Genomic DNA, 94,762 nt, shown 5'->3' on the forward strand with positions numbered 1-94,762 from the left:
AACGATCTCAGCTTCTCTGCGGTATCATCTGTACAGTTATCCGCGATCACGATGACCTGAACTTTATCCTCCGGATAATTCAGGCGCAGGATGTGCTCTACCGTTGCAACAATGACCAGACCCTCGTTATGCGCAGGTACCATGACCGTGACTGTTGGATAATGATCCATATCTTCAGGGATCTGAATCCCTTTTTTGTCCTGTTTATTAATAAAACGAATCGCACCTGCCATAATAACAATTGACTCGAATACGGCAATCCAGATACTAAATATGGATAATATTAAAATAAAATCAGCCACTTACTTTCCTCCGATCATACTTGCGAATAACTTTCGACCGAAAGCGAAGGGTTGCAATTGTTAACCAAATCGTGAATACCGCAAATAAAGAACTGACGGCGATACAGATCGGGATGAACCAGGACATATAGTCCACAGCGCCTCTCTCCTTCCCGTTATATATATTCTCCGATAAGATCGGTCTCTGTGTTTCGTTCAAGGGCAGCAATAACCGCATCAATATCATCGTATTTGCTGAATTGCTCCATCTGAAATACCAGAGCACCGGAGCGTATCACCGTTTGCAGCTCATTTCCCTTTTTATCAATAATTTGAAGATCCATAATGGCTTTTTTGATCCGTTGTGTAAGAAGTGGAAGATATTCCACATTCACCATTGGACATATGATGACAAAACGCCCACGATCCACGAAAAATTTGTAATCCTCATACCGAATCTGCTTCTGGATCGTACCCGAGATTTCAAGTAGAAACTGTGCATACCGGACAGAACCGAGAGATTCCATCACAAGTGGCAAGAATTCAATCTTGAACATGGCAATGCTGAATCCATACTTTTCGGAGTACCGACGAGCAAGATTACTGTGTTTGATTAACGTATCTGCCAGAGCTCCCTTATTACCAAGCGTAGTATCCAGATCGATTTCCGGGTTACGATCCTGCATATCCTGGAGACGTTCAACTACACGCGCACTGCGCAGCAGACTTGCCTTGATGAACGCAGCCACGGCAACGTTGGCAGGGATGAGCAACCACCAGGAGAATACAAGCACATTTGCATCAGCGTAAGTAACAAGCCACACAAAATAAGAGACCAGATATACAAACCCCGTCACGACGGATACGCCAACAGGCAGAAAAAGACCAAAAACCAATGCACCCAGCGACACGATACTAAAAATCATATCCCCTGTAGTGTAGCTCTGATTCATGTAAACTTTAAGATAAATCATCAGTTGCTGCATGAGGGCTAGTCCAATTAAAAGGGCATATCCCCATGCAATACGGCGGGTAGGTGCTTTATTCCTCATAGTTCCTTCTCTCCGTTGAATTTATAGTACTCTTGTTCATACTCACTTCTTTTATATTTCAACAATTTATGACATCATTAGACAAAACTATGCTACCACATTGAACAATTCATGAAATGACAAAATCCTTACTTTTTAATGCTTTTCTGTAAATTAACTTCTCCCAATAAAGGAAAAAGATTATCAAACAGATGTGTGTTACCATCAAATACATATCCACCTGGATAACGAGAGTCCTGACCACGCAACGTAGTCATATGGTTATACAACTGTTTGGCCCATTTTGGATCACCTGAACGAACAGCAAGTAAGATGGCGAGGCCATATACTGAGGAAGATTCATAAGAGACGGCAGGTGTGCGTGATTCTCGCTTATACTGTCCGGGCAGCTGATGCCGGGTGTTGAACTCCTTTTTCAAAAAAGAAATGAGCTTGTCCGGTTTGCGGTCGGTCACGGTTAGATGATTCGCCACAATCAACTGGTCGATCAGATTCACTGTATCATCATACGCATATTTTTTATGGACCACATCGAAGGTCTTCGGATAGAACAATCCATCGTTGGGCATCTTCTTCAGCAAAGCTTCGTACTTGGCATAGGTTCCCGGTTCCACCATCTGATGTTTTTCCATCAATTGCAGTGCACGCAAATCTACATAGACCAGGCTTAATGTATCCGTTGAATGTCCACCCACAAAATCATGGAAATCTACCAAATATCCTTGTTGCTGAGCCGATTGTGTTATGCCACGGGAAATAGCGGCTGCGGTCGCTAACTTCGCCTCTCTCCCTTGCTCCCACTGATCTGCTGCCTCCAATAGGGCACCTATAATACGAAGATCGTCGCCAAGTGCATTTGTCGTTACATGGGATTCACCCTTGGCATCCAGCTTCCAGGCTATATAAGGGCTTGGCGGCGTGAGAAAATAGGTCTTCAATTGCTCGTAGCTCTGCTCAAACAAGGCCTGATCATCATTTGCTAAGGCATACTGCATCCACAGGCCGAGTGACTCCGACAACGCCTCTCTACCCGCAACAGTATCTGCCTCCTCCGAAGCTGCATCCTGTAAGTAGGTGGCCAGTGTTCCGTTCGGGTTGGTCATATCATCCTTGATAAAAGATACCGTTGGGGATACTTTGTTCATCTGGAACCGCTCCCTCATCAACAACACGCTGGCCGCTGTAATACTGATCAACAGTAGAATCAGCCACGTTCGTTTTTTTCGAAATATGAACTTCACGCCATTCCTCCCGCATGTATACGACTGTGAACCCCTGAATTTTTTGGTCAGTAACTGAGGTACATCTAAAGTTCGCATCTATTCAAGGTTATCCATGTAGGATCTTCGTCCACCCTTTTTGACAAATTTCCAGTCCACCTCGATATTATGGCGCATTCGACGGAGAAGCATGACCGCGGTCTCGATCTCTTCCTCCGTCAGACCATCCAGAGTCACCTGATCCGAATGCACACCTTCTTTTCGAATAAATTCCCATGCTTCAAGCCCAGCTTCGGTGGGATATAATACCTTATTCTTCTTATTACCCAATGCTGGCTGTTTAATAATGAATCCATCCGATTCAAGTTTGCTAATGGCTCTGGCCGCCGTCGTGCGATCCACTTTGATCAGTTCAGCAAGCTGATTCGGAATAATGCCCGGATTCTCACAGATTCGATACAGATATAGATATTGTCCACGGGACAGGTTTAGATGCTGAAACTCGACATTACTGATTGAATCCAGACAGCGGGCAATCATACCAATTTCACGCAGCACTTCTTTTTTCTCAGTCAACACACTCACGCCCCTATAAAATTGTTGCATTCGCAACATAATTGATGGTATAACTACAGTTGAATTGGTTTTAATTTTAGCTATATAACTTAAAGCGTGTAAAAGAACGAGATTCGTTCCACATTCCTGTTATGTACCAGTTTATCACGTCAGGATCACATTACGATCACCCAAAGGAGAAACATTCATGAATACAACGATTGTTGAAGTTAATAATCAGGAATTACTCGATGCCTGCTTCGCCATTCGAACTGCTATTTTCGTCGAAGAACAAGGCGTGCCCGCAACGGATGAATTCGATGCTTATGATACATTAGAAGCGGAGGCGCGCCACATTCTGCTCTACGTAGACGGTGTACCTGCTGCTTCCTCAAGACTGCGCATTGTGGAACAGGTCGCCAAATTGGAACGGATCTGTGTCATGCTTGATTACCGCAAACACGGCCTGGGCCGTGTTCTGATCGACAAGCTGGAGCAGATGGCTATTGCTGATGGTCTTGAGAAGGCCAAGCTGCACGCACAGGTACAAGCTTCCGGGTTCTACGAACGTCTCGGCTATGCACCCGCTTCGGAAGTATTTATGGAAGACGGCATTCCCCATCTGCTAATGACCAAAAAACTGAAATAATGACACTCCAAAAAACGCCTCCGTTATCACTTCTCAGTGATATACAGAGGCGTTTTGCATTCAGGAAACACATTCATGAGTGACTCAACAACGGTAAATGGCACCTACAAAGTACAGGCACTGATTATAACAACCAAGTATCCTAACTTACTTGCCAGATCCGCGTTGTATCTTATCCCAGTGCCAGACGGTCTGGCTCGGATTCGGCAGCGCTGTTCTTCATTTGTTTACTGCGCAACTGTCCGCAAGCAGCATCGATATCCGTACCATGTTCCATACGTACAGTGGAGTTGATGTTGTTCTTTTTGAGCGTATCATAGAAGCCTAGAATTGATTCTTCTGTACTCCGTTGATACTGACTGTGCTCATCCACCGGGTTGTATGGGATCAGATTCACACTGACCATACTTCTGCGACTGGACAACAGTTCAGCGAGCTCCGCGGCATGCTCACGTTGATCGTTAACATCACGTAACAGGATGTACTCAAACATGATGCGTTTGTTCGTTGTAGCCAAATAATAATCCACAGCATCCATCAATTGCTCGATTGGGAAAGCCCGGTTGATCTTCATGATGTGTGTACGCAGTTCATTATTAGGTGCATGCAGAGAGATCGCCAGGTTGACCTGCAGACTGCTGTCTGCAAATTCCTTGATTTTGTCCGGAAGGCCGCTCGTGGATACAGTTATCCGTTTGGCGGCAAGTGCCAGTCCTTTGCGATCCTTAATGACTTCGATGAAATCACTCATGTGCTGGAAGTTATCGAATGGTTCACCAATACCCATCACAACCACGTTGGTTACCCGCTCGTCTTGACCCGCTGCATCCAGATGTCTCTGCACATGCATAATCTGTTCCACAATCTCTCCGGCGGTCAGGTCACGACTCTTCTTGATCAGACCGCTCGCACAGAAGCTACAGCCAATGTTACAACCCACTTGTGTGGTCACACAGACGGTAAGTCCATACTTTTGCCGCATCAATACCGTCTCAATCAGGTTGCCGTCCTGCATCCGAAGCAGAAACTTCACGGTACCATCTGCCGATTCCTGCTTCACATGTTCGCTCAGCGAGTTCATTGTGAAATGCTCGGAGAGAACGTCCAGACATTCCTGACGGACATCAGACATCGCCGGAAAATCGTGCACACGCTCTTGATATAACCATTCCCAAATCCGGGATGCACGGGATTTCTTCTGCCCATGCTCCGGCAGCCAGGAACGTAATTGCTCTAATGTTAATCCATATATGGATGATTTGTTCATTGTATAATCCTCTTTTCGCAAGAAAGCATATGGCTTATCGGTCCTACCCAAAAAACCTCTACTCCGTATTGTCCCAAAATTGACGAGGGAAAACAAGGGCTTTTGCATTTCTTCCAAGAGGTTTTATCCATGGTAAATCTGCACAACAGACCATATTTAACCCTATCGGGCCTTCACCATTAGAAGTGAATGATACCGGATGTGTGCAGTAGAACCAGCAGAACCAGGATCGGAGCTACATAACGCAGCATGAACAGCCACACCCGGAACCATCCGGAACGCAGGCCGGAAGCTTCCGCAGCCGTTTTCCAGAAATATCCGGCAAAAATCGTCACAAGCAGTCCACCTACAGGCAGCAGGATGTTGGATGCTACAAAGTCCATCCAGTCGAACACACTCTTCGATCCAATCGTCCATTCAGGCAGCAAGCCGAGCGACAATACCGATGGGAGTCCCACGATAAAGACCGCTAGTGAAATAACCCATACCGCACGACTGCGGCTCCAGGACAAACGTTCCATGAAATATTTCACCGGAACTTCCAGCAAGGATACTGCTGAAGTCAATGCCGCAATAGCTAACAGGATGAAGAACAGTCCACCAAACAAGAAGCCAAGTGGCATAGCAGAGAAGGCTGCCGGAAGTGCCACAAAGATCAATGAAGGTCCTTGGTCCGGTGCAATACCAAACGAAAATGTTGTTGGGAAGATGATCAGACCTGCAATGAATGCGTAGATCAGGTCACCTGCACCAACGGCGACGGTTGCCGCACCGAGGGATTGATTTTTATCCACATACGAACCGTAGGTTACAAGAATACCCATCCCGAGTGACAGGGAGAAAAAGGCATGTCCAAGCGCTACCAGTGCGGATTCCGTTGTAAGCTGTGAGAAGTCCGGATTCAGGAAAAAGGAAACCCCAGCTCCTGCACCCGGCAATGTAACTGCACGAATCATCAGGATAATGAGCAGTACCAACATCGCTGGAATCAGTACCTTGTTGAACTTCTCGATTCCGTTAGATACCCCTTTGGCAACAATCCAGCCTGTAATCAGAACCGAAACCAGTTGCCACACAATCGGCATATACCCGCCTACAAAGGAGCCGAATTGTCCGGCATAATCCGGATTGTCAAACAACGTGCCGCTGAAAGACGTAATCGCATAATGCAATGTCCAGCCCGCAATAATGACATAAAAGGACAGGATGATAAATGGCGTTAATACTTGCAGCAACCCGGCCGCGAGCCATCCCTTATGTCCACCTGCTTTGATAAAGGCAGTAGCTGCACTACCTCTGCCACTGCGGCCAATCGCAAGTTCAGCGAGAAGAACTGGCAAACCAATCAGCAGCAAACAGACGATGAAGAGCAGGAAAAACGCAGCCCCTCCGTTCTCACCCGTAATGTACGGGAATTTCCACATGTTGCCCAGACCAACCGAACTACCAATGGCCGCCAGGATAAATCCAGCTTGGGAGAAACGTTCTCCTTTGCCAGCGTTGTCTTGATCTAGATTAGGCTTACTAAAATTCATCGTATCTACTCCATCACTTTAAAGTTTTCCCGTAATTATATACTACTCACCTTGTCAGGTCATTCGAAATTCGAAATTTGTCGAAATGTTATTTTTTTACATATAAAACATACGGAAATCTTCATCTCATAAGTTCCTTAAACACAGTATGTGATAAAGTCCTTTAGTCCAACCGTATGAAGTTTCAACAAATCCATATTCCCAACCGTTCAAAGCCCAATAGAATTAAAAAGAGGTGACCCCTCAGCCACTTGGATGACTGCGGAGCACCTCTCTTTTTGAATTACACTTTAATTTGAAGTAACTCGTACTTGATAACGCCCATCGGAGCATTGACATGAATGACGCTGCCCACTTCTTTGCCCATTATCTCTTTGCCCAGCGGGCTCTCGTACGAAATTTTATTATTCGCAACATCGGCCTCGGCAGGGCCAACCACTTTATATTCAATCTTCTCGGCGAACTCAATGTCATTAAGCAACACCGTTGATCCAATGCTCACTTTGTTGGAGTCTATACTGTCTGAAGAAATGACTCTTGCTTTGGTCAGCATCTTCTCCAAGATCAAAATTCGGGTCTCCATAAAGGCCTGATCATCTTTGGCTGAATGATACTCACTATTTTCCTTCAGGTCACCGTAACTGATCGCGAGTTTCAGACGAGCTGCCAATTCCTTACGCTTCACCGTCTTCAAATCCTTCAGTTCGTCCTCCAGCTTTTCCAAGCCTTCCTGTGTCAAAATCACTTCATCATTAGCCATTTTTCCATCTCCTAATCCTGCTATCTATCTATATTCTAACCTATATCCACTCCAAAGGGTTAGCATACCCCGGAAAAAGAAATAGCTCATCCATATATTGTATTTCAACGACATCAGAACCATGTCCATCTCTTGAGATGATTTTAAAGTTATCCTATGAATTGTACCGTTACAATCGGCTCAATTGATGATGTTGTTTTCACCCGTTGACTTTTACAATGAACTCAGGGCAGCAGAAGTTTTATAACCATCGCTTGCAGTCCACTATATGACGTGAGGTGATCTGAATGATTGAACTATTGAATACAGCTGAAATACAGGCCTATCTGAAACGGATCAGCATAGATGTTATAAAGGAACCTACACTGGAATTCTTATTTGAACTCCAGCGAGCACATGTGCAATATTTATCCTGGCAAACGGTCGATATTTTTGCAGGTCGTCCTGCGGGAATCAGTCTTCAAGAATCGATTCAACTTATATTACAAGGCCGCAGCGGCTACTGCTTTCATCTAAATGGTGCATTTAGTGTTCTTCTCCGCTCGCTGGGTTATACAGTTGATTGGCATCGCGGGGGAGTACAGCCTCATGGGGAACAACCCCGTGTGAACTCATTTCATCTTGGTCTGTCTGTCCTTTTGCCGGATGCCGACCCGTCAGTTGAACGCTGGATTGTGGATGTAGGTCTCGGCGGAATGCCCTTTGAACCTCTGCCACTTCGTTATGGAACCTATGGTTCAGCTCCATTCACCTACCAATTGATGCCATCATCTGTTGCTGCTGGGGGATGGCGGCTTGAGTACGAGCCGAATGGGCCAAGTGAAGGGGTCGACTATGCTCCCGAGGTAGTCCACGATCTGGGGGAGTTCATTCCTAAACATGAATTCTACAGTCGGGCGGCCGAATCACCTTGGCATAACGCATTTTTGCTTCGTCAGCGGGATGAGATCCGCAGTCATGAACTACGTGGATGTATGCTTCGAACACATGATATCGAAGGAATCCGGAAAACGGAGATCCAGAGTTATACCGAATGGCGTAACGTATTGACTGAAATATTCCATGAACCATTGGTGAGCTACAGCGAACTGGAATGCCAGGACATGTGGGAACGAGTGCAGGCTGCGCATAGGGAATGGAAACGAGTACAGGAAGCATGAAGAGGAGGATACAGAACCTGAGGTCTTAACATGAAAAGCGAGACAACCGGCTTTCTTGTTAGGGGCATCCGTATAGTGATGATTTGGGAGGAAGAGTTGAGGGTCCGTTCCATATAAAGGAAAGTTACTGATCCACGCCGAATATGTCCTCAGGTGATTAATGATGATAACTATTCGTGTGCTCCAAGTTCCAGAAGTATTGCCCGAGGCGTACTGGAACCACTTTTTGTCGCAAGTTTCTGCCGAGCGACGTGTTCAGGCTTCGCGTTTTGTTCGTCAGGCTGATGCGTATCGCTCCGTGTTGGGAGAGATATTGACTCGTGTGACTTTGAGCAAGTTAACTGGCCTAATGCCTGCTGATCTTTCTTTTACTCGTAATTCCTACGGCAAACCTTCACTCAGTCATCATTCGGATGTACAATTCAACATCTCCCATTCTGGTGATTGGATTGCTCTAATCTCTGGCAGTACAGATGAACTGGGCGTGGATGTGGAAAAAATAGCTCCAATTGACATGCAGATTGCTGAGCGTTTCTTCTCTCCTAGGGAGAGCCAGTTCTTGGCCGCCGAGCCTGACGATCGGCGGCTGGAAACCTTCTACCGTCTATGGACGCTGAAGGAAAGTTATATCAAGGCAGTCGGTATGGGCTTGTCCATACCATTGGACTCCTTCGCGATCCTGCCTGACGAGGCAGGCGCTTGGCATTGTGAGCAGGCTGGGACATATCGCTTTCACAGTCAGCGACTGGATGATGGACATATGCTTGCGGCATGTTCGGCTGGGGGAGAGCTGCCGAGCCAGCCCGAGATCATCACCTTGGAGGATCTATATACGGAGTTGATGTAGTGTTCGGCTAGTTGCGGCTTATTAGGGGGATCGTGAATTATAATTTGGATTTGGTTTTCGGGGTTGGGGTTAAGGGTCGTGGTTAAGTTGGGTTCATGCTCTAACGAACATGACACGCCTTATGGGCTTCAATTACACAGGTCTGGCATTCTAAGGAATCCTACGCACCCTATATGCTCTAATATGTCCTTTTTCACGTTGATATTGCCGAACTCTGCACCAATAAGGTGTCTAAGGTTCGTTCGTTTTCCCTAAACACTAAAAATCCTTTATTAAGAGGTGTGAGATTCGTTAGAATCTCTCACCTCTTCCTGCAAATAAATAAGTGACTAACCAATTACCTAACCAACCCAAAAAAGAGCGAGTCAATCCGGCGACAAATGAACCACGTCCCGTATGACTCGCTCTTTTTTATCAAAACCCTATCAGGTAGAACCGTCTACTTGTCTTTCGTTGCTTCGTTCGCAAACTCAATCCTATCCTTCTTGCTGTGCCACCGATTCAGAACTCACCGCCGATGAACGCTTCAACTTGCCAAACAATCCTCCAGCTGGCGTCTTTCGTATCGTGGCTGCCGCGTCAGCATCCCGGATTTTCAGGGCAAACCAAAGCCCGATGAGCAGAAATGCTGCTGCCCCCAACAAAGCCAAACGGTACGCCAGCATATTCGGCTCCATCGTGCCTGTCGCAGTCAACGTTGTTGTGCCCACACCTGCCAGAACAGCAGAGAGTAAAGCCATGCCGAGGGCTGATCCCAGACGGTTTTGCACCGTGAACCAGGTTGAAGCTCGTCCCATGGATGCAGGAGGAATCTGGGCAAATGCAGCGATCTGTACTGCCCCTACCGTCTGTCCCAGGAAAACTCCTACACCGAACAATAATGAACGGATGAACCATGGGTTCGTATCCACTGTGATCTGACTAAGGGCAAGGAAAATAACCGCCGTACAGATCAAGCCCAATGAGATCAGTTTTCGAGGACCCAGCCGCGGATAAGTCCAAGGGACAAGCTGAGAAGCAATCATCAGTCCCAGCGCTTCCGGGAATGTGGTTAGACCGGTTTCCAGCGCAGAAGCCTGTAGCACATTTTGATACATTAATGGAAACACATACAGCATGCCCAGCAGTCCAGCTGCCCCACATACGGATACCAGGCCTGTATAACGGAACAGTCGGTGCTTCAGCAAACGCAGATCAAGCAAGGGCTGCTTGGCGCGCAGCTCCACCACAACGAGCAACGTCAGCAGCAGAATGCCTGCAAAGCCCGCTCCCATAATAAGCGGTGACGTCCAGCCCCGCAGCGGCCCCTGACTGAGCGCATACATCATCAGTGCGAGTCCCGGTGCAGATAATAACCACCCCGGCAGATCAAGTCGACCAGCTCCCTGTTCTCGGTGCTCCTTCAGATACAGCATGCCGAAGATCACGGCTGGAATACCAACAGGCAGATTCACATAGAAAATCCAGCGCCACGACAGTTGATCCACAATCAATCCGCTCACAATCGGCCCCAAGGCTGGAGCAAGGGCAATGGGCAACACCAACATGCGAGATACCTTGGCCCGTTCCTGCGGTGGAAAGGTCCGAAACAGCATCGCCATCCCCACAGGTGTAAGCAGACCACCCCCTGCTCCCTGCAAAATGCGGAAAAATGTCAACGTGCCTAGTTGATCAGCTGTGGCACACAGCGCAGAGGACACCGTAAACAGTGTCAGCGCCGACAGGAAAACCCGTTTCGTGCCCCATCGGTCACCAAGCCAGCCGGCGACAGGCAAAAATACAGCCAAACTCACCAAATAACCTACATTCAAGGTACCGGCAGCAGCCGGGGGAATACCCAGTTCGTTACTGATGGTTCGCAGCGCCACGTTTAAGACCGTTGCATCCATGGCAACCATAAACATCGCCAGAACATAGACAATGCTCACAATTGCCTTTGGATTCAGACGAAACCTCATCTGCCAGCCTCATGAATCATGCCCGGCATCCCCGTTTCATCACAGAGACTCAGCGGCTTCAGGTCCGTCCACTGCTCCGCAATGTAATCCAGACATACACGTCGTTTGGCTTTCCCCAGCACCAGGGTCCAACCTGCCGGTACCGGAATGGATGCAGGCCACAGCGAATACTGCCCTTCATCATTCATTAACACCAGATAATTGCTGTCTTCATGTTCAAAAGGGTTGCTCATCAGCTTATCCTCCTATTTGTGTTGAATGTTGCGCTTCTTGTTCAGCATCTCCAGCCGGACGGACAGGGTACGGCAAATTTCCTCCAATGGCCCCGGCTGACAAAGGTCTTTGTGACGACAGGCAATATCATGACGTTCCAGTTGTCCTCCGATGTATGCATTCCACATCTCCGGTTCGATCGGATCGAACCAGTCGGGAATAATGGTGGACCGGAAGAAGATCAGGTCACCTTCGAATCGGGAGGGCGTGTACGCCCCCAAGATCCGGACGGAATTTTCATAGGTTTTGCGCAGTTTCATGATCGTCTCTTCATCCAAGCTCGCCAACGCACTGCCTTCGCTACGAAGGATGCGCATCGCTGTCGCCATATCCAGCGGCCCATCCCCAATACTGTCCGGATCATATCCGCCAAGTGCAAGCAATGCCGTTAACGCTTCTTCCTCATCCGGTTCCCCGCGAATAGGCAGATAGTGACTCGGATACGCATCCAGCATGGCCAGAAACTCTACTTCTTCTCCTTCGGACTGAAGCTGCACGGCCATAGCCTGTGCCACGTTGCCGCCCAGTGACCAGCCAAGCAAACGATACGGGCCTTCCGGCTGCACAGACCGGATATGACGGATGTAATCCGCCGTCATATCCTCCAGTGTCGACGGGAGCACCTCGTACTCCGCGATGCCCCTTGCCTGCAATCCGTACAGCGGATACTCCATACCCAGGTGTTTCATCAACCCGGCATAACACCAACTGAGCCCTCCGGCCGGATGCACACAGAATACAGGCAGATGCTGCCCATGAGTCCTCAGCGGTAACAACACTTGCAGCGAGCTTTTCCCGGAATCAGCACCCATCTCCAATCGCTCGGCCAGACCAGCTACCGTGGCCGTTTCGAACAAAATGCCGATGCCCGGCTCCTTGCCCATCGCTTCACGAATTCGACTCATCAGGCGCACCGCAAGCAGCGAATGACCCCCCAGTTCGAAGAAGCTGTCATCAATACTTACACTCCGCAATCCCAATACTTCGGCAAACAGATCACAGAGAATCTGCTCCTGCGGATTGCGCGGTGCTCGGCCATCAACCGACAATTGCATCTCTGGTACAGGCAATGCTTTGCGATCCAGCTTGCCATTTGGCGTAAGTGGCAGGATGTCCATCACAACAACCGCAGATGGAACCATATAGTCCGGAAGGCTAGCTCCCGCATGTCGGCGTAACGCAGCCGTTTCCAGTTCGGCTTCACTGTCCGATGCAGAAACAATATAAGCGACAAGACGCTTATCTCCCGGCTGGTCTTCACGAACGATAACAGAAGCCTGAGCCACGCTCGGATGTTTTGCCAACACAGCCTCAATCTCCCCAAGCTCAATGCGGAACCCGCGAATTTTCACCTGCTGGTCGGCTCGTCCAAGATAATCAAGCGAACCATCATGCAGGCGCTTTGCCAAGTCTCCCGTACGGTACATTCGTGTACCCGGTGCACCATACGGATCGGCGACGAATCGCTCTGCCGTGAGATCCGGCCTTCCCCAATAGCCACGAGCCAGACCCGCTCCCGCCACATACATCTCCCCAGTTACACCTGTCGGTACAGGCTTCAGATGATCATCCAGCACATAGACACGCAGGTCTGGAATAGCGCATCCAATCCAGCTGCTTGCGCCTTCTGCAGCGCTGCCCGCGTGCAGTTCCTTGTAGCTGACATGAACCGTTGTTTCCGTAATACCATACATATTGATGAGTCTTGGAGCGTCATCCGCATGACGTTCATACCAGTCATCCAAACGTCCCAGCTCCAGTGCCTCGCCTCCAAAGATCACATAGCGGAGCGCAAGCTGCTGTCCCCAGACCGGATTTTCCCTGTCAGCCTGCATCAGCTGGTAGAATGCAGATGGCGTCTGGTTCAGTACGGTTACCTTCTTTTCGGCGAGCAGTTGCAGGAACGCTCCTGGTGATCGGCTAATCTCATGGGGAACAACAACCAAGCTGCCTCCATACAACAGAGGGCCCCAGATTTCCCACACGGAGAAGTCAAACGCATAGGAATGGAACAACGTCCACACATCGCTCTCGTCAAAATGGAACCAGTGCTGCGTAGCATTCAATAACCGGATGACATTCGCATGCGGAATCACGACACCTTTGGGTTTCCCTGTTGAACCTGAGGTATAGATCATGTAAGCCGGGCTCAGCGGAGTTACCCGTCCGTTCCGTTCATGGTCTGCCGGGTTTCGCTCATCCATGGATTCCAATTGCCGCAAGGTATGCAGATCTTCGAAGTTAATACATTTAATGTTTTCAACTTGCGGTAGCAGGGCATACACCTCTGTACTTGTAATCATCACTTTCGGGGCTGCGTCCGTCAGCATATGCGTTAAACGGTCTGCCGGATAATGCGGGTCCAGTGGCAGATAGGCAGCGCCCGTTTTAAGTACAGCAAGAATGGCTACGACCATCTCTACCGAACGAGGTAAGGCTAATGCCACCATTTGTTCCGGCCCAACGCCTTCTGCGATCAACAGTCTCGCCAGTCGATTAGCCCGTCTATTCAGCTCCCTGTAAGTCATACGGATATCCTCACAATGGAGGGCTGCCGAACTGGGGTGAGCGGCTGCCTGTACTTCAAAACGTTCGGCTATGGTCAGCTGCGGACCTTCATCCGGTGAAGATGTCCATTCCTTCTCAAGCTGGGCATGCTCTGAAGGTGTAACCAGGTTAAATCTGCTGATGCGTTCATCCATCTGCTGTACAGCATCCTCAAGCACCTGCATTAACCGAACCACCAGCTCTCCAGCAGTTGATTCACGGTAGAGATCCGTACTATACTCCAGCACACCTTCAATTCCGGCTGGAAGTCCGTTCTGCTCCCGTTTCTCCGTCAGTTCAAATGTGAGATCGAATTTGGATGAACCCACACCGTGGATGCGAGTCTCCACTTCAACACCTGGCAGGTCAAGACGAACATCTGGCGTGTTTTGCAGCACCAGCATCACCTGAAAGAGTGGATGTTTGGAACGAGATCGGGGCGGATTCAGCACTTCGACCAGCCGTTCAAACGGTAAATCCTGATGTTCATAAGCAGCAAGATCTGCATCCCGCACGCGGGCCAATAGCTCTCGGAAAGTAGGATCGCCCGAAGTGTCTGTACGCAGAACAAGCGTATTGATGAACATCCCCACGACATCATCCAGCGCATCATCACTCCGTCCGGCAATCGGTGTACCTATCGTAATATCCGTCCCTGCACCCATTCGAGTAAGCAGCACGGATACCGCTGAGTGCAGAAGCATAAACAGACTGACTTTATGCTCACGGGCAACTGTCGCAAGCTGCTCATGCAGACGTTGACTGATCGTAAACGGCACCGTCCCGCCTCGGTAACTGGACACAACTGGACGGGCATAGTCTGCCGGGAACGTGATTTGTTCTGGCAATCCTGCTAGCCGATTAGTCCAGAACGCTAACTGCCTCGCGATCAGACTGTCCTGCCGCTTCTCATCCCCGAGCAGGCTCTCCTGCCACACCGCATAGTCTGCATATTGAATGCGTAGCGGCTCCCAATCCGGAGCAGATCCGCGTAGACGAGCGGTATAAGCATCCGACATGTCCCGGATAAGCCGAGATAAGGACCAGCCATCCCCTGCAATGTGATGAATCAGCAACATCAATGTATGTTCATCCGCATCCGTGTGGAACAATTCCGCACGGATTCCCGGCTCGGTACTAAGCTCGAAGCTGTGACGTGACGCTTCTGCCAGCAGTTCGGGCAGCTCCTCAGCCGTAGCCTGGGTATGCTTCATATTCACTTTCACATCTGTTGCACGGAGGATATGTTGGCTCGCCGAACCCAGATCTGGCGGATACAATGTGCGAAGTGTCTCGTGACGGTCAACAATATCCTGTAGAGCGTTTCTTAGAGCGTCTCTGTCCAGTTTCCCGCTTAACCGGGCAACCAATGGAATATTGTAGGTAGGATTAGCCCCCTCAAGGCAATAAAGGAACCATAACCGTCGCTGGGCAAAGGAAAGCGGAATTTCCCCTTCACGATGAACAGGTTGAATAACGGGTCTGACGGACTTCGCCTGATCCAGGTTTCGGGCAAGCCCTGCCGCTGTCGGAGATTCAAACACACTGCCGATGTTCAATTCAGCTCCGAATACATCACGCACTCGGGCTATAATTCGCCCGGCCAGCAGGGAATGTCCACCCAGTTCGAAGAAATCATCATCAATCCCTACGCGAGCTACACCCAGAATCTCTGCAAACAGGCTGCACAGGATCTCCTCCTGCGGTGTACGTGCCTCCCTTCCGTTTGCATTAGATGTCAATGCAGGTACAGGAAGGCGTTTGCGATCGATTTTTTTGTTCGGCGTCAGCGGCATCTCTGGAAGCAGCATAAAGGCAGAGGGCACCATATAATCCGGTAACGCATCACCTACGTGTGCTCTGATATCAGCCAGATCCATGTCAGCTTGACGACCTTCCGCATCAACCACAATATATGCCGCTAACCGCTGGTTCCCAGGTTGGTCTTCACGTGCCATGACCGTGACCTGTGCTACACCCGGATATCTGGAGATGACGGATTCAATCTCCCCCAGTTCAATGCGAAAGCCCCTGATTTTGATCTGGTGATCTGCTCGTCCCAAATAATCGATGGAACCGTCCGGCAACCATTTGGCCAAGTCTCCTGTCCGGTACATTCTACTGCCCGGCTGTCCGAAGGGACTGGCTACAAAACGTTCTGCGGTCAGATCAGCTCTGCCCAAATATCCCCGTGCAAGTCCCTCTCCTGCGATATACAATTCCCCTGCTACACCCGGAGGGACAGGTTGCATACTCTGATCCAGCACATAGAGCTGTGTGTTACGAACCGGACCACCAATAGACGGTTTGCCTGAATGTCCTTTCCCCAGCGATACAGCTGTAGAATAGATGGTTGTCTCCGTTGGCCCGTACTGATTATTGACCTGACATCCCAACGCCTCCAGCGAAAGCTTCAGTTCCTCGGATAAGGCCTCTCCTCCCGTAATCACCGTCAGCCCATCGAACCTTCCCGGGCGACTCGCAACCAGAGACTGCCATAACGTTGGCGTAGCCTGCATGATCGTCGTCTCTTGCTCTCTCATCTTTCTAGCCAGTGCTACCGGATCAAGAATCGTTTCCTTTTTCGCGATATCCAGTCTTGCTCCAGTCGTCAGTGGCAGGAAGACTTCCAGTACCGAGATGTCAAAAGCAATCGTGGTCACCGACAGCCAGCGATCCTGCGGACCGACCTGTAGTCTCGTCTTCATATCTTCAAGCAGATTCGCTAATCCAAGATGGGTCACTGCTACACCCTTCGGTTTACCGGTAGAACCCGAGGTATAGATCAGATACGCAGGGTTGAGCAGAGAAGCCGTGCCTGTCAGATCGTCATCTTCGGGATTGCTTCCCGACCGACCGCTCACTGCCTGTATCCTATCCGGTTCATCCATGACCAGAATCGGTACACTGGACGCCTGCGGAATGTGAGAGAAGTTGTTCATCACCGTCACTACACAAGCAGGCTTGGCATCCTCCAACATGTAGATGAGACGCTCTTCGGGATAATCCGGATCAAGCGGCAGATAGGCTGCTCCTGTTTTGTGAACAGCTACAATCGAGATGACCACTTCCAGTGAACGAGGCATGGCAATGCCAACCACCTGCTCAGGCCCTGCTCCGTAAGTCTGTATCAGTTCATGTGCCAGTTGATTGGCACGTTCGTTCAGCTCTGCGTAGGTTAGCGATGACCCTTCGAATGTCACTGCAGCTGCAAGAGGTGTACGCCGAACCTGCTGTTCGAATAACGCTGCTGAATTGCACTCAGCAACGGCATGTTGCGTCTGATTCCATCCTTCCAGCACTTGTTCGCGTTCGGCAGGGAGCAGAATGTTGATCTGTCCAACCGATAGGTCTTCTGCCCCTTCTGACATCATGGATTGCAGGATCTGCACATAACGAAGCTGATGATTACGCAATTCCGAATCCACATAGATTGAAGGGTTCGCATCAAAAGAAATACTCAGTCCATGACCATGTCCCTGGTCTACAATATGAATCGACAGATCATCCACTGGACCGGTGGACAGATTATGGATCATGCCGCGGGCGCCTGCAAAATTCAACTCATGATGGAAGGGCATTACATTGATCATCGGTCCAAACAGACGCCGATTCTCACCCAATAGCTTAAGATCACGCCGCAGATCCTGATGGCGATATCGCTGGTGTTTGCGTACAGCCCGAATCTCCTTCACGATCTGTCCCATCAACTCAGACAGATTCATCTGCGAGTCCAGGTACAGGCGGAGCGGAAGCACATTCATGACCATACCTGGAACACGCAGTGATGCTGAACCCAATCGGCCCATCACGGGCAAGGCCAGAACAACATCGGTGGACCCCGTCATCCGGTGTACATAGATAGCTGTTGCTGCAATACAGAGATCCGGCCAAGTCGCACCGAGCCTTCCCGCTACTGCTTGCATTTGCTCTCGCTGTGACGATGTGAGCACCATACTCTGCCGCAGGAACTCGGTTGATGTACGCGGAGCACGCTCACCCAGACTGACCACATCCGGAGCATCCGCGAATCGGTCGACCCAGAACTGTTGATCCTGCTCTCGGTTAGTGGAGGATGAATAGGCTTCATCTTCTTCGAGAACAGATGCCAGTGATCCAAACGCTGCCGTGCCCTGTGCCTGTGCTGCCCCCTCTCCCTGGATACTTGCTGAGTACAAGCTGGCAACCCTGCGCGTAATCAGGGATACGCCGTACCCATCAATCGCAATATGATGAATGCGTTGGTACCAGTAATACCGATCCTCACTCACCCGGAACAGAGCCTCTGTGAAGAGTGGTCCAATCATTAGATCAACAGGTCGTGCCAGATCCTGCTTCATCCAGTCCAGTGCAGACGCATGAGGATCAGCCTGATCCCGTACATCCATGACATGGAATGTCCAATCATTCCTATTGGTGCTCAGAGATTGCCACGGGCCATGCTCATTTTCGCCATATACCATATTCAGCGATTCGGCCTCCATCACGGTCTGGCGTACACTCTCCTCTAATCGTCCCGTATGGATCGGACCTTCAATAACCACATACTCGGCCGTGTTGTACATCGGGTTGTCCGGATTCAACTGTTGGGCATACCAGATGCCAGACTGTGCAGAAGATAAAGGCCAAGCTGTGTTCCGACTATGCGACATCTGCACCGCCCCGCTCAAAAGTAGTCTCCGTTCGGCAGTACTTTCGGTTGGACATGATCCAGCAGTCTTGCCCAAGCGGCCAATGTAGGCTGCTCCGCCAGATCAACAAAGGTTACCTCTGCTCCTTCCGCGCGAAAACGTTCAGCCAGACTCATCATGCGAATGGAATCCATTCCCCACGTCTGAATCAGATCATCATGCTCCCCAATGGAATCGGACTGCTCCTGTAACAGATCTCCAATCTGAGCCCGTAATGCTGCCAGCCTTGCATGATCAACGCCTTCCCGTCCTTCCACGACATGCCCAGTCTCCGCGGTGAATGCTGATTGCAGCTTCGCCTCGGATGTAACTGCCCCTCCAGTTCTGGTTGCGGCTGATGCATTCAGCAACGCAATTGAACGTTCGGTCGTTATTGTTACCGCACACCGTTCTGCCGCGTACGTCAGCGCCATATGATGTTTTTCCGCTGAAAAATCAGCAACTGCATCGGCAACCAGAAACGCCTGAATATCTCGCATAAATGCCTCACTTGACGTCATCAGGCATCCGATATGCGCATATATTCCGCAGATAATCAATTGATCCCGACCCTGCCGCTCCATCAATTCAAGCAGCTCCGTCTTCTGGAAGGCGCTGTAGCGCCATTTGGTCATGAAGGTGTCCTGTGGAGCAGGTGCAAGTGATTCAACAATTTCTTTTTGCACTGGCCCGCCATCGATCCCTGCACCCCAAAAGTCCAGCTGTAATCCGCGTTGCTCTGGTGTCTGTCCACCCGGTTGTGCCGAGTAGACGACGGGAATCCCAAGCTCATGACACGTTGAACGAAGCTCTGCAATATGATCAATCAGTTCCACCACCGGGGATGCTCCCGCCGTAAATGCATTCATAAAATAGTTCTGCATATCGTGGATCAAGAGTACTGCACGCTTCGCATCCGGTGTCCAGGCTACCTTATTGACCGGAAGCTCCGACGCTATAGGCATTGCATATGGTTGAATCACTGGAAGTGCCATGAATATCCCTCTTTTCGGCTTTATTTATCAAAAATTCTTATTTAGATACAGGTTGCTCGGTGGTCAACATCTCACGTAATGCTTTTTTGCTGACCTTGCCTACTTGTGTCTTCGGAAAAGCGTCCACCCACTCAATCCGGTCCGGAATTTTATAACTGGCCAGGCCCCGATTGCGCAGAAACGACTTGATCTCGGCCACCCCCGGAGCTTCACCGCTTGGCACGATAAATGCGCAAGAGCGTTCGCCCAGATACTCATCAGGCATGGATACCAATGCTGCATCATGCACGCCAGGATGGGCCAGCAGGTGATTTTCCACTTCCTCGGCAGCCACTTTATCCCCGCCACGGTTAATCTGATCCTTCGCCCGCCCCTCGACAACGAGATATCCGTCAGCCGTCAGGCTCGCAATATCGCCTGTGCGATAGAAACCGTCTGTAGTAAACGATCTGGCGTTATGCTCCTCGGCTTTGTAATAACCACGAATGGTATAAGGTCCGCGTGTCAGCAGGTGTCCGGCTTGTCCCTGCTCCACCTCAACATCTTCGTCATCCACAATCCGCACCTCGTCATAGGGAGACATCGGTTTCCCTTGTGTATGGGTAATGACATGCTCCGAATCGTCGAGGCGTGTGTAGTTCACCAGCCCTTCAGCCATGCCAAAAACCTGCTGTAATGTACAGCCAAGAACAGGTTTGACGCGTGCCGCCACCTCTGCACTGAATTTGGCCCCTCCCACTTGAAGCACCTGGAGCGACGGAAGCTTGGTTCCTCGGGCAGCTGCTGCATTGAGCCAGACAAGAGCCAACGGCGGCACCAAAGCCGTGATCGTTACCTGATGGCGAATAATCAGCGGAAAGGCTTCATCCGGGCTTGATCCCCGTGACAGTACAATCGTGCCACCTGCGTACAACGTGCCCAAAATGCCGGGTGAGCTCATTGGATAGTTATGTGCTACAGGTAGTGCAGCCAGATAGACACTTTCGGGACTGAGACCACACACCTCAACGCTTCTTCGCAAGCTGTAAATGTAGTCATCATGGGTTCGCGGTATCATCTTGGACAACCCGGTACTTCCACCCGACAACTGTAGAAAAGCAACATCTGAAGACGTCGGTTCATCCGGCAGCGTGACAGGTTCTGCATAGACATCTTCTAACGATGTATAGGGCCCGGCTTCTCCCGCCACAAAAATATGCCGAAGTGCTGGCACCTCTGCCTGTACATCCTCTGCCAGCGTGCGATAATCAAATCCGCCATCCTGATCCGGGATCAGGTATGCTACGGCCTCAGAGAAACGAGCGAAATAGGTGATTTCGCTCTTTCGATGCAAGGGAAGAGCGAATACAGGCAGTGCACCGATACGGAATAAAGCAAAACATGCTTCAACAAAAGCTGTAATATTAGGCAGCTGTATAATAACCCGGTCATGTTGCCGTATACCTTTGGCATATAAACCGGATGCCAATCGATCCACCCGTTCATCCAGTTCTGCATAGGTGAGGTGTTGTTCCCCGCTAATAACGGCTACTCGATTGCCATATAGATCAGCACGCTGACGGAGCATCTCTCCAAACGTAATCCCTTCCCAGCATCCCTCCAGCCGATAACGTTCTGCAACTTCCTCAGGCCAAGCCTGATATCCTGGCAGCATTGTTCAATCCCCCTTCTGGATCGATACAGTCGAATCCAACCCCATCGCGACCAGCATCGTTCTGAACTTGGCAGCAGTCTCTGCCAGCTCTGCTTCTGCCGTAGAACCTGCTACAATACCCGCTCCAGCGAACAATTTCACAGCTGTGCCTTCCACTTCGGCACATCGGATGGTTACGGCCCATTCGCCGTCGCCCTCGCTGTTGCACCATCCCACCATTCCCGTAAATAATCCCCGGTCGAACGGCTCCTGTTGCTTAATAGCTGCCCGCGCAGCCTGTACAGGTGTTCCACAGATGGCGGGTGTGGGATGAAGAGCCAAAGCGAGCTCCAGTGACGTTGTGGCCGCGTCCGCCAGCTCCCCGTGTATTTCGGTAGATAAATGCCACATCGTGCGCGTCTGAATCAGCGAAGGTTCTGCTGGAACGGATAGTTTTCGGCATAATGGACGCAGCGCCTCCGCAACTGCTTCAATGACTACGGCATGTTCATGCCGATCCTTGGCTGAAGCAAGCAGTTCCTCTGCACGGCGGCGATCTTCCGCTGGATCTTCACTCCGGGGTGCAGAGCCTGCCAGTGGATTGGCGCGTACATTTATTCCTTTGCGGGTAACCAACAGTTCCGGGCTTGCCCCGATGAAGGTGCGACTCGTTTTATTTCCAATTTTTCCGCCTGCTTTATGTTGTTTATTCATTGTTATAGTACTTCTCGACTGAGTTTGGCCCCTCATTGGTACTGCAAATGTATATCCATGTGTGTTGTCCCTGAACAGATTACGCAGCAATTGATACGTGTCCACGAGGGTCTGCGAAGTCACCTCAAGTGTACGGGATAACACGACCTTATGGAGATCACGCTGGTTCAGGTCAACCAATACGTTGTCTACACTTTGCTCATACACTCCCCCCGCAGGAACCTCAACAACTTCACAGCCTACGGCTGCTGGCAGCTTTTGAATTAATGCTCGTGATTCCGAGGGTAACGGTTCAGCCCACTTCACCGTCTCAGGTACATATAACTCAGCAGCAGCATCCAGCGGATCAAATGGAATGGCGCCAACCACCATCGGGTTCGATTGACCAGCTTGTTTGGCCTTGTCCATAAGCTGCTGAATACCATCTATGAAAAGATGTATCTCTTCCTTATATTTATGTTCCATAACATCAGCAGAATCGCTGGGATCTGATTGAATTGTGTGCTCCGTATGCAGCGGAGACCAACGAACCCGTTCTCCTTGCGCGAGCAAGGTATGTTGCGGTGAAGACCAGAAAAAGGACGTCCCCTCCCGATATTGCTCCAGAAGGTGTATGGCGGAAGTTGCAGTGACCATACCCGCTTTTGACATGATTCATCATCTCCTTATCTCTTGATTCAGGTACCAAGTGTGGCGCCTCCATCCACACACAGATCGTGCATCGTTATATGTCTGGCTTGATCCGATACCAGATAGACCACCGCTTCCGCGATATCCTCGGGCAATGCCATCCTGTTCAGCGGTATGCCCAGACGGAAGGTTTGTGGTGAGCCTGCAATAACCGCCTCAGCGCCATGTTCATCCTGCCACATGGCTCGCTGCATTGGCGTATCCGTTGAGCCTGGAGAGACAATGTTGCAACGAATATGCCGATCCGCGTATTCCAGAGCCAGGCATTTGGTGAAGATGGTCGAAGCGGCTTTGGAGGCAGCATAGGCTGACATGTGCATTCTCGGAACACCCGAAGCATTCGAACCAACGGTAACCACCGCACCTGTTTGGCGTTCAGCCATATTTCTTACTACCGCACGCGACATATAAAATACACCATGCGTATTCACGTCAAATGTCTTCGTCCATTCTTCATCTGTCAGCTCGCTGACTGCCCCTGTGTGCAGTACCCCCGCTGCATTCACCAGAATGCCAATGGGGCCCACGGTCTCTTCGATCCGTTGAACGGTATCCTCAACCGCTTGACGATTCGATATATCAGCAACGTGGGCTGTTGCCTGATGGCCCTGACTGTGCAGATCGGTGACCAGTTGATTCAGCAAAGACTCCTGTCGATCCACCAGAGCAACGATAGCGCCATTCTGTGCAAGCAATCTCGCCACTGCTTCACCAATCCCTTGCGCAGCACCAGTGACCACGGCCACTTTTCCATCGATTCCTGTGTAGCTCACCTCGTATACCTCCCTTACTGCCTCATAGCTGTGTTCTCCCCTGTTGGAGCGATGTGTTAGCTTGGTTCTATCCAGTTGAGTGTGATCATCTGCATAAACGCCCCTCATTCCAACCTTCTAGGACTCCGGACTACAGGCAAAACGCATCGTACGACTAATCAAAAATGGCAATACCGAGACATGATTCTCTTCTTCGAACTCGGTGTATGCGATATCCAGCCCCGGCTGCTTTAATGCGGATAAACGTTCCGTGAGAGTCGATGCCTTGTCATTGTTACGAGCCGGGTGGATCTTCTCCTGTTCTCCCATACCAATCCACACTCTGACGTTCACCGGATGCTGTTCCAGCCTTGCGACAAATTCCTGTTCCTCAGCCTGCATAACCTTCTGGTTCCAGTGCAGCGAGGGACTGCCTGCAATGTAATATCGAAAAGCCTCTGGCTTCGTGAACAACGCATGGATCACGAACAACCCACCGAGTGAATGACCAAATATAGCCTGTCTATCCCGATCAATCCGAAATTGCTGCTCCATATCCGGTTTCAGTTCTTCTTCAATAAAACGCAAGAATTCATCAGCGCCTCCTTGTTCCGGAAGAGGTGTACCATCGGACTTTGTGGTATATTCCGTCGTGGCCTGTGGAGTAAAGTCATAGTATCGGTGAGGGGAAAAAGGGCCCTTGATCGGGTACCCGATGCCCACAACAATTGCTGGGACCGCTCCTGTCTTCTCCGGTCTGCGTCCCTGTACACGAATGGCTTCCACCATGGTGCCGAATACGGAATTGGCATCCAGCAGGTAAATTACCGGGTAACCGGACGGAGGCGGAGGTTCGGCAGGCTTGAATACCATAATCTGATAGTCATGATGGCCTGAACGTGATTTCATGGTCCATTGTTCGGCGTTTGGGATCTGAACGGTACTGCGTGCGATGTGCTCCAGGGAGCCAGGAACGGTTGGGTTGGGCTGAAACGTCATTACGGATGGGTCCTCCTCGTTGTTCTGCTTATATAAGTTGAATACTGAACTACTCATACACTACGCCGTCAGAATAACCTTTCGATCGCTGTTATCTCCAGATTTCCTCTATCCCCCTTTTCGAGGAAGAAATCCGGAGATAGCGTATGCTTCCGGAGTAGCTTTCTTTCAGAAAGCTTTTAGGCGCACGCTCCGCTTCTTCAGGTTTTTTCTGACTTCTCCGTTTCTGTGTAGTTCATAAACTCAACTTATATTTGTTATGGTTAATTAAATATATTGATCTGTATATGAGATTGATTCTCATTACCAATTATAAAAGAGTGAATCCGGCTGTCCCATGGACGATATCCAGAAATCATTTTGATTATCTCCATATTTCCATATTTATGTCATATAACGTTCACGCTTCAATCGTAAAAAACTCCCTCATGGTGTCCGGAAACACTGGACTAACATCCGGTTTCCGGCACTCCAAAGGGAGTTGTACTTTTCCAATTATTGCGTTAACGCTTTGAGCGTATCATCGATAACATGACCGTATGCGATCAATCCACCGCCCAGCCACGGAGCTGGCTCAACAGCGTACACATGCCCTGCTTTTACCGCAGGCATACTGTTCCATACGTTGGTTTCGGTCATTTCCTTCATACTGCCCGGGCCCTGTTCCACGGTGAAAATAAAGTCGGCATCAATCTCCGGTAATACCTCAGCGGATACAATAGCGCTGTTCTCCGACTCGACCAATGCAGGCTTACCAAGTCCCAGTTGTTCATATACAACGTAACCGCTGAAGTAGTTGCCACCCATCATGCTGATGCCACGCGGGGCAAAACGGATGATGGCTGCTTTTTTGCCTTCGGCTACTTTCGCCAGTTCAGCTTTGGCTGACTCAACCTTGGCATGGTAGGTTTCAATGGCTTTTTCGGCTTCAGCCGTTTTGCCCAGCAGATCACCAATGACCTGCAAAGACTTCTCTACATCACCCGAAGCGTTCGTAAATACATAGGTCGGTGCGATCTTGGAATAACTCTCGTATACCCCGTTCTCGGCATATTGGGCCGTATGTAAAATAATAAAGTCGGGTTTATACGACATCAACGCTTCAGGTGAAGGTAACCCACTGGAGAAATCAAGTGTAGGCACATCACTAAGCTGATCCTGGAGATAGACATGTCCTTTCGTACCACTCGCCCATTGGGCTACCGGCTTCACACCAAGGGTTAACAGGGAATCTTCCAGATATGGCGCAAATACACGTTCAGTCTTCGCTGGAACAATCACCTCATGTCCCAGATCGTCTTTTACGGTGCGTTCACCAGCCGTTTCTTTCACATGTTCTTCCTCTGCAACTGTCTCGGTTGAAGCCGGGGTTGAAGTCTCTGTTGCGGACTGCTCCGCTTGGGCCGCTCCTGTATTCTCGGATGCTGCGCCACAGGCAGACAACAATCCTGTAATTAACATCAATAGGATCAGAGCTGACAGCCGGGCACTGCGGAATTTGCTACCAACGGAACGTTGTCCGATGTTTTTGATATAGTGAAGCATGTGTAATATCCCCCTTGATAAACATTCTCATTTAGATACAAGGATTATATGTCACGTCGCCCGGGAATCACCATGGACGTTATCCAGATAAATGTTTGGACAATATCCCGTGAAGATCAGTAGCGCTTCATCCAGCATACGCATCACGCCTACAGCCGAATAATCAAACCAAGGGTCGCCAGTGATCAGATGGACCTGGTACTGACGAATAGCCTTGAGCTGACGCCATGTAACCGAATGTTGCAAACTGAGCCAATACGCCCGTGAAGCTGCTTCGGGACACACCATCACGAGAATCCGATCAGGGTCCATTGCGGCGAGCTGCTCCAGCGTTAACGGATTATTGGCACTAAGATCTGAGAACGTATCCTGTTGCAGCGCTCCATACAATACTTCTTCAATACCGGGATTGCTATAGAGGTACAGACTCTGCCCGTAAACCCGCACGACGATCACTTTCTCCCGGCCCACTTCCCGCTGTACCGATTCACGCGCCTTTTCTGCTCGCTGGTTGTACATGTGTATCCATTGCTCCGCCTGTTCCTCCCGCTCCAGAAATGATCCAATCATGCGCAGCTGTGCCCGCCAGTCCGAATGATGTTTGGGGACAAAACAGCAAGGCGCAATCTCGGCCAATTGGGCCTGATCCTGTTCACTAATCTCATCTGTACCTACAATGACATCAGGGCGAATATGAACCAACCGTTCCACATTGGCCTCAAACCGCAAGCTCGTGTAGGGATCCGTCAATTTCAGGTGAGACTGAATCTCTGTACGATGTGAATTATAATAGTACGCCGTCCATTTGGGGTCGATGGGTGCAGCGACGGGGATGACATTGAGTGCCAGAAGTTGTCCAATCACACTGGAAGAGCAGGTAGCAATCCGTTTCCTGGCGTTTTTCGCATATTCCGAAGGAGATACGCCAACTTCCTTTTTAAACTTGCGGCTAAAATAGTATTCGTCACTGTATCCCACTCTCAGCGCAATATCGCGAAGCTTGTATCTGGATTCCTTCAGATATCGCTTGGCGCGATTAATGCGCAGATCAGTAAGATACTCCATTGCACTTTGTCCATACGTTTTCTTGAACAAATCCACGAAATATTTCGGACTGATTCCCGCCTTCGAGGCAAGATCTGCAATCGATAGGTGCTGGTCGTAATGCTTGTCCATGTATGTTTTAACGTTGGCAAGATCCGTCTTGGGACTGCGGCCGGTAACAGGCTGGTGCGCAGCAATCTGCGAATCATTTTCCAGTAACATGAGGCCACTCCTTTCGATCTGCTTGATATTTAGCTAGACAATGATAACAACAGGCAACTCAATAACTTCTAAACGAAAATGATAATCATTATCAATAAAATAACATAACTATTTCCAGACCGTCAATCCAAATATGGTAACATGTACACATCTCACACTACATAAATGTTCTCCTTCTACTCTCCATGTTGCTTTCAGACTACCTCCATACAAAACAAAAAAAGCCAACGACGTGAGTAACACGCGTTAGCTTTTTGGCTTTAAATCAAACTCCGTTTACTTCTCGAACATGATTGAAGCAGGACTAGTCCCGGCTCCGCAATTTGCCAAGCAGACGGATGATCTCGATGTACAGCCATACCAGTGTAACCATCAATCCAAATGCACCGTACCATTCCATATACTTGGGCGCGCCACGCTCAGCGCCACCTTCGATGAAGTCAAAATCAAGGACCAGATTGAGAGCAGCCACAATGACAATAACGACTGAAATACCGATGCCGATCAAGCTGTTGTCATGCAGATAAGGAATCGAAATGCCGAAGAAACCAAGTACAAAGCTCAGCAGATACATGATCATGATGCCGCCGGTTGCAGCCACAACACCCAGCTTGAAGTTCTCCGTAGCTTTGATCAATTTCGTTTTGTATGCCACCAACAGCGCGATGAATACAGCCATCGTCAACAGGGCGGCCTGCAAGGTAATGCCGTTATACAGGGATTCGTAGGTTGCAGAGAGTGCCCCAAGGAACAGTCCCTCAGCTACCGCATAAATGGGTACGAGATAGGGTGCCGTCACCGGTTTGAACGAAATGACAAGCGCCAGAATGAAACCAACGATTAAACCGCCATAAGCGAGCGGCATCACTTGTTGTCCGTTAAAGAACATCATCCATGTTGCAAATGCACTGCCCAGTAGAATCACAAGCGTAATAAATGCTTTGTTCACCGTGCCGTTGATCGTCATGTAATTCTGATACCGATCTTCTCCATATCCTCTGTTTTCAAACGTGCTGTCTTTAAGTGTAGGGTTACCGCTACGACCGATCAACACAATCACCTCTTCATATGTATTTGGTATATCTGTGATACTAAGTTTGGACTTGCTACGTTTCAAATTCTACAAGCTATTCCTTCGAGAAGATCGGGATGGCACCAGAAGGAATCAGATGCAATCCTTCGATTACATCCTTACCCAATGGCGCACCACTTAGGACATATGTCCCAGACATTGCATGTTCATGTGCTTTTTAAGCGTCTTATTTGTACAAGACTTTATCTACATTGTATTTCGCACGCATCGTGTTGATGATATACGTCTCATAAATTTCACGATCTACCGGATCTTCAATCAGGCATACTTCAATCTTCGTTACTTCCTCGCGGTGATTCTTCATTGGTGATACCGTGTCTTCAAAATGCTTTTTGATACGTGGTCTTAATTTACGCGCTTTCCCGACAAATAACAACTCTCCAGCGGCATTGTAAAACATGAAAATCCCGCCTAGTTCCCGGGTAATCAGGTGAAAATCAGTAAATCCATAAATGTGGCTAAGCTGTGGATCAACCTGCTTTGTAATGGTTACATCCGGTGTTGGCACGGTAATATTAATCAATAGGCTCACTTCCTCATTATCTATAGGTTTACATCCTATCACATATTATAAACGGACACCATTTCATTCTATATGAAGTACAATTCACGCAATTTTCGCTATTACGACAAATATTTCAAAAAAAAGGTTAACTTCCCTGATTCAAAGTGGTACTATAGGGGTATGAGGAAGAAATTGGGCACTGAGACATACGTCTTTATATCTACCTCCGTCTATTGTACCCTATGATTGAAACTCTTTTTCATGCTGAATTCTGTTACGTGATCACGACAAGAGTACAGTTAGCAAGAACCCTAGCTTATAGATTGTAGATTCATCATCTAATCGACCCTTGCAGCAAGCAAACCTAGAAAGACCTAGATTCATGATTCACTGTAGATTTTAAGTATCACCTAGAAAGCCTGCAATTATAGTCGTACTGAAGTTAATAGACACACGTAGAAGGTCAGATAGCTATCGATCCTAGAGAGACTAGTCATGCAATACAACTGTAGAAATTATAGCAGCAGTACTATAGAAAATGGATCAAGTTTCACCACCAGGCCCCGGCATACTGCCAGGGCTTTTTTGCGTTTGTGCGAACAACCAACCACACGCTCAGGGAAACAGAGGTATCGTGGTTCTTTCTGCTGGGTTTATAATATGGCAAGATACCAATAGAGGGAGTGATGGGATGTATTCCGATCTGCAACTGACGGAGGACCGCCCTGTATATATACAAGTCAAAGATTATATGAAGCGGTTGATGCTCAAAGGCGGCCTGCAAGCTAAACAAAAGCTGCCCTCGACCCGTGAACTCAGTACACTCATGAAGGTTAGTCGCAGCACGGTCCTGCTCGCTTATGCCGAGCTTGAAGATGAAGGTCTGATCTATGCAGTCAAAGGCAAGGGCAATTACGTCAGTGCCTCCATCGAAACACCTGAGGCAGCAGCAAGCTGGAGACTGGACTGGACGACAGAGGTAAGCGAGTATGCAATTCAGGCAGAGCAGTACGATCTGATGAAGCATGGCTCCGGAGCAGAGCGCGGTGAGATATCGTTTACCAGCATAGCACCGGATGAAAAGCTGTTTGATCTGCACAACGTGAAACGGGCTTTTCTGGATCGCATGTCACTTGAAGGCGAAGTACTGCTGAATTACGGATATGCGCAGGGATACAGACCGCTGATGAACTATTTACTACGATATATGGAGAACAAAGGTGTTGACCTCCGTGGCAAGGACATCCTAATCACCAACGGATTCACGGAAGGTTTCGATCTGGTGCTTGGAGCGTTGCGCAAAAAAAGCGGAAAAGCGCTCTGCGAGAATCCAACGCACCACACGGCAATCAAAAATCTGAAGCTGCACCAGTTCCACCTGACCGGTGTGAATATGGAGCCGGATGGCCTGGACTTGAAACAACTGGAACATGAACTTGAGGCAAGTCCATATGATCTGGCATATCTCGTGCCATCCTATCACAATCCAACCGGGATTGTGACGTCCCCTGCAAAACGGGTAGAGATCATCCGGTTGATGAACAAGTATCAGGTTCCCATCATTGAGGATGGATTCAACGAAGAATTGCGCTATTCCGGTTCCCACGTATCTCCCCTGATCGCCAGCATGGGCAAGGGCAATGGACTGGTTTATCTGGGTAGCTTCTCCAAAGTCCTGTTTCCAGGTCTGCGGGTAGGTTGGATTATTGCGGATGCGGCGCTGATTGATTATCTGGAGAGTATGAAACGGGCACGTAGCATCCATACCTCCACGCTGGATCAATCGTTATTGTATCAATATCTGAGCAACGGTAATTTCGAGAAATATTTGAAGCGTGCTCGCACAGAGTATAAGCGAAAATATGAATTGGTTGTGCGTTGCCTGAAGCAGCATCTGCCAATGTGCCGGATTTCCGGTGCGGGTGGTCTGCATCTGTTCGTGCAGTTCCCGTCCGAATACAGAACCCGTGAACTGCTGGCGGCCTGTAAAGTGAAAGGTGTAACTTTCACACCAGGGGATACCTTTTATCTGGAACCCGGTCAGGGTGTAAACACGATGCGTCTGGGTTTCTCCAGAGTCAGCGATGAGAATATACGTAAGGGCATTCGCATCATTGGCGAGACAGCAGCTCAAATGAGATAAGGAGGATTTCACATGAAAGTTGGCGTGATTATGGGCGGTACATCTTCAGAGCGGGATATTTCACTGCTCACCGGACAGGAGATGATTGCAAACCTGAATAGAGACAAATACGAGGTTGTACCCATCGAGCTGAATACCAAGCGCGATCTAATCGACAAGTCAGCGGGGATCGATGTGGCACTGCTTGCCCTGCATGGCAAATACGGCGAAGACGGTACGGTCCAAGGCACACTGGAATCTCTGGGTATTCCCTACACAGGCTGTGGTGTGCTTGCAAGCAGTGTATGCATGGATAAAGACATGTCCAAACAGCTCATGCAGCATGCGGGTGTACTTACTGGAGAATGGCTGCGAGTGAGCCATATGGAGGAACTATCCTCTATTGCTGTTCAACAATTAACGTACCCCGTGGTGGTCAAACCCAATTCAGGTGGTTCCAGCATTGGTACCCAAGTGGTGAAGGAAGCTTCCGCCCTGCCGACTGCTGTAGAGTCTGCCCTCACCTGGGATGATACAGTCATGATTGAACAGTATATCGAAGGTGAAGAGATTACCTGTGCCATTCTGGATGGCAAGATGCTGCCGGTGATCTCCATTCATTCGAACGCTGCGTTTTTTGACTATGCTTCCAAATACGATGACCACGGAGCCGATGAGCAGGTTGTGCAATTGCCTGTGGACCTTCACCATCGCGTTGAAGCCGCGGCCTTGGCCTGTTATCAGGTGCTCAAATGCAGTGTCTACGCGCGCGTGGATATGATGATTCGGGAAGGCATGCCGTATGTGCTTGAAGTGAACACGCTGCCGGGTCTTACCCGTAACAGTCTGCTGCCCAAAAGTGCAGCTGCTGCAGGCATTTCTTTTGCAGAGCTGCTGGATACCATTATTGAACTTTCATTGGAGGAAAGACCCAAGGAGGATACAACATTATGAGCCTGGATGTGACGATTAGACATAGTTCCACTACCGATCTGCAAGATATGGTCATTCTGATGGACCAACTCGGTTACCCGACCACATACGCGGAGATGGAAGAGCGCTATACCCATATCTCTGCGGACGCAAACTTTACTACACTGGTTGCTGAAGCACGCGGACGCGTAGTTGGACTGATCGGATTACAGACGTCTTATCTGTATGAAAAAAACGGAAGACATTGCCGCATCATGGCATTGGTTGTACACGATCAGTTCAGGGGCTCAGGCATCGGCCGTCAGCTCATTCTTGAAGCTGAGCAATGGGCAGCCACGCATAACGTGGATTCCTTGTCTCTGAACAGTGGCAATCGCCCGGAACGTGAAGCTGCACATGAATTCTATCGCCAGATGGGCTTTACAGCCGGGAGTACCGGGTTTAGCAAAAAACCGCAGATTCTACAGCACACTTAACCTGCGGATAATACACTATCTGGATGACACGAAAAAGAACGCCCCACTCCGCACATTAGCGGAAACGGGCGTTCTTCAGTATATATCTATGTCGCATCGATATATACTTTGATTATGGGATCAATATTTGGCTGACTGCGCACCATCGATTGGAATAATAGCTCCATTGATAAACGGTGCTTCGCCGGACAGCAGAAAGGCAACGAGGCGTCCCACTTCTCTCGGTTCACCCAAGCGCTTCGCCGGATTGTCCTTCACGAACTCTCTGGATGCAGACTGCCAATCATTTGGATTAATCTGTTTGAACGAACCGATGACCATATCTGTCAGAATGGCTCCAGGTGCCACGGCGTTGATGCTGATTCCGTGTTCGGCATATTCAATCGCCGCATCTTTGGTCATGCCAGCAACGGCATGTTTACTGGCCCCGTAGGCAATCTGGTTTGGCACAGCACGAATACCACCAACAGAGGACGTGTTCACAATGTAGCCTTCACCCTGTTTTTTCATTACAGGCAAGACGTGTTTTAACCCGTAAAATACACCTTTCAGGTTGATGTCGATGACTTTATTGAACATCTCTGTCTCGTAGTTTTCGATCAGGTTTTGCTTGCCTTCAATGCCTGCATTGTTGAAAAATGCATCGATACGTCCAAACTTACTTACCGTATCACTAACATACTTCTTCACTGCTTCTTCGTCGGCTACGTCACCTTCAATTAGCAGAAATTCGGCATGCTGTACCTCTTCCGAGATCACACGTTTGGTCTCTTCCAGCGCCTTCATGTTCACATCCACTAGGGCAAGCTTAGCCCCTTCACGTGCAACTTCCACAGCAGCTGATCGTCCAAGACCGGAGCCACCGCCTGTAATCAGGACCACTTTACCCGCAAATCGTTCAGTCATAGTCCATAGACCTCCCTTTGCTGTTTTTGACACCCTCCATACGTAAATACTCATTTCTTCATTTGCTCTAATCTAACGGGGATCTGTTACAACCAGCTCTCAACCGGATTAGTATGCTTCCGTATGGGCCCTGCCATTCGTCCTCAGGACTTCATAGCCTCATAGGCTGCAAGTAATTCCTCTACTTCAATTCCATTGATCTTCATCCCGGTCACTTGACACTGTTCCAACTGAACCCCAGATAGATCGCAATCGATAAAACGACTTCCCTCAAGATCACAATGCGCCCAATGCATGGGTACACGGTCAGATCCAAGATGTGTATCCTGGAATTGAACGCCATCCAAAGCACAGAATTCAACCTTGCTGTCGGTTAGGCGTAAATCAGCTAGCAATATATTGGTCATATTTAGATTGGTAAATTTGCTTCCACTCAAGTTGCAGTCGGTGATCCGACTATTGGTCAGATTACTGGTGCTGTAACGAACCGAGTCCAGATTAGCTTGAACATATTCAACCACTGACTCACCCGAGTCCATGGATAATGCCACGTCACATGTTGGATCAAGAGGATCAATTGACATGTTCTTCTCATATCCAAACTCATCCTCAGATGCATAGATACGAACATATCCCATTTTTTCGTAAAAATGATGATTCTCCAGCTGCCGACCTGAGGTCTCCAGCTTCCAGGTTTTTATCTGCGGAAATTCAGCTTCAATAAGCCTCATGACTTGAGTTCCTACGCCACGGCCCTGGCATACGGGATCAATATAGATCTTGTCGATCCTGGCATGTTTTCGTCCAAGCACGTTAACACTCACTCCGCCAATAACACATCCATCTGATTCTACAACATAATAATCCCATTCACGGATCACGTAACGATGCATGCGAACTGACGAATAATCAGGTGGGCATAGATTGCTATCGATATCCTTCTCATTATCCGCCCAGACTTTTATGACATGATCAAAAGCACGAGTGCAAATCTCTGTAAGTACAACAGCATCTTCTTTCTGCGCTCGTCGTAAGCGAATTTCAGAATGTACCTGCTTCGGTTGCACTGGTGCGGACTTTACTTTGAGCAGTTCAAAATAATCGTAGTTCTCCTGGTCCACAAGTTTCCTGCGAGAGACATAACGAAACCCCGCATGCTCCAGAACTTTGCGTGACGGCTGGTTGAACGGCTTCACAATGCCCACGATGCGATCCAACAAGGTATGCTCAAATAAATATGCTGTTAGGGCATGCACAGCCTTTGAGATGTATCCTTTATTCCGGTAATCCCGGGAGATGGCGTAGGCTACTTCACGGTCAGCACGATCCAGCAGGTCATTTGGAAACACGCCACACCAACCGATGATACGCTGATCTTCATTGTGTACAACGGCAAGCAGAATGCGTACATCTTCCGGATTGAACTGTTCGTAACTGTCAACGACAAATTGTAAAAATTCGCGCAACTGCTCCTCGGTCATCTTCCAATCGGGCAGGATGTCTGTGATTTCAGGTTGTTGGGTTAATGCATACACGGCAGCCTGATCTTCCAGCGTAAATGGACGCAGCGTAATTGAGTTTGAATGGATGAATAATTGACTTTGCATATACAACACCTCTGGGGATTTATTTAGGATGACACAACAAAGAGGAGCACCTCTAATAGAGGCACTCCTCGATCCGTTTCATCATTTCAGAAACGCCGAAGCTCCTCGTAATGGGTCAAAAGGACACACGTATCCCGTTCATCGTCTAACGGAATTTTTGCGGTGTTCTTTGCACGATCATTACGAGAAATCTGGCATACTCTGAAATCCCCTCTCTTACTAAGGCTTACTTCAACGTCTCACTTAAGGACGGTCAATGTAAATCCAGCCTGTTTCTTGTTCCTTATCTACAGTAGCTCCAAGGGATTCAGCCACAAAGCGCAGCGGCACATACGTCTTGCCGTCCTTGCCTACATAAGCGGATTCCACCATGGTTACTTCTTTACCAGCAACGGTTGCCTTCTTGGAACCTACGGTCAGGACAATCTCATCACCAGTGATGTCGTCAATGACAACGATTTGGTTCGAGCCTTTGGTCCATTTCACTTCAGCATCCAATTCTTCAGACACGTAGCGAAGCGGAACAAATGTTGTGTTCTTAACGGTGATCGCCCCGGCGTATTCATCATCCGGGAAGAGCACTACACTTTTACTTGTGATTCCGGCTTCATCTTTCAGCAATTGATATGCAAGTGAATTGGAATCAAAATTGCGCAGCATCTGTCCAGGCGTAATATCATCCTTCAACAGGTCCATAACGCCGCCCGATACATCCACTTCATCCACTGCAACCGTTCCACCGATATTCCACTGTTCACTGTCTCCACTTACGGTTACAGCGTTTACTGGCAGATCTTCGGAAGCAGGCAGTGCTACTTTCAATTCAAAGTTTTGCTTGCGAATATCCAGCTTGTTATCGAGATAGAAGTCCAATTTCAGTTTGGTTTCTGTGCCAAATACCGTTTTGAATTCAGGGGTCTCATTCAACAGGTTGTTCAGCTCCTGATCATAATTGACCAGCATACTGTCCAGTCCTACTTTGATGATGGCATACAGAGACGCAACGGCTTCATCTTTCGATTCAGGAACGATCGAATTCAGCGTTTCATCTCCCCCGCCTTCAACCTCATTCACAGCTTCAAGTACAGGGTAGAACACATCATACAGATCGCCAATCAGGTCTTTCAGTCCCTGCTCATCTTTCGAAATACTCGTCAGGAACGGTTTAACCATAGCAAGCATCTCTTCACCACTAACCTCCAGATGCAGCTTGGAGAGGCTAAGTGCTTCGCCATTCACGGTTTCCTGTACCGGTGTTACGGAGATGTTCTTCGGATTGGACAGATGCTTCAGGACAAAAGAGAACAGTTTCGGGGAAAGCTCCTCGAGTTGTTTCTCCAGAGCCTTCGTATCTACCATCGGAAGAGCCTGTGCATCCTGGAACGTATCCAGAGATATGTACAGAGGTTTCTGGGCTCCGTCCAGATCAATGACCAATTGGGACTCATTCATGGACAGGTGGAAAGGTAACTTCGTTCCCTCCATGCTCAGTGTACCTTTGATCGATGCTGTCTTCGCATCTTTCATTTTGGCTTGATCAATATCCAGCGATATAGAGTTAATAAGTTCAATCATTTCCAGGTCTTTCTCTGTAGCAAATTCCTTTGCCGGTTCTATGTTTATATTCATGGATTGTCTGGATTCACCGGACTTGATACTCGCGCCATTGGCCATTGCTTTGCCAACGTCTACTCCACCCACAGCCTGACATCCTGTAAGAACAACCATTAAGAGTACTAGTGGCACTGCCATCCATTGGACTAACTTCCGATTCGTAATATGAACTCCTCCTTAGAAAAATATGGTTCATTTCCATTATGAAGGTACAGGTAATTCTTGTAAACGGATACGCAAAAAAATAAACCAAAAGGCCGGAACATGTCCGACCTCTGGTCTATCTATATTTCAGCATATCGTATGTTTCGATAAAACATCCTGCTTCATTATGCAATGCTGGAAGTTATTCTTGCTCCTGATCTTCTGCGAGTTTCTCATCCGTTTCTTCATCTTCCGCAGTTGCGGGAGTCTCGAATTGATCCGGCTCGTCCTCTTGAATCGCTTTGTTCTCTTCGTTCTGATCCTGAGTCATATCGCATTCCCTCTCTTCTACCGGATTGTCATGTCATCAAGGCCTGAGCCTTGTGTCTATCAATAACCCGAATAGGCACAGTTCAAACCTGCCTCAGTGTCGGCCATAGAATTCCCATCATAATTTTAGTGCTCACTTAGAAAACATAAAAGATGATCCCGTTCCCACTTGCAGCCGTGGCCTGAAACAAGGCCTGGATATCATCCACGGTCTGAACGATCTCCTGAAATGTCTCTTCCGCATCCCAATCTTCCATAACTGGATAGACACCTTCAGCGATCATTTGGTCCAGACTATACCGTTGCTTCAATTCCTCCGGTGTGAGCTGCTCCAATGCCATGTAGGCTTCCAGCACCTGCTCGTTACTAAGCAAAAATAGATCCATGTCTGAATAGTTTCCCACGTATTGCTCACCTGCGAGAGGCACAACATATCCCAGGGGCGGCTCCCCTTCTAACAAGTTACCGTTCAGCGTGAATTGGATCATCTGCCACGTTTTATCAATATCCAGATCCACTGCACAATCATGCACACTGATCTCACCTGACTTGATGGATTCAACTAGCTCCTTCGTTACCACAAAATATCTGCCGGACATTCCCATACCGCTACCCCTCCTGTGTAATTCCTTCTATTGTTCCCCATTAACCGTGCTTGATGTAAAAGAATCGGGGTAGTGTGCCATATAGTAAATTAACTCATCAGGAATAACCCAATTGAACACACTAGTCAGTAGAGGATCACGAAAAAAGGATCGAACCGCTTCCATATTTATTTCCGCTGAATAATCTTCAAACAGGAGCTCTTCTCGCTCCCCTGACCGAGACTGCAAATTTGCCACCTGTGCAAGCGAAGACGGTTCAAAGACGAAGTCAATCATACGAATAACAACAGGTTTTTCATACTTTGACGTTGTTACATGTACTTCCATTCGCTGCAGATCATAGATCAAGGAAAATACCGTATCTCCGCGTTTGGCAGAAGCCAGTACCTTGAAGAGTGCGTCTGGATTATCAAGAAATGTCCCGGAATTAGTATAAATGTCGGCAACACATGAAAACCGATCCATTGAATTCTTCTCATAATCGTCCCATTGTGACCATACATTCTGCCCTGACTCCAGTTTACTTATTGCATCACTATACGCGGTATTTGTAATTACTGGCGCCTCCAAAGGCGCGGAATGCACACACATATGACCCTGGAGAAACTCCACAATTACATAATTCCCGGTGCGATCTGCGATTAAATAATGCAACTGGGAAGTGCTCTGACCTATTCGGATTTTCCCCGCTGCCTCCAATGCTTCATCTACAGTACTGCATGTATCCAAAAGATACTGTATCCACTGAAGCTCACTTACAACTGGAAGGCCGTCTTCAGCTGGATAATGGGTCGACCATAACGTGGTCTGTTCAATCACAAGCCCTGCTTCATTTATTCCTCCATTGGGATTCTCCTTCCCTACTTGAGAAACGGATAGACTCCCATAGACTGAAGTCCATGATGCAGGAAGTGATGGAGGCATGATCAATGCAGTTTTGTGCAGACCACGTTGATTTGTGAACAGATATGCTCCATCGTAGATCACATCCTGATTTTTGCACACCCAAAAGTTCTCTTGAGATTTCACTGCGAATGCTGTGCTCATTTCTCCCCCTCCTGATGTGAGAAGGGTGCAGATACACTTGCCATGGACTCCGCTTTACTAAGCCATTCCTCAGAATGTTTGAGCGTTTTCTCGCCTCCCTGTTCAATGATCGCTGCAAATCTCGAAATTAAAGCCTGCTTGTGTTTCTCCCGCAGCAACTGGAGAAGCTTCATCTTGTAGGCTTTTTGCTCCTCTTCTTCCCCTTCCTTCTCTAACTTCTGTTGAATAAAAAGGATCTGTACATCCACTGTATTTTCAGGTGTGAGATCACGCAAATAATGTTGTCCATCAATCAGCACTTCATGTTCGACATGAAAATAATCGGCCAGTTGTTGCAGTCTATCCTTAGGAATTGGTCGACGTTTCTTGACCCAGTCATTAAATTGCTGTGGAGTGAGTCCTACCTCTTTGCACACCTGAGTGTAAGATAACTGGTGAATATGAGCCAAGTACTGCAATACCGTCATTGAGGGCAATGAAACTTGATTCATGCACAACACGTCCTTCACAAATGTATTTTATCAACCTGACATATAATATGTCATTATACAGGAGACATATTATATGTCAACAACGCTTATTCACTTATTTTCATCCTCAATAAGACCGGGTAAACGATAGTACGATTACACATTGTTGACGGGAAAACATATCATCTCAAGGAGGGCATACAAATGAAAAAATTTGATTACAGTCTCAATTATGAAGAGCTGGATCTGCGCAAACATCCTGAGCTGTACACCGTAGGCCGGGGTGAGCAGGGTGTACTGATGGTAGAACCGTACAAAGGCGAGATTCTGCCACACTGGCGATTCAAAACACCTGAGATTGCGACGGAGTCATCGGAGAAAATCTATGAGCTATTTTTGGAGTATAAGAAAAAGGGAGATTTCGTGGGTATGGATATGGCTCGCAAATTTCTCCAGATGGGCTATACACGGGCCAGACGTTATACGAATCACAAAGGAGGACGCAAATACTCGAAGGAGGATGGCTCAATCTTGCCCTATCAGAATGACAAGGTGAAGGCAGAAGCCGCGGCCATATTCAAAGCACAATGGGAGATTGCGAAGACGGATCCAGACTATGTGAAGATGAAGAAGGAGCATCGGGAAAAGTACGAGTCTAATGAGGCGTAGGATCAACGGTGAAAAGATTGACTTATGGAAACATTTGTCTCAGAATCGATCTTATTACTGTACATTTTCAACCATTATATTGGAGAAGAGAGGCGCATCCGATTATGACAGATTCGTTCATCCATTTAAACACAGGCCAGAATATCAGTATCAACGAATCCACCCAACTTCAGGTAACCATTCAATGTACATCATCTCCTTCTCCCTTGGATGTTAGCTGCTTTATGGTGAACGAAGAGGGAAAGGTCCCATCTGACGACTATTTTGTATTTTATAATCAGAAGGCCGATCCACACCAAAGTGTGCTTTTGCAACAGGCAGAGGAACTGAAATCCTCTTTTGTACTGGATACAAATCAATTACGGCAGGCCCCTGTGGAAAAATGTGTGTTTACGGCTACTCTGGATGCGGGAGGCACATTCGCCGATGTTCAGGCATGTCAGGCCATTGTACAAGCGGGTTCCCAGCAGATCACCTATGAGATCGCGCAGGTCACTGCGGAAACAGCTCTTATTCTCATTGAAATCTATAAGTATCGTGACGGGTTCAAAGTTCGTGCGATTGGACGAGGTTTCTTTGGTGGATTGCAGCCGCTGGCAGAGTCATTCGGTGTTGAAATTGAGAGTAACGACACCTCAGAAGCCGAACAGGTTCTTCTCACCGCACAAGCTGAAGTAGCAGCGGCCTCTTCAGAAGTCTTGGTACCTGTTGCTGCACCAAACACGAATCATGCGCCGCTGAACCTGACCAAGATCGATCTCCTTAAGCGTAAAGTAACCCTGTCTCTGCAAAAGAAAAAGATCGAACCTATACAGGCACGTGTTGCCGTTGTATTTGATGCATCAGGCTCCATGTACCATCTGTATCGCAAAGGCATCGTGCAAGAAGCCTTCGAGCGTATTCTGGCGATTGCATCAGCGTTTGATGATAACGGAGAGTTGGACGTCTGGTTCTTCGCCAAAGACTTCTTGCGTGCACCTAGCGTCACCGCCAGGGATTTCGAGAATTATATTGAACGCACATATACGCTGGGAAGCAAAGGCGGTACCAATAACGAACCTCCTGTGATGCAGGATGTCATTCGCAAATATACGATCGAGGAACCCGATGTGAAGATTCCAACGTATATTATCTTTTTTAGCGATGGCGGGGTCAGTCAAAAAGGGAAAATCATGCGGCTTATTACCGAAAGTTCAACCAAAAATCTGTTCTGGCAATTCGTTGGCCTAGGACAAGCCAATTACGGTATTCTGGAGAAACTCGATGACATGACTGGTCGTTTCATCGATAATGCTGACTTTTTTGCTCTCGACGACATCTCCAAGATCAGCGATGAAGAATTGTACGATCGTCTACTCACTGAATTTCCAGGCTGGATAAAGGAAGCTCGGGCCAAAGGCATTTTGGCCTAAAGCTTTTACCCTATACCACTAATCAGGCTTGTACTTTTTCTGTTTTACCACCCTTGGAACGTGGACGGAGCATACTTCCTACAATTCGCAACATCAACTTGCGTGGCACGAGGCGGGTGAACTGCGCTGTCCAGTAATTACCGGCCCCTGGCACAGCATAAGGTTTGCCTGACTCCAGTGCTCTCATGGCCACCGCCACGACATGCTCAGGTGTATCACGTTTACCCACCGAGGCTTCGTCAGCGCCCACCACATCAAAGAATGAGGTCTCGGTTGAGCCTGGGCATAGTGCCAAAAACTGAACGCCACGCTTCCTGTTTTCTTCGTATAATGCCTCTGTAAAAGAAAGTACAAATGCCTTTGTTGCTCCATACACAGCCATATACGGATCAGGTTGAAAGGCAGCCGTCGAAGAGACATTAATGACAGCACCATTTCGCTTCTGTAACATGCCTGGCAAGAAAAGATGTGTCATGTTTGTCAAGGCGAGCACGTTCAACATAATCTCCTCCTGCTGCCGGGTACCATCCACCTGTTCAAATAATCCATGAGTAGCAAATCCCGCATTGTTGATCAGCATATCAATGTGTATTCCCCGATTCTGACATTCCTCATATACCCTCTGAGGTGCATCGACATGAGACAAATCCGATACGATTACCTCAGCCCTTACTTGATATGTACGTTCTATACGTTCTGCCAATTGATTCAGTTTGGATTCTGTTCTGGCCACCAGCACAATATTTTTACCCTTGGAAGCCATTTCGAGTGCAAAAACTTCCCCAATACCTGAAGAAGCACCTGTAATAAGTACCCATTGACGCTGTTCCTTTATCATCTCTCATCCATCCTCTATGCATAATTTGAACACTTGTTTTCAATAGGAAACACCGTTTCTTTACAGAATCATCGTAACCAAAATTCATGATGCTGTCAAATACATTTGTTAAATTTGAATCTAGAACGGGTTCTTACTTATTAAATTCGGATTAAATTGACGTCATCCGGCGTAAAACAGTAGAATGACCATAAAAGGAAACGTAGTTTCTGTTCAACAACAATACGGTTACGAGGATGAAATCAATGAAGGATCTTAATTCGGGTTCCACAGAATCTGCACATACGGTAACAACCTTTCAGGAAGCCAGACTCCAGCACTCGGATAATCTGCGGCAAAATATTGTGCATGCTGCTGCCGCTTTACTGCAAGAGCATGGACCAGAAGCCGTCACGGTACGCCGTGTAGCTGAACGCATGGAGTGCTCCACCAAAATCATATATAACCTTTTTGGCAAAAAAGAAGGGTTAGCCAAACATCTGTATTTAGAGGGATGCTCCCTCATGGCCCAGCGTTTTGAAACTATTCCCCGGCAGGCATCGTTCGAACAATATTTCCGTGATCTGGCCTACGTCTACTGGGACTTCGGCATTTCTCAATCCAGCTTCTATCAGCTGATGTTTGGAGGATCTTTTTCCGAGTTCAAACCAGATGGAGAGACCCTACAAGGAACAGCGACTGCACTGAAGCAAGTGTCTGCTTTGGTGGAGATAGCGATTGAACAGGGAATGCTTCAGGTGCAAGATCCCCTGCTTGCGGTACGAATGATCTGGGCCCCCTTACACGGTGTTATTCATCTGTACCTGGGAGGCCATATTGAGAGCGAAGAAGCTGCCAAAACCCTCTATGATCATACGGTGTCGATGGTTATACACTCCCTTGTGAGTACATCTGCGAATGGATAAGCATTAAATCTGTGCTGTTTTAGATACCTTTAGAAGATAAACGAAAAAAGGAGCAGACCCATAGGCGTAATACGCCTAGGTCATGCTCCTTTATTTGGTTGACTCTATCTAGTTCCGTAACGGTTTCAGTCGATTAACGTGCCTCTTCGTTCTCAGCTTCCCAACGTGCAATTTCTTTGCGCACAATTGGAGCAACTTCTTTACCAAGTAGCTCGATTGCTCTCATAACCTCGTTGTGCGGCATTGTGCCGAGGGGGGTGTGCAACATGAAGCGGGTAATCCCGACTTCTTTGCGCAGGTAAATAATTTTCTGAGCTACGGTCTCCACATCACCCACATACAATGCACCTTCCAGGCTACGCGCCGCATCAAATGTCGCACGGCTGTAGTGTCCCCATCCACGTTCACGGCCCAGTATGTTCATGACCGCTTGCGCTGGCGGGAAGAATTTCTCCACGGCTTCGTCTGTTGTATCGGCAATGAAGCCATGAGAGTGAGAAGCAACAGTTAGCTTGGAAGCATCATGTCCTGCATGTGCAGCTGCTTTCTTGTACAGTTCCACCAGTGGTGCGAATTGCACCGGACGACCACCGATAATGGCAAGCACCAGTGGCAAACCGAGCAGTCCTGCACGAACTACCGATTCCTGATTACCGCCACTGCCAATCCATACCGGAAGTTTCTCCTGTACCGGGCGCGGGTAGATGCCCAGATTGTTAAAGGAAGGGCGGTGTTTTCCTTCCCAGGTTACTTTTTCCGAATCACGCAGCTTGAGCAGTAAATCCAGTTTCTCGTCAAATAACTCATCGTAGTCGTTCAGATCATAGCCGAACAGTGGGAACGATTCGATAAATGATCCCCGCCCTGCCATAATCTCTGCACGCCCGTTCGAAATACCGTCCAGTGTAGCAAAATCTTGATATACCCGTACCGGATCATGCGATGACAGCACGGTTACCGCACTCGTCAAGCGAATATTCTTGGTCTGTGAAGCTGCAGCAGCCAGAATGACAGCTGGTGATGAAGCAGCGTAGTCAGCACGATGATGTTCTCCCACGCCGTATACATCCAGACCCACCTGATCTGCCAAAACAATCTCTTCAACAACATCGCGAATACGCTGCGCATGACTGATAAGTTCTCCTGTTTTTACATCCGGGTTTGTCTCCACAAATGTGCTAATTCCGATTTCCATTGTCTGTTCCTCCCTGGTATGAAGCGATCCGTTGTTCATCTAACCTATTGTAAGTAGATCACCTTTTGTTATGTATCTTAATATTGAACTATTTTGATGAAAAACACAAGTACCCTCTGTTTCCAGAGGGCACTTTTATGTTTATTTCTTCCTCCCGATGTACAGCAAATGAGACGAGATTCCCAATATGGAAGGGTCTTTGGCGGCTTCAATCATATATTGCATGAGTTCATCATACTCGCCACGCTCTTTCCAGTATTGCTGCTGCTCGTCCGTGAGCATCGCTCTAAGGCTGGATGAACCAATCAAATCAACGGTTTCAAATCCATGTTGCTCCATGAAGGGCGTAACGTCCTGAATATTAAAATAGTATGCTCCCGTAAATCGTCCTTGATCCTGATGATCGAATATGCCCTTTTCCACAAAAGAACGGATTGCTGCCATGTTATCATTCGGTTTCCAGTGCTGCGGGGATTGCAGCGAATTGATACTCATGCGCATTCGGCTCTGCATGGCTACAAACACCACGCCCCCTCGCTTGGTCACACGGTACAACTCCCGTACAGTAGCCGTGCGCTCTTCGTCTGTCTGCAAATGATATAACGGGCCCAGCATGAGGGACGCATCATAAGTCTCGTCAGCAATACCGGAGAGCGAAGTCGCATCGAGAACATGGAATCCATTGAATTGCTGTGTCAAACCAAACTCTTGAGCCTTTTGCCGTGCAGTATCTACGGAGGACGGTGTCAGATCCGATAAAGTGACTTGGTACCCCAGTTTCGCCAGCTCCATGGCATACTTCCCCGGCCCAGCTCCATTATCCAGAATATGACCGTTGGCAGGCAGATACTCTCTGATGTAATGCATGTTAATGATGAATTCAATCGGTTCCCGTTCCAGTCTCCCCCACTCATCAAACCCGGAATAATATTTAATAATACGATCTCTCTTCATCGCTCTGACACCTGCCCTTTCTTATATGTAGACCACCTAATCATGTTCAAAATTAAATTCCAACCAGTATATATCTACTAAATATTTCCTGTCAAACAAAAAAACGTTCAATTCCCATTGAATGCGGAACTGAACGTTTCTCGATCTGATCTTATATCTTTTTCACAAACTCAGACTTCAACTTCATTGCACCCAAGCTGTCGATCTTGCAATCAATATCATGATCCCCATCAATCAGGCGGATATTCTTCACCTTCGTGCCTTGTTTGACCACGAGCGAGCTACCCTTAACCTTCAGATCTTTAATGACGGTAACGGTATCCCCATCACTTAGCACATTTCCGTTGGCATCACGGATTACTTTTCCATCCTCTGCGTTATCATTGTCTGCTTCCAAAGACCATTCATGCGCGCACTCCGGGCAAACCAACAGGTTACCATCCTCGTACGTGTACTCAGAATTACATTTCGGGCAGTTAGGCAAATTAGACATATGTATTAAACTCTCCATTCTACGATTGGCTTTCCCGCAAGTATACGGGATTTCGGCGGCATGTTCCATACGCTTGCTCACTGCATGAGTGGATTTAAACCAAATTTAAGGTTCAGGCATCCCTCACTTTAAGGGTAACTACTTATGATGTAACTATTAGATACGCACTACACATACATGAATTTTAATGTCTCTATGAATGTTATTATATTTAATACCAAAGGAGTTCCTACTCATGTCCTCATATGTTTTCCCTGTGCAAACGGCTTTTTTTATCTTTGTTGTTGCGGCCATGTTTTTGCTGGTGCCGTGGTTAATTTATGGGTATCGTAAAGACGGCTTCTTCAGCTGGTCGCGATTTGGCGTCAGCTTTTCCTTTATCTTTTATATTCTGGCTGCCTATTGCCTTGTCATTCTCCCTTTTCCGACTACGCGAGATACCTGTGCGCAGCAAGCCGCTGACACGATCTACTACAATCTGGTTCCATTCACTTTTGTCAAAGACATCATGAAGGAAACACCCATTGTATGGTCTCAGCCTTCCAGCTATCTCAGCATGATTCAGGGCAGAGCCTTTCTGCAAGTTCTATTTAACGTCCTGCTTCTCATGCCGCTGGGTGTATATATCCGTTATTTTTTTCAAAAGAGATCATTCTGGAAGTACGCCCTGCTTGGTGGATTAGGGCTTTCCCTATTCTTCGAGATCACTCAAATCACCGGATTCTACGGGTATTACAATTGTCCTTACCGCCTGTTCGATGTGGATGACCTGTTATTGAATACTTCGGGAGCAGTCATTGGATTCTTCACAGCGCCCATCCTGCTTGCTTTATTCCCATCACGTGCAAGCATTCAGGCGAAGAGTGAACAGATCGTGGAGCAAAACCGAGTGTATGCTATGCCTCAATTGCTCGCGTTAATTATTGATGGAATCATTGTTGTCTTCCTTTCGAATCTAATCTCCATCTTTACAGCGTCTGATGTGATCAGTGATGCGCTAAGTACATCCATTGCTATGGTCATTGTGCTGTTCTTCATCCCTTGGGTGCGAAATGGGGTAACTCCAGGCTCGGCCATCTTGCGATTCCGCTATGTGAATCGTCAGACCGGCACACCTACCAGTGAATCGTTATTCAAAAGATTTGCCGCACTTTACACGCCTTGGTTCGTGATTACAATCATCCGCTGGGTCAATGATTATGCCTTCACCAGTAATGAGGATGTTATGCTCCGGCCTTATCAAATATTGCTTTCCCTAGGAACAGTCGGTGTCTATATGTTGGTCTACGCCGTGCTCTTTGTTCATGTCTTGATCGTGCTCTTCTCCCGTGGAAAACGTTCCTTCTACTTCGATGAGGTGTCCCGCACACGTGCCTCTCGTAAATAATATTGGAGGATAACAAGGTATAATGTACCTCTAATTAATGCTTACGTTCTGCTTACTATTCTGCCAGATTACAAAAAGAGGACGTTCATTCTGAGAATGAACGTCCTCTTTTGATCGGGCTCATAGCAGTTTTTCAGAGTATTCATACACAATAACCCACCTGGATTATAACCCTAACAGCTCTCGCTTGGCTGCATCCGGATCATGTACGATCTCAATCTCATGGTTGAAAATTAGTGTCGCACGATCCTGCTCATATTCAGGCCAGTTCACACCTGCAACTTCAGGTTTGCCGTTCTTGGCAAAGGAAATCCAGGCATCCTGTACCTTGAGAGCAAGTGCCTCCGCAGCTTCATCCGGCTCCGCATTCATGAATTTGAGGACATGTAGTGTATTAAACACAAAGAACATTTCGATGCTGTGAATCGCTCTTTTTAACAAGGGGTGTTCCGGCATCACCCAATCAAATCGATACATCCACACCGGGGCATATTTCTGTTGTGCAGCAGCATATTGCAGCGCTGACCGCCAGAAGAACATATCGGTCATGACTTGGGCTTGTCCATCCGCCGTTTTTGGATAACTATCCGCGATGGCTACCCGGTTCTCCAGATCTGGCGTCATAAAGTCTACGCCCTGAACCATATCGATCTCTTTTGAATAAGGCACATGTGGCTGGATGAATAATGCACCCTCGTGTAATGTCGTACCAATCAGCACCGGAATATCCTGCGCTGAGCCTTCGTTCACCGCCTGAAGTGGCACCTGTGGTAATGTATGCCCATCCAATACAGGTTGGAACAATAATGCCATACCTGCCCCGCTCTGCTGTTTGACCGTTTCACCCGCTGCAATAATCTGCTCTACAGGAATTGTATTTAACTTCTGCAGGTTGTCCCGGTCCACCCCAAGAATCTTTAACATCCCTTCCCGCAACGCTGAAGCTTGCTCTGCCGGCATGAACTGGGATGCACCACTCTCCATAATGGCACGTTGGAACAGTCCTTTGGCCGTTGGCATCGCCATCAGTGCTGCAATGCTCATGCTGCCTGCTGATTCGCCGAACACCGTAACTTGATCCGGGTTACCACCAAAAGCAGAGATATTATCCTTCACCCACTGTAATGCCGCAACCTGATCCAGCAGACCTGCATTGGATACGTATGAATCACCTAATGGAGCCATATGCAGGAAACCCAAAGGCCCTAACCGGTAGTTGATCGTCACAACGATAACGCCCCCCCGAACCGCTAACTGTGTACCATCATACATCGGCTGGCTACCCGAACCTGACACGAAGGAACCGCCGTGAATCCATACCATGACCGGCAGTGGTTTTGCTCCTTTTTCCTTAGGCGCCCAGATGTTCAGATATAAACTATCTTCTGACTCATTCGGAATTTCTGTCTGGCCTTCTGGTTGATGATTTCGAGGTTGTATATTCTCAGGTCCAAATTGAGTGGCCTGTCTGATTCCATCCCATGACTCGGGCTGTACCGGAGCCTTGAAACGCAGCTCACCTACCGGGGGTTTCGCATAGGGAATGCCTTTCCATACGCTTGCATCGTGCAAAAGTTCGCCTTGAACGGTACCATATGTCGTTTGAACTTGAAGTTCTCTCATGCCGCTTCTACTTCCTCTCCGTAAATAGGTTAATTTAACGATTAAGTGCATATCATGTGTACTTATTTGAGTATAGTTTGTTGTCATACCTATTTACAACTTTACCCAACTCTAGCCTCCCCTGCTACGTTTCACGTGGAACTTTATCGGCGGATGATCTGATACATACCTTTAAGATGGACACCAAAAAGGCCACCCATTGAGTAATATCATCAAGTCTAACTTATCTTAATGGCATTGACCCTTAGCATGACCCTTTCCCGTTACTATCCAAATAACTACCCTTTTACAGGATAACGCACCGTAAACTCAACACCCTCAATCCATTCACCCGCTACAAAGTCCCGTCCCTTCACAACAACTCGATCCTTATAAACCTCCACATGAAGTCCTTCACTGCCCTCCAGATGCTCATCCTGATCTGTCCAGAGATAACCTACAGACGAAGCATTGAACATCGTTGGCATCTGGCCTGCACCATCGTACATCGTATGCTGCGCCTCCAGTTGCCAATGAGTGTGACCCGAGAAGAGGATCGCTTGTGGATATTTGGCCAGAACGGCCTTCAGTTCTGCATCCTGATTCACACCATACCAGCCTTGTTCCTTCAACGATCCTGCCACCGTATCCATAAGCGGCTGGTGCAAGAACAGGAAAATGGGATGATCTAGCTTTGCACGTTCAGACAATTTCGCATCCAGCCACTCCAACTGTTCAGCCGACATATCACAATCCTTCGGATGAGGTTGTTCGGTGCCCAGGAAAATATAATGATACCCATCAATCCAGTGATCGTGGTAAGAGCCCTTCATGCCGGTTATCGCTTCAAAATCACTCCATCGACGCTTCCATAATCCGGCAACCGTAATGGGGTTGACTCCTGAAGAGATAAGTCCCCGATCCTGGCCCTCCTGTTCCGAAGTTACAGCAGACAACGTATAAGTTCCACCTGATAGTTGCTCAATCAGTGCAGCTGATTCAGCAGCGGTTTGTTTTGTTAACAGCTCCATTTCTGCTTCCTGCTCCAACAACTCGGCTACTTCATCCTCTTTCATCTCAAGCAAAACGATCGGCGGATCTTGCCATACCACGGCTCCAATATCATGATTACCTACCGTGTACCGGATGTCCGGCAAACTCTCCGCATGCTGCTTCCATATGCGTTGCAACTCACGATATTCGCTCGGCAGCCCCCGATCCGTCACATCACCCACATGCATAATCCCGCTGCTTCCCTGACTGAATGTAGCTATGTCTGCTAACGCTTGGTCCAGATGCCGGTTATGAATATGGTCTGCCTCATCTCGCACATGTGTGTCCGTAATAACCTGGAAGCTGGCAACAGGTTGCTCCGGTGTATGTTCATTTCCCATCAAGAATCACTCCATTTCAGTCCAATAATGCCAATCAGAATAAAACCGATCCAGACCATCGACGTGAGCCGCAGACGTTCACCAAAAAAGTAATGCCCCACAACGCCAATGAGCGTAATGCCCACGCCAGACCAGATCGCATAGGCTATAGCCAGCGGCATATACTTCACTGCAAAATTAAGAAAGGTAAAACTTGCGCCATAACAGACAAACATCAACACCGAAGGCCATAACCGCGAGAATCCATCCGATACTTTTAGCAAAATGGTAGCACTCAGCTCCAGCCCGATGGCCAATGCCAACAGTACCCAGCCCAAGTAGGCATGACTGTTCGTCATCGATTCAGCCCACCATTCAGCAATTCATGGAAGGATTGAATCGTTCTGTCCGCCAAGCGGATTCTTCCCGGTTCTCCAATCCCAATCCGGTATCCTGCACCAGCGGCTCGTGCCATCTCCATATCTCCGTCCGTATCTCCAATGACCACCGTATGTTGTACCGATACACCCAACCGTTCACAAGCAAGCAGAAGCATATCGGGAAAAGGTTTCCCCCGCTCCACCAGATCGGTACCAATCACCACGTCAAAAAAGGAATCCAATCCCATCCACTGAAAGTGCTTGACCGCACTAGGTGTATCATCTGCCGTCACGATACCCATAACCACGCCTTCGCGACGGCACTGTTCAAGGAATTCTCGAACTCCCGGTAACGGACGTGCCGGGCGATGCTTCTCCATCTCTTCCTCTGCTTGCGCCAAACATTCGCGAACCATAATCTTGGCCTCCGCCCAGCTGAGACCTGCACGATATCCATGCCATGTTAACACGGCGTACACTTCATCCATAGTTCCCATTGCAAGCGGCCCGCGCACGTCATACCCATTCATTCGGCCTTGGTCATCGTGGAATGTACCCCAGATCTGTGGAATTTCTTCTGTATTGATACCCAGTCCACGGGTAGCTAGCTGGTCTTTGAAGCCACCCAACACACAATCGGTCCAGAACCCCCACATGCCTGTAAAATCAAGTAATGTTCCGTCCTTGTCAAACAAAACGGCTTCAATCGGATTCGGTAATCCGTCCACATACATCTCATCTTGCATTGGTTAAACTCCTTGTCTGTGCTCTTGTATGAACGGAAAGGACGGTACAGCATGTACCGCCCTTTTCGCATGAGTTACTAATCATAATACGTTTTTGCTTGAAATCCGAACAGGTTCACAACCGAATCTGGCGGAAGCAGGTTCGTCGATATCGTTACTTCACAATACGATCCAGTTCCTTCTGCGCTTTCTCTTTTGCTTCCTTCAGCGCTTGTTCCGCGGGCATATTATTGATCTGCACCTGGTCAGCTGCATCTTTCAATGCATCATTGATTTTTCCACCCGTTGGATCCTGGAATGGAGCCGAAGCGTGAGCTGCCTGTTGCAGTGGTACAGTGATCTGTGGATTTTCCTCACTGAATTTCATGAACTCTGGATCTTGTTGAGCCGATTGACGTACTGCGATATATCCGGTGTTCATGGACCATGAAGCTGTGTTCGAAGTTTCAGAGAAATACGTAAGCCATTTGTATGCTGCCCGTTGTTGTTCAGGCGTTGCAGCTGACGGAATACCTGCCGAAATGGCACTTGCTACCGGTTTTCCTTCACCAACGCCTTCCCAGCCTGGTTGTTGCATCGCAGCGACTACGCTAAAGTCCAAGTCACCTTGGTCACCACTAGATCCGGTATAACCTGCTGCTTTATTTTTCATCACATCATCAATCGTTTTGTACCAATACTCCCAGCCCTGACCTCCATAATGAATGCCCATAATCTTGTCTTCGTTAATCCATTTACGGAACAGTTCCCATGTCTCGATCCATTCCGGGGAATCAATCATGACGGTTTTGCCATCATCGCTAAGAATCTGTCCGCCCTTACCCAGCACGGCATCAATCATATTGTCGCTACCCCACATCGGTTCCCAACCGTAGAAGGTGGTCTTTCCATTTTCTTGTTTGCTCATCTTCGCAGCCGCCTCAGCCAGCTTCTCCCATGTCGTCAGAGTTGCTGGGTCGATTCCGTTCTCCTTGAACGTATCCATACGGTAATACATGATCTGAGTTGTACCGTACATTGGCAAAAAGTATTGTTTACCATCCACCTGTCCCTGGTTCAGGAATGTCTGAATGAAATCGTCTTTCTTAAAATTTGGATCAGCAGCAATCATCTCATCCATGGGCGCATAATATCCTTTGCGTGCCCAGTCTATATTGGAGCTAAGTACCGCGGCGGGAACATTCTTGGAAGCAATCGCTGCTTGCAGCTTCTGTTCCGTCTCCGTGTAATCTGCTTGTACAATTCCTTTTACAACGACTTCGTTCTGGGAGGCGTTGAATGCATCAATCGTCTTTTTCATGTTATCGCCCAGATTACCACCCAGACCATACCAGAACTCGATCTCAACCGGATCTTTGGCCTGAACTTCGGTTCCACTGGCAGCAGCCGTCGTGCCTGATTCTGCGGGTGCTTGTGTTCCACAAGCGGTCAGTAGAGCAAAGCTGGTCGCGAGTACCAGCGACATGCCACCCTTCCAGTTCAACCTCAATCTCTTTTTCCATCTCATGCTTGCCTGACTCCAATTCATTGTTTTTCCTCCCGTTTTAGGTGAAATATTGGTGTTGAAACAGTGCATCTGGATGGATGCTTTTGTGGATGATAATTCATGCATGGTAGTTAATATCAGTTCTTGTTCACACCTGCCGTGATATTCACGCTCTGCATGATGGTCTTCTGGGTGAACAGGAAGAGAATAAGTAGGGGTGCGATGGTAAAGGCACTTGCAGCCATAATCTGTGGCCAAGCCAGTCCATATGCCCCGCCTTCTACAAAGAAGCTGCGCAGACCCGCCGATACCAGCTGTAAATCAGGGTCTTTGGTGATGAGCATAGGCCAGAAATAGTTGTTGTACTGTTCAATAAACGTAATCAGCACCATCACGGCGAAGCTTGAGCGAACAAGCGGCGTGATAATCGTCCAGAGAATCCGGAAGTGGGATGCACCATCCAGCTGTCCGGCTTCCACCAATTCATGAGATACCTGCATGAACGCCTGCCGGATCAGGAAGATCGAGAACACGCTAACACAGTTGGATACAATCAAGCCTGTGTAGGAATCTAGCAGATTAAGTTCGCTAAGCACCAGGTAACTAGGCAGATACACGGCTGTACTTGGTATCATATAACCCACTAGAATCAGGGATGTCAGTACACCTTTGAGACGGAATTTCATATGTGTCAGGGCGTACGCCATCATACTGGAGTTAACAATCTGAAATAGACAGATGGCTAAGGCTACCCCGGTACTGTTCAGGATGTAACGGGCAAATGGTGCCGCATTCCAGGCATCCACATAGTTGCTCCACAGGAACGTCTCCGGCCAGAAGGTCGGCGGGAACTGCCAGATCTCATCATTGGTTTTGAACCCGCTAATGATCATCCAATAGAAGGGAAAGGCTGTACCCAACGCGATAATGGCTAACAGAAGGTAGCGGATCATTTTACTTATTTTAAAATTCGGTTGTGACACGTTCTGCAACTCCTTGCGCTTCATCCGTTTAGACTTTTTGTTAGGCAATGTCATTGTCATTAGTAGTGCACCAGACGTCTGCCAAGCAGGAAGGATACGCCCGACAGCAACACGCAGATCAGAATGATCACAACGGCGATAGACGAAGCTTCACCTACATTAAAGGATTCGAATGCAGACTGGTAATACATGTACAGCAACGTTCTCGTTGATCCCGCCGGTCCACCCTGCGTCATGACATTGATCTGGTCATAGGCTTGCAAGGACTGGATGGTAAGAATAATCGATAGAAAAAACGTCGTTGGTGAGATCAGCGGCAGTGTGATACTTCTGAACTTGTCCCAACCGTTGGCTCCATCAATTGAAGCTGCTTCGAGCAGATCGGACGGTAGATTTCGTAGCGCAACGAGATAAAATACCATCGCCCACCCAATCGATTTCCAAAGCGTGACGATCAGAACGGCAACCAGTGCCCAGTCCGCGTCACGCAACCATCCGATCGGAGATACGCCTACCCAGCCCAGCATAAGATTAGCGAGTCCCACTTCGGGCTCGAAGATCCAGGACCACGCAATGGACACCGCAACTGTCGGGGTGACCCAAGGTGAGAAGAGTAATGTCCGGAAGATGCCGGATGATTTGATTTTGCTATTCATGAGCATCGCAAGTGCCAATCCGCCCACAATGGTTGGGATTACACTGCCCAGTCCGAATAACAAGGTAACTTTCAGTGATCGATAGAATTCAGAGTTTGTCAGCAGATAACTGTAATTGTCCAACCCGACGAACAGCTTGTCCGGGCTCATGAAGTCCCAGTCGGTGAAACTGAGATAAACGATATATCCCAGAGGTCCCAGCCAGAAGATCAGCAACGGGATTAGAGCTGGCAGCGTGAATAGGACCGCCTCAGACTCCCTCCATAGTTTTAAACGCAAATCCCCCACTCCTTACTGTCCAATTTTTCTTTAATGATTGGGAATTTTTGAGTATAATCAGCTTTATATTTATTCTGTACAAAATTGATTGTACACTCGTATTGAAAATTCTAATTCCGGCTTATGTTAAAATTGGAGCAAGTCATGTAAAATATGAGGCAGCTAGTGGGAACGCTATCATAAACCAGAGGTGACATTGTGGGAAAAGAAACAGCCGGGAACCCGAATCTTTCTTCGTTACCTGATCGGCATGCGCTGAGGGAGAGAGTCATTGAGGCCATCGCCAATACGATGGATCTGTATGGGGTTAATCATACGTTTGGCAAATTATACGGCATCATGTATTTTGAGGATCGACCGATGACACTTGAAGAGATGAAAAACTCGATGAATATGAGCAAGAGCAACATGAGCTATGCGGTTCGTTCGCTTACGGAGTCCCAGATGATCTATAAACTGGAGGAAAAGAAGGAGCGCCAGGATCAATATCTGGCAGAGACCGACTTTTATCGTACATTCCAGAATTTCTTCGGTGCCAAACTCCAAAGGGAAGTAGATGTCATGTTAGAAGGTATTCGTGAGGTCATTCCTGACCTGTCCGCAATGATCCTTTCGGAACATACCTCGTCCAAAGATCGAGATGATGCACTGCGTGATCTGCACAAACTCCAACACGCGGAGCAATACTACGTCTGGCTACAAGGATTCGTGGATCAGTTGCGGGATGGTAAGTTTTACGAGAATGCTGCACACACGCCCGATAAAGAGTAGTACAACTGCGTAAACAGAATAACTAATGGGTGACCCAAGCGCTAACGAACCTAGACGATCTGACGTACCATTGTTGAGTCACACTAAACCGCAAAAAGGAGCTGTTCCTAGCCAATGTATGGCTTATGGAACAGCTCTTTTTTATTCTATCTATTGTATTGTCGTATCCTATCCGTCATTAGGGTTCTCTTTTCCATATGGTACTGTGTTAATGACCCCTTTTTTCTTTTAAAAAATATTACTTTTGCGCTGCAGCTTCGATTTCTGCATATGCCCAGTGGGATGTAGGTACATCACTGAACGTTGGCGTAACTTCGCCAGTTAGTGGTGTGCGGTTGAACAGCAAGTTCAGCACTTTCACGGCTTCAGCACGTGTCAGCTTGCTGTCTGGTTTGAATGTACCATTGTTGTAACCAACCATCAGGCCAGCAGATTGTACGTATGCAATCGCATCAGCTGCCCACAGGTCTACGGATACATCTGTGAAGGAAACTGCTGTACCATTCACGGTTGTTGCACTCGCTTGTTGCTGCATCCAGCGATATGCAATCGTTGCCATCTGTGCACGGGTGATCGAACCTTCCGGTGCAAATTGAGTGTTGCTCATGCCGTTCATGATACCTGCGGATTGCGCTTTTTGAATTACACTTGTTGCCCAGTGTGTTGCAGATACATCCTTGTAGCTCACGCTATTCACGGAACCTGCTGCCGCTTCAGTTGGAAGATTGCGAGCCAGCATTGCCGCCATTTGTGCACGTGTTACGAATGCATCAGGACGGAAATCCATGCCAAATCCCTGGATGTACGGTTGATGTGTACTTTGTGAAGCTTTCAGTCCATCCACAACAACGAGGGTGAATGTACTGAATTTCGTTACAGGAAACTCAATGCCTTCGCTGTTATCCGCGAGTTTCACCAATTTGCCTTGAATCAATTCTTTTGTGCCGTCACTGTGTTCGATATAGATCGCCAGGTTGTCCAAAGCTTGCTGACGAGCAGCCGGATCAGTTGGCAGACTGTCACGCAGTGGCAATGTGAGAGTCACTTCGCGGCTCTGCATATTCGTGTCGATCTCTACAGGACGAGCCAATACGCGAACATTCGTATTCGGAGCAACTTGTTGAATCAACTGCCCTTTCTTCGCACGTTCTTCGACTTCTTTGCGCTCCGATTCCTTTTTCAAAGGTACAACGCGGAAGTACAAGTCTTGATCAAATCCAGCGATGGAATTCGTCGGAACGGAAATCACTACATTTTCAGTGGAAATCTCCAGCTTGAGTGAGCCATCATTCAGTTCTTTTACCGCTGCTTTAGGCAGTTCAATACGTGTTTCGGACACGGAATCTTTGGTATCTGGAATCACGATGCGTGCGGTGTTCATGTTCAATTGTTTTGCTTTTTCCACCGATTCCTTGGCAATCGCTTCGGTCATTTTCACCAGATCTTTGATCGTGCCGTTGGTTTCGGTTGTACGGGTAATCGGCGTTTTGGTCAGGTTGGTGCCGTTTGTTCCATTAACGTCAACCACGATCTGCTCTTGTTTCGTTGTTGGTGCAGGTACAGACGTTACTGGTGTGGTCGTGGACGATCCACCACCTGTGTCTCCACCCGGGTTAGGTGTTGAGCCATTACCATTATCAGTGTTGCTATCACCGTTCTGTGTAAAGACAAACTTCACAGCGCGGCCTGGCAGTTCATCGCTGATTGCTTTGTAACGAACCCATACCGTTTTGTTGCCGCTAAGGTCCATTTTTTGAATGAAGGCAACATCAATCCAGTGCAACTTATTGTCGTAGGAAATCTCCATCGTGTTGTCCAAGCCCGTTAGGGTGTTATTGATGTCATTCCCCTTCACATTAGGAGCCGTAAAGAATCGGTTAAATACATATTGCAGATTCCCAACATCCTCATAGCTATCTTGTTCATTTAGGACCCATTCAGCCAATTCCTTCTGGCCTTCAGGACTGAGTTCTGCCCTTTTGGATAAATCAAGAGCGCCTCTAAGATTAAATTTGTATTTGCTGAAGAATGCTTCACCTTTAATCTGATTTTTCATTACTACATCAAGCCATTGATCCATTCGCGGTATAGAGGTAGCTTGCTCAAATGAATCGATAGGCATAGAGAGGAGATTCAGGACAATATTAGGATCAACAATATCCCCTTTAGACACTCCTTCCAACCTTTCGAATGCAACTAGATGCAAGTAATTATATGCCAGTACACCTTTATCTACTTTGCTACGTTCCAAATGTTGTTGTCCAAGGCTGCGTAACACATATGTCTGTTGGTCATTAAAGTGATTAGGTCCATTTACTAATTGCTGAGCGAGCAGATCCAGTTTATTCCTAAGAACACTGAGTTCCCTCTGCTCCCAAACAGATTGTGCCAATACACCAAGTTCAATCATATATTGCACCTGTTCTTTGTTTTTGTAATCTTTATTTACATAGTCGATCAGGAATCCCGCAATGAAATCTCTAACCTGTAAGGATAAAGCTCCGTATCCGTTAGGCAGAGTAATACCCAGATCAGGATCTTCCATAGCCATTCGCATAGCCGCTATATTACTGTTGCTCTTTGCAGCATTTAAGACAGTCAATGGATCGCTTTCGTTATCATCAGGAAAAAATTTATTAAATGCAGTCTGAATTGCTTCGAAACTTGCATACCCATTAACCGGTCTTTCATTAAGCATATGGTCAGCCAGTTGTTTTTGCTCTTCGGAAGTAAGATTATCCAATTTGCTAACATCCAAAGGGAATGTTCCAAGTGGAGTTTCTGTGTAGACGGAGTTATATTCCTCAACACCTTTCTGAATGGAACGGAGATGCTCCAAAGACTCCAACACTTCTGCTTCCGTTAAGGCCTGGTTCAGATAAGGTGTTCTTTCAACAGCAGTGTCCGTGAATTTGACAACCCGGGAGATGGACTCTTTCCCTTTTAGCCTAATTGCATATCTATACTTAGTCATCCATTTGTCCATTTCGGAGGATGTGAGGTAAGTATTAATAAATCGGTAGTATTCCCCTTCTGGATCGGGCTCTTTGAAATGATTTACTCGCTCTGCTTGCTTGTTATAAAACTCATCAAGTGCAGCTATTGCGTTTGGTCCATTAATTTCGCGTATGACTTCAAGTGCCTTCAAGGCTACTTGCACCAAAAATTCAACATCTTCTTTTTTCTCATATCCGGCATTCGTTGGTGGCTCTATATCTAGTAAGTATACTGCGATATCCTCCTGATCTTTGACAGAAAGCATCTTGAAATCAGGATTAGCAATGAATTGTTCATCGTGCAGTAATACAATCAAATCTTGAATAAAATCGTTGCTGTTACCCCGATCGGCTTCTTTCTTCAGTTCGTTATACTTGGTCAGCGTTGTATCCTTGTTAAAAAACGCATCAAATTCTTTCTGAACTTCGGATACAGTTTCATAACCGTTTTGCGGTTTATGATCAATCATCCATTGAGCCAGCTCGGATTTTTTGGTTGGATCGTTCTGGATGGTCGACATCTTCTCCATATTAAAAACAAAAGGCTGGATGTTAGGGTTTGGATTAAAAATGACATGCATTTGAATGAAGTCATACATACCATAAAGATTATCCAGTGATGCTTCCATGCTGGAAAGGTCAAGTGCTCCATTCAGTTCTTTATATTCAGATATCTTAGAAACCATAAATTCCAACTGACTATTAAATTGCGTAGGATCGCTAGAATCCATGAATATAATATTATAGAACATAAGATAGCTCACAAACATTGGCAAGTCTGCACCCGTCAAATTCATATAATGATTACCAGCTTGTGTCCAATCAGGTTTACCAACATTCGGGAAATAAGTGGACCATTCTGCCAGCAGGCTATAAACCAGATTGATGCTGTACTGCAATGTGCTCAACTCAGTCTGCTTAGGAAGTGAGATAAGGTGATACACCAAATCAAATACGTAATTGGCCTGATTGTTATTCTCATATGAGAACTCCAGTGGGAGCAGCATGACCATGCCTCTGGCAATTTCATATTTTTGATTATCGTTCAATGCTTCATAGTCTTCAGGCAGTGTAATTAAATCTTGTTGTTCAAGTAAATTCTGAACATGGGTCACCGTCGTACCCTCATCCGACTCAATATACATCTCTCTCTCCATATTAAGTTGGTCCAATGGAGTAAGAGTCTCTGCACTTGCAACCCCACCCACACTAACCACCTGTAATAACAAAACAGCAATTAAAAGGCAGCTTATAAGCTTTTTGTAAACCATGTAATCTGTTCCTCCCTATCTCATGTTTTTTTACATATAAATTCAATCCATCTGATACGTAAGGCCTATTGTAGTACACTGCGATAAACAGAATCTAAACAAAAAGAGTAAATAAAAGGAAAAGGACCCACCTTGTAGTACAAAAACAGGATAGATCTCAACTTTTTTCGCCATATTTCATCATTTTATTTTAAAAAAGTATTCTTTTGGACCTATATAACTCCGGCTATTATTCAAGGTGTCCCCACCATCCACATACAATGTGCTGCCCGTCGTGAATGTATTGGTCATCAGATACGTAACTGTATGTGCAATTTTTTCATTGTGGCATCAAGGGTAAAAATAACGCGAACGAAGCGACCTGAACGACAACTATACAATGGAACTTCACAGCAAAAAACGAGAGACAGATTACCTGATATCAGGCATATCCGTATCTCGTCTTTGTCACATCACATTCCAATCCGCCCCATACGACCCCGATGGTCTCTGACCTAAGAAAGTAGACCCAGCTTCAGTACTCTTGCAATATTCTCGGTGGTACGTTCCACATTCTCCGGGCCTTCTCGCAATAGTCGATCCAGATCCGCTGCTCCAGGCACAATACCAAATATGGCATCAATACCTTCCGAGTAGAGGGTGTCGATCCCTTCGCCCACACAACCTGCAAGGGCAATCACAGGTTTACCCGCTTCCTTGGCTGCCCGAGCAACCCCATAGGGGGTCTTGCCAAATTTCGTTTGGAAGTCGATGCCGCCTTCCCCCGTAAATACCACATCCGCAGCAATCAACTTTTTACGCAACTCAGTATATTCAATGACAATCTCAATCCCTTTACGTAATACAGCCTGTGTAAAAATCAAGAGTCCTGCGCCCAACCCCCCAGCCGCTCCGGCTCCTGGTACATCACGGATATCTTTGTGCAGCTGCTGTTTCACCACATCTGCATAATGGGACAGATTCGCATCCAGCTGCTCAACCATCTCTGGAGTCGCCCCTTTTTGTGGTCCAAACACCCTTGATGCGCCATGCTCCCCACATAGGGGATTGTTCACATCACAGGCCACAATGAACTCCACTCCCTGCAAACGCTCATCCAGACCGGATAGATCAATCTGAGCCAGTTGATCCAGAGCCCCCCCACCACGCGCAAGCGGCTGACCCTGTGCATCCAGAAACTTCGCCCCCAGTGCTTCAGCCATGCCAGCCCCACCATCGTTGGTCGCACTACCACCAATACCAATGATGATCTTGCGTATGCCAAGGTCCAGACATGCGCCAATCAACTCGCCTGTTCCATAGCTTGTCGTCCGGAGCGGGTCCCGGGTGTCCTTGGTAACCAAGTGGATGCCGCTGGCCGATGCCATCTCGATGGCCGCCGTTGTTCCGCCACCCAGAATGCCATACTGCGCAGTGACTGTCTGACCCAATGGTCCGCTCACCTCGTGCTGGTGAAGGACACCGCCGGAAGCGTCCACAAGGGACTGCACCGTACCTTCCCCACCATCTGCCATAGGTACATGAATATAGCGTGCCGTCGGGTATATTTTACGCAACCCTTTTTCCATCGCGATACATACTTCTTTCGCTGTCATACTTTCTTTGAACGAATCCGGTGCCAGAACAAATGTCTTCTCTCTAGTCTCTCTCATATCCTAAAGGAGAACACGGTTTTCCATAATATTTTTCATGCTGATATGGGATTTGGAGGGTCCCAGCTTCACCAGTGAATCCTGAAATCCGGCAAGTTCTTCAATGGACGCCGTCTGTACTTTGATCAGATAGTTATACTCACCGCTAATCCGATAGACATCCGTGACTTCGATGGCTTGTTCACAGAACTGGACCAACTCGTCGCAATGCTCTGTTTTGAGCAAAATAAACGCCGTGGTTCCACGGTTTAACCGGGCCAGATTATAGATCGTTGAATATCCCGTTATCACACCTCTCTCCTCCAGTTTCAGGATTCTTTCCTTAACCGAAGGTTGGGACATGTTAATTTCTTTGCTAATCTGTGCAACAGGGATACGTGCATGATGTTGCAGCAAGCGCATAATCTGCTGATCGATTTCATCAATCATGTGTTCCATTTGTAAAACCTCCGAGTCTTCGCCTTATTTAATAAGGTTTTTCTAATAAATTAGCTAAAAATATATCGATTTTATCTCATTATATCCTTTGAAATTGTATGGTTCCAATGCGATATCAACCCTATAATTTAGACTACAATCTGAAGAAGGAGCGATGTAATGTGAGTGTTATTGGACTTGCACATGTAGCCATTCAGGCTCGTAATTACGAAGATACTCTGGCGTTTTATACAATAGTATTGGGATTCAAGGTCGGTCACTCCTGGATTTTGCCTTCCTTCCACATTACCAAGGCATGTATGCTGATCTCTCCGGATCAGCGCACCTGTATTGAGGTATTTGACCCAAAAGCCGTCATTCCCGCCGAAGGTGAACCTGCCGCCTCTCCTGAAGCGGTCCGGCACGGCTCACTGTTACATTTCGCCTTTTACGTGCATGATGTAGAAGATATCTATCAGCGAGCGCTCGCCCATGGAGCCAAGGCCTATGTTGAACCGGATTGGATATCGCTTGGCGAACCTGCACTTCGGGTTAGAAATGCGCTCGTCCACAGTCCCAATGGTGAAGTGATCGAATTTCTTGAAGAGGTTGATTTTGACCGATCCTCATCCTCACCATCATCTACATGAAGTACACAAACAGCCTGTTGCCGCGTTATCCGTGGCAGCAGGCTATCTCATGATTGGATTTGCTTGGCAAGCATCAGCACACACACCTACTCTACTCTTGGTCTGCATTCCCCAGCGTATACTCGCTTAGCTTTCCTTCATAGACCAGTTGCAATCGTTCACTCTGGCGAAAATCATCCGGTGTCACCAGCGCAGGCAGCTTGTTCCACAGCTTGATGCCTGAACGCTGTAGAATCTCGGCTACAAATTGGGAACAGAAGTAGGAGTTGCTGAACTCCACCGGTTCCTTGAGCGTAATGCCGATCACGCCGAGCAGATTGTACATATATTTCTGGCGGCTGCGGATGAAGATGTGCAGCACGCGTTTCATCTTTTCCACTTCACGATCCGTCACCTGAAGCTCATATATGACACACGTGGTATTGGGATACTTGCTGTATGTACCTGTCTGAATATCTTCCTTCACAAACCCGCCGTTCAGCGGATTACTTGGATGCTTGCGACCGAAGCTGTACAGTTCGGATAATTCCTTGTCAAATGCGATTGATGCGTGATTATACGGCGCTCGAGTATAGCTCTGAATAACCTTGGTAAACAGCGTTCCTGTATTCGTAAGCAAAATATAGATGGAGCGTTCAACTGTCATAACAAAATTTCCCCTTATCAAGTTGGCACTATTCCTTCATAATAACATAGGTACCCTATAATGGAATCTTACTTTGAATAAGCAGGTGATCGGTACGTGAGCAGTTCACTCTTTACACTAACGTTAATCTTCACAGCTTTACTTGTGATACATATCGTCTACAAAGTTATTGCAAAGCTTCAGCCAAGCAAGGACTATTCAGGCATCGGCCAAAAAATCAAAACCTGGTGGGGTATGTTTGTGATCTTCTGCCTCGCCACCCTTTTTAACCCCATCGTGTCCCTGATCTCCCTCATGATGCTTGCATTCTTCTCACTCAAAGAGTACTTCTCCATGATTCGCAGTACACGCAAAGCCGACCGCAGGTTGTTCCTGTGGGCGTATCTCGCGATTCCAGTTCAGTTTTATTGGATCTACATTGGATGGTATGGCATGTTTATCGTGTTTATTCCACTATATGTGTTCCTGGTATTGCCCCTGCCACGCCTGATCAACAAAGGTACAGTCGGCTTCCTGCGCAGTGTCAGCTCCACACAATGGGGACTAATGCTGATGGTGTTTGGACTGAGCCACCTGGCCTATTTTCCATTTGCCACACCGGAGTACGGGTCCAAGCTGGTGTTGTTCTTGGTCGTGTTAACACAGCTTAATGATGTGGTGCACTATCTGGTCTCTCTCTATCTGGGCAAACGAAAAGTGGTGCCTACCGCCAATCCTTTTGTCACCTGGGAAGGGTTCGCGTGTGCATTTATTGTAACGACAGCTACGTCTTATTTTATCCATCCCTACCTGACGCCATTTGATTGGAAATTCTCGCTGTTCATCGGAGTGTTGATCAGTCTGGCCGGATTCTTCGGTAGTCTGACGGTGTCTGTACTGAAGCGCGATCTGTTAATTGGAGATGATAACAAGTTCGATTCGCTCAAAAAAAGCTACCTGAGCCGGGTCGACAGCCTGACTTACACCTCTCCGGTTATGTTCCACGTGGTCCGTTATTTCTTTGACTTTATGTAGCAACAGATAGATCGGTGATCTTATAATTATGTATGTCAAAAAAAGCAGCCCAAGTGGCTGCTTTTCCTGTTCAACAGGCTCTCGATGGAGCCTTCATGATGTGCCTGCGCTACTTCAACGTAATTTCCTTTTCGGACATGATTTCGTTCCCCTCATCATTCGTGAAGACAAATGTCGCTTTCCCCCGCTCGCCCTTCATCTCATCCGAATAGATAAAGCCGGAGAATTGTCCATTGCCACTAAAGTAAAACCCCTCTTCACCATTTCCACCATGTTCAATGGCTTCCTGTAGTGAATTCACAATCGTCACCATGTTAGACGTCCATCGCATCTCCGTTAGTGTATAGCCCTTCGGAACCTGTTTAATTCCAAAATCAAAGCTGTTACCCTCGCTCGGTTTCTCCGACTGGTCAATGACGATATCAATCTGCTCAGACGGTTCAGTGGATTCCGATTGAGCTGTAGGCTTGCCCTCTTCACCACTGGCACTGCCTTTGTCATTGTTATTCTTCGCATCCGCATTCGGAACAGAGTTTTCTCCAGCTTCCTCTACGGGTTGCTTCGACTGCGGATAGGCATGTTCCTGAACGGATTCATTATTATTCTTGGCGCCACAGGCACTGACGAATAGCAAAATACAGAGCACAGACATGCAAAGTGCAGATTTCTTTATATTTATTTTCATCATCTAGTTCTCCCTTCATTCATCTTCAGCACGTATATCCAACACACCACTTACTAATCACTACACCATATCGTCCCACATGAAGCTCCATTATATGTAAATGATTAATAAATTCAGTATGTAACTGCACCTCGATGAGTAAAAAAGAACTCTGTTCATGACGTCATGCACCGTTTATTTTATCGATCAAACCCTGGCAAAACTAACACTTCTCCAACCCGGATGGCGTTCTGCTCAAGTTTGTTCACTTTCTTAAGGGCTTCTACATACACACGAGTGTCCATCTGCTGAGGTTTATGTGCCAATGAAATGCCCCACAGTGTATCTCCCTGAGATACAACGATCTGGTCCCCCGATAATAATTGCCCATCCCCTGCAAATGCAGTGAATACAGCACTACACCCTATGATTATAATTAGAGTTATGATGACGATCTTCACTAGCCAGGTTGGCGTCTTCGCACGCTGCATGAATTGATCTTTAACATACATGGTGCGAGGCTCGGACGTTTTGGTATAAACGGATTCATAAATACTTTTGTACGTAGAATATCTCATTCCAGTCGACCTCCAGACTTTCATTCCGCTAATCTTTAATTTCATGTTTACCTATGTATTTTTCCTATAACAATGAATGATCAATAATTCACTTTTTCACTATATAGGTATCTTTGCCTAATCGCCCCTACCCTGATAGGTCTATACTACCAGTTCACTCTAAACAAATTCTGAACAACCAAATTTCAATGTTATATCCGATTTAATCTATCCAATATTCATGCCTGATTTTCGGCGATGCTTGCTGCAACGTTTTTCTATAATAGGTTATAGATAAAGATTCTAATGAGGTAAGGACGTGCCCCCATGATTTCTGCTGATCTGAAGGAACAATATTACGAGGCGCTTGTGGCCAAGGATTCGGAATACGAGGGTTTATTCTATGTTGGGGTCCGAACCACAGGTGTGTTCTGTCGTCCCACATGCCCTGCGCGAAAGCCAAAATTCGAAAACTGCGAATTCTATGAGACGGCTCAGCAGGCACTTCTGGCCTCTTATCGCCCTTGCCAACGCTGTCGCCCGCTCTCTCATCCCAACCAAGTATCCGATGTCGTTCGTATATTAGTGGAAGCTGTGGAGAAACATCCGGAGAAACGCTGGAAGGGACAGGATTTCAAAGCCCTCTCCATCGACGAATCCACTGCTCGCCGTCAGTTCAAGAAGCGGTTCGGCATGACCTTTGTTGAATATGCTCGCGCTCGCCGCATGGGACTTGCCCTGAAAAATATTCGCTCCGGCCGCACCGTTATTGATAGCCAATTAACTACTGGATATGAATCAAGCAGCGGCTTCCGCGATGCCTTTTCACGGATCATGGGTGCCGCCCCTACACAAGTCGATGAAGGACATATCCTGAAAGCGTCCTGGATTGACACCCGCCTCGGCCCAATGATGGCCATTGCAGATGAAGAGGCGCTATATTTACTGGAATTTGTGGACCGCAGAGGCCTGGAACGCGAAGTTGAGCGTCTGCGCAAACGAACCAAATCAGCGATTGTGCCCGGCACTACAGCTCCCATCCAGTCCATTGAGCGTGAACTAAACGAGTACTTTCAAGGTATTCGGACAGCATTCGACACACCGTTGTTCTGTTTAGGAACACCATTTCAAAAGCGTGTGTGGGAACAGCTAATGGCCATTCCGGCAGGTGAAACGAGGTCATATCAGGAGATTGCAAATGCACTGGGAAAACCAACTGCGTGCCGAGCCGTGGCACAGGCGAATGGGGCCAACCAGCTTGCGATTGTGATCCCATGTCACCGTGTGATCAATGCCAGTGGTGAACTGGGCGGATACGGCGGGGGATTAACTCGCAAGAACTGGCTTTTGACGCATGAGAAACAACAGGAACAGGGTAGCTGAAAAACAGAATTGAAGTGCACAAGAGATGCTCAAAAGAATGCATGGATATAACAAAGGAGAGCCAACATAATATGAGTACCTTAGAAGAGAAAGCGACGTTATTCCAACAATACCATGTGAAAGGAAAACCACTTGTCCTCGTTAATGTATGGGATGCTGGAAGCGCACAAGCCATCCAATCCGCTGGAGCAACGGCCATTGCGACCGGAAGCTGGTCCGTTGCTGCGGCACACGGTGAACAAGATGGTGAAGCCATGCCATTCCATCTGGTGCTTGCCAATCTTGCACGGATTACAGCAAGCGTGGATCTGCCTGTAACGATCGATATAGAGGGAGGGTATGGGAGGTCTGTGTCAGAAGTGAAAAAAAATATCCTGCAAGTCATCGCTCATGGTGCTGTGGGAATCAACATGGAAGATCAACTTCCCACTGGCTTGGGATTGTACACTGTGGAGGAGCAATGTCCGAGATTGTCCGCCGCCCGGGAAGCTGCGGAGCAAGCAGGCATACCGTTGTTCATTAACGCCCGCACAGATATTTTTCTGCAACATGCACCTGAACACCATAACCACTCCCTCCTAGAGGAAGCACTTATACGTTCGAGCCATTATGCAGATGCAGGAGCCAGTGGTCTGTTTGTACCCGGATTGCAGGATCACCAACTGATTCAGGAATTGTGTGAACGTTCATCGCTGCCAATTAACATTATGGTTACGTCTCCTGAGCCTTCACCAAAACAGCTTGCCACACTGGGTGTAGCACGCGTAAGCTATGGACCTTATCCTTATCTGCAAGCTATGCAACACCTGAAAGAACTGGGGAGAAGTATTTTATCGGGAAATTAACTGGAGGGCATGTTATAATCACCTCTATTGAACATTTACAGGAGGCAATTTATGCTTAACGTGGAACAAAAGCTTGAAGTGCTACAATCGTATCCCCAACTACAACGCAAAGATGTTTCTCTCGGTCGTGTTAATTTCCACTACGAGGGAAGCGCGTATGATAAAAAAATTGTTGCTCTCCATATTCACCCTAACGGTAACGGTTATATCTATGCAGGTCTACTGCCTGACTATGAGACCGATGCTAAAGGATTCGTTAATATTCGTGACTACTCTGAAGCAGATCTGCGCTCGTTGTTAGATGAAACGATCCAAGCAATGTCTCACAATCCCAACGCAGTTGAATTTAAAGAACCAGAACAAGTAAATACTGCTCCTGTATTGTCTACAACCTCTACGGGTGGCGGAACGTGGATTGATGAAGATGGACATACGCTGACTTTAAAATACGAAGATGACATGTGGTATGTGTATTCCGGTGTTAATCTGGATATGGCTTTTGAAACGCGTAGCGAAGCCGGCGAGTACCTCAAAGACGAAGGATTCAAACCACAAGCTCAGGCTTAAGGGATACACCTTCAGTTTAGATTGCACAAAGATTGCCGAATAGGTATATTCAGTGATTTAGGATGATACCAAAAACACGAGGCGTGGTTCGCACTCGTGTTTTTTGGTTTGCAGGAAATTTCGCATAGATTTATTGCCCCGGTTCCTTTATATAACCGTTTCCTGTCAGTCTTTTTTGGATTTCATGGTTAGCGGCGCATTCTTCATCATCGGGTACGTAGATAGAAGTAGCGCACCACCAATGCATCCCAGAATGGTGAACAGTGCCATCATATTCACACTCGCAAACCACTTCATCCACTCCCCAAAATCTGCAAAGACAACGATCAGGGTGATAATTAGACCTACCCCAAAGAACATAATGAAGAAGTTACGCATCCCCAAGCGCATCCAACAAACCGTTGGGAAGACGGAAATTCCCAGTACGAGAAAGCCGCACATCAGATCGATCCACAGGTAGGATAAGAAATGATACTCGCTTGAATACAACATGCCCGGTTGATAAAGGGTTACGTCAACAATTCCTTTTTCCTGAAGCAGGTGTATGAGGAAATACGCCACATGCAGAATGACCATGGTGCCTGCAACCATCCATACCGAGTTCATATAGAAGGATTTCATGAATTGAATTCGTGTACTGCCCATACCAATCGCAACCGGAAACATTGTAATAATTCCCCCGATTGCAAACGCACATATCCCTCCATACATGGGACCAAACAGTTGCGTAGAATACGAGACATCAAATATGAAGCCAATGGCCAGATATACAACGGTGAGCATTAGAGCGATGGATGAAAATATGCTCAGAAACAAACGCATATCATCGCGAATCAGTCGGTTCGTACCTTTTACTGCGTTCATGGTTTAACCCCCTCTTGATTACGGGTCCTGTTAACCAAATAATCTTGTAATGTCGCTTTCTCAATGGAAAGACCCTGCGAATGAGCGATATCCTTCCATATTTTCGAGTAGGGCTCATCAATCATTACTTTCACAGTCGATCCCATCTGGGAAGACTCTATAACTTTAACACCTGCTGTTACTCGGTTGATATCGTCAATCCCCCCTGTTAGAAGAACTCCTTTTTCGCGCATCTCTTCCATCGGTTGATTTAACAACACCTCTCCAGCTTGCAAAACGATAAGGGACTCACATAAAGGCTGAATCTCCTCAATATGATGGCTGGATATCAGAATCAGACGCGGGTTATCTTCATAACTTTCCAGTAGCGCATTGTAGAAGAACTTACGCTTCTCAGCATCGAGCCCATTGGTGGGTTCATCCAGAATGGTTATCTTTGCATTACTGGCAAGACCTAATATAATCTGGGTGGCCGTCTTCATGCCTTTCGAAAATTTAATGATTTTCTTCTTCTCCGGTAGTTCGAACACATTGATTAAACGTTCCGCCAAATCCTGATTCCACTGCGGATGAAAATATTGCCCCATTTGGACCATGTCACTAACCGTCCAGTTTTTCCCCAGGGGATGATTCTCCTGGATGTAGCACAGATGCTCTTGGGCAGCCAGATTATTATAGGGGTCTTGACCCATGATCTGAACGGTTCCACTGTCCGGGCGGTTATGCCCTGCCAGTAAACTCATCATGGTTGTTTTACCCGCTCCATTTCTTCCCCAGATTGCACTAATGATTGGCTCACTCTCATGTAGCGTAACCTGGTTCAGAACGGGCGTCTTCTGGTAGCTGTAGTTGACCTGCTCCATATGAATCATAACTCACTCTCCTTATCCTTCTTGCCGCGAATCAGATCAATAATCATGTCTTCATTCATGTGAATCCGTCTGGCTTCTTCAAGTAAAGGCTTGATATATTCTTCATAAAAATCTTGCTTCCGTTCAACGAGCAAAGCTTCTCTTGCTCCCTTTGCAACAAACATTCCAACACCTCGCTGTTTGTATATAATCCCCTTGTCCACGAGTTCCTGCAGTCCTTTGCGGGCTGTAGCCGGATTGATATTGTAGAAGCGTGATAGTTCGTTGGTTGAGGGAACCTGCTCCTCCACCTTTAATCTACCCTCCACAATATCATCCATAATCATCGTGGCAATCTGATGAAAAATAGGCTGAGATTCATCCAAAGTCGATTTCATGTGCCTCCAACTTTCATACGTATTCATTAGTGAGTTAGTCGGTTAGTTACTTATGTAACTAACTATAGTATACAAAGACGCAAATGTAAATAGGCGAACTTAATTCATCGCCTTTCCTACCTTGGCTCTGTTGTATTGATTAATAAGCCCGTCCAGGACTACGGATTGCTGGATCACTTCCGGATGAAGCAGACTACCGTATTCCATATGCATGCGATATAACAACTGTCTGGCATCTTCGATCCGTGATATCAAATCCAGGCGATCCATAGTATCCCTCCTTTTTGTCATATTTTAGTGTATTATGCCAATCAAAAGCGCATGTGAGATACGACATACTTATTCTTCCACTTTGATACACAAAAAAGAACGCTTCTGAAATGAATTCAGAAGCGTCCATTGGTTCAGGCTTATGTCCCTAAACCGTGATCATTCGTTCGATAAATTGAAGGGTCTGGATTCTCCACAGTCGGGACAGGTCCAGTAACAGGAGCTACAATGCTCACCACTATACTACATGTAACTATCAGCAAAGCCAGCTTTCTCTTCATTGAGTTTCTGCACCTCACCAATCAAGATTTTGTACTGCTGTACAGCTGTGTCAGACGCATATTCCCTGTATTGCTCAAACAGTCCGACACCTCTAAGCATACCTCGTCCATCGCTAATTTCAATAGAAAACCTCAAGCTGTTCAGTACAAAATCTAATCCCTCCGCAAACCTGTCTTTTTTAAGACAATACGTGCCTAATCCAGCTAAAAGACGAACGTAGCGATCATCGGTTACCTGCTTGCTTACTTTCCCAATCCGATTTCTCTGTTCATGATAAGTGAAGTATGGCTCATATTGATTGAGTACATGATCTATGTTCATATCATAACGGTTAGCAGCCGTTACAATATCACAAAGTGCTGGAAATATCTCATTTTCCTTCGTTGAGATATACGCGAGGTAGTCAGGTAATACTTCAAACTGCCCAGCCATTAATTGATATATATAACGATTACCCTCAGCCCATTCCTGAAACTGATGAATAACCACTTTTTCTTCAGGTTCAGGCTCTTTCACCCAACTGTAATCGGAGTATAATGCAACATACTTCAATGCCATTTCATAGTTGTTCAAGTGGAAGTGGGCACTTCCACAGGCTAAATACGCATACATAATATAAAAAACGATAGGTCGTTTGGTCTCTTCTTGTTTTCTTCGGCCATTCATCTCATAATGGATGGCTGCTTTCACCTTCAGCTTTTCAGATAGTTCCTGAACTTTACTCCATCTGTGAAGTGATGCAAATGCATTAATCAGTTCGTTAAGCGCATCCAACTGGTAGCGTTCATCCAGCCGATCCACATAATATTCGAACCGAGATGCAATAATCAGATTCCGGTGCTGATCATTGGTCAGTCCCAACCGGAACAGTCGATACTGACAGAGTGCAAGCCGCTCGGAATGTTGCATTTTCTCGCTTTCAGCAATGTTTTCATATAGAAGAATGGCCGGTTTGAATTTACCCGCTTGGTAGAATTCTTCAGCCACATCAAATAACAATGGAATATAGGATAGATTATCCATCATCAGACGAATAACCTCTTCAATACAGTCCAACTTGTCCAACTCGGCACAGCGATGAAGGAAGGGTCCCAGTCTTCGCCAGTCCGGGGTCGCGTGTACAAAACACTCATCTATGTATAACTCATAGAAGTAACCTTCTTCCAGTCTCATGGCGGAAGTAATCCGATCCAACTGCTGCATGGCAATAGGCCGATTTTTATTCAAAATGTTGCTGAGCGTACCCGAATTAATCCCTGACGTTTCCGAAAAATGACTAATGGACATCTGTTCACGCTTCAGATAACTTTCCAAGTGATCGCGTATCGTGGTTGTCGACTCCAAACGAACACCACCCTCCAAAATAAAAAACATAAACGGGATTATCGGTATGCAAAAGTAATTATATGTAATTAGAAAGTATCGGTCAATATAATAATTTCAACTAATTTGTATTAATTACATTTTAATCCTTTAATTGAAACACAGATCTCTATTCTTATTTTATATCGAAAACGCGCCTCACATCAAACCTGAAAATAGACAAAAAACACGAGCCATCCACGGGCTCGTGTCCTCAACTGACTCAGCAGTCAGCATGCTCACTATAACTTGGATTTAAGGCAGTATATTGCCTGCCGCACGGTAAATTTCATACCACTCTGGACGAGTGAGATGAATATCTCCTGCTTTTACACAGTCTTGCAGACGTTCAATATTCATCGTGCCTGTCACAGGTTGCATCTGTGCAGGGTGACGAAGCAACCATGCGATTGCAATCGTTGTATTGCTCACGTTATACTTCGCAGCAATCTCGTCAATCTTTGCATTCAATTCCGGGAACTTGTCGCTGCCCAGGAATACACCTTCGAAGAATCCGTACTGGAACGGAGACCATGGTTGAATGGTGATATCATGCAAACGACAATAATCAAGGATACTGCCGTCACGGTTAACCGCAGCGTCGTTCTCCATGTTCACGTTGATTCCACTGTCAATCATCGTGGTATTGGTAATACTCATCTGCAACTGGTTGGCTACCAGTGGCTGTTTCACGTATTTTTTCAACAATTCGATCTGGTTCGGATTCTGGTTGGACACCCCGAAGTGACGCACTTTGCCTTCGCGCTCCAGTTGATCAAAGGCTTCAGCCACTTCCTCTGGCTCAACCAATGCATCAGGACGGTGCAGAAGTAGAACGTCAAGATATTCCGTCTTCAAACGTTGCAGGATGCCGTCGACTGAATTCAGGATGTGCTCTTTGGAGAAATCAAACATGCCTTTGCGAATACCGCATTTGGATTGAAGAATCATATTTTCACGAACTTGGGGATTCATCTGTACCGCTTCGGCGAAGATCTCCTCACATGTTCCTGTACCATAAATGTCGGCATGGTCAAAGAAATTCGCGCCAACCTCCATTGCAGAACGAACAAAATGTTCGGCTTCCTTACCGTCTAGTGAATTAATCCGCATGCAGCCCACCGCGACTACAGGTACTTCTAGTGCACTGCTACCCAATTTAATCGTTCTCAAGATGTTTTCCCTCCATATTCGAATATTATCGTGTATCTTACCTTTGATTGTGACATATATCTGCAATCGGTTTCAATAGCTTTATCCTACATTCATATGGAGAAATGATAGGTTCTTCATTCCAGCCTATAGATCCAAAAGAATAGGTTATACTTCTTCCGGTATGATAACCTCAATGTGCCTTGGCAGGACACCGATATGAATCGGTAGGGCAGGACCTTCTTCCCCATCTACATTGGTGCGAATGGCTTCGTCTGAGCAAACATGAACTTCTCTGGCTGTAAAATAGTCCACGTCCTTATGGTCTTTCAGACTACCAAAGAAAAGGGAAGTGCCGAGCGACAGACTGTTGAACACACTAATATTACGAACAACAAAACAATGTATCAGACCATCGTCCACCTCTGCATCCGGGGACAACTTCTCGAATCCTCCGACCGAGTTTGTCAGCGCCGCCAGAAAAAGTGGCGATTCCCCCTCCCAGAACTGTCCGTCATATTCGATGGTTAGATGATTGGCTGGTGTATTCACCAGTTCTTTCAAGCCTTCTTTGAGATATGCGAATGATCCCAACTTCGACTTCTCTTCCGAGGATACGGAGAACAAAGCTTCTGCCAAAGAACCCGCAGCCACAACGTTGGCAAACAGGCGATCATTGATTTTCCCCAAATCCACGATATGGGTCTGATTCGAACGTAACTGCCTAATGGCTTCTTCCGGGTCAAGCGAGATATTCAGCGCACGTGCAAAATCATTCACCGTACCTAGCGGTATAACGCCTAATCGGGGACGATGGTCCTGATCCATCATGCCGTTAATCGTCTCATGCAGTGTACCGTCGCCTCCGATGGAGATGACCAGATCACAGCCGTCTTTGCAGGCGCTCAGACAGTAGTTGGTGGCATCACCTTCCCCAGCCGTCTCATTAACAACCACCTCATACTGCTGTGACTCCAGAATTTCTCTGACTTGGGACACATACTGCTCGGCCTCTTCCTTACCTGACGATGGATTACTAATGATCATGGCTTGACGCATACTCACATCTTCCCCTCCAAAATGGCATCTTTACTTCATCTTTACCCGTTTCAAGGGTGGGTTGAATAGGGTCTGCGGGAGATGTTCTATTTTTTTTGATAAACATGTCTCTGAAGAGTGCAGAGCAGGGTTTGTTTCATATAGAATAGAAGTAGAGAAATACCCATCACGAAATTTCTTGTTCCTTTTCCCTGTTGACGGGTTAATAACTATAGATGTGCTTTGAGCCGAACCTACATATGTTAAACTCTTCAATTCACACTGAACACTCCGTGGGCAGAACAACCTTCCGGTTGCTGTTATCGTGTAAATACTATACTTATCTAACTCAATCTGTTCGGATTATTTTATAATTCTAAAAATCGGAGGGAATGCATGCAATGAGAAGAATGACGCTACTATTTCTAGTATTCATCCTGAGTCTCGGGGCATCGGGGCAAGCCATGGCTTACACCACTACGGACTTGGGCGAGGGAATCATTGAAGATCCCGCTTTGGAGGACGGACTGAAGTTAATCCTGAACAAACCTCTGGATGTGCCATTAACTTCAACGGATCTGGAGCAGCTTGAGGTGGTGGATCTGAGCAATGCAGGTATTCACAGCCTCTCCGGTCTCGAATATGCAACCAATCTGACTCACCTCCGATTATATGGAAATGAGATTGAGGATCTCACACCACTGGAGCACCTAACCCAGCTTCGGGAAATCGATGTTCGCAATAATTACATTACATCCATAGACGCACTTACTGAATTGAAAGACTTGGGACGGCTGTATATCAGCAACAATTCCATTTCTTCCATAGAGGTTGTACGTGGATTCAACCGATTACATACGTTCCACGCCAGCGGTAACCAGATTGCCAGTCTTGCGGCTCTCTCGGATGCGGATGCGCTGAAGTGGCTTGAGATCTCGAACAATACGATTAACGATCTGACACCACTCATGGGTAAAACCCAGCTCCAACAACTCAATGTAGCAAACAACCAGGTTCAGACGCTGGACGTACTGGCTGAACTGCCAAATACACTGCGGAATCTGAATGTGGCAGGCAACCAAATCACGGATCTGACACCACTGGAGCACATGACACGCCTTCGGACACTTGATATCTCTGGTAACCAAGTACAGCATCTCAAGGGGCTTGAGGGGCTGACTGGGCTAACAGAGCTGAATGCAGAATCCAATCAGATCTATGATCTGGAACCTTTACGGCAGCTTTCCAGCCTGGACGTATTAAAATTATCCAACAACCGGGTGTGGGATCTGACACCGATCGCAGGTTTTACGTTTACCCGTGATCAGTCAGCGACAAATGCTATACAGGATATCTCGGCGTCTACCTCGTTATCCTCCGGTATTCAGACTTCTGTCTCAGAGGTTGAGCCTGCCGGACTCACGGTGCAGAACAATTATCTGGATGTTGTGAGTGGCAGTCATACGATGCAGCTTATGAACCGGATGAATGTGCGGGAGCAGAAACGGACGCCGCAGGGCAGCTTCCAGCGTCTGATTGAAGGGTCCACCACTGCCTATGTCGGGGATCGTTCTTACGCATTGGATGCTGCACCTTTTATCGATGAAGGGCGGACCTATGTGCCTCTGCGTTTTGTCTCGGAGCAGTTAAATGCCAGTGTGAACTGGAACAGCGGTACGCGGGAAGCTGTGATCACACAGAATGACAAGACCATCCGCTGGAGCGTGGGCAACAAACAAGTTGTTGTGGATGATACGCTTGCGATCAATGATGCTTCTCTTCTGATGAAAAATGGTAAAGCTTTTGTACCGGTACGCTTCATCTCGGAGCAATTCAATACGACGGTTGGTTACATCGGAAGCAGCAAAACGATTCTGATTTTTGAAAATAAACAGCTTGGTGAGACTGTACAGCCTTAAGAAAAACATAGCGAAAGTCCCCGTCTGAACAATCAGCGGGGATTTTGTTGTGTTATGGCAGTTGTGTTAGGACATTGGATAATGGTATATGGACATCGCCGATTACAAGCAAATACAGTATACGATCTGTCTGTGCGGATACGAACTCGTGATGCTTTATCTTCGATTAGGGTAAATTATACACGGTTTAGCACATCTTCTTTTACCGCGGTAGTTGTTATACTGAACGTAATATATATGACAACTGAGGTTCAATCGAGGAGGAAATTCATATGACACTCATGCTCACTGGTTATTCCACAACCCAAGACAGCCCGTGGAGAGAGCTATCTTTTGTGCCGACCAATGAAAGCGCTAACTTAAAACTAACGGGTGAACAGCACCAACTTGTGGAAGGGTTTGGTGGCTGTTTTAACGAGCTTGGTTATATTGCTTTGTCCCACTTGAATGAGGAGCAGCGCCATGAGGTATTTCACTCTCTCTTCCATCCAGAGGGTGAGCACAAGTTTAACATCTGTCGCCTGCCCATCGGCGCAAGTGATTATGCAGAGCAGTGGTATAGTCACAACGAGGTGGACGGCGACGTGGCCATGGAACATTTTTCGATCAAACGTGATTTCAAATATCTGATTCCTTACATCAAGGAAGCTCTGACTTATAACCCGAATCTGCAATTCTTCGCCTCGCCATGGAGTCCGCCAACGTGGATGAAATCGCCGAAAGCCTATAACTATGGCACTCTTCGTTGGGAGAAAGCTATTCTGGAAGCCTACGCCCTGTATTTCGTAAAATTTGTACAGGCATACCATGACGCAGGCATTACCATCCATCAGGTGCATGTGCAGAACGAAGTGATTGCAGATCAGAAGTTCCCTTCTTGCATGTGGACAGGCGAGCAGCTTCGTGAGTTTATCGCCGATTATCTGGGCCCGGCTTTTGACCAACACGGTCTGGATACGGAAATCTGGCTGGGGACAATCAACGCTCCTGACCCATGGGAGGAATTAATCAAGAAAAAAACAAATGACTTCGACGAGTATGCCGGGCTTGTCCTGAGTGATCCAAAGGCCTATTCCTATATCAAAGGTGTTGGGTATCAATGGGCTGGCAAAAATGCCATTCAACGTACCGCCGCGAGTTATCCTGAGCTGCGTTATATGCAGACCGAGAACGAATGCGGCGATGGCAACAACTCATGGAACTACGCCAAATATGTATATAATCTCTACCAGCATTACTTCAGCAACGGCGTGAACGCGTACATCTACTGGAACATGGTTCTGGAACCCAAAGGCCGCAGCACATGGGGCTGGGAACAGAATTCCATGATCACGGTAGATCCAGACAATAAGGAGGCTACTCGGAACCCCGAGTATTATGTGATGAAACACTTCGCTCATCATATTGTTCCTGGTGCTCGAAGAGTCGGCTTGTCTGGCGCCTGGAGCGGTAAATCCGTCGCTTTCCGCAACCCGGATAACAGTCTCATCATTGTCATTAATAATCCATTCCAAGACCGTCGAAATCTGTATCTGACCATTGAGGAAGGGCAGACCCTTCATATTGAACTGGGGGCTGATTCCTTCAACAGCATGGTTATTCAACTGAAATAACTAATCCAACACATCGTTAAAAACGCGGACATCAATAGCGTTGAGCTCAGGACCTTGAGCCGGCGCTATTTTTCATGGGCCAGACCATGCTTATTGTCACCATGATTACTCCTGTAAAACACAAGCCGAAGACGACTTAAAGATATGACGTTTCACCTTTTATATTTACAAATCTATAAATCTAGATATAATGTAACCCAGAGAACTTACGCTCATGTCCATCACATTATAGGAGGAGAAGCAGTCCCATTTTAGTATATCATATCTATTTTTCTGTATATCTAAATTTTATTGGAGGTACGCTTTACATGAAATCACAACAGGTCAACCCGCTCCTAATCCTGATTCTGGCACTCGGTGTATTCGGGATCATTACAACAGAAATGGGAATTGTGGGGGTACTGCCTCAGGTTGCGCATAAATTCGGTATCTCGGCTGCACAGGCAGGTTGGCTAGTCAGTATATTTGCGCTGGTTGTAGCCATTGCGGGTCCCTTTCTCACCTTGCTGGCGTCTGGAATTAATCACAAAATCATCCTTTTAGCCGCTGTGCTGATGTTTGCCATTTCGAACGTCGTCTATGCCTACGCCACAACATTTGATACCATGCTTATCTTCCGTATCATTCCCGCGCTATTCCATCCCGTCTTCTTTTCCGTAGCCCTGGTCACCAGTGCCCAACTTGTTCCAGCAGAGAAAAGCAGCCAGGCCGTCGCCAAAGTATTTACCGGAGTTACCGCGGGCTTTGCTTTTGGCGTGCCGCTGACATCGTATCTTGCTGAACGCCTATCTCTCGAAATTGCCTTCCTGTTTGGAGCGATGGTCAGTGTGGTCGCTTTGATCGGCATATGGATCTGGTTACCCTCGATGCCCGTGAAGGAAAAGATGTCCTATGGCAAGCAGCTCGGTATTCTGCGCAAACCTGGATTATGGTTGAATGTTGCCGCAGTCATTTTTATATTCGCCGCCATGTTCTCCGTGTACAGCTATTTCGCTGAGTATCTTGGACAGGTCACTCAAATGAGCGGATCATGGATCAGCGTCATGCTAACCGTTTTTGGTGTCGTCATGATCATCGGAAATTTGGGGTTTGGACAGTTTCTGCGTAAGAGCGTGGTCCGTACTGTTCTCATGTTCCCCCTGCTCTACATAGCAGCTTACGCACTCGTCTATTGGGCCGGTCCCCACTTCATATGGATGGTTATTGTAGTTATCCTCTGGGCATCCGTGCATTCAGGAGGATTGATTGTAAGTCAAACCTGGTTAACCGCTGAAGCGCAGGATGCGCCTGAATTCGGCAACAGCTTGTATGTATCCTTTTCCAACCTCGGTATTACCCTGGGTACTGCCATCGGCGGCTGGTTCATCGCAAACCTGGGAATACATCAACTGATCTGGAGTGGAATGATATTTGCACTGATCGCTTTTGTATTGGTTTGGATTAAAATTAAATGCTTCCCCGTACCATAAATTTCCAAATACTGTTGAGAGAAAGCACTAACACAAATAGCGCCATATTCCCATGCTTAACATGTAGAACAGGCGCCATTTGGTGTTATATGATTACCGGATTCACAAAGGAAGCTCAGATTCATGCAAACGCACGCTTAAGGATTGTTCGCCAGGTAATTTCTCAGCCATTGCATAGCCGGACGTTCTGTACCGTTGCTATTGACCAAGTGGGAGCCAGCCTGCCAGGTTTGATTCTGGTTGTAACCCCACAGCGTCACACCTTTAACAGCAGAGTGTTTCCACAGCACAGGGAATTTCTGCTGATAACGTTGCAATTGTGTATTATCGTCACCTGTCATATCCAGCTCGGATACATAGATCGGCAACCCTGTCGCTGCAAGCTTGTTCAATACCGTGTTCATCGTGCTCACAGAAACGTTGTCCATATTGAAGTAATGCGCTTGGATTCCAATACCATCAACTAGACCTCTGTTTTTCAAAAGGTTGATAATCTGGATATATTGGTCCGCTTTAGCAGGATCACCGATAATACCATATTCATTAATTAACAATTTGGAGTTAGGGAAGGCTTGTCTCGCCTGTTGGAATGACCAGATAACCCAATCCCAACCCGTTGCCCCATCTCCACCAATGGCATTGCGATAGGATGGTTTCGCATGCAGAGGTTCATTCACCACATCAACGAAGGCAGACTTCGAATACCGCTGTCCTGCGGCTTTAATCCATTGTGTCACTTCAGCCTTCTGATCTGCGGCTGAGAGACTGTTAATCCAATTTGGCTGTTGATTTCCCCATACGAGGGTATGGAACTTGAACGGGAACCCGTTGTTGTTAGCATAGTTGTAGGCCATGTCCGCCTGGCCCCAATTCATTACGTTGCGTGTGCCTTCAACAGCATCCCACTTGGTAGAGTTCTCCGGAGTTACCTGATTCCAATATGGGCTAAAATTCGAAGGAACCTGGTTGGCAATAATATTGCCCAGAAATTTGCTACCTTTCGCCAAACCAGCACTCACACTACCAACCGCAACAGAAGCAACGAGAATCCCTACCAATGCCAATGAGCCGACTGTTTTGAACCACTTAGACTTAATCAATGATTTTCCTCCTTAATATTCATTTTTGTTAAGCGCTTACAAATACCATTTTACTGGATAATTTTGGTTTTTAACACCTGTCAAATTATAGTATATTATTGTAAAAAAATAGAATTTTGTGCCCTTTCTGAAGTTATTTATAGATTCACTCTCTTAAATCCAACATAACTCTTACATTGGAGTTTACATTCACCACATGTTTATCTAGTATGAAATGATACATATCTTTACACACACTAGATAACAAGGGAGATTACAACATGCGCAAAATTTCAACGAAACGATTCGCCGGATGGCCTTTATCTTTCCTCTTATGTGCCTCCATTTTGTTTGCCCCTTTTGCTTCCACTCCGGTTCAGGCTGCTGAGGCAGACAAGGAGACCAAGATCACGTTGCTGGGTACATCGGATATACATGGTCGATTTATGCCGTGGGACTACGCTCTGGACGGTCCAAATCCAACTGGTAGCATGACACAGCTCTACACGATTGTGAAAAAAGTTCGTGCGGAGAATCCCAATACGATCCTGTTGGATGCAGGAGACATGATTCAGGATAACTCGGCTGAGTTGTTCAATGATCAACCTCAATCTCCCATGATGGTTGCAATGAACGAAATGAAATATGACGCATGGGTTATGGGTAACCATGAGTTTAACTTTGGGCTGGACGTACTGGAGAAGATCTCTTCCCAATTCAATGGACAACCTCTCGTGGGTAACATTTTCAAAGAAAACGGCGACCGCTACATGCCTGCCTATACGATTATCGAGAAAGACGGAATCAAAGTGGGTGTTATCGGAATGAACACACCTATGATTACCGAGTTTGAAAAAGGGACAGATCACCTGGACGGCATCATCGTCAAAGATCCTGTGGAAGAGACAAAAAAGGCCATTGCCGAGCTGAAAGGCAAAGTCGATGTCATGGTTGGACTCATGCATATGGGATTGGATAACGAGAACGGAAATCCGGGAACCGGAGTGACGGATATCGCCAACGCCAACCCGGAGCTGGCTGCCATTTTTGCCGGACACATGCATACGTTAATTGAATCCCAAACGGTTAACGGCGTATTGATCTCCGAACCAAATAAATATGGCTCACATATTTCACGAATCGATCTGACATTTGAAAAAGACGGCGACAAAGTTGTGCTGAAAAGCAAGGAAGCTCAAGCTCTTGCTGTGAAAGCAGCAGATGGAACATATGAAGTCTCCGATCCTGCGCTGGAAGAGACCTTGCATCCATTCCACGAGTTCGCTCGTGCCGATGCCAACATTGAAGTGGCTGAACTGAAAGGAACGAACCTGGTCCCTGCTGATGAGATTAAGGGTATCCCTGCGGTGCAGATCCAGGAAACACCTTTGTCTGACTTTTTCACCGAAGTGATGTTGCATTACAGTGATGCCGATGTGGTCGCGCACCAGATTGATAACGACAAAGCCAAGCTGGATGTAGGCCCGATCAAGAAAAAGGATATTGCGTTCAACTACCAATACACCTTTGGTGAAGTAACCGTGTATGAAGTGACGGGACGTGATCTGATGGATTATATGGAGTGGTCTGCGGGATACTTCAACTCCACTCGCCCGGGTGATGTGACCATCAGCTTTGATCCGAAACGTCGTGCTTCCAAATACAGCACCGATGATTTCTTCGGCGGCGTAACGTATGAGATTGACCTGACCAAGCCATACGGCAGCAGGATTACGAATCTTAAGTACAGCAATGGATCAATAGTCAAAGAAGACGATACGTTGAAACTTGGCATGAACGCCTATCGAATGGAAGCGCTGATTGCCAAAGACGGCGCCATGGAAGGTCGCAAGTTCAAGCAGCTCTGGTCCTCCAAGGATGCCTCGGCATTTGGTGAGATTCAAGGCACGATTCGCAACCTGTCCATCGCCTATCTGAAAGATGTCATGAAAGGTGTCTACGAACCGAAGATTCAACACAACTGGAAAATCACTGGCGTAGACCTGACTGCACCGGAACGTGCAGATGTGGTGGAGTTAGTTAACGATGGCATCATGTCTGTGCCAACAACGGAAGATGGCAAGTACACCAACATTGCCTCCATTAACATTTTGGATGCAGTGACTCAAGAAGAGATTGATACGCTATCTGCCAAAGCAGGTGTGAGTGCAGCACAATTCGCAGACGTGAAAACCAAGGGAGCGTTCTATCAGCAGCTGAACAAAGCTCGCAAAGCGGCAGCAGGCGGAGCTGACGGTACGACAACACCTAAACCTGAGAAGCCTACGACAACACCAGTACCAAAACCAACTCCAGGCACATCGAAACCTGGTAAACCATCAACACCAAGCACTGGTAAACCGGATACCGTCAACAAAGGCAAACAAGCCAAGGTCACTGCGGCTTACCTGAACGTACGCGCTGGCGCTTCATCCAAAGCGAAGGTCGTTGCTGCGGTACCAAAGGGCACCGTACTTGAGGTGATCAGTACAGACAAATATGGCTGGGTAAAAGTGAAGCTGGATGGACGTGTAGCATTTGTATACGGGAAATATGTGAGTTTTTTGAAATAGCAATCGTTACGCACCACACTTAACGAAAAAAAGGGCGATTCTCCCATGGAACTCATGGTCAGGATCGCCCTTTGCTATGTTAACCAATGTTTATGCGTATTGCCGCTCCTCTACTGCTCTGTGGGAATGAAGACATTTAGCCTGAGGGCAAGTTCTTAATTTTATCCATGAAAAAGTCCAACTGTATGCCATTTGTTTTTTCCGTAAAATCACGTAATTCCTCCGACTCCCCCTCGTAGGCGGCAAGTACGTAGTCACCATCGACAATATAATACGTGCCGTAGCGAGTGAACGAATATCCTCCCAGCTGTTCTCCGGTCGTCCCCTTTTTGACTACAGCGATAATCTTCATACCTGGTTTAAGTTCAGGCTCCACACCTGCGAAGTCAGCGTTGTAAAATAAAAAAGTATCCTTGGGTACATCAGCTCCTGTTACTACTTCATGTACCTTCACCTGATAAGAGATGAATTCAGATTGGTAGGGTGTGATTCCATTAGCCCTATCCTTATCAGCCATCTTTCGCTCAGGCGTGCCTGGCTCAGTAGTCAGCTCCACTCGAAAACTCGGCAAAACGTTCATAACCTCTGCCACAACGACCCCATCCCCATATGACATGATCTCTCTGAAGCTCACTTCTCTCATGTTAATCGTCGCGGGGACGCCAGTGGATAGCGGATATTCCTTGCGGAGTTCATTCATTCGATCAGAGGATAACCTGCTCCCTGCGGCATTAAACGATTCGTAAAAAGGGGACGAGCACCCGGATAGGCTGACCATAGCCAGTACGATACTTAACAACCAACATGACACCCGAACCATACCTCATCCTCCCTCATCTGACATCATTAAGATTCATATAAATTCGATGCTCAACCTCTCTTTACATCCCAGTTCGCAAGCATGCCTCTCGCCATCTCCATGTCAGACTCCTTCCCCGTAATCAGTGCAAACTTGGCAACAATTGCAGGATAGGCTGCCCACTGCTCCCGAATATGCTCCAGCATCTGGGGCCATGTTCTTCCCCCTGCCTTCTCATAACGACTCAAAAGCTCACGCAGCCCATCCTCCTGAAAGAGTGCATAGTAGATGACAAAATCCTTACCCGGATCTGCAATCTCCGCTTCCGTCCAATCAATAAGTCCAGTTACTCGCTGGGCAGCATCGACAATAATATGCGGCGGATGCAGATCACCATGGATAAACGCCGAGTGCTGAGGCCAATAACTACCTACAGAAAGCCATACCGTCCAGCGTTCAACTAACTCGGTTGGCACCGTAAAATTCTGCTTAACCTCCTCTATATTAGCTGCAAATTCTTTGCGAGCTTCCATAGGTGTCTTGATCCGCACTCCACCTTTCTTCGCCTTGTCGGGATCGATGTTATGCAGCGTGGCGAGAGTCGTAGCCAGTGAATCCAGGAATGTATCCGATAAGCTCTCCTGAGGGAATCTCCATACATACCCTCCCCCTGCGGGATCCACAACTGCGATCGGATCACCTTCAAGTAAAGGATAAGCTATCAACTCTGGCGTGAAGATCCTCCAATCCGGTACTTGTGCGGGTATATTTCCTCGGACCACATCCAGCACCTTGCGCTCATTCTCGGCTCGCTCCCATACGTCTTCGCGTCGCGGCTGACGCAGAACCCATCTGCGGCCTTCTTCATCCGTGGCAAATGCTACACGAAAGTCCATACCCGACTCGTTGATCTCAAGGGATTCCTCAACGATAAGAAGTCCGTTCTGTTTTGCTAAAGATAATAGTTCCTTTTGAATTGCCAAATTTTCATTCAAGTTTGGTTTTGTCATATCAGGCACTCCCCTTTTCCTGGATAAAATAAAAAACACAGACACGTTCGCCTGTGCAGGTCATTTCGGGTGTTGGCATACCTGAATGCTCACAAATAAATAGTAGTACATCAAAGAACCACTTCGAAAAATGATCCTTTCACGACGACTAGCGGCATACGTGTAAAATGGCAAACCGATCCCGATGAACTGCACACAGGCAGTAAACAGCAAGCGTAAACAGACGTTTTTCGCCACACTATCTCAATCGGGAAAAATTTTGCACACGTATCCCTCCGTTCAGTAAGTTACCCATATGCTAACATATTCCAAATTCCAGTTCCAGACTGAATCGAATGATTTGGTTCTTTTTTATTGATATATAGGAACTTCGTCGCCTCAGGTAACGTCCATATTTTATAGATGTATTAAAAAGGATGAGAGGTGAGTAACCCGATGTCCATTGTACGAAGGTTATCCTTATTACCAGTCATCATGCTCTTGTTAACTCTTGGATGCACAGAGAAGTCCGTAGAACAAGTGAAAGAGAAGCCACATGTACGAGGAATTATTAAGGATTTTGAGGAAGAAAGAGGTCAGGTACTCATAGAGAATAAAGAAGATGGAGGTGTTGAATCAGGACCGATTTGGATTTCGCTCAGCAAGAACGCCGAACTTATCATCGAAGGACAGACTGTCACCGTCTCTTTGGATGAGACACTCGTTGGTCGAAGTGCAGAAGTGTGGATCAATGGAGTTATAGCTCAATCTTACCCTCCCCAAACCAAGGCTGTGAAGATGGTCATTCATTAATACCAAGCAAAATACGCCGATACATTTCGTTTCACGTGGAACGTTATGATACACATTTCAGAAATTAAGAGTATTTGCCCACGAATAGCAATGGGTGGTTGCTCCCTCAAATCAGAAATCATGAAAACATTTTACACACTTGAAGCATTTACTCCGTTAGCCTGCCTGCATATAGAGTATAATGAAGAGGTATACGATAAATGTACGGTGCAATGCTTGTATGTAGAGTATTCAAAACTAACGCAAAAGAGGTAAACGATGAGCGAGCAACAATTTAAAGATTATGGACTAGGTGAAGAGATCGTAAAAGCACTGGACAGTCTGGGCTATGAGACACCAACCGAGGTACAAACCAAAGTTATTCCTGTAGCACTGGAAAACCAGGATCTTGTGGTCAAATCACAGACAGGCAGTGGTAAAACAGCCGCCTACGGCATTCCGCTCTGCGAGCTGGTGGATTGGAATGAGAATAAGCCACAGGCTTTGATTCTTACACCAACCCGGGAACTGGCTTTGCAGGTTAACGAAGATATTACAAATATCGGCCGCTTTAAGCGTATTAAAGCAACCGCACTATACGGACAGTCTCCTTTTCATATCCAAAAAGCCGAGTTAAAACAAAGAACACATGTCGCTGTAGGTACACCAGGTCGGGTACTGGATCATATCGAACGCGGCACGCTGCCACTCGAACGAATCGCATACCTTGTCATTGACGAAGCCGATGAAATGTTAAATATGGGCTTCATCGAGACGGTGCAAGCGATTATTCAGAAACTGCCGCAGGAGCGAGTAACGATGCTGTTCTCGGCTACGTTCCCTGAAGATGTAGCCAAGCTGTCACGCAAATACATGAACAAACCGGTGGAGATCGAGATCAAAGCAAGTGGACTGACCACAGCCACCATCGAACATGCTGTGATTCATGTGCCAGAAGTGAACAAAACCGCGCTGCTTCAGGACTTGTTCATTGTGGAAAATCCGGATAGCTGCATCGTGTTCTGCCGTACGCAGGAGAATGTGGATAAACTGTTCCGGGTCATGGCTGACCTTGACTATCCAGCAGATCGTATCCATGGTGGCATGGAGCAAGATGAGCGGATCGAAGTCATGAACGCCTTCAGACGGGGACAATTCCGTTATCTGATCGCGACGGATGTAGCCGCACGTGGCATTGATATCACCAATATTACTCATGTCATCAACTACGATATTCCTTTGGAAAAAGAGGGATATGTCCACCGCACAGGCCGTACGGGTCGCGCAGGCAAAACAGGTAAAGCCATTACGTTGATCACACCGAAAGATGGCCGACGGCTGGCCGAGATTGAATCCTATATCGGTTTCGAAATCCCTGTCGTGAAAGCTCCTTCCGAGGAAGCTGTAGATCGCCGCAGAGAAGATTTTGAGAAGCGATTGAAGATCGTTCCTGAACGTAAAAAGGACAAGCGCGAACAGTTGAACCAACAGATCATGAAGCTGAACTTCAACGGAGGCAAGAAGAAGAAACTTCGTGCCGTAGACTTTGTAGGTACCATCGCCAAGCTTGAAGGGGTGACGGCTGACGACATCGGGATCATTACCATTCAAGACAATGTAACAGATGTGGAAATTCTGAATGGCAAAGGCCCACTCGTATTAGAGCTTATGCAGAATACAACGATCAAAAAGATGCAGCTCAAGGTCCGTAAAGGTCATAAATAGTTTGGTGAATGTCGCCAAATAAATAGGAATTCAAACAGGGATAGTGGACTCTTTTCTAAGTCTGCCATCCCTTTTTCTCTCTTTTCGATATATGACTCTGCTGTTCTAGAACTCTCTAACCGCTCAATTCACCTCTTCTTTTTCCGCACTATACCGCCTTCCACCACATAACGAAATAGCGCATCTTCGGCGCCCCCGATATCATCCGTAACCATAAACGTCGCTGCATCTCCCGACTTATATACACTCCCCGTCACAAAGCTGAACACCACACGGTCATCTTTGCCCCAATATTGATTCAGCATGACAAATGAACTGCCGCTCACGCCCTTAACCGTGCGGTTACCATTGGCATTATATAGACCATTCTGATCCATAGCCCAGCTCTGGGGATTGGCATCGAATAGATGTGTGAAGGTGGCACGATCGATATGTTTATTCGGTTTTCCCCATAGATACACACGATCGGCATCCACCGCCCAACTGCCGGAAGGCTTTTTTAATTCAAACGTTGTTGCGTCTGCCTCCTTAACGATCTGAAGCACAACGTCTGGATGACCAAAAGGCTGACTTGTCCGAACAACCTCGGCACGATACACATGTTGCTCATCCTTGGAAAGCCCAAGATGCTCCGTTCCGGCATAAGTTTCAAACTGCCGAGCGTCAGCTTCTTCCACACGGTAACCATTGTAATACACATGTTTGCCATCACGACCAAAGGGTCCACCTAGTGACTGGAACGTATCCGGGTCTGCTCCTTTTACAGTACGCCACTGAAAATATACACGTTCCCGGTCCCGTGCAAACTGCTCGTCCAACGGTTCAAAGGTAGACCTGTCTGCTCCACGAATAAGGTTGAATACCGCTTTTGCTTCTCGATGAGCCGTACCGCCCCATTCGGTTTTATAAAAAATGGACGACGCAGTCTCAACCCAATTCCCTCTGATCTGCGTAGCGCCCTTTGCACTGTGGGCATAATGATCATTCCACCAGCCAGGTACGTCGGAATGATGCTCACGCAACCACGCCCTCACCTCATCCTTGTCCCCATTCGCATAGCGAAGAGAGCTGGACAGATGGAACAAGTGGTCCTTGTCGGTGCAATAGTCGTGATGAGCAATCACAGAGTTCGTATCAATATCCTCAAATAGATGAAAATGCGTGCTGCTCTTCACATATAAATATCGTTGGTCCTGAGCAAAGTAGGGCGTATCCGGCAACAGCCGGAAGCTGTTCGGATCGGAGTCAGGCACGGCCTGATCTTCCAGATAGACGTACTGAGAGTCGCAGCAGTAATCTTCATCGATCACACAAAAAGCTTCCGTATCCCGACTGAACAAACTCGCCTTATTCTTGCGGGCATTGAACCACCATATTCCCTGATGATCACGCAGATAGGCGAAGGTCAGCCATCCCTTTTGATAAGTAGAGATGACTTCAAAATCCTGAGCAGTAATGCCTCCCTTAATCGGGGTGTTCGTTCCATCCTCGTCATTATGCAATATCACCTGAAGGTCCTCATCTACAATAAACTTGTTCATGACGGTCCACCCTCCAACCATGATGTGAATTCAGTCTACCTTTATTTTAGCGCGTGTACCTGATTCTCTCTACATCATCTCATATAATATTTAGGGATATTTCCTCCGCTCTCACCGCTCTGCCACGATGAAATGAAGGTTTGTTCAGCAATGGATGGATTGTTCACTTGAAAAAGAGTCTAGCCGAACTAAAATATAAATGAAAGCGCTACATTTTATCTGATATCTTTCGGGAGGTGTATGTAATGGGTAACAGGAAAGCCGTCTGGTTTCTGGTCTTTGCACTCACGTTCACCCTGTTTGGACTTCATCCTGAACGAACAAGCGCAGCAAGTGTCACAATAACCAATGGCACCGATTGGCTCGACACCGCAGGCAATCCCATTCATGCGAACAGCGGCAACATTCTGCAGGTAGGCTCGACGTATTATCTGTACGGTGAACATGCAGTGGGCGGCAGGTTCGACAGTGTGAACGTCTACACCTCCACTGATCTGAAGAACTGGACTTTCAGCAATGCCATTCTGACGAAAGATTCCGCAACCGAGCTGGCCTCCAGCAAAATGGAGCGCCCCAAGGTCATCTACAACGCCTCCACCAACCAGTATGTGCTCTGGGCACACTACGAGAACGGCACGGACTACAACCTCGGGCGTGTAGCGGTCGCAACAAGCAATACCCCGAATGGCAAATTCACGTATGAGGGCAGCTTCCGCCCAATGAATTATGAATCCCGTGACATGACTGTCTTTGTTGATACAGATGGCACAGGTTATCTGGTTACTGCTTCACGCAAAAATGGCGGAGCCAATGATACGATGGCTATTTTTAAAATGAATGCAAGTTACACCGGAATACAATCCTTCGAGGGTTGGCTGTTCGAGAATGCTTATCGTGAAGCGCCTGCTGTTGTGAAAAAAGGAAACCGTTACTACCTCTCCACCTCCCAAGCCGCTGGCTGGTATCCGAATCAGGGTGCTTATGCTACAGCAACTTCCATGACGGGTCCATGGACTGCGCTTACGCCATATGGCAATCCATCTGCCTTTGGTTCGCAGATTCATGATATTGCCACGATTACAGGCAGCAACACCACATCCTACATCTACATGGGGGATCGCTGGAATCCGATGAACCTCGGAGAGCACAAACATATCTGGCTGCCGCTAACCTTGAATGATTCGAACGGAACAGCATCACTGGAGTGGTATACAACGTGGAATATCGATGCAGCAACAGGAGTGGTAACACCTCCTGCTCTCGTCAATCATGCCCAAGGTAAAACAGCTACCGCCAGCTCCACAGCCTCCGGCTCGTCTGCATCCAGTGCCAATGATGGCAACTACCAGACTTCATGGGTCGCTTCCTCCAATAGCTGGCCTGCTTGGTGGCAAGTAGACTTCGGCGCACCAAAGACGATCACCGAGATCGACACCTCCTGGTTTATGTATAAAGGTTCCGAAGGGTACCACAAATACAAAATCGAGATTAGCAACGATGGTGTCAATTACTCTACCTTGGACCGCACCAACAATCTTACCTATGGTTTCACCACGGATGCTGTGCATTTCACAGCTCGTTATGTGCGGATTAATATGGTGAACGCCGTCTTGTGGAATAATCCGGGGAACTGGTATACCCCAACTCTGCACGAGGTCAAAATGTTGGGCCCTGCAACACCGGAAGCCACAGGGTACAGCCGCTTCAGTTCACACAACGTTCCGGATCGATACATCCGTCATGCCAATTACATCGCTCGCGTGGATGCCAACGTCTCTCCTGCCCAGGACTCCCAATTCCGCGTCGTACCGGGTCTTGCCAGCTCCACGGGAATATCACTGGAGTCCATCAACTTCCCGGGCTACTTTCTGAAGCGCAACGCCAGCAACAAAATTGTACTTGAAGCCTACGCCGACACCGCTGCCTATAAGGGAGATGCTACGTTCCTAAGCAGTCCTGGTTGGGCTGACAGCACCAAAGTATCCCTTCAATCGTACAGTCAGCCCGGATATTACATCCGTCATTATGATTATGTATTACAGCTCGATGCCATCAACGCATCCAGCAACTCGACAGTGAAGAGTGATGCCACGTTTGGGCGAACCAATTTCTAAGCAAAATAATTGGAGATGAGGATTAGCCACCTACATCTACAATTCAAATCTCGGGAAAGGCCGTTTTTTCAGGGTTCACAACTGAAGAAGCGGTTCTTTCTACTGCACCATTTCAGATATAGATGACTAACCCCATCTCAGACTGAGAATGCAGGTTTAATTAGAGCGTAATCGCCAGCCAGACTGGCTAGTGGCTGCCAGCTCTCGATCGCTATTTTATAATGACCGGCATATGCCTCTGCATCCACCCGTACGTGCTCTACTTTTCCAAGAACCAGATGATCTGTACCCACCGCAATGATCTGATCCAGTGTAAGTTCAAAAGCAATCGGAGATTCGAGCACGGAAGGTACATCTACACATATGCCTACTTTGGGTGTAACGCCTGCCAGTTCAAACTCATCTTCTCTCGAAGCTACATCTGCTGACGAACGCTGCATGGACGCTGCAAGTACAGCGGGAACTACATTGATCACAAACTCTCCCGTCTCTCGAATATTGACGAGTGTATCCTTCACGGTACCTCGCCTCTCACCTACACCAGGTCCAATGGATAGGAGCAGAGTCGCCGGATTGCGTGAAGCAACGGTAAAAAAACTGAATGGAGCGAGGTTAAGCACACCCTCCTTGCTTCGCGTAGAGACCCAAGCAATGGGCCGCGGCACCACGGAACCCGTCATTAATTTGTACATTTCATCGACGGTGATATCACCTGTTGCAAATGCATATGTATTTTTTTCTTCCAACATACTCAACCTTTCTGAAGTGCCCCTGAGCAGGTCCTTCGGTTTACAACGCTCTGTGGGACACATATAGTTGGTATAAGAATATACACTTGTTCACCACAAAAAAAGTACGCACTTTGAAGTGCGTACCTGCATAAAGGAGCCTATTCGTGATGGATAATCCGAGCACAGTCCCAATGGAAACACTAACTCCCTTCGACTACACCCTGTCCATTATCGGCGGAAAGTGGAAGATGAAGATCATGTATCAACTTGCCTTTCATGGAGTCACACGTTACGGCGAACTCAAAAGACGTGTATCCGGGATCACGTACAAGGTATTAACCTCTCAATTGAACGATTTGGAACGTGAAGGTGTGATAAAAAGAGTTGAGTATGATCAGACCCCGCCCAAAGTGGAGTATTCCTTAACCCCCCGAGGCAAGAGTCTGATGCCCATTCTGGAGGAAATCTGCAAATGGGGTGTGCATAACGTGCCGGAGACGCAAACGCTGCATGAATTACAGTAAATTGGGTTGATCTCTGCGAAAGGCTTCATCCAGAACAATGCTTCCCAAGAAGAATTTCCACCTGCTAAACTTCGCAACCTAAGCTTGGTCCCACCAAGGTTGAGTTATTAATAAAGAAAGCAGGTATAGGAAAAACAATTCGTTTTTCTGCACCTGCTTTTTTAGTGCCATATAAGACAGTCTTGTTTCACGTTCTTTGCTACCAAAACTCGCATATCGTGCGCTTTGACATCACTGGTGTGTAATAAAGTTCATGGTAATCGTTCTCTTTTGGTCTGCATACCAACCATCGTATATATAGGAATCCATTACTGATTTAAAAGCTAGCGAAACAACACTGTCTTCCGCCACTGTCTTATCATCTGTTAAAGAATTTATGTTACTATCGTTGGTGTCATTATTGTTGGTCTCAATATTGTCGAGCGGCAGCCACTTTGCATACAATTGCAAAGTATTACTAACGATTCCCAAATCCGACATCTTCACATCAAAATCATATGCACTGGTAAGACGTCTATCTCTATACCAACCTTCGAACACAAATCCTGGTTTCACTGGAGGTTCAGGTACTTTGACTTTATCCACACCTCCAAGGATCTGGGAAGCCACCGCTGAACCATCATTAGACTCGAAGTTCACCGTATAAGGACGTCCATAATATGCGCGTAACTCAAAGTTTCCCGTCACGGGCGTCTCGAAATTATAGACATCTTCCCAAGGCTTACCAAATACGTACCACCAGTAGAATACCCACCCATCATTTCGTGGAGGAACGGCGTCAGGTCTAGCAACCACATCGCCTTCTGCCACTGTCTGTTTGACCACTTCATGTGATGAAGATAAAGTCACCGTATATAAGACCTTCCATTTTGCATACAGCGTGATGTTCGTCGTCACCGGTGTTTCAAAATGATAAGCATTGGTCAAATCTTCATCGCTATACCAACCAATAAAGGTATAACCTTCTCGATGTGGTGCGGCAGGAGCAGAAACCAATTCCCCTTCCAACACCGGCTGCTGATCTGTCACCGCTGAACCATCCTTACGGTCGAAGATTATCGTGAAGATGGGTGTCCATTTCGCATACAACGTGAAATTTGTCGTTACCGGTGTTTCAAAATTATAGACACTGGTCAAATCTTCATCACTATACCAATTGCCGAATTCATAACCTGTCCGCATCGGAGATGCAGGCGCCGCAATTTTAGCATTATACTCCACTGTCCCGGCATTCACTGCTGAGCCGCCTTTACTATCAAATCTCACGGTGAACTTAGGCGCCCACTTCGCATACAACGAAATTTCACTCGTCACCCCAGCCCTGAAATCGTAGAGCATCGTCAGATCGCTATCACTGTACCAGCCTTTAAACACATAACCTTCGCGCGTTGGACTTGAAGGCTCCTTAGCCGATTCTTGATGGTACACGGACTGACTATTCAACTTCTTGCCGTCGTCTATGAAGCTTACCTCATAGCTATTCAGTATCCATGCCGTGTGTATCTCATAATTCCTCATTATTGGTGTTGTGAAGTCAAATGCTTGATTCCGCTTCTCTTTATCTCTCCAGTACATGAACGTATGATTTGGTTTCGGTGTTGGTTCAGGTGCAACTGCCACACCACCTTCAGTTACATACTGATCGATTGGCTCAGACTTTTGTTCATCGTAGAAGCGCACTTGATACGTATTTTTTTGAGCAACTACCCATTTCACATATAGGGTGATATTACCCTTCACGATTTCGGTTGTGAAATTATATCCTTTTGTCAAATCCTTGTCGCTAAACCAACCTCCGAACACATATCCCTCCCGCGTTGGTGGCTGAGGTGCCGCAGGTTTTGTTCCTTCATAGACCGCCTGATCGGATATCTCTGTCCCACCATTACTGTTGATGCTCATCGTATAACCACGCATCCACTTCGCATACAACGTAATATTACTCGTCACCGACATTGCGAAATTGTAAGGTTGTGTAAGATCACTGTCGCTGTACCAACCTCCGAACGCATGATCTTTCTTCGTTGGTGTGACTGGTGCGATGGCTACTTTTCCATAAGCTAGCGTTTGATCAGGAACTTCTTCCACTCCGCCATTACTGTTAAATTTGACAGTATGCTGGTCTACGTCCCACTGAGCGATATACTTGATATCTTGTGCAGGCATGGTCACCGCTGGTACAGATGACCATCCCTTGAATTTATGACCTGCCCAAGTTGGATCACCGAAATGTAATGAAGTCGTTGATCCGTATTGTACATCGATCTCCTTTGCAGGTGTACTCAGGTCATTGTAATCTATGGTCAACTTATACGTATTGCGCTTATAGTACACCCGTAAAACCGTTGTACCGTCGCTCGCAATATCGGCATCTAACACAGTTCCCGGAAGAGCTGTATCTGCAGTGAATCCTTCGTAAGACCTGAGTGATTCTTTAGGCAGGGTTGCCCTCGTATTGGTTATACCCCGATGAGTTTCGACATCTACAACCGTGTAGGTTGGATGCCCTATATTTTGCTGCAAGTATACGACTTTGTAAGGCGTATCATCCCTGGCTGTCCAGTTTGCAGTATAGGTCGCGTTATCCGTAGGCATCGTATTTGGTACATTCGGTGACCAACCCGCAAACGTATATCCCGCTCTTGTTGGAACTGGAATTCGATTAA

General features: G+C 47.2%; 80 protein-coding genes (1 of these 80 only partly in view). 24 read left to right on the plus strand and 56 right to left on the minus strand.

From position 1 onward, the window contains the following. The 4 genes from FE296_RS13020 to FE296_RS13035 form a co-directional block, all read right to left on the minus strand. On the minus strand, positions 1-302 hold the start of the coding sequence (locus FE296_RS13020) for a glycosyltransferase family 2 protein (RefSeq protein ID WP_150365163.1). It extends 994 nt beyond the left edge of the window; 302 of the gene's 1,296 nt are visible here — the first part of the coding sequence; its start codon is at positions 300-302; its stop codon lies beyond the left edge, outside the window. A 155-nt stretch (positions 303-457) separates the two neighbouring features. Beyond that, complete coding sequence (locus FE296_RS13025) at positions 458-1,333, minus strand: diguanylate cyclase domain-containing protein (protein ID WP_150365164.1); 876 nt, start codon at positions 1,331-1,333, stop codon at positions 458-460. Positions 1,334-1,461: 128 nt separating this feature from the next. After that, a complete protein-coding gene (locus FE296_RS13030) occupies positions 1,462-2,574 on the minus strand; it encodes a glycosyl hydrolase family 8 (protein ID WP_190945202.1) in 1,113 nt (370 codons plus the stop codon). Positions 2,575-2,652: 78 nt separating this feature from the next. Next, entirely contained in the window at positions 2,653-3,093 is a 441-nt protein-coding gene (locus tag FE296_RS13035; protein ID WP_223868869.1) for a MarR family winged helix-turn-helix transcriptional regulator, read from the minus strand. A gap of 223 nt (positions 3,094-3,316) precedes the next feature. On the opposite strand from FE296_RS13035, the gene FE296_RS13040 reads away from it, so the two are divergent. Beyond that, positions 3,317-3,757: a GNAT family N-acetyltransferase gene (locus tag FE296_RS13040; protein WP_124116790.1), complete on the plus strand. Its 441-nt coding sequence runs from the start codon at positions 3,317-3,319 to the stop codon at positions 3,755-3,757. 172 nt (positions 3,758-3,929) lie between these two features. Here the strand turns inward: FE296_RS13040 and rlmN are convergent, their stop codons facing one another. The 3 genes from rlmN to greA form a co-directional block, all read right to left on the minus strand. Beyond that, on the minus strand, positions 3,930-5,024 hold the full coding sequence (gene rlmN / locus FE296_RS13045) for a dual-specificity RNA methyltransferase RlmN (RefSeq protein ID WP_124116791.1): 1,095 nt from the start codon (positions 5,022-5,024) through the stop codon (positions 3,930-3,932). Positions 5,025-5,203: 179 nt separating this feature from the next. Further along, positions 5,204-6,559: a sodium-dependent transporter gene (locus FE296_RS13050; RefSeq protein WP_124116792.1), complete on the minus strand. Its 1,356-nt coding sequence runs from the start codon at positions 6,557-6,559 to the stop codon at positions 5,204-5,206. Positions 6,560-6,842: 283 nt separating this feature from the next. Beyond that, on the minus strand, positions 6,843-7,319 hold the full coding sequence (gene greA, locus FE296_RS13055) for a transcription elongation factor GreA (RefSeq protein WP_124116793.1): 477 nt from the start codon (positions 7,317-7,319) through the stop codon (positions 6,843-6,845). 290 nt (positions 7,320-7,609) lie between these two features. Here greA and FE296_RS13060 point away from each other — a divergent pair, with 290 nt between their 5' ends. Beyond that, positions 7,610-8,479, plus strand: a complete 870-nt coding sequence (locus FE296_RS13060; protein ID WP_411860578.1) for an arylamine N-acetyltransferase family protein — start codon at positions 7,610-7,612, stop codon at positions 8,477-8,479. A gap of 160 nt (positions 8,480-8,639) precedes the next feature. Beyond that, the gene (locus tag FE296_RS13065; protein ID WP_150365166.1) at positions 8,640-9,326 is read left to right on the plus strand and encodes a 4'-phosphopantetheinyl transferase family protein; all 687 of its coding nucleotides are present in this window, start codon (positions 8,640-8,642) and stop codon (positions 9,324-9,326) included. 476 nt (positions 9,327-9,802) lie between these two features. Here FE296_RS13065 and FE296_RS13070 read toward each other — a convergent pair whose 3' ends face one another. From FE296_RS13070 to FE296_RS13125, 12 genes are all read right to left on the minus strand, one after another. Next, positions 9,803-11,284: an MDR family MFS transporter gene (locus FE296_RS13070; protein WP_150365167.1), complete on the minus strand. Its 1,482-nt coding sequence runs from the start codon at positions 11,282-11,284 to the stop codon at positions 9,803-9,805. After that, positions 11,281-11,517 (minus strand): MbtH family protein, encoded by a 237-nt coding sequence (locus FE296_RS13075; protein ID WP_124116798.1) that lies wholly within the window; start codon positions 11,515-11,517, stop codon positions 11,281-11,283. Before FE296_RS13075 ends, FE296_RS13070 begins: the two co-directional genes overlap by 4 nt. A gap of 12 nt (positions 11,518-11,529) precedes the next feature. After that, a complete protein-coding gene (locus FE296_RS13080) occupies positions 11,530-18,756 on the minus strand; it encodes an amino acid adenylation domain-containing protein (RefSeq protein ID WP_150365232.1) in 7,227 nt (2,408 codons plus the stop codon). A 14-nt stretch (positions 18,757-18,770) separates the two neighbouring features. Further along, the gene (locus FE296_RS13085; RefSeq protein ID WP_150365168.1) at positions 18,771-19,769 is read right to left on the minus strand and encodes an isochorismatase family protein; all 999 of its coding nucleotides are present in this window, start codon (positions 19,767-19,769) and stop codon (positions 18,771-18,773) included. A gap of 37 nt (positions 19,770-19,806) precedes the next feature. Beyond that, positions 19,807-21,423 (minus strand): (2,3-dihydroxybenzoyl)adenylate synthase, encoded by a 1,617-nt coding sequence (locus FE296_RS13090; protein ID WP_150365169.1) that lies wholly within the window; start codon positions 21,421-21,423, stop codon positions 19,807-19,809. A gap of 3 nt (positions 21,424-21,426) precedes the next feature. Then, positions 21,427-22,767: an isochorismate synthase DhbC gene (gene dhbC, locus FE296_RS13095; protein ID WP_190945204.1), complete on the minus strand. Its 1,341-nt coding sequence runs from the start codon at positions 22,765-22,767 to the stop codon at positions 21,427-21,429. Between the two features lie 26 nt (positions 22,768-22,793). Then, positions 22,794-23,579, minus strand: a complete 786-nt coding sequence (locus tag FE296_RS13100; protein WP_150365170.1) for a 2,3-dihydro-2,3-dihydroxybenzoate dehydrogenase — start codon at positions 23,577-23,579, stop codon at positions 22,794-22,796. Between the two features lie 117 nt (positions 23,580-23,696). Beyond that, positions 23,697-24,614, minus strand: coding sequence for an alpha/beta hydrolase (locus FE296_RS13105; RefSeq protein ID WP_411860577.1), 918 nt, complete (start codon positions 24,612-24,614; stop codon positions 23,697-23,699). A gap of 438 nt (positions 24,615-25,052) precedes the next feature. After that, positions 25,053-26,102 carry an ABC transporter substrate-binding protein gene (locus FE296_RS13110; RefSeq protein ID WP_124116803.1) on the minus strand — a complete coding sequence of 350 codons (1,050 nt, stop codon included), beginning with the start codon at positions 26,100-26,102 and terminating at the stop codon, positions 25,053-25,055. A gap of 51 nt (positions 26,103-26,153) precedes the next feature. Further along, a complete protein-coding gene (locus FE296_RS13115; RefSeq protein WP_124116804.1) occupies positions 26,154-27,368 on the minus strand; it encodes an ABC transporter substrate-binding protein in 1,215 nt (404 codons plus the stop codon). Positions 27,369-27,672: 304 nt separating this feature from the next. Beyond that, entirely contained in the window at positions 27,673-28,419 is a 747-nt protein-coding gene (locus tag FE296_RS13120) for a Bax inhibitor-1/YccA family protein (RefSeq protein WP_124116921.1), read from the minus strand. A 208-nt stretch (positions 28,420-28,627) separates the two neighbouring features. Continuing rightward, positions 28,628-28,984: a nucleotide excision repair endonuclease gene (locus FE296_RS13125; protein ID WP_124116805.1), complete on the minus strand. Its 357-nt coding sequence runs from the start codon at positions 28,982-28,984 to the stop codon at positions 28,628-28,630. Between the two features lie 673 nt (positions 28,985-29,657). Here FE296_RS13125 and pdxR point away from each other — a divergent pair. From pdxR to FE296_RS13140, 3 genes are read left to right on the plus strand one after another with little or no spacing between them, the layout of a single operon-like run. After that, positions 29,658-31,109, plus strand: coding sequence for a MocR-like pyridoxine biosynthesis transcription factor PdxR (gene pdxR, locus FE296_RS13130; protein ID WP_124116806.1), 1,452 nt, complete (start codon positions 29,658-29,660; stop codon positions 31,107-31,109). Between the two features lie 12 nt (positions 31,110-31,121). Next, on the plus strand, positions 31,122-32,042 hold the full coding sequence (locus tag FE296_RS13135; RefSeq protein WP_150365171.1) for a D-alanine--D-alanine ligase: 921 nt from the start codon (positions 31,122-31,124) through the stop codon (positions 32,040-32,042). Further along, entirely contained in the window at positions 32,039-32,497 is a 459-nt protein-coding gene (locus FE296_RS13140) for a GNAT family N-acetyltransferase (RefSeq protein WP_223868864.1), read from the plus strand. Before FE296_RS13135 ends, FE296_RS13140 begins: the two co-directional genes overlap by 4 nt. A gap of 120 nt (positions 32,498-32,617) precedes the next feature. On the opposite strand, the gene FE296_RS13145 is transcribed toward FE296_RS13140, so the two are convergent. The 7 genes from FE296_RS13145 to FE296_RS13170 form a co-directional block, all read right to left on the minus strand. Continuing rightward, positions 32,618-33,403 (minus strand): glucose 1-dehydrogenase, encoded by a 786-nt coding sequence (locus FE296_RS13145; protein ID WP_150365172.1) that lies wholly within the window; start codon positions 33,401-33,403, stop codon positions 32,618-32,620. Positions 33,404-33,546: 143 nt separating this feature from the next. Beyond that, positions 33,547-35,010, minus strand: a complete 1,464-nt coding sequence (locus FE296_RS13150; RefSeq protein ID WP_150365173.1) for a GNAT family N-acetyltransferase — start codon at positions 35,008-35,010, stop codon at positions 33,547-33,549. Between the two features lie 243 nt (positions 35,011-35,253). Beyond that, positions 35,254-36,762 (minus strand): copper amine oxidase N-terminal domain-containing protein, encoded by a 1,509-nt coding sequence (locus tag FE296_RS13155; protein ID WP_150365174.1) that lies wholly within the window; start codon positions 36,760-36,762, stop codon positions 35,254-35,256. A gap of 208 nt (positions 36,763-36,970) precedes the next feature. Next, entirely contained in the window at positions 36,971-37,099 is a 129-nt protein-coding gene (locus FE296_RS33760; protein WP_017691584.1) for a hypothetical protein, read from the minus strand. Between the two features lie 136 nt (positions 37,100-37,235). Next, positions 37,236-37,703, minus strand: a complete 468-nt coding sequence (locus tag FE296_RS13160; RefSeq protein WP_124116811.1) for a YfbM family protein — start codon at positions 37,701-37,703, stop codon at positions 37,236-37,238. A 27-nt stretch (positions 37,704-37,730) separates the two neighbouring features. Further along, on the minus strand, positions 37,731-38,750 hold the full coding sequence (locus tag FE296_RS13165; RefSeq protein ID WP_124116812.1) for a carcinine hydrolase/isopenicillin-N N-acyltransferase family protein: 1,020 nt from the start codon (positions 38,748-38,750) through the stop codon (positions 37,731-37,733). Then, on the minus strand, positions 38,747-39,241 hold the full coding sequence (locus FE296_RS13170; RefSeq protein ID WP_150365175.1) for a helix-turn-helix domain-containing protein: 495 nt from the start codon (positions 39,239-39,241) through the stop codon (positions 38,747-38,749). Before FE296_RS13170 ends, FE296_RS13165 begins: the two co-directional genes overlap by 4 nt. A 183-nt stretch (positions 39,242-39,424) precedes the next feature. On the opposite strand from FE296_RS13170, the gene FE296_RS13175 reads away from it, so the two are divergent. Both FE296_RS13175 and FE296_RS13180 read left to right on the plus strand, forming a co-directional pair. Continuing rightward, positions 39,425-39,889, plus strand: a complete 465-nt coding sequence (locus FE296_RS13175; RefSeq protein ID WP_150365176.1) for a DUF4385 domain-containing protein — start codon at positions 39,425-39,427, stop codon at positions 39,887-39,889. Between the two features lie 104 nt (positions 39,890-39,993). Then, on the plus strand, positions 39,994-41,301 hold the full coding sequence (locus FE296_RS13180) for a VWA domain-containing protein (protein WP_124116815.1): 1,308 nt from the start codon (positions 39,994-39,996) through the stop codon (positions 41,299-41,301). Positions 41,302-41,323: 22 nt separating this feature from the next. On the opposite strand, the gene FE296_RS13185 is transcribed toward FE296_RS13180, so the two are convergent. Continuing rightward, entirely contained in the window at positions 41,324-42,139 is an 816-nt protein-coding gene (locus tag FE296_RS13185; RefSeq protein ID WP_150365177.1) for an SDR family NAD(P)-dependent oxidoreductase, read from the minus strand. A 245-nt stretch (positions 42,140-42,384) separates the two neighbouring features. On the opposite strand from FE296_RS13185, the gene FE296_RS13190 reads away from it, so the two are divergent. Continuing rightward, positions 42,385-43,044: a TetR/AcrR family transcriptional regulator gene (locus FE296_RS13190; RefSeq protein WP_150365178.1), complete on the plus strand. Its 660-nt coding sequence runs from the start codon at positions 42,385-42,387 to the stop codon at positions 43,042-43,044. 133 nt (positions 43,045-43,177) lie between these two features. Here FE296_RS13190 and FE296_RS13195 read toward each other — a convergent pair whose 3' ends face one another. From FE296_RS13195 to FE296_RS13205, 3 genes are all read right to left on the minus strand, one after another. Beyond that, positions 43,178-44,239 carry an LLM class flavin-dependent oxidoreductase gene (locus tag FE296_RS13195; RefSeq protein ID WP_036612299.1) on the minus strand — a complete coding sequence of 354 codons (1,062 nt, stop codon included), beginning with the start codon at positions 44,237-44,239 and terminating at the stop codon, positions 43,178-43,180. A gap of 141 nt (positions 44,240-44,380) precedes the next feature. Then, the gene (locus FE296_RS13200; RefSeq protein ID WP_150365179.1) at positions 44,381-45,193 is read right to left on the minus strand and encodes a class I SAM-dependent methyltransferase; all 813 of its coding nucleotides are present in this window, start codon (positions 45,191-45,193) and stop codon (positions 44,381-44,383) included. Between the two features lie 151 nt (positions 45,194-45,344). Further along, complete coding sequence (locus FE296_RS13205) at positions 45,345-45,686, minus strand: zinc ribbon domain-containing protein YjdM (RefSeq protein ID WP_150365180.1); 342 nt, start codon at positions 45,684-45,686, stop codon at positions 45,345-45,347. A 235-nt stretch (positions 45,687-45,921) separates the two neighbouring features. On the opposite strand from FE296_RS13205, the gene FE296_RS13210 reads away from it, so the two are divergent. Then, a complete protein-coding gene (locus tag FE296_RS13210) occupies positions 45,922-47,073 on the plus strand; it encodes a VanZ family protein (RefSeq protein ID WP_124116820.1) in 1,152 nt (383 codons plus the stop codon). Positions 47,074-47,238: 165 nt separating this feature from the next. Here FE296_RS13210 and FE296_RS13215 read toward each other — a convergent pair whose 3' ends face one another. From FE296_RS13215 to FE296_RS13245, 7 genes are all read right to left on the minus strand, one after another. Further along, on the minus strand, positions 47,239-48,696 hold the full coding sequence (locus FE296_RS13215) for a carboxylesterase/lipase family protein (RefSeq protein ID WP_150365181.1): 1,458 nt from the start codon (positions 48,694-48,696) through the stop codon (positions 47,239-47,241). A gap of 278 nt (positions 48,697-48,974) precedes the next feature. Further along, positions 48,975-50,069, minus strand: a complete 1,095-nt coding sequence (locus tag FE296_RS13220; RefSeq protein WP_150365182.1) for a metallophosphoesterase family protein — start codon at positions 50,067-50,069, stop codon at positions 48,975-48,977. Next, a complete protein-coding gene (locus FE296_RS13225) occupies positions 50,069-50,407 on the minus strand; it encodes a DMT family transporter (protein ID WP_124116823.1) in 339 nt (112 codons plus the stop codon). The genes FE296_RS13220 and FE296_RS13225 overlap by 1 nt, the downstream gene beginning before the upstream one ends. Beyond that, on the minus strand, positions 50,404-51,174 hold the full coding sequence (locus FE296_RS13230; protein WP_223868865.1) for an HAD family hydrolase: 771 nt from the start codon (positions 51,172-51,174) through the stop codon (positions 50,404-50,406). The genes FE296_RS13225 and FE296_RS13230 overlap by 4 nt, the downstream gene beginning before the upstream one ends. Before the next feature lie 154 nt (positions 51,175-51,328). After that, complete coding sequence (locus FE296_RS13235) at positions 51,329-52,702, minus strand: ABC transporter substrate-binding protein (protein WP_150365183.1); 1,374 nt, start codon at positions 52,700-52,702, stop codon at positions 51,329-51,331. Between the two features lie 95 nt (positions 52,703-52,797). Continuing rightward, positions 52,798-53,613 carry a carbohydrate ABC transporter permease gene (locus FE296_RS13240; protein WP_223868870.1) on the minus strand — a complete coding sequence of 272 codons (816 nt, stop codon included), beginning with the start codon at positions 53,611-53,613 and terminating at the stop codon, positions 52,798-52,800. An 89-nt stretch (positions 53,614-53,702) separates the two neighbouring features. Next, positions 53,703-54,578 carry a carbohydrate ABC transporter permease gene (locus FE296_RS13245; protein ID WP_036671737.1) on the minus strand — a complete coding sequence of 292 codons (876 nt, stop codon included), beginning with the start codon at positions 54,576-54,578 and terminating at the stop codon, positions 53,703-53,705. 198 nt (positions 54,579-54,776) lie between these two features. Here FE296_RS13245 and FE296_RS13250 point away from each other — a divergent pair, with 198 nt between their 5' ends. Beyond that, on the plus strand, positions 54,777-55,349 hold the full coding sequence (locus tag FE296_RS13250; protein ID WP_124116825.1) for a GbsR/MarR family transcriptional regulator: 573 nt from the start codon (positions 54,777-54,779) through the stop codon (positions 55,347-55,349). Between the two features lie 238 nt (positions 55,350-55,587). Here FE296_RS13250 and FE296_RS13255 read toward each other — a convergent pair whose 3' ends face one another. The 3 genes from FE296_RS13255 to FE296_RS13265 form a co-directional block, all read right to left on the minus strand. After that, entirely contained in the window at positions 55,588-59,616 is a 4,029-nt protein-coding gene (locus FE296_RS13255) for an S-layer homology domain-containing protein (RefSeq protein ID WP_150365184.1), read from the minus strand. Positions 59,617-60,110: 494 nt separating this feature from the next. Then, positions 60,111-61,268 (minus strand): glycerate kinase family protein, encoded by a 1,158-nt coding sequence (locus tag FE296_RS13260; RefSeq protein WP_150365185.1) that lies wholly within the window; start codon positions 61,266-61,268, stop codon positions 60,111-60,113. A gap of 3 nt (positions 61,269-61,271) precedes the next feature. Continuing rightward, positions 61,272-61,706, minus strand: a complete 435-nt coding sequence (locus tag FE296_RS13265; RefSeq protein WP_150365186.1) for an Lrp/AsnC family transcriptional regulator — start codon at positions 61,704-61,706, stop codon at positions 61,272-61,274. Between the two features lie 161 nt (positions 61,707-61,867). Between FE296_RS13265 and FE296_RS13270 the strand changes: the two genes are divergently transcribed. Continuing rightward, the gene (locus FE296_RS13270; RefSeq protein ID WP_150365187.1) at positions 61,868-62,335 is read left to right on the plus strand and encodes a VOC family protein; all 468 of its coding nucleotides are present in this window, start codon (positions 61,868-61,870) and stop codon (positions 62,333-62,335) included. A 91-nt stretch (positions 62,336-62,426) separates the two neighbouring features. On the opposite strand, the gene FE296_RS13275 is transcribed toward FE296_RS13270, so the two are convergent. Continuing rightward, positions 62,427-62,981: a hypothetical protein gene (locus FE296_RS13275; protein WP_150365188.1), complete on the minus strand. Its 555-nt coding sequence runs from the start codon at positions 62,979-62,981 to the stop codon at positions 62,427-62,429. Between the two features lie 96 nt (positions 62,982-63,077). Here FE296_RS13275 and FE296_RS13280 point away from each other — a divergent pair, with 96 nt between their 5' ends. After that, positions 63,078-63,995 carry a phosphatidate cytidylyltransferase gene (locus FE296_RS13280; protein WP_150365189.1) on the plus strand — a complete coding sequence of 306 codons (918 nt, stop codon included), beginning with the start codon at positions 63,078-63,080 and terminating at the stop codon, positions 63,993-63,995. A gap of 109 nt (positions 63,996-64,104) precedes the next feature. On the opposite strand, the gene FE296_RS13285 is transcribed toward FE296_RS13280, so the two are convergent. Then, the gene (locus FE296_RS13285; RefSeq protein WP_150365236.1) at positions 64,105-64,680 is read right to left on the minus strand and encodes a hypothetical protein; all 576 of its coding nucleotides are present in this window, start codon (positions 64,678-64,680) and stop codon (positions 64,105-64,107) included. Between the two features lie 179 nt (positions 64,681-64,859). Beyond that, complete coding sequence (locus FE296_RS13290) at positions 64,860-65,237, minus strand: LysM peptidoglycan-binding domain-containing protein (protein WP_190945206.1); 378 nt, start codon at positions 65,235-65,237, stop codon at positions 64,860-64,862. Between the two features lie 306 nt (positions 65,238-65,543). On the opposite strand from FE296_RS13290, the gene FE296_RS13295 reads away from it, so the two are divergent. The 3 genes from FE296_RS13295 (at position 65,544) to FE296_RS13305 (ending at position 68,011) form a co-directional block, all read left to right on the plus strand. After that, positions 65,544-66,599, plus strand: a complete 1,056-nt coding sequence (locus tag FE296_RS13295; protein ID WP_150365191.1) for a bifunctional transcriptional activator/DNA repair enzyme AdaA — start codon at positions 65,544-65,546, stop codon at positions 66,597-66,599. A 71-nt stretch (positions 66,600-66,670) separates the two neighbouring features. Next, positions 66,671-67,444: an isocitrate lyase/PEP mutase family protein gene (locus FE296_RS13300; RefSeq protein WP_150365193.1), complete on the plus strand. Its 774-nt coding sequence runs from the start codon at positions 66,671-66,673 to the stop codon at positions 67,442-67,444. Between the two features lie 51 nt (positions 67,445-67,495). After that, positions 67,496-68,011, plus strand: coding sequence for a hypothetical protein (locus FE296_RS13305; protein WP_150365194.1), 516 nt, complete (start codon positions 67,496-67,498; stop codon positions 68,009-68,011). A gap of 165 nt (positions 68,012-68,176) precedes the next feature. On the opposite strand, the gene FE296_RS13310 is transcribed toward FE296_RS13305, so the two are convergent. The 7 genes from FE296_RS13310 to FE296_RS13340 all read right to left on the minus strand — a co-directional run bounded on the left by FE296_RS13310 (position 68,177) and on the right by FE296_RS13340 (position 74,249). Beyond that, complete coding sequence (locus FE296_RS13310; protein WP_150365196.1) at positions 68,177-68,875, minus strand: hypothetical protein; 699 nt, start codon at positions 68,873-68,875, stop codon at positions 68,177-68,179. Then, a complete protein-coding gene (locus FE296_RS13315; protein ID WP_124116838.1) occupies positions 68,872-69,747 on the minus strand; it encodes an ATP-binding cassette domain-containing protein in 876 nt (291 codons plus the stop codon). Before FE296_RS13315 ends, FE296_RS13310 begins: the two co-directional genes overlap by 4 nt. Then, entirely contained in the window at positions 69,744-70,124 is a 381-nt protein-coding gene (locus FE296_RS13320; protein WP_036611682.1) for a GntR family transcriptional regulator, read from the minus strand. The genes FE296_RS13315 and FE296_RS13320 overlap by 4 nt, the downstream gene beginning before the upstream one ends. Before the next feature lie 99 nt (positions 70,125-70,223). Continuing rightward, the gene (locus FE296_RS13325; RefSeq protein WP_017691550.1) at positions 70,224-70,394 is read right to left on the minus strand and encodes an aspartyl-phosphate phosphatase Spo0E family protein; all 171 of its coding nucleotides are present in this window, start codon (positions 70,392-70,394) and stop codon (positions 70,224-70,226) included. A 243-nt stretch (positions 70,395-70,637) separates the two neighbouring features. Continuing rightward, positions 70,638-72,050 (minus strand): transcriptional regulator, encoded by a 1,413-nt coding sequence (locus FE296_RS13330; RefSeq protein WP_317889413.1) that lies wholly within the window; start codon positions 72,048-72,050, stop codon positions 70,638-70,640. A gap of 243 nt (positions 72,051-72,293) precedes the next feature. Then, positions 72,294-73,211, minus strand: coding sequence for an aldo/keto reductase (locus FE296_RS13335; RefSeq protein WP_150365198.1), 918 nt, complete (start codon positions 73,209-73,211; stop codon positions 72,294-72,296). A 147-nt stretch (positions 73,212-73,358) separates the two neighbouring features. Beyond that, positions 73,359-74,249: a diacylglycerol/lipid kinase family protein gene (locus FE296_RS13340; protein ID WP_124116925.1), complete on the minus strand. Its 891-nt coding sequence runs from the start codon at positions 74,247-74,249 to the stop codon at positions 73,359-73,361. 389 nt (positions 74,250-74,638) lie between these two features. Here FE296_RS13340 and FE296_RS13345 point away from each other — a divergent pair, with 389 nt between their 5' ends. The 3 genes from FE296_RS13345 (at position 74,639) to FE296_RS13355 (ending at position 79,229) form a co-directional block, all read left to right on the plus strand. Continuing rightward, on the plus strand, positions 74,639-76,147 hold the full coding sequence (locus tag FE296_RS13345; protein ID WP_190945208.1) for a leucine-rich repeat domain-containing protein: 1,509 nt from the start codon (positions 74,639-74,641) through the stop codon (positions 76,145-76,147). Between the two features lie 281 nt (positions 76,148-76,428). Further along, positions 76,429-77,760 (plus strand): glycoside hydrolase family 30 protein, encoded by a 1,332-nt coding sequence (locus FE296_RS13350; protein ID WP_223868871.1) that lies wholly within the window; start codon positions 76,429-76,431, stop codon positions 77,758-77,760. Between the two features lie 308 nt (positions 77,761-78,068). After that, a complete protein-coding gene (locus FE296_RS13355) occupies positions 78,069-79,229 on the plus strand; it encodes an MFS transporter (protein WP_150365204.1) in 1,161 nt (386 codons plus the stop codon). A gap of 137 nt (positions 79,230-79,366) precedes the next feature. Here FE296_RS13355 and FE296_RS13360 read toward each other — a convergent pair whose 3' ends face one another. Beyond that, the gene (locus FE296_RS13360; RefSeq protein ID WP_150365205.1) at positions 79,367-80,329 is read right to left on the minus strand and encodes an endo-1,4-beta-xylanase; all 963 of its coding nucleotides are present in this window, start codon (positions 80,327-80,329) and stop codon (positions 79,367-79,369) included. A gap of 260 nt (positions 80,330-80,589) precedes the next feature. Between FE296_RS13360 and FE296_RS13365 the strand changes: the two genes are divergently transcribed. Beyond that, positions 80,590-82,881: a 5'-nucleotidase C-terminal domain-containing protein gene (locus FE296_RS13365; RefSeq protein WP_150365207.1), complete on the plus strand. Its 2,292-nt coding sequence runs from the start codon at positions 80,590-80,592 to the stop codon at positions 82,879-82,881. A gap of 136 nt (positions 82,882-83,017) precedes the next feature. Here the strand turns inward: FE296_RS13365 and FE296_RS13370 are convergent, their stop codons facing one another. Together FE296_RS13370 and FE296_RS13375 are read right to left on the minus strand one after the other, a co-directional pair. After that, positions 83,018-83,701, minus strand: a complete 684-nt coding sequence (locus FE296_RS13370; protein ID WP_124116846.1) for a hypothetical protein — start codon at positions 83,699-83,701, stop codon at positions 83,018-83,020. Between the two features lie 50 nt (positions 83,702-83,751). Then, positions 83,752-84,690: a macrolide 2'-phosphotransferase gene (locus tag FE296_RS13375; RefSeq protein ID WP_150365209.1), complete on the minus strand. Its 939-nt coding sequence runs from the start codon at positions 84,688-84,690 to the stop codon at positions 83,752-83,754. A gap of 435 nt (positions 84,691-85,125) precedes the next feature. Between FE296_RS13375 and FE296_RS13380 the strand changes: the two genes are divergently transcribed. Next, entirely contained in the window at positions 85,126-85,482 is a 357-nt protein-coding gene (locus tag FE296_RS13380; protein WP_124116848.1) for a hypothetical protein, read from the plus strand. A 258-nt stretch (positions 85,483-85,740) separates the two neighbouring features. After that, positions 85,741-87,186: a DEAD/DEAH box helicase gene (locus FE296_RS13385; RefSeq protein ID WP_124116849.1), complete on the plus strand. Its 1,446-nt coding sequence runs from the start codon at positions 85,741-85,743 to the stop codon at positions 87,184-87,186. Between the two features lie 128 nt (positions 87,187-87,314). Here the strand turns inward: FE296_RS13385 and FE296_RS13390 are convergent, their stop codons facing one another. Then, positions 87,315-88,727, minus strand: a complete 1,413-nt coding sequence (locus FE296_RS13390) for a DKNYY domain-containing protein (protein ID WP_190945210.1) — start codon at positions 88,725-88,727, stop codon at positions 87,315-87,317. Between the two features lie 245 nt (positions 88,728-88,972). Here FE296_RS13390 and FE296_RS13395 point away from each other — a divergent pair, with 245 nt between their 5' ends. After that, complete coding sequence (locus FE296_RS13395) at positions 88,973-90,841, plus strand: AbfB domain-containing protein (protein WP_150365212.1); 1,869 nt, start codon at positions 88,973-88,975, stop codon at positions 90,839-90,841. Between the two features lie 137 nt (positions 90,842-90,978). On the opposite strand, the gene FE296_RS13400 is transcribed toward FE296_RS13395, so the two are convergent. Further along, positions 90,979-91,590 carry a flavin reductase family protein gene (locus tag FE296_RS13400; RefSeq protein WP_124116852.1) on the minus strand — a complete coding sequence of 204 codons (612 nt, stop codon included), beginning with the start codon at positions 91,588-91,590 and terminating at the stop codon, positions 90,979-90,981. Positions 91,591-91,739: 149 nt separating this feature from the next. Here FE296_RS13400 and FE296_RS13405 point away from each other — a divergent pair, with 149 nt between their 5' ends. Then, positions 91,740-92,096 (plus strand): winged helix-turn-helix transcriptional regulator, encoded by a 357-nt coding sequence (locus FE296_RS13405; protein WP_223868866.1) that lies wholly within the window; start codon positions 91,740-91,742, stop codon positions 92,094-92,096. A gap of 231 nt (positions 92,097-92,327) precedes the next feature. Here FE296_RS13405 and FE296_RS13410 read toward each other — a convergent pair. Next, on the minus strand, positions 92,328-94,762 hold a 2,435-nt coding region (locus tag FE296_RS13410), incomplete at its 5' end, for an InlB B-repeat-containing protein (protein ID WP_190945212.1).

It is taken from the genome of Paenibacillus sp. UASWS1643, assembly GCF_008693195.1.
In the GTDB taxonomy this organism is placed as follows: Bacteria; Bacillota; Bacilli; order Paenibacillales; family Paenibacillaceae; genus Paenibacillus; species Paenibacillus amylolyticus_B.

What these genes read in the sequence shown, in the direction of transcription:
- FE296_RS13025 (WP_150365164.1), bottom strand. Translation starts at nt 1,333, where the DNA reads ATGAGGAATAAAGCACCTACCCGCCGTATTGCATGGGGATATGCCCTT.
- FE296_RS13035 (WP_223868869.1), bottom strand. Translation starts at nt 3,093, where the DNA reads ATGATTGCCCGCTGTCTGGATTCAATCAGTAATGTCGAGTTTCAGCAT.
- FE296_RS13040 (WP_124116790.1), top strand. Translation starts at nt 3,317, where the DNA reads ATGAATACAACGATTGTTGAAGTTAATAATCAGGAATTACTCGATGCC.
- rlmN (WP_124116791.1), bottom strand. Translation starts at nt 5,024, where the DNA reads ATGAACAAATCATCCATATATGGATTAACATTAGAGCAATTACGTTCC.
- FE296_RS13050 (WP_124116792.1), bottom strand. Translation starts at nt 6,559, where the DNA reads ATGAATTTTAGTAAGCCTAATCTAGATCAAGACAACGCTGGCAAAGGA.
- greA (WP_124116793.1), bottom strand. Translation starts at nt 7,319, where the DNA reads ATGGCTAATGATGAAGTGATTTTGACACAGGAAGGCTTGGAAAAGCTG.
- FE296_RS13065 (WP_150365166.1), top strand. Translation starts at nt 8,640, where the DNA reads ATGATGATAACTATTCGTGTGCTCCAAGTTCCAGAAGTATTGCCCGAG.
- FE296_RS13070 (WP_150365167.1), bottom strand. Translation starts at nt 11,284, where the DNA reads ATGAGGTTTCGTCTGAATCCAAAGGCAATTGTGAGCATTGTCTATGTT.
- FE296_RS13075 (WP_124116798.1), bottom strand. Translation starts at nt 11,517, where the DNA reads ATGAGCAACCCTTTTGAACATGAAGACAGCAATTATCTGGTGTTAATG.
- FE296_RS13080 (WP_150365232.1), bottom strand. Translation starts at nt 18,756, where the DNA reads ATGTCGCATAGTCGGAACACAGCTTGGCCTTTATCTTCTGCACAGTCT.
- FE296_RS13085 (WP_150365168.1), bottom strand. Translation starts at nt 19,769, where the DNA reads ATGGCACTTCCAGTGATTCAACCATATGCAATGCCTATAGCGTCGGAG.
- FE296_RS13090 (WP_150365169.1), bottom strand. Translation starts at nt 21,423, where the DNA reads ATGCTGCCAGGATATCAGGCTTGGCCTGAGGAAGTTGCAGAACGTTAT.
- dhbC (WP_190945204.1), bottom strand. Translation starts at nt 22,767, where the DNA reads ATGTCAAAAGCGGGTATGGTCACTGCAACTTCCGCCATACACCTTCTG.
- FE296_RS13105 (WP_411860577.1), bottom strand. Translation starts at nt 24,614, where the DNA reads ATGAGTAGTTCAGTATTCAACTTATATAAGCAGAACAACGAGGAGGAC.
- FE296_RS13110 (WP_124116803.1), bottom strand. Translation starts at nt 26,102, where the DNA reads ATGCTTCACTATATCAAAAACATCGGACAACGTTCCGTTGGTAGCAAA.
- FE296_RS13115 (WP_124116804.1), bottom strand. Translation starts at nt 27,368, where the DNA reads ATGTTACTGGAAAATGATTCGCAGATTGCTGCGCACCAGCCTGTTACC.
- pdxR (WP_124116806.1), top strand. Translation starts at nt 29,658, where the DNA reads ATGTATTCCGATCTGCAACTGACGGAGGACCGCCCTGTATATATACAA.
- FE296_RS13135 (WP_150365171.1), top strand. Translation starts at nt 31,122, where the DNA reads ATGAAAGTTGGCGTGATTATGGGCGGTACATCTTCAGAGCGGGATATT.
- FE296_RS13140 (WP_223868864.1), top strand. Translation starts at nt 32,039, where the DNA reads ATGAGCCTGGATGTGACGATTAGACATAGTTCCACTACCGATCTGCAA.
- FE296_RS13145 (WP_150365172.1), bottom strand. Translation starts at nt 33,403, where the DNA reads ATGACTGAACGATTTGCGGGTAAAGTGGTCCTGATTACAGGCGGTGGC.
- FE296_RS13150 (WP_150365173.1), bottom strand. Translation starts at nt 35,010, where the DNA reads ATGCAAAGTCAATTATTCATCCATTCAAACTCAATTACGCTGCGTCCA.
- FE296_RS13155 (WP_150365174.1), bottom strand. Translation starts at nt 36,762, where the DNA reads ATGGCAGTGCCACTAGTACTCTTAATGGTTGTTCTTACAGGATGTCAG.
- FE296_RS33760 (WP_017691584.1), bottom strand. Translation starts at nt 37,099, where the DNA reads ATGACTCAGGATCAGAACGAAGAGAACAAAGCGATTCAAGAGGACGAG.
- FE296_RS13160 (WP_124116811.1), bottom strand. Translation starts at nt 37,703, where the DNA reads ATGGGAATGTCCGGCAGATATTTTGTGGTAACGAAGGAGCTAGTTGAA.
- FE296_RS13165 (WP_124116812.1), bottom strand. Translation starts at nt 38,750, where the DNA reads ATGAGCACAGCATTCGCAGTGAAATCTCAAGAGAACTTTTGGGTGTGC.
- FE296_RS13170 (WP_150365175.1), bottom strand. Translation starts at nt 39,241, where the DNA reads ATGAATCAAGTTTCATTGCCCTCAATGACGGTATTGCAGTACTTGGCT.
- FE296_RS13175 (WP_150365176.1), top strand. Translation starts at nt 39,425, where the DNA reads ATGAAAAAATTTGATTACAGTCTCAATTATGAAGAGCTGGATCTGCGC.
- FE296_RS13180 (WP_124116815.1), top strand. Translation starts at nt 39,994, where the DNA reads ATGACAGATTCGTTCATCCATTTAAACACAGGCCAGAATATCAGTATC.
- FE296_RS13185 (WP_150365177.1), bottom strand. Translation starts at nt 42,139, where the DNA reads ATGATAAAGGAACAGCGTCAATGGGTACTTATTACAGGTGCTTCTTCA.
- FE296_RS13190 (WP_150365178.1), top strand. Translation starts at nt 42,385, where the DNA reads ATGAAGGATCTTAATTCGGGTTCCACAGAATCTGCACATACGGTAACA.
- FE296_RS13195 (WP_036612299.1), bottom strand. Translation starts at nt 44,239, where the DNA reads ATGGAAATCGGAATTAGCACATTTGTGGAGACAAACCCGGATGTAAAA.
- FE296_RS13200 (WP_150365179.1), bottom strand. Translation starts at nt 45,193, where the DNA reads ATGAAGAGAGATCGTATTATTAAATATTATTCCGGGTTTGATGAGTGG.
- FE296_RS13205 (WP_150365180.1), bottom strand. Translation starts at nt 45,686, where the DNA reads ATGTCTAATTTGCCTAACTGCCCGAAATGTAATTCTGAGTACACGTAC.
- FE296_RS13210 (WP_124116820.1), top strand. Translation starts at nt 45,922, where the DNA reads ATGTCCTCATATGTTTTCCCTGTGCAAACGGCTTTTTTTATCTTTGTT.
- FE296_RS13215 (WP_150365181.1), bottom strand. Translation starts at nt 48,696, where the DNA reads ATGAGAGAACTTCAAGTTCAAACGACATATGGTACCGTTCAAGGCGAA.
- FE296_RS13220 (WP_150365182.1), bottom strand. Translation starts at nt 50,069, where the DNA reads ATGGGAAATGAACATACACCGGAGCAACCTGTTGCCAGCTTCCAGGTT.
- FE296_RS13225 (WP_124116823.1), bottom strand. Translation starts at nt 50,407, where the DNA reads ATGACGAACAGTCATGCCTACTTGGGCTGGGTACTGTTGGCATTGGCC.
- FE296_RS13230 (WP_223868865.1), bottom strand. Translation starts at nt 51,174, where the DNA reads ATGCAAGATGAGATGTATGTGGACGGATTACCGAATCCGATTGAAGCC.
- FE296_RS13235 (WP_150365183.1), bottom strand. Translation starts at nt 52,702, where the DNA reads ATGAATTGGAGTCAGGCAAGCATGAGATGGAAAAAGAGATTGAGGTTG.
- FE296_RS13240 (WP_223868870.1), bottom strand. Translation starts at nt 53,613, where the DNA reads ATGATCCGCTACCTTCTGTTAGCCATTATCGCGTTGGGTACAGCCTTT.
- FE296_RS13255 (WP_150365184.1), bottom strand. Translation starts at nt 59,616, where the DNA reads ATGGTTTACAAAAAGCTTATAAGCTGCCTTTTAATTGCTGTTTTGTTA.
- FE296_RS13260 (WP_150365185.1), bottom strand. Translation starts at nt 61,268, where the DNA reads ATGAGAGAGACTAGAGAGAAGACATTTGTTCTGGCACCGGATTCGTTC.
- FE296_RS13265 (WP_150365186.1), bottom strand. Translation starts at nt 61,706, where the DNA reads ATGGAACACATGATTGATGAAATCGATCAGCAGATTATGCGCTTGCTG.
- FE296_RS13275 (WP_150365188.1), bottom strand. Translation starts at nt 62,981, where the DNA reads ATGACAGTTGAACGCTCCATCTATATTTTGCTTACGAATACAGGAACG.
- FE296_RS13285 (WP_150365236.1), bottom strand. Translation starts at nt 64,680, where the DNA reads ATGAAAATAAATATAAAGAAATCTGCACTTTGCATGTCTGTGCTCTGT.
- FE296_RS13290 (WP_190945206.1), bottom strand. Translation starts at nt 65,237, where the DNA reads ATGAGATATTCTACGTACAAAAGTATTTATGAATCCGTTTATACCAAA.
- FE296_RS13295 (WP_150365191.1), top strand. Translation starts at nt 65,544, where the DNA reads ATGATTTCTGCTGATCTGAAGGAACAATATTACGAGGCGCTTGTGGCC.
- FE296_RS13300 (WP_150365193.1), top strand. Translation starts at nt 66,671, where the DNA reads ATGAGTACCTTAGAAGAGAAAGCGACGTTATTCCAACAATACCATGTG.
- FE296_RS13305 (WP_150365194.1), top strand. Translation starts at nt 67,496, where the DNA reads ATGCTTAACGTGGAACAAAAGCTTGAAGTGCTACAATCGTATCCCCAA.
- FE296_RS13310 (WP_150365196.1), bottom strand. Translation starts at nt 68,875, where the DNA reads ATGAACGCAGTAAAAGGTACGAACCGACTGATTCGCGATGATATGCGT.
- FE296_RS13315 (WP_124116838.1), bottom strand. Translation starts at nt 69,747, where the DNA reads ATGATTCATATGGAGCAGGTCAACTACAGCTACCAGAAGACGCCCGTT.
- FE296_RS13320 (WP_036611682.1), bottom strand. Translation starts at nt 70,124, where the DNA reads ATGAAATCGACTTTGGATGAATCTCAGCCTATTTTTCATCAGATTGCC.
- FE296_RS13325 (WP_017691550.1), bottom strand. Translation starts at nt 70,394, where the DNA reads ATGGATCGCCTGGATTTGATATCACGGATCGAAGATGCCAGACAGTTG.
- FE296_RS13330 (WP_317889413.1), bottom strand. Translation starts at nt 72,050, where the DNA reads ATGTTTTTTATTTTGGAGGGTGGTGTTCGTTTGGAGTCGACAACCACG.
- FE296_RS13340 (WP_124116925.1), bottom strand. Translation starts at nt 74,249, where the DNA reads ATGCGTCAAGCCATGATCATTAGTAATCCATCGTCAGGTAAGGAAGAG.
- FE296_RS13345 (WP_190945208.1), top strand. Translation starts at nt 74,639, where the DNA reads ATGACGCTACTATTTCTAGTATTCATCCTGAGTCTCGGGGCATCGGGG.
- FE296_RS13350 (WP_223868871.1), top strand. Translation starts at nt 76,429, where the DNA reads ATGCTCACTGGTTATTCCACAACCCAAGACAGCCCGTGGAGAGAGCTA.
- FE296_RS13355 (WP_150365204.1), top strand. Translation starts at nt 78,069, where the DNA reads ATGAAATCACAACAGGTCAACCCGCTCCTAATCCTGATTCTGGCACTC.
- FE296_RS13365 (WP_150365207.1), top strand. Translation starts at nt 80,590, where the DNA reads ATGCGCAAAATTTCAACGAAACGATTCGCCGGATGGCCTTTATCTTTC.
- FE296_RS13370 (WP_124116846.1), bottom strand. Translation starts at nt 83,701, where the DNA reads ATGGTTCGGGTGTCATGTTGGTTGTTAAGTATCGTACTGGCTATGGTC.
- FE296_RS13375 (WP_150365209.1), bottom strand. Translation starts at nt 84,690, where the DNA reads ATGACAAAACCAAACTTGAATGAAAATTTGGCAATTCAAAAGGAACTA.
- FE296_RS13380 (WP_124116848.1), top strand. Translation starts at nt 85,126, where the DNA reads ATGTCCATTGTACGAAGGTTATCCTTATTACCAGTCATCATGCTCTTG.
- FE296_RS13385 (WP_124116849.1), top strand. Translation starts at nt 85,741, where the DNA reads ATGAGCGAGCAACAATTTAAAGATTATGGACTAGGTGAAGAGATCGTA.
- FE296_RS13390 (WP_190945210.1), bottom strand. Translation starts at nt 88,727, where the DNA reads ATGAACAAGTTTATTGTAGATGAGGACCTTCAGGTGATATTGCATAAT.
- FE296_RS13395 (WP_150365212.1), top strand. Translation starts at nt 88,973, where the DNA reads ATGGGTAACAGGAAAGCCGTCTGGTTTCTGGTCTTTGCACTCACGTTC.
- FE296_RS13400 (WP_124116852.1), bottom strand. Translation starts at nt 91,590, where the DNA reads ATGTTGGAAGAAAAAAATACATATGCATTTGCAACAGGTGATATCACC.
- FE296_RS13405 (WP_223868866.1), top strand. Translation starts at nt 91,740, where the DNA reads ATGGATAATCCGAGCACAGTCCCAATGGAAACACTAACTCCCTTCGAC.